General features: G+C 71.0%; 106 protein-coding genes, 1 tRNA gene, 1 pseudogene and 1 riboswitch (1 of these 109 running past the window's edge). Of the genes and pseudogenes, 57 read left to right on the top strand and 51 right to left on the bottom strand.

What is annotated here, in order from left to right; all coding sequences use genetic code 11:
* From ACIQHQ_RS12280 to ACIQHQ_RS12265, 4 genes are all read right to left on the bottom strand, one after another.
* Nucleotides 1-821, bottom strand: partial view of a carbohydrate ABC transporter permease gene (locus ACIQHQ_RS12280; RefSeq protein WP_402611862.1) — the 5' portion only. 22 nt of this gene lie to the left of the window's left edge; only the first 821 of its 843 coding nucleotides appear in the window; it begins with the start codon at nt 819-821; its stop codon lies beyond the left edge, outside the window.
* A 7-nt stretch (nt 822-828) separates the two neighbouring features.
* A complete protein-coding gene (locus tag ACIQHQ_RS12275) occupies nt 829-1821 on the bottom strand; it encodes a carbohydrate ABC transporter permease (protein ID WP_402611861.1) in 993 nt (330 codons plus the stop codon).
* 93 nt (nt 1822-1914) lie between these two features.
* Nucleotides 1915-3255 carry an ABC transporter substrate-binding protein gene (locus ACIQHQ_RS12270; protein ID WP_402611860.1) on the bottom strand — a complete coding sequence of 447 codons (1341 nt, stop codon included), beginning with the start codon at nt 3253-3255 and terminating at the stop codon, nt 1915-1917.
* A gap of 99 nt (nt 3256-3354) precedes the next feature.
* Nucleotides 3355-4374 (bottom strand): LacI family DNA-binding transcriptional regulator, encoded by a 1020-nt coding sequence (locus ACIQHQ_RS12265; RefSeq protein WP_402611859.1) that lies wholly within the window; start codon nt 4372-4374, stop codon nt 3355-3357.
* 207 nt (nt 4375-4581) lie between these two features.
* Here ACIQHQ_RS12265 and ACIQHQ_RS12260 point away from each other — a divergent pair, with 207 nt between their 5' ends.
* On the top strand, nt 4582-5931 hold the full coding sequence (locus tag ACIQHQ_RS12260) for a mucin-1 (protein WP_402611858.1): 1350 nt from the start codon (nt 4582-4584) through the stop codon (nt 5929-5931).
* Between the two features lie 72 nt (nt 5932-6003).
* Complete coding sequence (gene serC, locus ACIQHQ_RS12255; protein WP_402611857.1) at nt 6004-7122, top strand: phosphoserine transaminase; 1119 nt, start codon at nt 6004-6006, stop codon at nt 7120-7122.
* 98 nt (nt 7123-7220) lie between these two features.
* Here serC and ACIQHQ_RS12250 read toward each other — a convergent pair whose 3' ends face one another.
* The 4 genes from ACIQHQ_RS12250 to ACIQHQ_RS12235 all read right to left on the bottom strand — a co-directional run bounded on the left by ACIQHQ_RS12250 (nt 7221) and on the right by ACIQHQ_RS12235 (nt 12296).
* Complete coding sequence (locus ACIQHQ_RS12250; RefSeq protein ID WP_402612171.1) at nt 7221-7874, bottom strand: formylglycine-generating enzyme family protein; 654 nt, start codon at nt 7872-7874, stop codon at nt 7221-7223.
* 247 nt (nt 7875-8121) lie between these two features.
* Nucleotides 8122-9720, bottom strand: coding sequence for an alpha/beta hydrolase (locus ACIQHQ_RS12245; protein ID WP_402611856.1), 1599 nt, complete (start codon nt 9718-9720; stop codon nt 8122-8124).
* Nucleotides 9721-9972: 252 nt separating this feature from the next.
* Nucleotides 9973-11487, bottom strand: coding sequence for a cellulase family glycosylhydrolase (locus ACIQHQ_RS12240; protein WP_402611855.1), 1515 nt, complete (start codon nt 11485-11487; stop codon nt 9973-9975).
* A gap of 194 nt (nt 11488-11681) precedes the next feature.
* On the bottom strand, nt 11682-12296 hold the full coding sequence (locus ACIQHQ_RS12235) for a low molecular weight phosphatase family protein (protein WP_402611854.1): 615 nt from the start codon (nt 12294-12296) through the stop codon (nt 11682-11684).
* A 504-nt stretch (nt 12297-12800) separates the two neighbouring features.
* Here ACIQHQ_RS12235 and ACIQHQ_RS12230 point away from each other — a divergent pair.
* Entirely contained in the window at nt 12801-13100 is a 300-nt protein-coding gene (locus ACIQHQ_RS12230; RefSeq protein WP_402611853.1) for an LPXTG cell wall anchor domain-containing protein, read from the top strand.
* Nucleotides 13101-13439: 339 nt separating this feature from the next.
* On the opposite strand, the gene ACIQHQ_RS12225 is transcribed toward ACIQHQ_RS12230, so the two are convergent.
* Entirely contained in the window at nt 13440-14480 is a 1041-nt protein-coding gene (locus ACIQHQ_RS12225; RefSeq protein WP_402611852.1) for a GDP-L-fucose synthase family protein, read from the bottom strand.
* Between the two features lie 201 nt (nt 14481-14681).
* Here ACIQHQ_RS12225 and ACIQHQ_RS12220 point away from each other — a divergent pair, with 201 nt between their 5' ends.
* From ACIQHQ_RS12220 to ACIQHQ_RS12200, 5 genes are all read left to right on the top strand, one after another.
* A complete protein-coding gene (locus ACIQHQ_RS12220; protein ID WP_402611851.1) occupies nt 14682-15335 on the top strand; it encodes an SAM-dependent methyltransferase in 654 nt (217 codons plus the stop codon).
* A gap of 71 nt (nt 15336-15406) precedes the next feature.
* Nucleotides 15407-16438 (top strand): GDP-mannose 4,6-dehydratase, encoded by a 1032-nt coding sequence (gmd, locus tag ACIQHQ_RS12215; RefSeq protein ID WP_402611850.1) that lies wholly within the window; start codon nt 15407-15409, stop codon nt 16436-16438.
* A 110-nt stretch (nt 16439-16548) separates the two neighbouring features.
* Entirely contained in the window at nt 16549-17925 is a 1377-nt protein-coding gene (locus ACIQHQ_RS12210; protein ID WP_402611849.1) for an O-antigen ligase family protein, read from the top strand.
* Nucleotides 17926-18059: 134 nt separating this feature from the next.
* A complete protein-coding gene (locus ACIQHQ_RS12205; protein WP_402611848.1) occupies nt 18060-18869 on the top strand; it encodes an FkbM family methyltransferase in 810 nt (269 codons plus the stop codon).
* A gap of 9 nt (nt 18870-18878) precedes the next feature.
* Nucleotides 18879-19682 carry a TylF/MycF/NovP-related O-methyltransferase gene (locus ACIQHQ_RS12200; protein WP_402611847.1) on the top strand — a complete coding sequence of 268 codons (804 nt, stop codon included), beginning with the start codon at nt 18879-18881 and terminating at the stop codon, nt 19680-19682.
* An 87-nt stretch (nt 19683-19769) separates the two neighbouring features.
* Here ACIQHQ_RS12200 and ACIQHQ_RS12195 read toward each other — a convergent pair whose 3' ends face one another.
* From ACIQHQ_RS12195 to ACIQHQ_RS12160, 8 genes are all read right to left on the bottom strand, one after another.
* On the bottom strand, nt 19770-20942 hold the full coding sequence (locus ACIQHQ_RS12195; protein ID WP_402611846.1) for a glycosyltransferase family 4 protein: 1173 nt from the start codon (nt 20940-20942) through the stop codon (nt 19770-19772).
* Nucleotides 20933-22447, bottom strand: coding sequence for a lipopolysaccharide biosynthesis protein (locus tag ACIQHQ_RS12190; RefSeq protein ID WP_402611845.1), 1515 nt, complete (start codon nt 22445-22447; stop codon nt 20933-20935). The genes ACIQHQ_RS12195 and ACIQHQ_RS12190 overlap by 10 nt, the downstream gene beginning before the upstream one ends.
* Nucleotides 22448-22517: 70 nt before the next feature.
* On the bottom strand, nt 22518-23291 hold the full coding sequence (locus ACIQHQ_RS12185) for a class I SAM-dependent methyltransferase (protein ID WP_402611844.1): 774 nt from the start codon (nt 23289-23291) through the stop codon (nt 22518-22520).
* Nucleotides 23292-23346: 55 nt separating this feature from the next.
* Entirely contained in the window at nt 23347-24279 is a 933-nt protein-coding gene (locus ACIQHQ_RS12180) for a glycosyltransferase family 2 protein (RefSeq protein ID WP_402611843.1), read from the bottom strand.
* 47 nt (nt 24280-24326) lie between these two features.
* The gene (locus ACIQHQ_RS12175) at nt 24327-25082 is read right to left on the bottom strand and encodes a hypothetical protein (protein WP_402611842.1); all 756 of its coding nucleotides are present in this window, start codon (nt 25080-25082) and stop codon (nt 24327-24329) included.
* A gap of 58 nt (nt 25083-25140) precedes the next feature.
* Nucleotides 25141-26343 carry a glycosyltransferase family 4 protein gene (locus ACIQHQ_RS12170; RefSeq protein WP_402611841.1) on the bottom strand — a complete coding sequence of 401 codons (1203 nt, stop codon included), beginning with the start codon at nt 26341-26343 and terminating at the stop codon, nt 25141-25143.
* Nucleotides 26340-27278: a WecB/TagA/CpsF family glycosyltransferase gene (locus ACIQHQ_RS12165; protein WP_402611840.1), complete on the bottom strand. Its 939-nt coding sequence runs from the start codon at nt 27276-27278 to the stop codon at nt 26340-26342. The genes ACIQHQ_RS12170 and ACIQHQ_RS12165 overlap by 4 nt, the downstream gene beginning before the upstream one ends.
* Nucleotides 27275-28273, bottom strand: coding sequence for a UDP-glucuronic acid decarboxylase family protein (locus ACIQHQ_RS12160; protein ID WP_402612170.1), 999 nt, complete (start codon nt 28271-28273; stop codon nt 27275-27277). Before ACIQHQ_RS12160 ends, ACIQHQ_RS12165 begins: the two co-directional genes overlap by 4 nt.
* A 192-nt stretch (nt 28274-28465) precedes the next feature.
* Here ACIQHQ_RS12160 and ACIQHQ_RS12155 point away from each other — a divergent pair, with 192 nt between their 5' ends.
* The 4 genes from ACIQHQ_RS12155 to ACIQHQ_RS12140 all read left to right on the top strand — a co-directional run bounded on the left by ACIQHQ_RS12155 (nt 28466) and on the right by ACIQHQ_RS12140 (nt 33803).
* On the top strand, nt 28466-29125 hold the full coding sequence (locus ACIQHQ_RS12155; protein WP_402611839.1) for a sugar transferase: 660 nt from the start codon (nt 28466-28468) through the stop codon (nt 29123-29125).
* 111 nt (nt 29126-29236) lie between these two features.
* Nucleotides 29237-31144, top strand: coding sequence for a DUF4012 domain-containing protein (locus ACIQHQ_RS12150; RefSeq protein ID WP_402611838.1), 1908 nt, complete (start codon nt 29237-29239; stop codon nt 31142-31144).
* Nucleotides 31145-31324: 180 nt separating this feature from the next.
* Nucleotides 31325-32854: a polysaccharide biosynthesis tyrosine autokinase gene (locus ACIQHQ_RS12145; protein WP_402611837.1), complete on the top strand. Its 1530-nt coding sequence runs from the start codon at nt 31325-31327 to the stop codon at nt 32852-32854.
* A 130-nt stretch (nt 32855-32984) separates the two neighbouring features.
* A complete protein-coding gene (locus ACIQHQ_RS12140; protein WP_402611836.1) occupies nt 32985-33803 on the top strand; it encodes a glutaminyl-peptide cyclotransferase in 819 nt (272 codons plus the stop codon).
* A 242-nt stretch (nt 33804-34045) separates the two neighbouring features.
* Here the strand turns inward: ACIQHQ_RS12140 and ACIQHQ_RS12135 are convergent, their stop codons facing one another.
* A complete protein-coding gene (locus ACIQHQ_RS12135; RefSeq protein ID WP_402611835.1) occupies nt 34046-35020 on the bottom strand; it encodes a WD40 repeat domain-containing protein in 975 nt (324 codons plus the stop codon).
* Between the two features lie 123 nt (nt 35021-35143).
* On the opposite strand from ACIQHQ_RS12135, the gene ACIQHQ_RS12130 reads away from it, so the two are divergent.
* Nucleotides 35144-35818: a GDSL-type esterase/lipase family protein gene (locus ACIQHQ_RS12130; RefSeq protein WP_402611834.1), complete on the top strand. Its 675-nt coding sequence runs from the start codon at nt 35144-35146 to the stop codon at nt 35816-35818.
* Nucleotides 35819-35964: 146 nt separating this feature from the next.
* A complete protein-coding gene (locus tag ACIQHQ_RS12125) occupies nt 35965-36957 on the top strand; it encodes an aldo/keto reductase (RefSeq protein ID WP_402611833.1) in 993 nt (330 codons plus the stop codon).
* 213 nt (nt 36958-37170) lie between these two features.
* Here the strand turns inward: ACIQHQ_RS12125 and thpR are convergent, their stop codons facing one another.
* Complete coding sequence (gene thpR, locus ACIQHQ_RS12120; protein WP_402611832.1) at nt 37171-37743, bottom strand: RNA 2',3'-cyclic phosphodiesterase; 573 nt, start codon at nt 37741-37743, stop codon at nt 37171-37173.
* 25 nt (nt 37744-37768) lie between these two features.
* Here thpR and ACIQHQ_RS12115 point away from each other — a divergent pair, with 25 nt between their 5' ends.
* Nucleotides 37769-38290 (top strand): GNAT family N-acetyltransferase, encoded by a 522-nt coding sequence (locus ACIQHQ_RS12115; protein WP_402611831.1) that lies wholly within the window; start codon nt 37769-37771, stop codon nt 38288-38290.
* A gap of 98 nt (nt 38291-38388) precedes the next feature.
* Nucleotides 38389-38976, top strand: a complete 588-nt coding sequence (locus ACIQHQ_RS12110; protein ID WP_402611830.1) for a Uma2 family endonuclease — start codon at nt 38389-38391, stop codon at nt 38974-38976.
* Between the two features lie 7 nt (nt 38977-38983).
* Here the strand turns inward: ACIQHQ_RS12110 and ACIQHQ_RS12105 are convergent, their stop codons facing one another.
* The gene (locus ACIQHQ_RS12105; RefSeq protein ID WP_402611829.1) at nt 38984-40357 is read right to left on the bottom strand and encodes an MFS transporter; all 1374 of its coding nucleotides are present in this window, start codon (nt 40355-40357) and stop codon (nt 38984-38986) included.
* 27 nt (nt 40358-40384) lie between these two features.
* On the bottom strand, nt 40385-40822 hold the full coding sequence (locus tag ACIQHQ_RS12100; RefSeq protein ID WP_402611828.1) for a MarR family winged helix-turn-helix transcriptional regulator: 438 nt from the start codon (nt 40820-40822) through the stop codon (nt 40385-40387).
* Between the two features lie 149 nt (nt 40823-40971).
* Between ACIQHQ_RS12100 and ACIQHQ_RS12095 the strand changes: the two are divergent.
* Nucleotides 40972-41151, top strand: a pseudogene (locus tag ACIQHQ_RS12095) (ribbon-helix-helix protein, CopG family); the annotation flags it as partial.
* 35 nt (nt 41152-41186) lie between these two features.
* Here the strand turns inward: ACIQHQ_RS12095 and ACIQHQ_RS12090 are convergent.
* Nucleotides 41187-42638, bottom strand: a complete 1452-nt coding sequence (locus ACIQHQ_RS12090) for an NCS2 family permease (RefSeq protein ID WP_402611827.1) — start codon at nt 42636-42638, stop codon at nt 41187-41189.
* Between the two features lie 116 nt (nt 42639-42754).
* Between ACIQHQ_RS12090 and ACIQHQ_RS12085 the strand changes: the two genes are divergently transcribed.
* The 3 genes from ACIQHQ_RS12085 (at nt 42755) to ACIQHQ_RS12075 (ending at nt 46529) form a co-directional block, all read left to right on the top strand.
* Complete coding sequence (locus ACIQHQ_RS12085; protein ID WP_402611826.1) at nt 42755-43033, top strand: DUF2530 domain-containing protein; 279 nt, start codon at nt 42755-42757, stop codon at nt 43031-43033.
* A 123-nt stretch (nt 43034-43156) separates the two neighbouring features.
* Complete coding sequence (locus tag ACIQHQ_RS12080) at nt 43157-44002, top strand: class I SAM-dependent methyltransferase (protein WP_402611825.1); 846 nt, start codon at nt 43157-43159, stop codon at nt 44000-44002.
* 133 nt (nt 44003-44135) lie between these two features.
* Entirely contained in the window at nt 44136-46529 is a 2394-nt protein-coding gene (locus tag ACIQHQ_RS12075) for an HAD-IC family P-type ATPase (protein ID WP_402611824.1), read from the top strand.
* 97 nt (nt 46530-46626) lie between these two features.
* Here the strand turns inward: ACIQHQ_RS12075 and ACIQHQ_RS12070 are convergent, their stop codons facing one another.
* From ACIQHQ_RS12070 to ACIQHQ_RS12055, 4 genes are all read right to left on the bottom strand, one after another.
* Nucleotides 46627-47481, bottom strand: a complete 855-nt coding sequence (locus tag ACIQHQ_RS12070) for a hypothetical protein (protein ID WP_402611823.1) — start codon at nt 47479-47481, stop codon at nt 46627-46629.
* 224 nt (nt 47482-47705) lie between these two features.
* On the bottom strand, nt 47706-48572 hold the full coding sequence (locus tag ACIQHQ_RS12065) for a DUF5707 domain-containing protein (RefSeq protein WP_402611822.1): 867 nt from the start codon (nt 48570-48572) through the stop codon (nt 47706-47708).
* Between the two features lie 171 nt (nt 48573-48743).
* Complete coding sequence (locus ACIQHQ_RS12060) at nt 48744-51902, bottom strand: sacsin N-terminal ATP-binding-like domain-containing protein (RefSeq protein WP_402611821.1); 3159 nt, start codon at nt 51900-51902, stop codon at nt 48744-48746.
* A 438-nt stretch (nt 51903-52340) separates the two neighbouring features.
* Nucleotides 52341-53267 carry a DUF3027 domain-containing protein gene (locus ACIQHQ_RS12055; protein WP_402611820.1) on the bottom strand — a complete coding sequence of 309 codons (927 nt, stop codon included), beginning with the start codon at nt 53265-53267 and terminating at the stop codon, nt 52341-52343.
* Between the two features lie 272 nt (nt 53268-53539).
* On the opposite strand from ACIQHQ_RS12055, the gene ACIQHQ_RS12050 reads away from it, so the two are divergent.
* The 4 genes from ACIQHQ_RS12050 to ACIQHQ_RS12035 all read left to right on the top strand — a co-directional run bounded on the left by ACIQHQ_RS12050 (nt 53540) and on the right by ACIQHQ_RS12035 (nt 57041).
* Nucleotides 53540-54973, top strand: a complete 1434-nt coding sequence (locus ACIQHQ_RS12050; RefSeq protein WP_402611819.1) for an MFS transporter — start codon at nt 53540-53542, stop codon at nt 54971-54973.
* Between the two features lie 76 nt (nt 54974-55049).
* Nucleotides 55050-55523 carry a DUF2771 domain-containing protein gene (locus tag ACIQHQ_RS12045; RefSeq protein WP_402611818.1) on the top strand — a complete coding sequence of 158 codons (474 nt, stop codon included), beginning with the start codon at nt 55050-55052 and terminating at the stop codon, nt 55521-55523.
* Nucleotides 55493-56203 (top strand): futalosine hydrolase, encoded by a 711-nt coding sequence (locus ACIQHQ_RS12040; protein ID WP_402611817.1) that lies wholly within the window; start codon nt 55493-55495, stop codon nt 56201-56203. The genes ACIQHQ_RS12045 and ACIQHQ_RS12040 overlap by 31 nt, the downstream gene beginning before the upstream one ends.
* Nucleotides 56193-57041 carry a 1,4-dihydroxy-6-naphthoate synthase gene (locus ACIQHQ_RS12035; protein WP_402611816.1) on the top strand — a complete coding sequence of 283 codons (849 nt, stop codon included), beginning with the start codon at nt 56193-56195 and terminating at the stop codon, nt 57039-57041. Before ACIQHQ_RS12040 ends, ACIQHQ_RS12035 begins: the two co-directional genes overlap by 11 nt.
* 3 nt (nt 57042-57044) lie before the next feature.
* On the opposite strand, the gene ACIQHQ_RS12030 is transcribed toward ACIQHQ_RS12035, so the two are convergent.
* Nucleotides 57045-57428, bottom strand: a complete 384-nt coding sequence (locus ACIQHQ_RS12030) for a cold-shock protein (RefSeq protein ID WP_282574310.1) — start codon at nt 57426-57428, stop codon at nt 57045-57047.
* A gap of 164 nt (nt 57429-57592) precedes the next feature.
* Between ACIQHQ_RS12030 and ACIQHQ_RS12025 the strand changes: the two genes are divergently transcribed.
* Nucleotides 57593-57841, top strand: a complete 249-nt coding sequence (locus tag ACIQHQ_RS12025; RefSeq protein WP_402611815.1) for a hypothetical protein — start codon at nt 57593-57595, stop codon at nt 57839-57841.
* On the opposite strand, the gene ACIQHQ_RS12020 is transcribed toward ACIQHQ_RS12025, so the two are convergent.
* Together ACIQHQ_RS12020 and ACIQHQ_RS12015 are read right to left on the bottom strand one after the other, a co-directional pair.
* A complete protein-coding gene (locus ACIQHQ_RS12020; RefSeq protein ID WP_402611814.1) occupies nt 57820-58452 on the bottom strand; it encodes an HAD family hydrolase in 633 nt (210 codons plus the stop codon). The genes ACIQHQ_RS12025 and ACIQHQ_RS12020 overlap by 22 nt on opposite strands.
* Before the next feature lie 448 nt (nt 58453-58900).
* Nucleotides 58901-59881 carry a hypothetical protein gene (locus ACIQHQ_RS12015; RefSeq protein WP_402611813.1) on the bottom strand — a complete coding sequence of 327 codons (981 nt, stop codon included), beginning with the start codon at nt 59879-59881 and terminating at the stop codon, nt 58901-58903.
* 152 nt (nt 59882-60033) lie between these two features.
* Here ACIQHQ_RS12015 and ACIQHQ_RS12010 point away from each other — a divergent pair, with 152 nt between their 5' ends.
* The 3 genes from ACIQHQ_RS12010 (at nt 60034) to ACIQHQ_RS12000 (ending at nt 63160) form a co-directional block, all read left to right on the top strand.
* Nucleotides 60034-62574 carry a helicase-associated domain-containing protein gene (locus tag ACIQHQ_RS12010; protein WP_402611812.1) on the top strand — a complete coding sequence of 847 codons (2541 nt, stop codon included), beginning with the start codon at nt 60034-60036 and terminating at the stop codon, nt 62572-62574.
* A gap of 169 nt (nt 62575-62743) precedes the next feature.
* Entirely contained in the window at nt 62744-62875 is a 132-nt protein-coding gene (locus tag ACIQHQ_RS12005) for a hypothetical protein (RefSeq protein WP_267886819.1), read from the top strand.
* Between the two features lie 96 nt (nt 62876-62971).
* On the top strand, nt 62972-63160 hold the full coding sequence (locus tag ACIQHQ_RS12000; protein WP_402611811.1) for a hypothetical protein: 189 nt from the start codon (nt 62972-62974) through the stop codon (nt 63158-63160).
* Here the strand turns inward: ACIQHQ_RS12000 and istB are convergent.
* Nucleotides 63138-64463 (bottom strand): IS21-like element helper ATPase IstB, encoded by a 1326-nt coding sequence (gene istB, locus ACIQHQ_RS11995; protein WP_402611810.1) that lies wholly within the window; start codon nt 64461-64463, stop codon nt 63138-63140. The two genes, ACIQHQ_RS12000 and istB, sit on opposite strands and share 23 nt — an antisense overlap.
* Nucleotides 64464-64644: 181 nt before the next feature.
* Here istB and ACIQHQ_RS11990 point away from each other — a divergent pair, with 181 nt between their 5' ends.
* Nucleotides 64645-66288 carry a DNA repair helicase XPB gene (locus ACIQHQ_RS11990; RefSeq protein WP_402611809.1) on the top strand — a complete coding sequence of 548 codons (1644 nt, stop codon included), beginning with the start codon at nt 64645-64647 and terminating at the stop codon, nt 66286-66288.
* Between the two features lie 19 nt (nt 66289-66307).
* Here the strand turns inward: ACIQHQ_RS11990 and ACIQHQ_RS11985 are convergent, their stop codons facing one another.
* Nucleotides 66308-66496, bottom strand: a complete 189-nt coding sequence (locus ACIQHQ_RS11985; RefSeq protein WP_351641451.1) for a hypothetical protein — start codon at nt 66494-66496, stop codon at nt 66308-66310.
* Between the two features lie 282 nt (nt 66497-66778).
* On the opposite strand from ACIQHQ_RS11985, the gene ACIQHQ_RS11980 reads away from it, so the two are divergent.
* Nucleotides 66779-68818 (top strand): HelD family protein, encoded by a 2040-nt coding sequence (locus ACIQHQ_RS11980; protein ID WP_402611807.1) that lies wholly within the window; start codon nt 66779-66781, stop codon nt 68816-68818.
* A 55-nt stretch (nt 68819-68873) separates the two neighbouring features.
* Here ACIQHQ_RS11980 and ACIQHQ_RS11975 read toward each other — a convergent pair whose 3' ends face one another.
* Together ACIQHQ_RS11975 and ACIQHQ_RS11970 are read right to left on the bottom strand one after the other, a co-directional pair.
* On the bottom strand, nt 68874-69566 hold the full coding sequence (locus tag ACIQHQ_RS11975; protein ID WP_402611806.1) for a copper homeostasis protein CutC: 693 nt from the start codon (nt 69564-69566) through the stop codon (nt 68874-68876).
* Between the two features lie 103 nt (nt 69567-69669).
* Nucleotides 69670-70350 (bottom strand): maleylpyruvate isomerase family mycothiol-dependent enzyme, encoded by a 681-nt coding sequence (locus ACIQHQ_RS11970; protein ID WP_402611805.1) that lies wholly within the window; start codon nt 70348-70350, stop codon nt 69670-69672.
* A 272-nt stretch (nt 70351-70622) separates the two neighbouring features.
* Between ACIQHQ_RS11970 and ACIQHQ_RS11965 the strand changes: the two genes are divergently transcribed.
* Both ACIQHQ_RS11965 and ACIQHQ_RS11960 read left to right on the top strand, forming a co-directional pair.
* A complete protein-coding gene (locus ACIQHQ_RS11965) occupies nt 70623-71285 on the top strand; it encodes a hypothetical protein (RefSeq protein WP_402611804.1) in 663 nt (220 codons plus the stop codon).
* 34 nt (nt 71286-71319) lie between these two features.
* Complete coding sequence (locus tag ACIQHQ_RS11960) at nt 71320-72360, top strand: GNAT family N-acetyltransferase (RefSeq protein WP_402612169.1); 1041 nt, start codon at nt 71320-71322, stop codon at nt 72358-72360.
* Here the strand turns inward: ACIQHQ_RS11960 and ACIQHQ_RS11955 are convergent.
* The gene (locus ACIQHQ_RS11955; RefSeq protein ID WP_402611803.1) at nt 72345-72632 is read right to left on the bottom strand and encodes a DUF4031 domain-containing protein; all 288 of its coding nucleotides are present in this window, start codon (nt 72630-72632) and stop codon (nt 72345-72347) included. The two genes, ACIQHQ_RS11960 and ACIQHQ_RS11955, sit on opposite strands and share 16 nt — an antisense overlap.
* Before the next feature lie 7 nt (nt 72633-72639).
* Nucleotides 72640-73023 (bottom strand): hypothetical protein, encoded by a 384-nt coding sequence (locus ACIQHQ_RS11950; RefSeq protein ID WP_402611802.1) that lies wholly within the window; start codon nt 73021-73023, stop codon nt 72640-72642.
* 55 nt (nt 73024-73078) lie between these two features.
* Here ACIQHQ_RS11950 and ACIQHQ_RS11945 point away from each other — a divergent pair, with 55 nt between their 5' ends.
* Both ACIQHQ_RS11945 and murQ read left to right on the top strand, forming a co-directional pair.
* Nucleotides 73079-74014: a MurR/RpiR family transcriptional regulator gene (locus tag ACIQHQ_RS11945; protein WP_402611801.1), complete on the top strand. Its 936-nt coding sequence runs from the start codon at nt 73079-73081 to the stop codon at nt 74012-74014.
* Between the two features lie 53 nt (nt 74015-74067).
* The gene (murQ, locus tag ACIQHQ_RS11940; protein ID WP_402611800.1) at nt 74068-75000 is read left to right on the top strand and encodes an N-acetylmuramic acid 6-phosphate etherase; all 933 of its coding nucleotides are present in this window, start codon (nt 74068-74070) and stop codon (nt 74998-75000) included.
* A 119-nt stretch (nt 75001-75119) separates the two neighbouring features.
* Here murQ and ACIQHQ_RS11935 read toward each other — a convergent pair whose 3' ends face one another.
* Complete coding sequence (locus ACIQHQ_RS11935; protein ID WP_402612187.1) at nt 75120-75365, bottom strand: hypothetical protein; 246 nt, start codon at nt 75363-75365, stop codon at nt 75120-75122.
* A gap of 113 nt (nt 75366-75478) precedes the next feature.
* Between ACIQHQ_RS11935 and ACIQHQ_RS11930 the strand changes: the two genes are divergently transcribed.
* The 5 genes from ACIQHQ_RS11930 to ACIQHQ_RS11910 all read left to right on the top strand — a co-directional run bounded on the left by ACIQHQ_RS11930 (nt 75479) and on the right by ACIQHQ_RS11910 (nt 78344).
* Nucleotides 75479-76318 carry a Scr1 family TA system antitoxin-like transcriptional regulator gene (locus tag ACIQHQ_RS11930; RefSeq protein WP_402611799.1) on the top strand — a complete coding sequence of 280 codons (840 nt, stop codon included), beginning with the start codon at nt 75479-75481 and terminating at the stop codon, nt 76316-76318.
* Nucleotides 76302-76493: a DUF397 domain-containing protein gene (locus tag ACIQHQ_RS11925; RefSeq protein WP_402611798.1), complete on the top strand. Its 192-nt coding sequence runs from the start codon at nt 76302-76304 to the stop codon at nt 76491-76493. The genes ACIQHQ_RS11930 and ACIQHQ_RS11925 overlap by 17 nt, the downstream gene beginning before the upstream one ends.
* 206 nt (nt 76494-76699) lie before the next feature.
* Nucleotides 76700-77551, top strand: coding sequence for a hypothetical protein (locus ACIQHQ_RS11920; RefSeq protein ID WP_402611797.1), 852 nt, complete (start codon nt 76700-76702; stop codon nt 77549-77551).
* A 59-nt stretch (nt 77552-77610) separates the two neighbouring features.
* Nucleotides 77611-77760: a hypothetical protein gene (locus ACIQHQ_RS11915; RefSeq protein WP_402611796.1), complete on the top strand. Its 150-nt coding sequence runs from the start codon at nt 77611-77613 to the stop codon at nt 77758-77760.
* Between the two features lie 14 nt (nt 77761-77774).
* The gene (locus ACIQHQ_RS11910) at nt 77775-78344 is read left to right on the top strand and encodes a hypothetical protein (protein WP_402611795.1); all 570 of its coding nucleotides are present in this window, start codon (nt 77775-77777) and stop codon (nt 78342-78344) included.
* Between the two features lie 10 nt (nt 78345-78354).
* Here ACIQHQ_RS11910 and ACIQHQ_RS11905 read toward each other — a convergent pair whose 3' ends face one another.
* From ACIQHQ_RS11905 to thrC, 6 genes are all read right to left on the bottom strand, one after another.
* Nucleotides 78355-79911, bottom strand: coding sequence for a carboxylesterase/lipase family protein (locus ACIQHQ_RS11905; protein ID WP_402611794.1), 1557 nt, complete (start codon nt 79909-79911; stop codon nt 78355-78357).
* Between the two features lie 89 nt (nt 79912-80000).
* A complete protein-coding gene (locus tag ACIQHQ_RS11900; RefSeq protein ID WP_402612168.1) occupies nt 80001-81164 on the bottom strand; it encodes an NADH:flavin oxidoreductase in 1164 nt (387 codons plus the stop codon).
* A 177-nt stretch (nt 81165-81341) separates the two neighbouring features.
* Nucleotides 81342-82964 carry a chaperonin GroEL gene (gene groL, locus ACIQHQ_RS11895; RefSeq protein ID WP_283974767.1) on the bottom strand — a complete coding sequence of 541 codons (1623 nt, stop codon included), beginning with the start codon at nt 82962-82964 and terminating at the stop codon, nt 81342-81344.
* 389 nt (nt 82965-83353) lie between these two features.
* Nucleotides 83354-83557, bottom strand: a complete 204-nt coding sequence (locus tag ACIQHQ_RS11890) for a cold-shock protein (RefSeq protein WP_010035953.1) — start codon at nt 83555-83557, stop codon at nt 83354-83356.
* Between the two features lie 447 nt (nt 83558-84004).
* Nucleotides 84005-84280 (bottom strand): MoaD/ThiS family protein, encoded by a 276-nt coding sequence (locus ACIQHQ_RS11885; protein WP_003991133.1) that lies wholly within the window; start codon nt 84278-84280, stop codon nt 84005-84007.
* Between the two features lie 110 nt (nt 84281-84390).
* The gene (gene thrC / locus ACIQHQ_RS11880; protein WP_402611793.1) at nt 84391-85677 is read right to left on the bottom strand and encodes a threonine synthase; all 1287 of its coding nucleotides are present in this window, start codon (nt 85675-85677) and stop codon (nt 84391-84393) included.
* A 15-nt stretch (nt 85678-85692) separates the two neighbouring features.
* Nucleotides 85693-85848, bottom strand: a riboswitch (SAM riboswitch).
* A 155-nt stretch (nt 85849-86003) separates the two neighbouring features.
* On the opposite strand from thrC, the gene ACIQHQ_RS11875 reads away from it, so the two are divergent.
* The 3 genes from ACIQHQ_RS11875 to otsB all read left to right on the top strand — a co-directional run bounded on the left by ACIQHQ_RS11875 (nt 86004) and on the right by otsB (nt 89470).
* Nucleotides 86004-86975, top strand: a complete 972-nt coding sequence (locus tag ACIQHQ_RS11875) for a glucosyl-3-phosphoglycerate synthase (protein ID WP_402611792.1) — start codon at nt 86004-86006, stop codon at nt 86973-86975.
* A gap of 73 nt (nt 86976-87048) precedes the next feature.
* On the top strand, nt 87049-88437 hold the full coding sequence (locus tag ACIQHQ_RS11870; protein ID WP_402611791.1) for a trehalose-6-phosphate synthase: 1389 nt from the start codon (nt 87049-87051) through the stop codon (nt 88435-88437).
* 7 nt (nt 88438-88444) lie between these two features.
* Nucleotides 88445-89470 (top strand): trehalose-phosphatase, encoded by a 1026-nt coding sequence (gene otsB / locus ACIQHQ_RS11865; RefSeq protein WP_402611790.1) that lies wholly within the window; start codon nt 88445-88447, stop codon nt 89468-89470.
* Nucleotides 89471-89614: 144 nt separating this feature from the next.
* On the opposite strand, the gene ACIQHQ_RS11860 is transcribed toward otsB, so the two are convergent.
* Together ACIQHQ_RS11860 and ACIQHQ_RS11855 are read right to left on the bottom strand one after the other, a co-directional pair.
* Entirely contained in the window at nt 89615-89860 is a 246-nt protein-coding gene (locus tag ACIQHQ_RS11860) for a DUF3263 domain-containing protein (RefSeq protein WP_402611789.1), read from the bottom strand.
* 33 nt (nt 89861-89893) lie between these two features.
* Nucleotides 89894-91147 carry an extracellular solute-binding protein gene (locus ACIQHQ_RS11855; protein ID WP_402611788.1) on the bottom strand — a complete coding sequence of 418 codons (1254 nt, stop codon included), beginning with the start codon at nt 91145-91147 and terminating at the stop codon, nt 89894-89896.
* A 133-nt stretch (nt 91148-91280) separates the two neighbouring features.
* On the opposite strand from ACIQHQ_RS11855, the gene ACIQHQ_RS11850 reads away from it, so the two are divergent.
* From ACIQHQ_RS11850 to ACIQHQ_RS11840, 3 genes are all read left to right on the top strand, one after another.
* Nucleotides 91281-92222: an ROK family protein gene (locus tag ACIQHQ_RS11850; RefSeq protein ID WP_402611787.1), complete on the top strand. Its 942-nt coding sequence runs from the start codon at nt 91281-91283 to the stop codon at nt 92220-92222.
* On the top strand, nt 92222-93457 hold the full coding sequence (gene nagA, locus ACIQHQ_RS11845) for an N-acetylglucosamine-6-phosphate deacetylase (protein ID WP_402611786.1): 1236 nt from the start codon (nt 92222-92224) through the stop codon (nt 93455-93457). Before ACIQHQ_RS11850 ends, nagA begins: the two co-directional genes overlap by 1 nt.
* Before the next feature lie 119 nt (nt 93458-93576).
* Nucleotides 93577-94506, top strand: a complete 930-nt coding sequence (locus ACIQHQ_RS11840; protein ID WP_402611785.1) for a 1-phosphofructokinase family hexose kinase — start codon at nt 93577-93579, stop codon at nt 94504-94506.
* Between the two features lie 6 nt (nt 94507-94512).
* On the opposite strand, the gene ACIQHQ_RS11835 is transcribed toward ACIQHQ_RS11840, so the two are convergent.
* Together ACIQHQ_RS11835 and cdgB are read right to left on the bottom strand one after the other, a co-directional pair.
* The gene (locus ACIQHQ_RS11835) at nt 94513-95469 is read right to left on the bottom strand and encodes a carbohydrate-binding protein (protein WP_402611784.1); all 957 of its coding nucleotides are present in this window, start codon (nt 95467-95469) and stop codon (nt 94513-94515) included.
* 116 nt (nt 95470-95585) lie between these two features.
* Nucleotides 95586-97244 (bottom strand): diguanylate cyclase CdgB, encoded by a 1659-nt coding sequence (cdgB, locus tag ACIQHQ_RS11830; protein WP_402611783.1) that lies wholly within the window; start codon nt 97242-97244, stop codon nt 95586-95588.
* A 336-nt stretch (nt 97245-97580) separates the two neighbouring features.
* Between cdgB and ACIQHQ_RS11825 the strand changes: the two genes are divergently transcribed.
* Entirely contained in the window at nt 97581-98165 is a 585-nt protein-coding gene (locus tag ACIQHQ_RS11825; RefSeq protein WP_402611782.1) for a flavin reductase family protein, read from the top strand.
* A gap of 45 nt (nt 98166-98210) precedes the next feature.
* Nucleotides 98211-98678 carry a GNAT family N-acetyltransferase gene (locus ACIQHQ_RS11820; RefSeq protein WP_402611781.1) on the top strand — a complete coding sequence of 156 codons (468 nt, stop codon included), beginning with the start codon at nt 98211-98213 and terminating at the stop codon, nt 98676-98678.
* Here ACIQHQ_RS11820 and arfB read toward each other — a convergent pair.
* Nucleotides 98675-99112 carry an alternative ribosome rescue aminoacyl-tRNA hydrolase ArfB gene (arfB, locus tag ACIQHQ_RS11815; RefSeq protein ID WP_390987422.1) on the bottom strand — a complete coding sequence of 146 codons (438 nt, stop codon included), beginning with the start codon at nt 99110-99112 and terminating at the stop codon, nt 98675-98677. The two genes, ACIQHQ_RS11820 and arfB, sit on opposite strands and share 4 nt — an antisense overlap.
* A gap of 160 nt (nt 99113-99272) precedes the next feature.
* Here arfB and ACIQHQ_RS11810 point away from each other — a divergent pair, with 160 nt between their 5' ends.
* Nucleotides 99273-99848 (top strand): TerD family protein, encoded by a 576-nt coding sequence (locus tag ACIQHQ_RS11810; RefSeq protein ID WP_402611780.1) that lies wholly within the window; start codon nt 99273-99275, stop codon nt 99846-99848.
* A gap of 116 nt (nt 99849-99964) precedes the next feature.
* Nucleotides 99965-100477, top strand: coding sequence for a GNAT family N-acetyltransferase (locus ACIQHQ_RS11805; RefSeq protein ID WP_402611779.1), 513 nt, complete (start codon nt 99965-99967; stop codon nt 100475-100477).
* A gap of 4 nt (nt 100478-100481) precedes the next feature.
* Here the strand turns inward: ACIQHQ_RS11805 and ACIQHQ_RS11800 are convergent, their stop codons facing one another.
* On the bottom strand, nt 100482-101897 hold the full coding sequence (locus ACIQHQ_RS11800; RefSeq protein ID WP_402611778.1) for a M1 family metallopeptidase: 1416 nt from the start codon (nt 101895-101897) through the stop codon (nt 100482-100484).
* A gap of 37 nt (nt 101898-101934) precedes the next feature.
* Here ACIQHQ_RS11800 and ACIQHQ_RS11795 point away from each other — a divergent pair, with 37 nt between their 5' ends.
* Nucleotides 101935-102435, top strand: a complete 501-nt coding sequence (locus ACIQHQ_RS11795; protein WP_184561072.1) for a hypothetical protein — start codon at nt 101935-101937, stop codon at nt 102433-102435.
* 231 nt (nt 102436-102666) lie between these two features.
* Here the strand turns inward: ACIQHQ_RS11795 and ACIQHQ_RS11790 are convergent, their stop codons facing one another.
* Nucleotides 102667-103344 (bottom strand): pentapeptide repeat-containing protein, encoded by a 678-nt coding sequence (locus tag ACIQHQ_RS11790; RefSeq protein WP_402611777.1) that lies wholly within the window; start codon nt 103342-103344, stop codon nt 102667-102669.
* A gap of 130 nt (nt 103345-103474) precedes the next feature.
* Between ACIQHQ_RS11790 and ACIQHQ_RS11785 the strand changes: the two genes are divergently transcribed.
* From ACIQHQ_RS11785 to ACIQHQ_RS11775, 3 genes are all read left to right on the top strand, one after another.
* On the top strand, nt 103475-104635 hold the full coding sequence (locus tag ACIQHQ_RS11785) for an FAD-dependent oxidoreductase (RefSeq protein WP_402611776.1): 1161 nt from the start codon (nt 103475-103477) through the stop codon (nt 104633-104635).
* Nucleotides 104636-104682: 47 nt separating this feature from the next.
* Nucleotides 104683-105666 carry a zinc-binding dehydrogenase gene (locus tag ACIQHQ_RS11780; RefSeq protein WP_402611775.1) on the top strand — a complete coding sequence of 328 codons (984 nt, stop codon included), beginning with the start codon at nt 104683-104685 and terminating at the stop codon, nt 105664-105666.
* Nucleotides 105667-105879: 213 nt separating this feature from the next.
* Nucleotides 105880-106827, top strand: coding sequence for an aminoglycoside phosphotransferase family protein (locus ACIQHQ_RS11775; protein ID WP_402611774.1), 948 nt, complete (start codon nt 105880-105882; stop codon nt 106825-106827).
* Nucleotide 106828: 1 nt separating this feature from the next.
* On the opposite strand, the gene ACIQHQ_RS11770 is transcribed toward ACIQHQ_RS11775, so the two are convergent.
* Together ACIQHQ_RS11770 and ACIQHQ_RS11765 are read right to left on the bottom strand one after the other, a co-directional pair.
* Nucleotides 106829-106902: transfer RNA gene (locus tag ACIQHQ_RS11770), tRNA-Thr, on the bottom strand.
* 94 nt (nt 106903-106996) lie between these two features.
* Nucleotides 106997-107413 (bottom strand): DUF3224 domain-containing protein, encoded by a 417-nt coding sequence (locus tag ACIQHQ_RS11765; RefSeq protein WP_402611773.1) that lies wholly within the window; start codon nt 107411-107413, stop codon nt 106997-106999.
* A 99-nt stretch (nt 107414-107512) separates the two neighbouring features.
* On the opposite strand from ACIQHQ_RS11765, the gene ACIQHQ_RS11760 reads away from it, so the two are divergent.
* From ACIQHQ_RS11760 to ACIQHQ_RS11745, 4 genes are all read left to right on the top strand, one after another.
* Nucleotides 107513-108481, top strand: a complete 969-nt coding sequence (locus ACIQHQ_RS11760) for a helix-turn-helix transcriptional regulator (protein ID WP_402611772.1) — start codon at nt 107513-107515, stop codon at nt 108479-108481.
* 185 nt (nt 108482-108666) lie between these two features.
* Complete coding sequence (locus ACIQHQ_RS11755; protein WP_390987434.1) at nt 108667-109749, top strand: sn-glycerol-3-phosphate ABC transporter ATP-binding protein UgpC; 1083 nt, start codon at nt 108667-108669, stop codon at nt 109747-109749.
* A 219-nt stretch (nt 109750-109968) separates the two neighbouring features.
* Nucleotides 109969-110418, top strand: a complete 450-nt coding sequence (locus ACIQHQ_RS11750; protein WP_402611771.1) for a hypothetical protein — start codon at nt 109969-109971, stop codon at nt 110416-110418.
* A 96-nt stretch (nt 110419-110514) separates the two neighbouring features.
* The gene (locus ACIQHQ_RS11745) at nt 110515-111246 is read left to right on the top strand and encodes an NDP-sugar synthase (RefSeq protein WP_402611770.1); all 732 of its coding nucleotides are present in this window, start codon (nt 110515-110517) and stop codon (nt 111244-111246) included.
* Nucleotides 111247-111599: the final 353 nt, after the last annotated feature.

Here is a 111599-nt window from a genome sequence, read left to right as displayed (position 1 = left end):
GCCACGCCCTCGACGAACCAGCGCTGGAAGAACGCGAAGACGATCAGCACGGGCAGCACCAGCAGCACGCCGAAGGCGAGGATCTGGCCCCAGTCCGGGGGCTGCTGCCCCTGGAAGACGCTCATCTCCAGGGGGAGGGGGCGCACCGACGGGTCGGACACCATCAGCACCGGCCACAGGAAGGAGCCCCACTGGATGAGGAAGGTGAGGATCGCGACCGAGGCGAACACCGGCCGGGACATCGGCACGATGATCGCGAAGAAGGTGCGCCAGGGCCCGGCGCCGTCCAGCCGGGCCGCCTCCTCGATGCTCGGCGGGATCTTCTTGAAGAACGTGTGGAACTGGTAGATCGCGAAGGCGTTGGCGACGAACGGCAGGGCCTGGATGAACAGGGTGTTGCGCTGGCCGTTGAACATGTAGAACAGCGGCACCGCCACCGACTCGAACGGGATCAGCATCAGCAGCAGGACCAGGGTGAACACGGCGTTCTGCCCCCGCCACTTCAGCCGTGTCAGCCCGTAGGCCGCCATCGAGTTGACGATCAGTCCGCCGGTGACCACCACGAACGACAGCAGCACCGACACGCCCATGAACTGCCAGAAGTAGCCGGTGCTGTCGGAGCTGAGGCTGTCGAGGACGGCGGTGTAGTTGTCGAAGGAGAGGTGGGTGGGCAGGAAGCCGGACAGACCGTTCAGGACCTCGTCGGACGGCTTGAGGCTGCCGAGGAAGAGGTAGAGCGCGGGGAGGGCGAAGACGAACGCCAGGACGCTCAGGACGGTGTAGTCGAGGACGCGGCGTACGGGCGTACGGGGTATGGCCATGGTGGAGTCAGTCCTCGTGGTCGGGCCGGACGACGCGGCGCTGGACGATCGTCAGGGCGACGACGATCAGGAAGAACACCACCGTGACGGCCGAGGCCTGGCCGATGTTGTTCTGGTCGAAGGCCGTGGTGACGGCCTGGTACATCACCGTCCGGGTGGCGTCCTCGTCCAGGCCGCCGCCGCGGATGAGGATGTACACCTGGTCGAAGACCCGGAAGGACAGCACCGAGGTCAGCATCGCGACGAACACGAGGGTGCCGCGGATGCCGGGCAGGGTGACGTGCCGGAACTGCTGCCAGCGGGAGGCCCGGTCCAGCTGGGAGGCCTCGTAGAGCTCGCCCGGGATCTGCTGGAGGCCGGCCAGCAGGATGACCATCTGGAAGCCGACGCCCTGCCACACCGACAGCACGATGATCGAGCCCATCGCGGTGAGGCCGTCGCCGAGCCAGTCGAAGGCACCCCAGTTGCCGAAACTCACGGTGTCCAGCAGGGAGTTGAGCATGCCCTGCTCGCTGCGGGCGAGGATGAGCCGCCAGATCACGGCGACCAGCGCCATCGGGAAGACCACCGGCATGAAGAAGAAGGCCCGGAACAGGCCGATGGCCTTCAGCTTGCGGTTGAGCAGGATCGCCAGCGCCAGCGCCAGACCCGTCTGGAGCGGTACGACGACGGCGGCGAAGGTCAGGTTGTTCAGCAGCGCCCGCAGGAACGGGCCGGACAGGTCGGGGTCGGTGAACAGCCGCCGGTAGTGCTCCACGCCGAAGAAGGCGGGCTCCAGCGGCGAGCCGAGGCGGACGTTGTAGAAGGAGAGCACCACGGCGTAGCCGAACGGGATGCCGACGAAGGCGATCAGCCCGCCGACGGCCGGGGCGGCCATCAGCAGCCCGTGCAGCCGGTCGCGGTTGCCGCGCGACGGACGCGCGGGTTTCGCGGAGGGCGCGGACGATGCGGCCTGCGCCCGGCCAGGGGCCGCGGGGTGCGCGGGTTCCACGGTTTTCACGACAGGGTCCTCTTCCCGGCGGGGCGGGCTCGGCCGGTACATGGCCGCATGCCATGGCGCCGACGGCCCGCCCGGGCCGATACGTCCTGCGGGTTACGGGATCTCGTAGCCGGCGTTGTCGGTGAAGTCCCGGTCGATGGCGCGGGCGGCCTTCTGCAGGGCTTCCTTGGGGTCGGCGCCGCCGTAGATCGAGTTCAGGGCCGTGTTGAACTTGGCGGTGACCGTGGGGTATCCGGCGGTCACCGGGCGGGTCACGGCGACGCAGGAGGCGGTGATGTCGCTGTCGCCGCACGGCTTGGCCAGCTGGTCGGCGAAGAGCTGGAGCGGGCCGCCCTTCTTGTACAGCTCGCTCTTGGCGAGGGCGGACTTGGTCGCGGGCACCGCGCCGTTGGCCTTCGTCATCGCGCCGACATTGGCGTCGTTCAGCAGATAGTCCAGGAAGACGCCCGCGGCCTTGCCGTTCTTGCTGTCGGCGCCGATGCCCCAGGCCCACGAGCCCTGGCCGGTCTTCGGGCCGTTGCCGAAGTCCGGCAGCGGCAGCACGGCGAGGTCGTCACCGAGCGCCTCGCTGTAGGCGGGGTAGTTCCAGTGGCCGACCCAGCTCAGCGCCACCTTGCCCTTGGCGAAGGCGTTGCCGTCGGTGTTGGGGTCGACGTACGTCTTCCAGGACTGGAAGGTCTTCATCGCGGAGACGACCTTCGGGCTGTCGAGGGCGCCCTGCGCCTTGCCGTCCTTCAGCAGGCCGCCGCCGGCCGACCAGACGAGCGGGGAGAAGCCGAAGGTGCCCCACTCCGTGGCCAGGCCGTACTGCTCCGATATGTCGAGGACCTTGCCGTCGGAGTCCTTGCCCTTCAGCGCCCCCAGCGCCTTGCCGAACTCCTCGGCCGTCCAGGCGTCGTCCACGCTCGTCGGGTACTTCACGCCGGCCGCGTCCAGCAGCTTCTTGTTGGCGTACACACCGAGCCCGGCGTCGAACATGCCCAGGCCGTAGTGCTTGCCGTCGATCTCGCCCTGCGCCTTGATCGCGTCGGTGGCGTTGCCGAGGGTCTTGGCGGAGACGTGACCGTCGACCGGGGCGAGCTTGCTGTTGAAGACGAAGTTCGCCATCGTCGGGCCGTCGAACTCCAGCACGTCCGGCAGTTCGGAGGCGTCGGTGGCGGTGATGGTCTTGGTGTAGTCCTTCTCGGGTATCAGCTTCAGCTCGGCCTTGACGGCGCTCTGCGAGGAGTTGAAGGACTTCACCGCGTTCTGCAGCGCGGCCGCCTCGCTCGCCTGGCCCTGGTGGGCCCAGACGCTGATGGTGCCCTTGCCGCTGCCCTGTTCGGCGGAGGTGTCGCCGCCGCCACCCCCGCCACAGGCGGCCAGTGCGGCCAAGGGCAGCAGAGCGAGGGCCGTCAGGCCCGTACGACGGTGTCTTCCGTTACCGGTGATCATGGTGGTGCCTCCGTGCGGGGTGTGGGCGTCGGTGCGCGGGCGGTGGGGAGGGGGCCGGAGCGGCGCCCCGTGTCGGGCGGGGAAAGGGGACGGACGGAGCTACCGCTGCCGGCCGGTGTTCGGTGGAGCGGTGGTCTCGCGCAGGACGAGACGGATGGGCATCTCGACGGGGCGCGGCGGCCCGGCGTCCGGATCGTCCAGTCGCGCCAGCAGCAGCCGGGCCGCCTCCCGGCCCTGGGCCGCGACCGGCTGGGCCACGGTGGTCAGCCCGACCACCTCGGACAGCTCGTGATCGTCGAAGCCGACGACGGACACGTCCTCCGGGACCCTCAGCCGGTGCCGGCGCAGGGCGCGCAGCGCGCCCATCGCCATCTCGTCGGACTGGGCGAACACGGCGGTCGGCGGGTGGCGCAGCGCCAGCAGCTCGGTCATGGCCCGCTCGCCGCCCTCGACGGTGTAACCGCCGTCCGCCTCCAGGGCGGCATCGGGCTCGATCCCGGCGTCGGCCAGCACGTCCAGGTAGCCCTGCCGGCGGTCGAGGGGCGTGGTCCAGTGCAGCGGCTCGCTGGCCCCGGAGATCATGCCGATCCGCCGGTGGCCGAGGTTCACCAGATGCCGTACGGCGCTCTCCGCTCCGCCCCGGTCGTCGATGCCGACCGCCGTGAAGCCGGGCCGGGCGCCGCCGACCGTGGTCGCCAGCGGCACGTCGAGGGAGCGCAGGGCGGCGGCCTCCTCCGGGTCCGGGATCAGCAGGGACAGCACGGCGTCGACCCGCTTGCGGATCGGCAGCCTGGCGAAGAAGCGCTTGCGTGCCTCCGGTGAGCCGAGGTTGTACAGCAGGACGTCGTAACCGGCGGCGCTGAAGACCTTCTCGGCGGAGTCCAGTACGGTGCCGAAGAACCAGCGGCCGACGTACGGGACGACGACGCCGACGGTGTAGGTGCGTCCGCTGGCCAGGCTGGACGCCGAGCGCGAGGCGATGTAGCCCAGCTCGGCGGCGGTCTCGACGATCCGGGCCCGCATCTCCTCCGACACCCCGGGGCGGCCGCGCAGGGCGCGGGACACGGTGGACGCCGAGACCCCGGTGGCCTCGGCGACATCGGTGATGCTGACCGTCACGGGACGCTCCTTGATCGGGTGCACGCCGCGTGTCCGGTGGCCCGGAACCGCGTCGGTGCGAGGGGGAGTGACGAGACCGTAAACCCGCCCATCCTGTTGCGCAAGCGTTTGCGTTCAGATTTACTTCGGCTGACTCTCAGAGAAACCCCCGCCAGCCAGAACACAGCGCATACGTTTGAGTGCGCTGTCGGCAGACAGGACCTGTCCATGCGATACGCGCCGCCCGGCCTCTGCGTGAACGACTTCGACCTTCTGCGCCACGCGGACGGCACCTACACCGCGCTGCACCTCCAGGGCCCGTGGACGGCCGAGTTCGACCACCTGCGCATGGAGACCTCCTACGGCCGGGCCACGTCCACCGACCTGGTCCACTGGGAGCCGCAGGGCACGGCCTTCGGCAACGGCCTGCCGGGCCGCTTCGACCAGCAGGCGGTGTGGACCATGCACGCCTTCCCGCACGGCGCCGGCATGGCGATGTTCTACACCGCGGTCTCCGGGCTCACCCCCGGCGGCTGGCCCCTGCAGTCGGTCGGTCTGGCCCACTCCGACCGCACCGACGGCACCGGCTGGCGGCGCCACGGCACGGGGCCGGTCGTCGAGGCGGACGGGCGCTGGTACCGCACCGGCGAACGCATGGGCTGGCGCGACCCCTTCGTCGTGCGCGACGACGAGTCCGACGGCTGGGTCATGCTGGTCTGCGCCGCCGACGCGTCCCTGCCCGTCGAGGTCGGCGGCTGCGTCGCCTGGGCCACCTCCGACGACCTGGAACACTGGACCGTCCACCCGCCGCTCGTCTCCCCCGGCGACGTCGACGAACTGGAGTGTCCCGTCCTGGAACGCCTCGACGACGGCGGCTGGCTGCTGCTCGGCTCCGTCGGCGCCACCCGGGGCTTCGAGGCGTGGACCGCGCCGCGCCTGCGCGGCCCGTGGAGCCGCCGCGGCCCGCTCGGCCCGACGGGCGCGTACGCCCCGCGCGTCGTCACGGCCCCCGACGGCTCCCGCGTCGTGCTGCACACCACCCCGCGCCGGGTCGGCCTCACCGACACCGGCGACCGCTGCCGCGGCATGCTCGCCCAGCCCAAGTCCCTCGTCGTGCCGCAGGACGCGGCGCCCCGCCTGGAATGGTGGCCGGGCCTGGACCACTGGCTCGGCGAGGAGACGTACGACGCCCCCCTGCACGCGGTCGGCGACGTCGACATCCGCGGCCGCACCGAGATCACCCTGCGCACACATGCCCCCGACGAGGACCGGCCCGCGCTCACGGTCGGCTGCGACGGCAAGAACCTCCAGGTCACCGGCCCGGACGGCGACGTGCTCGGGGAAACCCTCCTGCCGGAACCCGCCGCCTCACTGCGCATCCTGACCGTCGGTGAGTACGTCGAGGTCTACGCCGACGGCGTCTTCGTCCTCACCACCCTGTGCTACTCCGGCCGCCCCGCCCCCTGGACGGCCGCCACCGAGGGCGGCGTCCACCCGGTACCCGTCCGCCCGGTCCGGCTGCCGGCCGCGCACCGCGACGACGCCTCGGCCGTCTGGCCCGGCCCGTCGTCGCACTGACCCGTCCGCATCCCGTCTCACCCGACGGACGACGTTTCGCCCGCGTTTCTGGAAGCCGCTACGCTCCCCTTCGTGGCTGAGATCCGGATTCCTGCTGACATCAAGCCCGCCGACGGTCGATTCGGCGCGGGCCCCTCCAAGGTGCGGGTGGAGGCGCTGGACGCCCTGGCCGCCACCGGCACGTCCCTGCTCGGCACCTCCCACCGCCAAGCCCCCGTCAAGAACCTGGTCGGCCAGGTGCGCGAGGGCATCAGCGAACTGTTCCAGCTCCCCGACGGCTACGAGGTGGTCCTCGGCAACGGCGGCTCCACCGCCTTCTGGGACGTCGCGACGCACGGCCTGATCGAGAACAAGTCGCAGCACCTCAGCTTCGGCGAGTTCTCCTCCAAGTTCGCCAAGGCCGCCAAGCTCGCCCCGTGGCTGGCCGACCCGGACGTCATCTCCGCCGACCCGGGCACCCACCCCGAGGCGGTCGCCGCGGCGGGGGTGGACGTCTACGCGTTCACCCACAACGAGACCTCCACCGGTGTCGCCATGCCGATCAAGCGCGTGGCCGGTGCCGACGAGGGTGCGCTGGTCCTGGTGGACGCCACCTCCGGCGCGGGCGGCCTGCCCGTCGACATCGCCGAGACGGACGTCTACTACTTCGCCCCGCAGAAGTCCTTCGCCTCCGACGGCGGTCTGTGGATCGGCGTCTTCTCCCCGGCCGCGATCGAGCGCGCCGAGCGCGTCCACGCCTCCGGCCGTCACGTCCCGGAGTTCTTCTCGCTGCCGACGGCGATCGACAACTCCCGCAAGAACCAGACGTACAACACCCCGGCGCTGGCCACCCTCTTCCTGCTGAACCAGCAGCTGGAGTGGATCAACGGCCAGGGCGGCCTGGACTGGTCGGTGCGCCGCACCGCCACCTCCGCCCGCACGCTCTACGGCTGGGCCGAGGACATCAAGTACGCCAACCCGTTCGTCACCGACCCGGCCAAGCGCTCGCAGGTCATCGGCACGATCGACTTCACGGACGAGGTCGACGCCGCCGCCGTCGCCAAGGCGCTGCGCGCCAACGGCATCGTCGACACCGAGCCCTACCGCAAGCTCGGCCGCAACCAGCTGCGCGTCGCGATGTTCCCGGCGATCGACCCGGCGGACGTCGAGGCGCTCACCAAGTGCGTCGACTACGTGATCGAGAAGCTCTGACGTTCTGCCGAACGTGAGTGAGGGCGCCCCGCGTGTGCGGGGCGCCCTCACTCGTTCCCGGGCGGCCGGCGGCGTCGTACCGGTGGTTCTTCGCGGCGCTACGGGGTGTGCTGCGAGCGCGCCACCCGGAACCCCACGTCGTCGATCCGGAACGTCGGATGGCTCCGGCGGCGCACCGAGGCGCGGCAGCTCCAGTGCTCGTCGGACCAGCCGCCGCCGCGCAGCACCCGGTACGTGCCGTAGACCTCTGCGTCGTAGAGGTCCCAGCACCAGTCCCAGGTGTTGCCGAGCATGTCGTACAGGCCCCAGGCGTTGGGCTGTCGCCCGCCCACGGGTTGGATGCTCTCCGCCGAGTTGCCCCGGTACCAGGCGATGTCGTCGAGCGGGCCGTAGCGGGGTCCGGTGCTGCCGGCACGGCAGGCGTGTTCCCACTCGGCCTCGGTGGGCAGTCGGTAGCCGTCGGCGGTGGTGTCCCAGTCGGCCGTCCCCGCGTCGGGCCGCAGGTGGTACGCGGGTGCCAGTCCCTCCGTGCGGGAGAGGGCGTTGCAGAAGCGGACCGCGTCCCACCACGACACGCCCTCGACGGGCAGTCGGTCGCCTCGGGCCGTGCTCGGGCACTCACCGGTGACCCGGGCGTACCACTCCTGCGTGACCGGGAACGCCGACATCCGGAACGACCCGACCTCCACCGCCCACCTGCGCCGCGTCCGCCGGTCGGACAGCGTGACACGCCCCGCCGGGACAGCCACCATGTCGTCCGGCACGTCGCCCCCAGGCGGGTCACGGTCTCCCCGAAGTGGTGCCGATCGCTCCAAGTGGCGGGCGGCGTAGGGGCGTTGCAAGCGTATCAAGTGGACAGCCCATGGAACGCCTGTCCTACCCGGGCACGCGCGTCGCACGAAGCGAACGCCGCCTCCCGGGCGCACGCCCACGCGAGAGACGCCCGGGAGACCCCGGGCGCCCCTCTCCTCACGTCAGGCGATGCTCAGCCACGCGAACTCACCGACCGAACCCCAGGATCCCCCGCAGGCTGTCACCGATCGCAGCGACGGCAGGCTGCCGCGTGCTCGGCGCATTCTGCGCCGCCGGCTGCGGCTTCGGGTCAGGGTTCTTCTTGCACACCGCGTCGGCCACACCGTTGCCGTGCGGGACCTTGCCGTTCGTGAGGTACGTCGCGAGGTACTTGTCGAGGCAGGCGTTACCGCTCAGCGCGATGCCGTGGTTGCCGCCGCCCTGCTCCACGACCAGGCTGGACTTCTTCAGCAGCCGGTGCATGGTGACACCGCCCTGGTAGGGCGTGGCCGCGTCGTCCGTCGCCTGGAACAGCAGCACCGGCGGGAGCTTGGTGTTGGCGACGTTCACCGGCTTCAGCGTCTTCGTCGGCCAGAACGCGCACGGCGCGTTGTACCACGCGTTGTTCCAGGCCATGAACGGAGCCTTCTCGTACACCGCCCAGTTGTCCTTGCGCCACTGCTTCCAGTCGCGCGGCCAGGACGCGTCACGGCACTGCACCGAGGTGTAGACGCTGTAGCCGTTGTCGCCGGAGGCGTCGATCGCCGCGATGCCGTCGTAGGCCTTGACCAGCGCTGCGGTGTCGTGGTCGTTGACATAGGCCGCGAACGTCTGGGCGAGCGTGGGCCAGTAGGCGTTGTTGTAGCCGCCGGGTATGAAGATGTCCTCCAGCTCGGAGGCGCCCACCTTGCCGCCCGCCGGCTTCTTGGCCAGGGCCGCCCGCATGGCGTACCACTTGGCCTCGATCTTCTTCGCGTCGGTGCCGAGGTGGTAGGTGGAGTCGTACTTGGCGATCCACGCCATGAGGGCCTTGTGACGCTTGTCGAAGGCGTAGTCCTGCTTGATGTTGGCGTCGTACCAGACTCCGGTCGGGTCGACGATCGAGTCCAGCACCAGGCGCCGCACCCGCTCGGGGAACAGCTTGGCGTAGACCGCGCCGAGGTAGGTGCCGTACGAGTAGCCGAAGTAGTTGATCTTCGGTGCGCCGAGGGCCTTGCGGATCGAGTCCATGTCCTTCACGGCGCTGACCGTGTCGATGTACGGCAGGACGTCCTTGTACTTCCGGCCGCAGGCCTGCGCGAAGGACTTGGCGCGGGCGAGGTTGGCCTGCTCCAGCGCCGGCGTGCTGGGCACGGAGTCCGGGCGCACCGGGTCGAAGTGACCCGGCTTGCAGTCCAGGGCGGGCTGGCTCTGTCCGACTCCGCGCGGGTCGAAGCCGATGACGTCGTACTGGGCGGCGACCGCCTTGGGCAGGGAGGACGCGACGAATTCGGCCAGCGACAGGCCGCTGCCGCCGGGACCGCCCGGGTTGACGAGCAGCGGGCCCTGGGACTTCGGCGCGGTGTGCGGCACGCGGGAGAGAGCGAGGGTGATCTGTTTCCCTCGCGGCTTCGCGTAGTCGAGCGGCACCTTCACCGACGCGCACTGGAGCGTCGGGGTGTCGTCCGTCCCGCACTTCTTCCAGGTGACCTTCGCGGCGGCGGTCCGGGCGGTGTTCGCGGCCTGCGACGCGCTGGCGGGGACGGCGGTGAGTGTCCCGGCCAGTACGACGGTCGCACCGCACAGTACGGCTGCGGTTCTTCTCATGGAGTTCTCTCGCAACGGTGAGGGGGGTCAGGCCCGTGAGTGACACGGGCCGTGCCGCATCGTTTCGGATGAGCGCACCACTCATGTGCGGATTCGACCAAGACTTGACCAAATCGAGTCACAGTCCGCTCTCAGAAACCCCTCAGAAAGGGGGCCTTCTGACAATTCCAGACAGGCCGGCAGACCGGGCAGAGCGGAGGAGCAGGCCAGGGGGCGCCCGAGGAGCACCGGGCGCCCCGGCTCACCCGGTGCTCACGTCGCCGTGCACGTCACGCCCGGCACGGCCCCACCTCCGGGCGCCCCGCCGAGGCCGAAGCTCGCCGAACCGCCCGGCGCCAAGGCCCCGTTGTGCGCGGCGTTGACCGCCGTGACCGTCGCGCCGGTCTGGGTGTGGGTCGCGTTCCACATGTTCGTGACCTTCTGCGACCCGCTCCACGTCCACGTCACCTTCCAGGACTTGAGCGCGAGTGTGCCCGTGTTGGTCACCTTCACCTCGGCGTTGAAGCCGCCGCCCCAGTCGCTGCCGACGGTGTAGGCGGCGGTGCAGGTGGGCGTGGAGCCGCCGGGATCACCGGGGCCGCCCGGGCCGGGGGTGCCGGGGTCGAAGCCCGGGGCCTTGACGGGCGCCAGGTACGCGTCCTTGGCCGTGTCGACCGTCTGCCAGTCGTCCTTCAGGATGCCGCCGGTGTCACCGGAGTTGGGGTTCCAGGACCAGAACGTCCAGTGGAAGCTGTCGGCACCGTGCGCCGACGTCGAGCGCAGGTACTTCACCAGCTCGGACAGCCACTTCTGGTCCACCGCCGGCTGGAGCGTCGTACCGAACTCGCCGAGCCAGACCGGGGCGATGTTCTGCTTGAAGACGTAGCCCCAGTACTTGTCCCAGATCTCCGGCATGTTGGCCGGGAAGGACGGATCGGAGAACCAGGACTGCTGCGCCACCGACGTGGCGTAGTCGTGCGCCGAGTACACCAGCCGGTTCGGGACGTCCAGCTGGACCGGGTGCTGGGCCACACCCATGAGGTTGCCGCCCCACCAGCCGTTCGTGCCGTTGTACGACTGCACGCCCTCGACCATGATCAGCAGCTCGGGGTTGACCGACAGCACCGCGTTGCCCGCGCGCTGGGCGGCCAGGCGCCAGTCGCGGGAGGTGTCTCCACAGCCCCAGCAGGCCGGGTCGTGAGGCTCGTTGTGCAGGTCGATGCCGACCACGGTGGAGTTGCCCTTGTAACGGGCGGCCAGCGTCTTGAGGTTGGCGATCCAGGTCGATTCGGGGACCGCCGAGGTGTACCAGAGGGCCGACTGGCCCGCCGCGTCCGGACGGTGCCGGTCCAGGACGATCTTGAGGCCGGACCGGCCCGCGTAGGCCACGATCTTGTCGAGGACCTGGAGGGACGTCAGGCCGCGCAGGTCGGTGTTCTTGCCGTCGTGACTGATGCTGTCCGGCATGGTGCCGGGCTTGAGGATGTCGTCGCTGTAGGGCATGCGGAGGGTGTTGTAGCCCAGCGACTTCATCTGGTCGATCATGCTCTTGTAATCGCGGGCCCACAGGCCGTGGACGACGTGGACGTCGGTCTCGAAGCCGAACCAGTTGACGCCGGCGATGCGGACGGGCTGCCCCGCCGCGTCCAGGATCTGCCGGCCGCTGGTGTGCCAGTAGCCGGCACCGGCCGCCTCGGCGGAGACATCGGCCCGCGCCGATTGCACACCCGCCAGCGGTAACAGGAGCGCCGCGGCGACACACAGTGCTCTTCGCAATACGCGGAACATGGGCAGCTTCCTCTCGGGTTCCTCATGGGAAGGGGGAACACGGCACCCGGACGGGATGGGAGCGCTCCCATGCATGCCGCGCACTCTCCAGGAAACTGACACACCATGAGCACGTCAAGGAGGGCGCGTTCACTCATCACGCCGCTCGGGCCTCCGCAGGGCGCGGCCGCACCGAACGACGAGCCTGCGGTCCGCTACGGGCACATCCCGGGCTCGGCCCGGCTCGCAGCCGACGAAGACGGATGCCATCCGGTCCGCACGAGCGCGGTGATCCGCTCCACGGCCTCCTCGATCTGAACCAGGCACTGCTGCACTTGGGGCGGAGGTGCGCCGAGAGGGTCCTCCACATCCACATCGCCCATACGAGTCGACACGGCACCACGGCGAGCGGCCGCGCCCTGCACGAGGGCGGCGAACCGTGCGGCCGGATCCAGCGTGCCTGCGGCGTCCTCGGGCCGCGCCAGCCGGGCGAACTCACGGAAGGTGAACGCACGGGACAACGCACGCACAGGGGAGAGTCGCACGGCGGCCTCACGGTGCTCCCGCGCGGCACCCAGCACCAGGTCCGCGTTCTCGACCATCTCCTCGGTCAGCCGGCGGGAGCCCACCCCGCAGGGGCGCAGGCCGCGGCCGGCGAGGAAGGAGGTGACAGCAGTCGCCGCAGGCACACCCGCCACGGCCCGGGTACCGGCACTGCTCACGTGGATCACTTGCCGATGCTCGAGCAACTGGTGCCTGAGCAGGCACTCGGCGAGCGGAGAGCGGTAGAGATTGCCGGTGCAGACCACGAGTACGCGGAACGGGGGCACGCACCCTCCAGAAGGGGGAGAAGAGGAGATCAGGGCGTGCGGCGCGGGCGGGTGTCGCCGCAGTTCATGCCGGACGGGTCGGGGCGGCCGCCGCAGGCCGGCCAACCGCATAGCGCATACCGGGCAACTTCGGCCCTCCAAGCCGGGGAACCGGCGGCCAGTCCGGTGATCCATATACGCCATAGGGCGTTATATCTCCCAAAGTTGTCTAACGAGCCTCATTTAGCGCTATCTATACACATACCGTACTCGGGGTCGGACCATGCCGTCGCCTGATTCCACTTGAGGAGCGTGAAAGCGATGACGGCGTCATCGAAGTGTCGTGCCGCCTTGGCGACCGCAGCAGCCTCTGCTGTTCTGGCCGCAGCCCCCCTCATCGGGGCCCAACCTGCCCATTCCCAGCCATACCCGCCCGATCCGCCAGCCCTGACGCTCACCGCCACCACGGTCGTCGCGGGAGACGACCTCGGCTTCACGGGGACCGGGTTCATTCCGAACGAGGGGGTGAACGCATTCCTGTTCTCGAAGCCGGTCAAGCTGGGCCGCTTCACCGCCGACGCGAACGGCACGGTGGAGGGCACCGTCACCATCCCCAAGTGGACGGATCCGGGCAAGCACATCTTCCGTCTCAAGGGAGTGAAGTCGAAGCGGTCGTTGAGCGCCAAGATCATCGTGCGCCCGTACCGGCCTCACCTCGCCGACACCGGTGAGGACCGCTCGCACGTCATGGTGGGCGGAACCGCAGCGCTGCTGGCGCTCGGGGCCGGCACGATGATGGCCGTCCGGCGGCGGAAGCACAACTGACCACCCACCGATCGGACAGTCGCGAAGCCGGTGCGATACCGGCGGCCGGCAGCGGGTCCCCCGACGCATCCGCCGGAGGACCCGCTGTCGGCCATGGCGGCCCGTGCCGCCTGAGGCCGGCTCCCCGGGGAAGGTGCCCGCCGGAGTGCAGCTGTCCCTCACACACGTCGAACGGGAAGCCCGGCGGGCTTCCCGTTCGACGTGCCGCGCCCGCCAGGGCGACCCGTGCGCCGTCGCGGGACCGGAGCCGTCCAGGAGCGGCGCCCGTGGCGTCCCGCCGCGGACGGCACCGGAGGGGCGACTCGCCTCCGGCCCCCGCTCCGGCCGCCGCGCAGACCGTCAGTGCCGCAGCGTGCCGGCCTCGAGGTTCTCCACGTACCAGGCGTACGTCCGGGTGATCCCTTCCCGCAGGCCGATACGAGGAGACCAGCCGAGCGCGGTGAGCCGGGATACGTCAAGGAGCTTGCGCGGAGTACCGTCCGGCTGCTTCGTGTCCCACTCGACGCTCCCCCGGTACCCTGCGACGTCCGCGACGAGCTCCGCCAGTTCCCGGATGGTCAGGTCCGTGCCGGTGCCGACGTTGACCGGGCTGTCCCCGTCGTAGTGCTCGATCAGGTGCAGACACGCCCGTGCCAGATCGTCCGCATGGAGGAACTCACGGCGGGGTGTGCCGCTGCCCCAGTTCACGACCCGCCGCGCACCCGACTCCTTCGCCTCGTGGAAGCGCCGCATCAGGGACGGCAGCACGTGAGAGTGCTCGGGGTGGAAGTTGTCGCCCGGCCCGTACAGGTTGGTCGGCATGGCGGAGATCCAGGGCAGACCGTACTGCCGTCGCACCGCCTGCACCTGCAGAATGCCTGCGATCTTGGCGATGGCGTAGGCGTCGTTGGTCGGCTCCAAAGGCCCCGTCAGCAGCGCCTCCTCGCGGATCGGCTGCTCGGCGAACTTCGGGTAGATGCAGCTGGACCCCAGGAACAGCAGCCGCTCCACCCCGTGCTCCAGAGCCGCGTCCAGCACGTTCACCTGGATGCGCAGGTTGTCGGAGAGGAACTCGGCGGGCCGGGTGGCGTTCGCCTTGATCCCGCCCACCCGTGCGGCGGCCAGTACCACCACGTCCGGGCGCCTGGCCGCGAACCAGTCGAACACCGCCCGCCGCTCCCTCAGGTCCAGCTCCGCCGAACCGGGCGCGACCACATCGGTGAATCCCTCATGGCGGAGTTCCCTGCGCACTGCCGAACCGGCCAGCCCGGAGCCTCCGGCCACGACCACACGGGCCGAGCGGTCGAGGGGGCGGTGCACCCTGCCGTCCGGCACCGGGACGGGGGTGTTCGCCCCCGAGGCGGCCGGAAACGTGGCACCGGTATCAGTAAAGGCGGTCATGGGCTTCGATGCCCTCCTTCGCGGACGGTGTGTCAAGAGCCGCCGACTCCGCGCCCTGTGGGGGCGGAACGTCCACGAGCCGGATGGAAATGGTACAACCACTGAAAACACGACACAACGTCATGAAGCAGACCATAGCGCCGATTTCCGTATTCTTGCCGGGTGCCAGAGGTGCCGGAGTCCGGGCCGAGAGGGAGCAGGATGCTGAAGACGAAGATCGCCGACCCCACGAGGCCCGGGACCCTTGCCCACGCGGCTCGCGCCAAGCGCTGGGCCGAACTGCTGCGATGCTTTCCCGACCTGGCCGACATGCATGTTCTCGACCTCGGCGGCACCCCGACCGCCTGGCGTGGCCTGCCCGTTCGGCCGGCCCACGTGGTGACCGTCAACCTCGACCCGCGCACGGCCCGGCATGCCGAGTCCGGAATCACGCCGGTCGTCGCGGACGCGTGCAGCCTCTCGCTGCCGACGCACATGGTCACCCGGCGGTTCGACCTGGTGTACTCGAACTCCGTCCTGGAACACGTGGGAGGGCACCACCGGCGGAAGCAGTTCGCCGACACGGTGCACAGCCACGCGGACCACCATTGGGTGCAGACCCCCTACCGCTACTTCCCCGTCGAACCCCACTGGCTGTTCCCAGGGCTTCAATGGCTCCCGTTCCCGGCCCGCGTCGCCGTCTCACGGCGCTGGGGGCATGGACACATCCCACGCGCGGGGCGTGCGCAGGCCACCCGGGACGTCCAGGAGGTCGAGCTGCTGTCCGCGGCCGAGATGCGGTCCTACTTCCCCGCTTCCACCATCTGGTTCGAACGCTTCGCAGGACTTCCCAAGTCCCTGGTCGCCAGGAAGTGAGCCGTGCCCGCCGCTTCCCGCCCCCGCTCAGGTGCGCTTTTCACCCAGCACAGCCCAGCAAAGGAACCCGCGTGACGGACAAGACCGCGCTCATCACCGGCATCACCGGCCAGGACGGCTCCTACCTCGCAGAACTGCTGCTGGAGAAGGGATACGTGGTGCACGGGATCGTCCGCCGCGCCTCGACCTTCAACACGCAGCGCATCGAGCACCTCTACCGGGATCCGCACGACCCCGGGGCGCGTCTCTTCCTGCACTACGGCGACCTGACCGACGGAACCCGGATCGCGGGGCTGCTGGAGCGGCTGCGCCCCGACGAGGTCTACCATCTGGCCGCCCAGTCCCATGTGCGGGTCTCGTTCGACGAGCCCGAGTTCACCGGGGACGCCACCGGGCTGGGTACCACGCGGTTGCTGGAGGCGATCAGGACAACGGGCCTGCCCTGCCGGTTCTATCAGGCGTCCAGCTCCGAGATGTTCGGCGCCTCCCCGCCGCCCCAGCACGAGGGCACCCCCTTCCACCCCCGCTCCCCGTACGGGGTCGCCAAGGTGTACGCGTACTGGGCGACGCGCAACTACCGCGAGGCGTACGGAATGTTCGCGGTCAACGGCATCCTGTTCAACCACGAGTCTCCTCGCCGCGGCCCGACCTTCGTCACCCGCAAGGTGGCCACGGCCGCCGCACGCATCAAGGCCGGCCTGGAGGACGTGGTCTACCTGGGCAACCTCGACGCCCGGCGGGACTGGGGGTACGCGGCGGAGTACGTCGAGGCGATGTGGCGGATGCTGCAACAGGACGAACCGGACGACTACGTGGTCGCCACCGGTGTCAGCTACAGCGTGCGCGACTTCGTCGAGCAGTGCTTCGCCCACGTCGGCCTCGACTGGCGCGACCATGTGCGGTTCGACGAGCGATACCTGCGGCCGACCGAGGTGGACGACCTCGTCGGAGACGCCTCCAAGGCCGAGCGGCTGCTGGGATGGCGCCCGACGGTGCGGGCCCCGGAACTGGCCCGGCTGATGGTCGACGCCGAGCTGAGTGCCCTTCCGCTGCCGAACTCGTCGGGCCGGAGCCATGCGTTCCGAGAACTGGCCAAACAGTAGGGCCCCCTGCGGATCACCCATCCGCCCACCCCCAGCAGCATGCGGGGTCATGCGTTTCATTGTTCCGCGCCGCACATCATTGACCGACTCCTATCATGCGGAGGCACATCGTGGACGACGTCGGCGGAATTTCCAAACGCATGCTGCTGTACCTCGTAGGAATTGGCCCGGCGGTGAATTCTCTCCTGGTGAGGCGTGACGCCTCACGGGACATCACTGCTGAGATGAATCCGTATATCGGATGGCGATTGACCGTGACACAATCGCTCACAGCAGCGCTCGTCGCACTTTCGATCATCACGATTCTCACGTCATGGCGGCAGGGTTTTCTGTTTCGAAAACGCGGCATTCTGCTGTTCGGCGGACTGCTGTTCTTTTCAGGGCCGATCATCTCGGCAGCTCTTGATGGATTCAGCAGCCCCTGGCAAGAACTCCTGACAGCCCCCCTGGTATTCACGGCATTCTGCCTGGGCCAGCCGCCACCGATAAGGCGTACAATTTCCGACGTCCGTTGTATCGCCCGGGTCTACGTATGGGGCAGCCTACTGTCGATCATCGTCGCCCCTGAATGGGCTTTTGAGCAACTCGCAAGCGCGGCAGACCTGGCGATCTACAGGGATTATCTGGGGCTCGGAGCGGGGAGGCTTATTGGATTCACAACGCACCCGAATCTTCTGGGGCCGGTGGCTGCGATTTCCCTGGCCCTGGAGGTGCACCCCCTGTTCCGGCGGCAAGGGTGGGCTTTTCACGCACTTGCCGCCGGATCCGTCCTTCTGCTGGCCCAGTCGCGTACGGCCTGGTTCTGCCTCATTGCGTTGCTGTACTTCCATCGAGTTCAGGCGCGTCAGCGACGTGGTGCACCCAAATTCACGTTGTTTATGACCTGTATCTCCTTGCTCGCTGCAGTACTTCTCGTGGACAAGTCCCAGATGCTCCTTGCCGACGCAATGAGTGACGGCGAGATCGGTACGCTGAACGGGCGCACGCTGGCGTGGGAATATGCCATGGCGGAGCTTCGACAGAATCCGCTGACCGGATACGGCCCCACTCTCTTCTCCATTGAATACCGCATGGAGGTCATGCGCGACCCGTCTCTCTTCTGGGTAGGGCAAGCGCACAATCAAGCGCTCCAGACGCTGGGAGCCTATGGAATCATTGGCTTTATCGGGCTCATTTCATTTCTTTCGGTCATGCTGGTGCACAGTAAGCGACTCTCCCGAGAAACTGGAGGGTTGCTTCTCGCTCTCCAGGTGATGATTCTGATCCGCTGCCTCACCGAGTCTCCGATGGAGCGATTGGGTGGCCTCTCATGCAACTTGATGCTCCTGGCTCTCAACTGGGCGCTCCTTCTCTCGGCTCAGGAACATCGACCGCCAGGTGATGAGGAACTCTTGACGTCCGCGCCGGTCACCTCCAAGACCCACAGCTCTCCACGGCGAATGAACGCAGCTGCGTGTCGCGCTCCCGTCATGCACTCGCCCGTCTGAGAGAGCGGGCCGCATCCGAGTGCCACACCCTTTCCACTGCCCCGCGCTGCCACGGCGACGCGCGAGCCCGCGTTCCACGGACCTACCGAGAGAAGAGCCACAATGTCGGGGTGACCCTTCTTCGACGAGCCCGTATGATCGCTCAGCACTTCGGTATCGATGTGAGCCGGTTCCCCGCGTGTTCACCCGAGAATCGTCTTGTGCAATTGCTGTCCCACTTCGAAGTCGATGTGGTCATCGATGTGGGGGCCAACCGCGGACAGTACGGAGCCATGCTCCGCAGATTCGGGTACCGGGGACGCATCGTCTCTTTCGAACCACTGAACGGACCGCTGGAGATGCTGCACCGCCGTGCGGCCACGGATGCGCTGTGGACAGTCTTTCCGTACGCGCTGGGCGACGACGATTCCACCGTGATCATCAACGTCTCCGGGAATGGCGCAGCGAGTAGTTCCATCCTGCCGATGCTCCCGAGACACCTCGACGCCTGCCCGGAGTCTGGTTATGTGGACAGCCAGGAGATCACGCAGCGTCGTCTGGAGGCTGTGTGGCCCGAAGTGACGCGCCCGGGAGACCGTGTCTTCCTCAAGCTCGACGTGCAGGGATACGAGGAGGCAGTCCTACGCGGGGCCGGAGACCATATCCACGATTGCGTCGGACTCCAGATGGAGGTCTCCTGCGTTCCTCTGTATGAGGGTGGCCTGCAGTTGGCCGAGGCACTTGACCTTGCCCAACGCCGATATGGCCTGACACTGATGGGGGTGGTGCCTGGCTTTGCTGATCAACGAACCGGTCAGATGCTTCAATGCGATGTGATGCTCTTCCGCGACGGGATTCGTGATCCTCTTCAGCCGGAATCAGGTCGTGCGCATGCACTGAAAGAGCCAAGTTCGACTCGCAACTCGCCACGCAGGAGACTGGGTGACCCGATTCATGATGGATAGAGTCGTGACATGCCCAATGTGAGGACATTGACTCGTTCCACTCTCGACCGCCTCCTCGGTCCAGCCGGGGCTCGCGTGATCACGCTGAGGGAGGAAGAGAGCAGCCGAGGGCGATACGCCCGCGCGGTGCAGAGCCTGTATGACGTCTACGTCGAGCGCGTCTTCCCTGACCTGCGGGAGCGGGAAGGTCGGCTCCCACTGCTCACGAAGCTTGTCGGGACAGAGATCAGTGAGGCGATGTTCCTTCTGCACTGGCTGCAGTCGGCGCGGGACAGTGGCGAAGGCGATGTCGTCGAGATGGGCGTCGCTCAGGGCGCCACCTCGGCGCTGCTGGCAAACGAGATTCTGAATGATCGGCAGCACTTGTGGCTGTATGACTCGTTTCAGGGCCTGTCGCGTCCCACCGCAGAGGACAGACTCATCGACGACATCGAAAACCGAGGATCGATGGACAGCTACGAGTCCGCGATGTCGTTCCCACAGCAGCTTGTCCGGCACCATCTCGCCTCCGTGGGTTTCCCCACCGAGCGCACTCACATCGTCGCCGGCTTCATCACCCCAGACGTCCGAGAACTGCCGGACCTCGTGGCGTTCGGGTATCTCGACTTCGACCTGTACAAGCCCATCCTGACGGGCCTGCGGCTGCTCGGGCCGAAGACGCGGCCTGGTTCCGTCCTGATGGTCGACGACTACCGATACTTCTCCTCCGGTCCGGAACAGGCCGTCCGGGACTTCCTCTCCGAGGACGATCGCTTCGAATTGGTTGTCGGCCCTGAGAGCGCGGGCCACTTCTGCGCCCTGGTACGACGGTAGGCCGAACGTGGTATCTGCCGAGGCCGTCCAGGGCGTCAATCGGCTTGTTCAGCGGTGAGGGCCGGTACCTGGCCGTGTATCCATGAATCAGCGGTGCCCGTCGCCGGCCGTGGCGACACGGCGGTAACGGGCTTCGTAGGAGCGCACCAGGCTCGGCCACGCGAACCGTCGGGCACGACGCAGCGCTTGGCCGCTCAGCACCATTCTGCGATCGGGGTCGCGAGCCATGCGGACAATGGCGGCAGCGACCTGATGCGGTTTCCGGACGTCAACCAGGTCTCCAGCGGTGCCGAAGCCGAGCAGCCACGGGACCGCGCCCGAGGTGCGGCCGGCCACGATCGGCAGCCCCCGCGCCATGGCTTCGAGGACCGCCATGCCGAATGACTCCTCCAGCGTGGGAGCCACGAAGATGTCAGCACGGTCCATGGCCGTGAGGACGTCCTCGGTCCGCAAGGGCCCAGCGAATACGGTTCCGTCAGCAAGACCACGCGCGCGCGCCCAGCTCTCTGCCGGGCCGCCTACTTGAAAATCCGGGCCCACCAGAATCAGTTCGACGTCACCAAGCTCTTCGCGAACCATCTGAAAGGCTCGAAGCAGGACGCTCACATTCTTCAGCGGAGAAAAGTGTGAGTTCACCGAGAGGATTTGCCGTACCGGTACGTCGCGCGTCGGCGGGCTGTTCGCGAAGAACGTGGCGGGAAGCCCGTTGGGCAAGAGAAATGCAGAACGTCGGCCGATCCCCCGGAGTCGATCTTGGATATAGGGCGAGACCGCGGCGAGTTCCCGTGTCTTACCCAGGCAACGAACCTGCATCAGCAGTCTGACCAACCGATAGGGATCGGGGTGATGACGCAGAATCGCCGGTGCCCAGTCGTGCACGCTGATGAGGCAGGGGTGCCTGCTCGCGAGCGCACCCAATCCGAACTCGTACGTCCAGTGGGCGTGAACCAGATCGGTGTCCACTGAATCGAGCAGCTCCCGCACGGTGTTCCGCTCGTGCCGGAATGCGTCCCTGGCGCGGTGCCGCGCACGATAAGGACCGACCAGAACATGCGCGGCCCCGATACGCCGATGCACCGGGACCGTTACGTCGGGACTGAGTGTGACGACCGTGATCTCGTGGTCGCTGCGGCACAGCTCCACAGCCAGTGAAGTGGCCACCGGCGCCACCATCCCCCCGGGAACGGTGCTTTCGAGAGCCGGGTCGAGCATCCGCGACAAGTGCCGGAGGTCGATGGGTGCGGCGATCGCTACTCGCATGCGGCAGCCTTCCTGGTCTTTGTCACGAGTGATGTCGGGATCAGTGCACGCTCTCGCGCGACCCGGATACCGTCGAGACGACCGCCCCAGAGGACAACCGAGACGCCCGCGAGTCCCATCGTGGCGACCTGGGCGATCAGCGTCACCGGCGTGGGCGCGAACTCCCCGATAGCACGGCCGACACCGGCAACGGCCAGCCCGACGGCCATCGCGACAGCGACGGATTGCGCATAGACCTTCAGTACCTGCCGCAGAGATCTCGGAATCACCCGGTCCATCCACAACAGGTACAGGGTGTGTTGGAGAAGGCGGCCCACCAGCACGGCGATGACCAAGCCAGGGAGTCCGCCATCGCAAACCACCACGAGGCCGGCACCCAGCAACAGGGTTGCCAGATGAAGAAATTCGATCAACGCCTTCATCGGTACTTTCCCGATCGCCTCCGCCATCGATGCAGGGAAATACACGACGACATACAGCGCTGCTGCTACCGCCAGAACGGGAACGAGCTGGGCGGCCAACTGCCAGCCTGCACCCAGCAGAACGAACACGAAATTGCTGGCGGCGGCACCGATGGCGGCCGCCATCGGCAGAAAGAGAAGAGTGGACATCGCCATACTGTCGAGGTACGCGCTCCTGAGCCTCTCATGGTCGAGTTGCATACGGCTGAAGATCGGGAAGAGCACCTTCCCGACCGCCGTGCCGATTTGTTGCAGCGGCAGTACGGCGATCAGTATGGCCCGGTTGTACTGCCCCAGCGCCTCAATGCCGGCATATCTGCCGACAAGGAGGTTGTCGATGCCGATCGTCAGGAACTCAAGAAATCCCACGAGTGACACCTTCGCGCCGAACGATGACATCTTCCTCATCGGAACGCCGGCGACCAGCAGTCGAAGGTCGTGCCTCGCGAACATGTAACTGCCGAGCGTCATCAGTGCGGACTGGCCGATGGCCGCGTACACCAGGCTCCAGATCCCTCTCCCCGTCAGCGCGCACATGAGGCCGATGCCGCAGTACCCGGCCACGTAGGAACCGAGTTCGATCAGGGCGATGGTCCGGTAGCGCATGGATCTGCGGAGGAGCCCGGTGGCGGTCGAGCCCACGGCGGAGATCACCAAGGTGAGTCCCAGCGCTCGGCACACGGAGGTCAGCCCCGCGGGAGCGCCCAGGATCGTGACGGCGTACGGCGCCAGCAGCCAGAGCACCGCATAGGCGACGAGTCCGGTCGTGATACTGAGGGTGAAAGTCGCCCGGAGGTCACGTGCTTCCAGTACGGGACGCTGCACGATGGCCGAGCTCAGACCTCCCTGCGAGAAGTGGCTCACGAAGCGGAGCACGAACAGGGCGAGCGCGAGCAACCCGAAGTCTCCCGGTGTGAGCAGCCGGCTCATCACTGCGGTGTACGCCAACTGGGCTACGAACGTTGCGAACGTCCCGAAAAGCGTCCATCGCAGCCCTTGGGTCGCTCTCGACGTGGGTCTCTCGGGCAGCGCACCTCGGATCATCGCGGTACAACTGACCGGCAGGCCGGCGCGTACATCGCCATCAGTTCAGGGCGCGGTTCGGGTGCGACGTTCACCGTCCGCTCCGCTGTGCCGGGTCGCCGTCCGACTTCACCACCACCGCGACCATCATGTTGCCGAGCCGGTTCACCGGCCGCAGCGCCTGGTAGACGGCCTTGGCCGCCGTCAGGCGCCAACGCCCCGGGAAGCGGCCCGCCACCTTGCCGACGGCGAGGTTGTGGTCCCACAGCCTGCGAAGCAGCACGACGGCCCGCGGACACAGGAGATAGCTTCGGGTGGCCTGGTTCACCAGCGAGCGATTCCACCGGAAGACATAGTTGACGAATTCTCCCTGCCGCTCCCATTCGGTGCCGATGAGCCTTCCCACCAGACCGTCGTGCGGCTCGATCACGATGACGGCCTTCCGGGCCACCCGTAGCATCTCCGTGAAACCCAGGACCGGCCGCGGCAAATGGTGCAGACCGTCCTGCACCAGTACCAGGTCATAACTGGCGTCGGGAATCTCGGCCATGTCCTCCGCGTTCAAAGGCATGGTCCGGATTTTCGGATCCAGGGTGCGGCAGACTCCAAGCGCCTCTTCGGACAGATCACTGACCGTGACGTCGGTGAAACCACAACGGCTGAGGAAGACACCCTCTCCACCCACACCACCGCACACGACGAGAACGCTCTGTCCCGCCGGGTCGAGCAGCCCCCGCGCGCGCAGCATGTCCAGGGCGACCCGCAAGCGCCGATCGCGCAGGAAACGCGTCAGCGGATCACTGGTGACATGGAAGGACCAGTCATCCCGGTTGCTGCAGATGTCCGCAGTCGCGGCACGCTGCATATCCACTCCACTTGTCACGGTTCCTCCTCCGCCGCGCGTGGCTGCCCACGCCGGATCAGTTTGACGTCGGGATTTCCGGACGTACGGCGACCGGATCTTCCCGGGCTGTATCGGAACTACTGCCAAGGACCCGCGCTCCACCGCGCATTCGGACGAGAGCCGCACCGGCGAGGAGCCGCGCGTACGGTGAGAGCCAGTACAGCGGCCATACGGGACCGGCGTGCCGCCGCGTGAACCGCAACCAGCTGCCCGGTGGAAGGCCCTTCGGGGCGCACGCCAGACGCATCCGTTGCCGGACGGTCAGAGCGGGGTCGGTCCAGCTCCCCGTCGTGGGGTTGCGCGCACAGGTGCCCAGCGTTCCGGGGGCGACCCAGACGGCACATCCGAGGCGCCTGGCGCGCAGGCCGTAGTCGAAGTCGGCCAGCCCGTGGCTGAAGCGCGCGTCGATCTGCCCGACGCGTTGGGCCACGTAACGGGGGATCAGCACCAGGTTCCCGTTCATGGTCTCGGCCCGAACCGGTCGTTCGGCCGGAGTGACCGTGGTGAACTGCACCGGGCGCAGACGGCTGCGCCGGTGAACACCCGAGTACGTCACCGCGCCGGACTGCGGATCACGCAGAGCGCCCACGACGATCAGGTCCCCCTTGTCCGAACCGGAGAGCGACCCGTGGGTGCGGAGCAAGTCCGACAGCGCTCCGGGGTCCAAGATCACGTCGTCGTTGAGCCAGAGGAGGAAGTCGTAGTCGCCCGCGGCCGACTCCGCGAATGCCATCGCCTTCGCCCAGAACAGCTTGCCGTTGCCCTGGAGCACATGGATGCCGGGCCACACCTCGCGGGCGGCGCGTGCGGTGCCGTCGGTGCTGCCGTCGTCGGTGAGCACGACACGCACGGATACCTCGGGTCCGCCCTGCCCGATCAGCGACCGCAGGCACCGGACCGTGCTCTCGCGGCGGTTGTGACAGGCGATCAGCACCACCACCCGCGTCATCGGTGCCGTCGACCACCCCGGGGCGGCCTTTTGTCCAGGCCCCTGCCTCACCGCTCGGGCGCTACGAGGGCTTCGGTACGACGCACCTCGGGAAGCTCGGACACCTGCTGTGCGACGCCCGGGGCGGCCAGTACCACGCAACCGCGGCGGCGCCCGCTCTCCATGCTGGACGGGCAGTTCGGCCAGAACGTTTCGTAGGGCGCGACGCTCTCTCCCAGGTAGTCCATCGACAGCTGCAGGTCGCCGTAGGTGTCGAATTCGTAACCGTCGTCGTCAGGAACCTTGAAGTCGTCGATGACGATGACCGAGTCCGTCCACGCCTCCGTGATGATGTCGACTTCCTCCCGGAGGGGAAGGTCTTTCTCCCAGTGGGCGTCCAGGTAGAACAGGACCCGCGAGTGGGGGAACCGGGAGTCGTCGCGCAGCGTCCGCAGCGCGTTCCGGGAGTCCTCGTTGAGCACCCGGACATCTGGGTTTCCGCGGAAACGCCTCTCGGCGCAGCGTGCGAACCCGCTGTTCTTTTCCACGGTGTACACGGGAGCACCGGAGAGGTGCCACAGGAACTGCGTCGAACCTCCGCAGTAGGTACCCGATTCGAAGATCGCCCGGGGCTGGAGTTCGCGGACCAGGGAGCGGAACAGGTTCTGACGGAATCGCTGCCCGTTGAGGGCGGCGGGCCACGGCCCGTAGAGCCATGGCCGCATGGTGCGGATGGGTTTGGTGATCGTGCGCCGGAGCCGAACGGGCAGGACGTCGTACGCGCGCCCCTTGATCCGGCTGCCCGTCGGCCTTGGAACAGTCATTTCACTGACACCCTTCATGGATGGGGCCGGCCGGTCTGGTGTACTTCCTCAAGTCGGCTCAAAGCCGCGTTCCGAGCATATGCAGCAAACCGTCACAGAAGCGTTCTGCCATGCCGTCCGCCGTGTAGTCGGCGGCGTCCTTGCGGCACGCTTCACGGAGGGATTCCAGGCGGGAGCGGTCGCTCAGCACTTGCTGCACCGCCACCGCATAGGCCTCCGGATCGTCTCGGCTGACCACTGCGTTTCGTCCGTGCTCCAGATATTCGAACTCGGGCGCGTGCCAGGGCCAGTCGGTGGTGACGATGGGTGTCCGGAGAGCGAAGGAGTCCACCGCGCACAGTCCCACCCGCCCCGGCATCAGCATGACGTCCGATACCGCTCCGAGCAGCGCGACGTCCTGTCCGGCACGGTGCCCGAGAGCCAGCACCGGGCTCTCCGGGGCGAGGGCCGCGGCTTCCACCAGGGGCCGGTCGACGCCGTCTCCGGCCACCAGCAGCTTGAAGCCCGGCAGGCCGGTCGCGAGACGTCGCGCGGTTTGGAGCAGGAAGGGGATCCGCTTCGGGGTGTCAAGTCCCCCTACGTACAGAGCCGTCCGTCCGGGCGTGAGGTGGTGCTGTTCGCGCAGCGCAGCGGCTGCGGCGTGTTCGGGCGTGCCTTTGATGTCCGCGCGCTCACGCGTGACGGTCAGCTCCGTGGTGTCCACGGAGTTGCGCAGGACGGTGATCCTGTCCCGGGGGAAGCCCCGCGAGGCGACGTAGGAGGCTCCCCCTTGGGTGTAGGCGAAGAACCAGGCGGCCTGCCGCGTGAGGACGGCCTTGGCGGCTTCTTGAAGTCGGCTCGTCTGCTTGGTGTAGGTCCGGCCGTGGCCCCAGAACGCGATCCGTGGAGGGCGCCCACCCGGCCGTCGCGTCATCTGTCGCAGCAACAGCGGGTAGGCCTCCAGGTTCCGCAGTGCCTGCTCCAGTACCACCGCATCGGCGGAGGCGGCCCGGTCCGCCACCTGACGCCAGAGAAGGGACCGTCCGCCAGGAGCGGGCAGCCGTCGTGAAGGTACCTGTACCGCGCAGGCGCAGGGGGCGGCGTCGCGTCGGGCCGCCTGCTGCGGTGGTACCAGCCCGTACAGCACTTCCAGGGCAACACCTGCGGAGCTGAGCCGTTCCTCCAGGTGATTGAAGAACGACGTGCGATAGCCGGGGACGTAGGGCTGCACCACGACAACGCGCCGCCGGGTCTCTCGAGGGCCCACCGGAGTGGTCGTCATGACCGCACCTCAGGAACCTTGGCGGGAATCTCTGGGCCGTGGCGGATGAGTCGGCGCGGATTCAGGCGATCGGGTGCCTCGTTCACCACGCCGCTGTCCGCTCGTGCCGGCTGTGACGCCTGGCGCACCACCCCGTGGACGAAGCGCGCGTTGCCGAACAGGTACCGGCGCCACAGGCGGCGTGGCTCACAGCCGAGCCGGAACAGCCATTCCAGCCCGTTGTGCCGCATCCAGTGCGGTGCCTGCGGCTTGTTGCCGGCGATGAAGTCGAAGGCCGCGCCCACGGCCACGGCCACCACGGGCAGGGCGTCGCACAGTTCGGCGGCCCAGCGGTCCTGCTTCGGCGTGCCGAGTCCGACCCAGACGATGTCCGCCTCGGCGGCACGGATCTGCTCCACTAGCTGACGCCGTTCGTGGACGTGCAGGGGCCGGAAGGGCGGGGAGCAGGTGCCCACGATTCGCGCCCCGGGATAGCGCCGCCGCAGCTCCCGGTGGAGTGCGTCGAGCACCTGGGGCGTGGAACCGAGAAGGTAGTGGTTCACTTCCGTGTGCTGCGTCAGGGCGAAGACGTCCGTGAGGAGGTCGGGACCGTACACACGTGTGCTCGGCAGTACGGCGGCGGGGTGGAGCAGTCGGCTGGCCCACACGACCGGCTGCCCGTCGGGCAGGTTCAGGGAGGCCAAGCGGAGGATGTCGCGCAGCTCGGGGTCCCGGTCGGCGAGGGCGAGCGTGTAGGCGTTGGACAGGTGTACGTCACGGCCGCTCCGGATGCCGGGTTCGTCGGTGAGCCCCTGCCGTGCCTCGCGCATCCGGCCGGCCAGGTGCACGACATGGCGGGCCGCACTGTCGCGGGTGTGCGCGGTGATGGGCACACCGAGGCATTCGACCACGGGAGCGGTCACCGACATCGCCCCACTGCTCGGGGGGGCGGTCATGAGGCGGCGGCGGGGTTCGGCGTGGATCCGGCGGGCCGCGGGCCGCTGCCGGTGTGCTCCCCGACGGACAGACGTCGGCGGAAGTACGTGACGGTGTCGCACAGGCCGCGTTCCACGGGAGTCGTGGGTTCCCAGTTCAGCAACTCGCGGGCCAGGGCGATGTCCGGACGCCGCCGCTCGGGGTCGTCCTGGGGGCGGGGGATGAGCGTGATCTCGGAGCGGGACCGGGTGAGCTTGCCGATCCACTGCGCCAGCTCCAGCATCGAGACCTCATGGGGATTGCCCAGGTTGACCGGTCCGCAGTGGTCGCAGGCAAGCATGCGCAGCAGGCCTTCGACCACATCGTCGACGTAGCACAGGGACCTGGTCTGGTTGCCGTCGCCGGTGACCGTGATCGGCTCCCCGCTCAGCGCCTGGCGGATGAAGGTGGGGATCGCCCGTCCGTCGTCCGGGCGCATCCGCGGCCCGAAGGTGTTGAAGATGCGCACGATCTTGGCGTCCACGCCGCGACTCCTGCGGTACGCCATCGTCAGTGCCTCACCGAAGCGCTTCGCCTCGTCGTACACCGAACGCGGGCCCACCGGGTTCACATGTCCCCAGTAGTCCTCCGGCTGAGGGTGGACCAGCGGGTCGCCGTACGACTCGGAGGTGGAGGCCAGCAGGAAGCGGGCGCCTTTGGCGGCAGCCAGATCCAAGGCGTGCCAGGTGCCGGCCGAGCCCACCCGGAGCGTCTCCAGGGGCAGCCTCAGATAGTCCGCGGGCGACGCCGGTGACGCCATGTGGAGGACGGCGTCCACCGGCCCCGGCTCGTCCAGGCCCTGGGTGATGTCCCGGTGACGGAACTGGAAGCGCCGGTCGCCCGTGAGGTGCTCGATGTTCTCGGGGCTGGATGTCAGGAAGTTGTCCACGCAGACGACTTCGTGGTCCGCCTGAAGCAGCCGTTCACACAAATGGGAGCCGAGGAACCCGGCCCCACCCGTCACTACCGCACGCATGCAGGTCCTCTCGGCCGCCCCGCCCAGGCCGGTGGCGAGGGCGAGCTTCGGTGTCATTGCCGAAGTGTAGGTCAATGTCGTGTTTCTATTCCTTAGTCAGGAATAGTCCGATTGCTATGTTCTGAGGGCCACAATGCGCCCGGACAAGGACACGTTTCACCCGTTCTGCCGCAGAAGACGAAGGGATGCGCGATGCCGGTAACCGCTGCGAAGACGGCTTCTCACCGGCCGGTCCCCTGGGGGCGGGCGCACGCAGGAGTCCGGGCCGCCAAGCGGTTCATCGACTGCGCGGGGGCCGCCGTCCTGCTCCTGTTCGTGGCGCCGGTGCTGATCGCCGCCGCCGTCGCGGTGAAGCTCGACAGTCCGGGCCCGCTGCTGTTCCGCCAGCGCCGCACCGGTTGGCGGGGCAAGGAGTTCCACGTCCTGAAGTTGAGGACGATGCACGTCGGTTCGGAGCGCTTGCGCGTCGCTCTGGAGGAGTCCAACGAGGCCGACGGGCACCTCTTCAAGATCCGCGAGGACCCGCGGGTGACCAGGGCCGGGCGCTGGTTGCGGCGTTACTCCCTGGACGAGTTGCCGCAGCTGGTCAATGTGCTGCGGGGGCAGATGTCCCTGGTCGGCCCCCGTCCGCTCCCGGTCGTGGATTCGGCGTTCACCGGGGAGGCCCGGCGCCGCCTGCTGGTCCGCCCCGGGATCACCGGGCTGTGGCAGGTGAGCGGACGGTCCGACCTCGCCTGGGAGGACGCCCTGCGTCTGGACCTCGAGTACGTCGACACCTGGTCGATCAGGCTGGACCTGGCGATCCTCTGCCGGACCCTCCCCGCCGTGCTGCGCGGTGACGGCGCCTACTGAGCCGGCTCCCGTGCGACGAGCGGAGGGTTCACCTCCACACCCCGCGCCCCACAGGGCGTTGCGGGAGCCCCCGGGCCCCAGCGAACGAGATCAGCCAGGGAGTGACATCAGATGTCCGAGACTCGCCGTGGTGCGTCGCGGGGGCAGAAACCCCCGCTCGGTGCGGAGCGGGCCCGATGGATCGCGCGCCGGTGCAAGGAGTGGGTCCTGCCCGCCGTCATCGTGCGCCGGCTGCGCGACCGTCGCGTCAGGATGCCGCTGTACGCCGCGGCCGGACTGGTCCTGGCCGGTGCCGCCTGGATCGCGGTCACCGGCGTACTCGCCCGAAATGAGCTGCTGGCCGCCCAGCGGAGCCTGGAGACGCTGCGGCGGCAGCAGCCCCCAGCGGCCCCGGTCACCGCTGCCGGCCCGCCTGCGGCGCCGGCAGCGACAGTGCAGGACGCGGTGCGCGACGCCACCGGCCACGCCGCCCGGGCTCATCGGCTCACGACCGGCCCCGCCTGGTTCCCGGCGGCTCATCTGCCGGTTCTCGGCGGCCCCTTCCGTTCGGTGCGCGGTATTGCGGAGGCCTCCGACCGGCTGGCCCACGACGTGCTCTCTCCCCTGGTGCGCACCGTCGCGGAACTCGATTCCACCGGGACGGCCGACGGCCGGCACCTGAACCTCTCCGCGCTGCGCCGGGTGGCTCCCCGTCTCGGACAGGCCTCGCGCAGCGCATCGAGGGTGCGTGCCGATGTCGACGGCCTCCCGCACAGCACCTGGCTGCCGGCCACCGACCGGGCGCGCACCGAATTCGCCCGGCAGCTCGACCGGATCACCCCGCTCGCCCACGATGCCGCCGCGGCGGCCCGGTTGATGCCCTCGATGCTCGGAGCCGACGGACCGCGGCGGTATCTGGCGGTGTTCGAGAACACCGCCGAGGCTCGTGGAACGGGTGGGCTGCCCGGAGCCTTCGCGGTGCTCAGGGCGGAGCGGGGCCGGCTGAGCTTCGAGCACTTCGGCAACGACACCGAACTGGCCGAGGCCTATGCCGACGTCGACCTGGGAGCGGAGTTCGACGGGCTCTACGGTCCCAGTGCCCCGACCCGGACCTGGGTCAACTCCAACATGAGCCCGCACTTCCCGTACGCGGCGCGGATCTGGGCCGCGGCGTGGCAGCGGCACAGCGGCCAGAGGGTGGACGGCGCCTTCGGCCTGGACCCCGGTGCGGTCTCCGGGCTCCTCACCGCCTCCGGCCCTGCCCGGCTGCGCGACGGGAGCGCCGTCACCGCCCACAACGTCGTGGATCTCAGCGAGCGCGCCAGCTACGCGCTCCACCCGGACTTCAGACGGCGCAAGGCGTACTTCCTCGATGTGGCGCGCGCGGTGGCCATCCGGCTGCTCGGCGCGTCGACGGACCCCACGCGCCGGACCGCACTCTTCTCGGCCCTGCACCGGCAGTTGGGAGACGGGCGGATCAAGGTGTGGAGTGGGCACGCGGCGGAGCAGCGCGAGCTCCTGGCGCGGTCGTTCGGCGGCGCCCTGCCCGCAGGATCCGCTCCCCTGGCCGGACTGGTCGTCAACAACGCGGCGGGCACGAAGCTCGACTACTACCTCGACCGCCGGCTCGTATGGGCACCGGGCCGGTGCGTCGACGGCCGGCGGGAGGTCACCGTGACCGCGCGCCTGGCCAACCGGGCTCCTGTCTCGGGACTCCCGCCGTATGTCGTCCAGCGGGTGGACGATCCGCCCTACGGCACCCGGCCGGGTGACAACCGCCTCCTGGTGTCCTATTACGCCAGTGCCGGCGCCATCCTGTCGGGTGCCACCCTGGACGGACGCGCGGCTCAGCTCAGCCACGGCACCGAGCGGGGCCACCCGGTCTTCACCCTCGACGTGGAGTTGCCCGCGGGCGCCGCGCGCACCCTCGTACTCCACTTGCTGGAGCGTCCGGCGGACCGTTCTGCGCACGTGCTGCGTCAGCCCCTGGTGCACCCCCTGCGGGCCAAAGCGCTCCCGAGCGGTCCGTGCACCGGCTGATCCGCCTGCTCAGCGGTACGGGATCCGGTTCCGGGTCGGCTGTGCCGGAACGCGCACCTCGCCGACACCGATGGGCGGCTCCGGCCGACTCGGCGAGAGAGGGAGCGTTTTGGACGTGTATCGCAGATACGATCACGTAGCTACCGAATGTCAATGTTGTTGCCGTTTTGCACACTTGGGATGGATATCTTGGATCTGTCCGACTACCTTCGGTTCCTGGTCAGGCGCTGGCGCATCATCGCGGCGCTGGGCCTGCTGGGAACAGCGGTCGGCGTGTTCGTCACCCACACCACCACACCGCAGTACCAGGCCACCTCGACCCTCTTCGTGTCGCTCCAGGACTGGGACGACACGGTCAAGCTCAATCAGGGCAACAGCTTCGCCCAGGCTCGCGTCCGCTCCTACGCGGAAGTGGTCACCAGCCCTTACGTGACCGAACCGGTCGCCGAGTTCCTGCGCCTGGACCTGACGCCCTCACAGCTGGCCCAGAAGATCACCACGGAGGTGCCTCTCGAAACGGTACTTCTCAAGATCACCGTCACCGACACCAAACCGTCCCGGGCGGCCCGGATCAGCAACGCGGTCGCCCACCGCTTCGCCGAGGTCATCGCCAAGATCGAACGACCGGAGGGCGCACGGCTCTCGCCCGTCCGGCTGAGCATCACCGAGCACGCCACCAGGCCCAAGACACCGACCTCCCCGAACCTGTTCCTCAACCTCGCACTCGGGCTCGTGGCCGGCCTGGGCCTCGGAACCGGCCTGGCGGTCGCGCGGGAGTCGCTGGACACCTCGGTGCGCAGCCGCAACGACCTCACCCGGTGTCTCGCCGAAACCGGCGGACCGGCCGTACTCGGCAGCGTCGTCCTCGACCAGAGTGCCTCCCGGCACGCGGTGGCGGTGGACGACGACTCGTTCGGCCGGCGGGCGGAAGACTTCAGGCGGCTGCGCACCAACCTCCGGTTCGTCGACGTCGACGCTCCGCCCAAGGTCATCGCGGTCACCAGCGCGGTGCCCGCCGAGGGGAAGACGAGCATCTCGATCAACCTGGCGTCCTCCCTGGCCGAGTTCGGTTCCTCGGTCTGCCTGGTCGACGCCGACCTGCGGCGCCCCAGCGTGGCCTCCGCGCTCGGCCTGGTTCAGGACGCCGGACTGACCACCGTTCTGATCGGCCAGGCGAACGCCGAGAACGTGATGCAGTCGGCGGGTTCATTCTCGGTGCTCGCCAGCGGGGTGCTGCCGCCGAACCCCGCGGAGATGCTGGGCTCGGAGCAGTTCCGCGCCGTGGTGCGCTCGCTCGCCGACAGGTTCGACCATGTGGTGATCGACACCGCACCGGTCCTCCCGGTCGCGGACACCCCCGCGATGGCCTCGGCGGTCGACGGCTACCTGCTGGCCGCCCGGTACGGAAAGAGCTCACGGGGCCAGGTCACCGACGCCGTGCGCGCCCTGCAAGACGTGGGCGCCACGGTGCTCGGCAGCGTCCTCAACATGGTGCCCGCCAAGCGCGACAGCGAGCAGTACGGCTACGGGTACCGCCCCAAGCCCTCGGGACGCCGCGAGCGGCTCCGGCTCATGGCCCGGCTCATGCTCCGGCCACGGCTCCGCCGCCGCGGCCGGCCGGCGACGATCGGCACCTTCCCCGCGCCGGCCACACCGACGGGAAAGGACACCACTCCGGTGGCTGCCCAGGAAGGCGGAGACCATCACTGACCGCGCAGAGGACGCCGCGGCCGGCCCGGGCCGCGCCCGGCAGGTGCCGCGCCGTCGGCCAGGCGGACGTCGGCGCGGGAGACCCGGCAGGACGGTTCGCGGCTCCCGGCCGATGGCCCGGTGCGGGCGGATGCGTGCACTCCCGGCCCTCGCGGCCGCGGTCCTGGGAGGCTCGGCACTGCTCACCTCCTGTACGGCTGACGACCGCTCACCGGTGCGCACGCAGGCCGCTGCCGGGTCTGCCGCCGGGCCGGTCGAGCAACTGAGAGTCAGGGTCCTCGACGTCCTGCCCCACGACCCGAAGGCCTACACGCAGGGCCTGGAGCTGGCCGGGCGAACCCTCTACGAGGGGACGGGCATGGCCGGTGAGTCGTCGATCCGCCGGGGCCCGCCCGGCCGGCCTCCCACCGTCCGTGCCGACCTGCCGGCGCCACTGTTCGGGGAGGGGATCACCGTCCTCGGACGGACGCTGTGGCAGTTGACCTTCCGGGACCGCATCGCCATCGAACGAGACGCCGAAACCCTGGCCGAGCTGCGTCGTCTCCCCTACCCGGCGGAGGGCTGGGGCGTGTGCCACCAGCCGGGGCACGGGCGCCTGGTCACCAGTGACGGCTCCGCTCGGCTTACCTTGCGGGACCCGCGCACGCTGGCCCCGACGGGTGAACTCCTCGTCACTCTTCGAGGCCGGCCGGTGCCGCAGCTCAACGAGCTGGAATGCGTGGGCGACCGTGTGTACGCCAATGTCTGGCCCTCCGACCGAATCGTGCGCGTCGACACGGGTACCGGCGCGGTCACCGCTCAGATCGATGCCTCGGGACTGCTGCCCTCGAAGGAGCGGCGGCCCGCCGAGGTGCTCAACGGCATCGCCGCCATCCCCGGCACCGACGAGTTCCTGCTCACCGGCAAGTGGTGGCCGAAGATGTTCCGGGTGGCTTTCGTCGCCGGGTGATCCGGTCCCGGTCCGGCCGGCCCGGCCGCGCGGTGGCCGCCTCGTCGGGGCCGTGCCGCACGCAGCTCCGCCAGCGGGAAGGCGGAGCTCTGGCACGCGCCGGCGCTGGAGAAGGTCCTGGCGTCGGGTCGCTCCCCGGCGATGGCGTCGCTCTCGGAGGAGACCTCCGGGCCCCGGCTTCGACCACTTCGGGTTCTCGACTCCGGCGGATCGCAGACGCGTCGGAGAACGCCCTCCGGCTACTACTTCCGTCGCCGCAGCCCGCGCAGACCGAGCAGGGCGGCGCACGCCACGGCCACGACGATGGCGCCGGTCCTGAGGTCGCCGCCGAACCCGTCGCCGGCGGCGCCGTCGTCCCGCGCGGCCGAACCGCCACTGCCGGACGAGGCGCTGGATCCCCCGGGGGCGTCCTGTCCCTCCACCGGGCTGTCCGCCCCTTCGGCGCCGTACATCAGCCTCTTGCCGTCCGCGGTGTAGGTGACGGACTCCCCCTGCCCGAGGAACGGCACGCCGAGCCGCTCCTTCCGTGTGATCTTCCCGCCGTTCCAGTCGTAGGCGATCGCTCCGAAGTAGCTGCGGACGACGAGGTGTTCGCCGTCCGGGGAGAGCGTGGCGTCGGTGGCCTCCAGGTCGGGGACGGCCGCGACGGGCCGGAACGTGTTCGCCCCAGAGGGGGAGAGCCGGGCCGGGCCCTCGTACAGGTGCCCGCCCTTCTCGTTCTTGTCGACGATGTAGACGCGGCCGGTCTTCGGGTGCACGACGAGGGACTCGGCGTCCCGCGCGCCGTCGGAGTACTTCACGACGTACTGCGTGGCCTTGATCGTCTGGTCGCGCAGGTTCTTCGGCTCGGGCAGCCGGTAGATCCAGACGTACGGCCAGGTGCCGCCGAGGTTGTCGCCTATGTCGCCGACGTAGATCTGGTTGTCCGGCCCGATGGAGACGGCCTCGACGTCGCGCGGGCTGCCCACGCCGGACAGGGTGACCGTGGCGACCGTCTCGCCGGTCGAGCTGTCGACGGCGTAGAGGTAGGCTCCGTCGTCGCTGTCGTTGTGGGTCCAGTAGATGCCGGGGTGCTGTCGCGAGGCCGCCAGGCCGCTGGACTCGGTGATGCGCGGGTCCTTGATCGTGAACTTCTCGTCGCCGTCGGCGGCGGAGGCGGGCACGGCGAGAGCACCCGTGAGAAGGGCCGCGGCGAGAAGGGCGAACGGTCTGCGCATGCCCCAAGCCTGCCATCTGGCTCCGCAGTTCACCGGCGTAACGGATCACAGGCCCGACGGCCGGCCGTGGGGCGTGTCCCGGCTCACACCCCGTCGGCCGTCGAGATCGTTCATCATGAGCGGATGCTCAGGTTCATGCCCGTCGGTGACTCCATGACGATCGGAAGCACGGGCGAACACACATGGCGCTACCGGCTCTGGCAGCACCTGTGCCGTTCCCACGGCGGCTCCTTCACCCTCGTCGGGCCGCGCGAGACGCTCTACGACAAGCTGACCGAGGCGCCGGTGTCGTACGCCTACGCCGAACCGGACTTCCCGCGCGCCCACCTGGCCGGCTGGGGCGAGGGCTGGCAGCACATGGCGCCGCTGATCGGCGACGCGGTGCGCTCGTGCCGCGCGGACGTGCTCCTGGTCTCGCTCGGCCTGATCGACCTCGGCTTCTACACGAACGCCGAGCAGACCGCCGAGAACGTCCGGGCCTTCGCGGCCGAGGCGCGGGCGGCGAACCGGCGGGTGGGCATGGTGTGGCTGCCGGTCACCCCCAACGTGCGCGCCCGGTCGGACACGGCCTTCGCCGGCGAGGTCGCCCGCTTCAACGAACTCCTCGCCAAGACGGCAGCCGACCTCGACGAGCCCGGCTCCCCCGTCCTGGTGGCCTCGCCCCCGCTGTCATACGACGTCGCCACCGACACCTACGACGGCACCCACCCCAACGCGAGCGGCGAACACAAGATCGCGGCGGCCTTCGCGGAGGCGATGCACCAGAGCTGGAGCCTGGGCGGCCCCTACGAGGGGTAGCCCGTTCGTCCCTTGACCACGCCCGGTCGACGACCTGGAGGTCAACGAGCGGGTGCTGTGCTGCCGTACGGAGAACGTGGAGGAGAGCACCCTCGCGTGAGGACACGCTTGCCTGGAGCGCACTTCAAGACGTTGGCTTGGGCACCATGAAGTACACGCAGCTCGGACGCACGGGACTCAAGGTCAGCCGGCTCGTCCTCGGCACCATGAACTTCGGCCCGCAGACCGACGAGGCCGACAGCCACGCCATCATGGACGCGGCGCTGGACGCGGGCATCAACTTCGTCGACACCGCCAATGTGTACGGCTGGGGCGAGAACAAGGGCCGTACCGAAAGCATCATCGGCAACTGGTTCGCGAAGGGCGAGGGACGGCGCGACAAGGTCGTCCTCGCCACGAAGGTGTACGGCAACATGGGCGCCGACGGCCCGGCCTGGCCCAACCACGACAAGTTGTCCGCGGTCAACATCCGGCGGGCCGTGGACGCCAGCCTCAAGCGGCTCCAGACGGACCACATCGACGTCTACCAGTTCCACCACATCGACCGGGACACCCCCTTCGACGAGATCTGGCAGGCGATCGACGTCCTGATCCAGCAGGGCAAGATCCTCTACGCCGGGTCGTCGAACTTCCCCGGCTACAAGATCGCGCAGGCCAACGAGATCGCCGCCCGGCGCGGCGGGACCATCGGCCTGGTCAGCGAGCAGTGCCTCTACAACCTCGCCGAGCGACGCGCCGAGATGGAGGTCATCCCGGCGGCGCAGGAGTACGGCCTCGGCGTCATCCCGTGGTCCCCGCTGCACGGCGGGCTGCTGGGCGGCGTGATCAAGAAGGAGGTCGAGGGCGGCCGTCGCGCCTCCGGCCGCGCGGCCGACGCGCTCGCCGACGCCGGCACCCGCGCGCAGATCCAGTCCTACGAGGACCTCCTCGACAAGCACGGCATCGAGCCCGGCGAGGCCGCCCTGGCCTGGCTGCTCACCCGCCCCGGCGTGACCGGCCCGATCGTCGGTCCGCGCACGGCCGAGCAGCTGGCCTCAGCGGTCCGCGCGTCCGAGCTGGAACTGTCCGAGGAGCTCCTGACGGGCTTGGACGAGATCTTCCCGGGCCCGGGCCCGAGCCCGGAGGCCTTCGCCTGGTGAACCCCCCGTGAGGGGCCCGGGGCTGGTCCGACGTGCGGCTCCGCCGCGTGGGCGCGGCCAGCCCCCCAGCGGGCCCGCAGGCGGGAAACGGCCGTCCGCGGTTCCCCGCCGCCCTACCTTCCGAGCACGGAAGCCAGGGCGACGACGAGAAACATCAGCACGAGCACACCGGCCATGATCCGGTTGCGGGTTTTCGGGTCCACGGCACCGAGCCTAACCGGCGCCCCCGAGCGGCCAGCGACCGACCGCCTCGTACCGGGGCTGCTCCCCCGCCACCCCGGACGTCGGAAGGTTGCTCCGCACCAGGCACAGCTCGCGCACGGTCCAGGTCCGTCCCGTGAAGCCCGCGAGAACGTCCAGGAAGGCCCGCACGTCCCCCGCCGCCCGGTTCCGCGCCACGGTCAGATGGGCCTTGTACCGCCGGTGCTCCCCCATCGGCACCCCCGCTTTGCGCGCCGCGGCCTCGGCCCGCTCGGCCAGCAGCCGGAGGGTCGCCAGGTCCCCCTCGGCCCCGGCCCACAGCGCCTTCCCGTGCCCGAACTGTCCCCCGCCCCGCACCGCCAGCGGGAAAGGCTCGGTGCGGCGCGCGGCACGCTCCAGCCGCTCCGACAGCTCCGGGACGAGGCCGTCGTCGACCTCACCGTAGAAGGCGAGCGTGAAGTGCCAACCGGGACGGCCGGTCCAGCGCATGCCGTCGGCGCCGGGCAGGGCGCGCAACTCGTCGACCACCGCGCCGAGTTCACGGCACACCTCGTCGGGGGGCAGCACGGCCGCGAAGAGTCTCATGGGTCCAGCCTGGCACCATGAGGCCATGCGGATCACCATCCGGGACGGCGGGCCCGACGACATTCCCTCGATACTCGGCATGCTCGACAGCTGCGTGGAGTGGCTGGTCTCCCAGGGGCGCACGGGGCAGTGGGGGACGCGGCCGCTGTCCCAGAGCCGGAAGACGGTGGAGTCCGTCAGCCGGTACATGGCGGAGGGCAGGGTGTACATGGCCGATGTGGACGGCGTCCCCGCCGGCACCCTCACTCTCACCGGCTCGGCGGGCGCCTACCTGTCCCACCTCCCACAGCCCGGCGAACCCGAGCGCTACATCCACTGGCTGGCCTCCGACCGCCGCTTCAAGGGCCACGGCGTGGGCAGCGCCCTGCTGGCCCACGCCGCCGAGGAGACCCGCCGCGCCGGGATCTCCCTGCTCCGCGTCGACTGCTACGCCGGGGACGACGGCAAGCTCGTCCGCTACTACGAGGCCAACGGCTTCACCCGCACCGAGGCCTTCACGGTCGGCGAGGACGACTGGCCGGGGCAGTTGCTGGCCCGCCGGGTGTAGGCCCGCCTCACTGACCCGAGCGTGTCCAGGTCACCGTGCGTATCGTTGTACCGCGCGGCCGGCTCCATCGGCGGGTGCGGCCGGGGAGGAGCGCCACGATGACCGTCCTTGACGACAGGATCGAGATGGCCGACAGCAGCGGTGAACTCACCCTCGACACGATGTTCGAGTGGGTGGAGACGATGCCGGTCCCCGAGGGCTACAAGGTCGAGATCGTCGGGGGGAACATCTTCATGGCGCCTCAGCGGGACACCCACTGGGACATCATCGCGGACATCTACGACCAGCTGCGCAGCAAGTACCCGCGCAAGCGCGTGAAGTCCGACGTCCGTGTCGACTACCCGGGCCACCTCAACGGCTTCGCCTCCGACATCACCGTGATGACCCAGGGCGCGGCGAAGAACGACAAGGGCCTGTGGCGCTACCAGGACGTCGAGTTCGTCGCCGAGGTGATCTCCAAGAAGACCGGCGCCAACGACTACGGCCCGAAGAAGGACGCCTACGCCGCCGCCGGCGTGCCGGTGTACCTGATCGTGGATCCGTACACCGGCCGCTGGCATCTGCACACCAAGCCGAAGGACGGCGAGTACCGGGGCGAGCTGAGCCTGGACTTCGGGGACGAGATCGACCTGACGGGCACCGTGGTCGGCCTCGTCCTCACCACCGGCGAATTCCCCCGGGACTGATCGATCCCTACGCCGCCGGGGCCAGCTGGTCCTGCTCGCGGGGCACGAACCGCACCCGGGGATGGCCGCCGTACCAGCCGACCGAGAGGCGCAGATTGCCGACGCGGGCCAGGACCAGGCCGATGACGGCCGCTGCGATCGCCGCCACCGCGCCGCCCGCCGCGAGGCCGACCCGGGCGCCGTAGGTGTCGGTGATCCAGCCGACGATCGGGGCGCCGACCGGGGATCCGCCGAGGAAGATCATCATGTAGAGGGCCATGACGCGGCCGCGCATGGCCGGGTCCGTGGACATCTGGAGGCTGGTGTTCGTCGTGACGTTGACCGTCATGCCGAACAGGCCCAGCGGGATCATGAGCAGCGCGAACATCCACAGCTCGGGGGTCGTCGCCGCCACGATCTCCAGTGCGCCGAAGGCCATGGCCGCCATGATCAGCAGCCGCAGCCGGGCCGTGCCCCGCCGCGCGGCGAGCAGGGCGCCCGCGACCGAGCCGACCGCCATCAGCGTGTTGAACATGCTGTACGCACCGGCCCCCGCGTGGAACACGTCGTCCGCGAAGGCGGACAGGTAGACGGGGAAGTTGAAGGCGAACGTGCCGACGAAGCCGACCAGGACGATGGGCCAGATCAGCTCCGGACGGCCGGTGACGTAGCGCACGCCCTCCCGAAGCTGTCCCTTGCCCCGGGGGGCGCGCTCCACGGCGTGCAGTTCGCGGGCGCGCATCAGCAGCAGGCCGGTGAGCGGCGCGATGAAGGACAGGCCGTTGAAGAGGAACGCGTAGCCGGTGCCGACGCCGGTGATGAGCAGGCCCGCGACGGCGGGGCCGACCAGGCGGGCCGACTGGAAGTTCGCCGAGTTCAGGCTGACCGCGTTCTGCAGCTGCCCCGGGCCGACCAGCTCGGAGACGAAGGACTGCCGGGCCGGGTTGTCGACGACGGTCGCGAGACCGACCGCGAACGCGGCGAGGTACACGTGCCACACCTGGACGTGTCCGGTGAGCGTGAGGACGGCCAGGGCGATCGCGGTGAGTGCCATCGCCGACTGCGTCACGAGCAGCGCGGGCCGCTTGCGCAGCCGGTCGACGAGGACACCGCCGTAGAGGCCGAAGAGCAGCATCGGCAGGAACTGCAGCGCGGTCGTGATGCCGACGGCGGCGGAGGAGCCGGTGAGGCTGAGCACCAGCCAGTCCTGGGCGATGCGCTGCATCCAGGTGCCGATGTTGGAGACGACCTGCCCCATGAAGAACAGGCGGTAGTTCCGCACCTTCAGGGAGGAGAACATCGAGGACTTGCGGGCGGGCCGGGCGGCGGGTGTGCCGGAGGTGGGCGGGGAGTCGTGGGGATCAGGTGCGGGGGCGGAAGCTGCTCCGGGTCCCGAACTCAAAGGGTTCGCCTCCTTGCTGCATACGGCTTACAGGTGCGCGAGCTTCTCCAGCACGGGGGCGGCGGCGCGGAGTTTCGCCCACTCGTCCTCGTCGAGGTTCTCCACCAGCGTGGCCAGGAACGCGTTCCGCTTGGCGCGGCTCTCCTCGAGCATGGCCTCGGCCTGCTCGGTGCGTGTGACGACCTTCTGGCGGCGGTCCTCGGGGTGCGGCTCCAGCCGGACCAGCTCCTTGGCCTCCAGCAGCGCCACGATGCGGGTCATCGACGGCGGCTGGACGTGTTCCTTGCGGGCGAGCTCGCCCGGTGTGGCCTTGCCGCACAGGGACAGGGTGCCCAGCACCGACATCTCGGTGGGGCTGAGCGACTCGTCGACCCGCTGGTGCTTGAGCCGACGGGACAGCCGCATCACGGCGGATCGGAGGGAGTTCACGGCGGCTACGTCGTCGCCATGGTTGAGGTCCGGCATGTTCTTTAGCGTAACTCATTACTCTCGCTAAAGACCAGCGGTCAAGCAGAGGGCCGCCCGTGACACCCGCCACTAGAGCGTGACATCACTCATATGGGTGACAAAGCTGCGGAACGCGCCCCACCGTACCGAACGGTGCCGCGACCCTCATGGTCATGGGGACCAGTGTGCTCAGCCTGCGAATAGACCGCGACCTGCTCGAACGGCTCCGGCACCAGGCCGCGAAGAGGGGAATGAGCGTCCAGGACCATGTCGTCCGGACGCTCATTCGAGATGACTTCGACCAGCGGTTCCAGGCCGCCGTCGAGGAGACGGAGCGGTTCTACGGCTCCCCCGGCCCCGGCCCCGGCCCCGGTGACGAGGATCAGGTCAGACCCAGCGCCGGCATCAGGTAGTAGAACGCGAACACCGCCGACACGACGTACATCGCCACCGGCACCTCCCGGCCCCGCCCGGCCGCCAGCCGCAGCACCACGAAGGTGATGAAGCCCATACCGATGCCGTTGGTGATCGAGTAGGTGAACGGCATCATCAGCATCGTCACGAAGGCCGGGACGGCGATCGTGTAGTCCGCCCAGTCGATCTCCTTGACCGAGCCGGCCATGATCAGGAAGCCGACCGCGAGCAGCGCCGGCGTGGCCGCCTGGGACGGCACCATCGTGGCGACCGGTGTCAGGAAGAGGGCGACGGCGAAGAGGCCGCCGGTGACGACGTTCGCCAGACCCGTCCGGGCGCCCTCGCCCACACCCGCCGTCGACTCGACGAAGGCGGTCGTCGCGGAGGAGGAGCTGGCGCCGCCGGCGGCGACCGCGAGGCCGTCGACGAACAACACCTTGTTGATGCCGGGCATCTGCCCCTCGCCGTCGGTCAGCTTCGCCTCGTCGGAGACGCCCATGATGGTGCCCATCGCGTCGAAGAAGCACGACAGCAGCACGGTGAAGACGAAGAGCACCCCGGTCAGCACGCCGACCTTCCCGAAGCCGCCGAACAGGCTGACCTGCCCGATCAGCCCGAAGTCGGGGGTGGCGACCGGGTTGCCGGGCCACTTCGGCGTGGTCAGGCCCCAGCTCGGCACCTTCGCCACCGCGTTGATGACGACCGCGAGGACCGTCATGGCGACGATCGAGATCAGGATCGCGCCGGAGACCTTGCGCACGATGAGCGCGAGGGTCAGCAGAACGCCCAGGACGAAGACGAGCACCGGCCAGCCGTTGAGGTGTCCGTCGCCGCCGAGCTGGAGCGGGACGGTGGTCTGGGCGACGTCCGGGATGCGGGAGACGAAGCCCGCGTCGACGAGCCCGATCAGCATGATGAACAGGCCGATGCCGATGGCGATGGCCTTGCGCAGCCCGTAGGGCACGGCGTTCATGACGCGCTCGCGCAGGCCCGTGGCGACCAGCAGCATGACCACGAACCCGGCGAGGACCACCATGCCCATCGCGTCCGGCCAGGACATGCGAGGAGCGAGCTGGAGGGCTACGACGGAGTTCACGCCGAGGCCGGCGGCCAGCGCGATCGGGACGTTGCCGATGACGCCCATGAGGAGGGTGGTGAGCGCGGCGGTGAGGGCCGTCGCGGTGACCAGCTGACCGTTGTCGAGCTGGTGACCGTACATGTCCTTCGCGCTGCCGAGGATGATCGGGTTCAGCACGATGATGTAGGCCATCGCGAAGAAGGTGGCGAGACCGCCCCGGACCTCGCGGGACAGGGTGCTGCCCCGCTCGGAGATCCGGAAGAAGCGGTCGAGCGCGCCGTACGTGGGCCCGGCTCCCGGCTGTTCAGGGGCGGGGACCTTGGCGGGAGCCGAGGAGGACATGTGTTGGTGTTTCCTACGAAGAGAAGTGGACAGACGCAAACCGTTTCAGTATGAACGTATAAGGCGACGATCAGCCATCTCCGCGCGTAGACCTGATCGCCTCGTAAGCTGTCCCCATGGCGAAATGGACCCCCCGACACGAGGCGCCGGAGCCCCTGGAGGGCCCCGTGGTCGCCACCATCACCGGCGGCACGATCCTGTGGTTCGTCCTCTTCCTGGTCCAGCTTCCCTTCTACGGCTGGTTCGACGACCACGGCCACAGCTGGTGGGTGTGGACCTGTCTGGCCGGCGCCGGGCTGGGACTGATCGGTATCTGGTACGTCCGCAGGCGTGAGGCCGCGATCAAGCGGGTGGCGTCCGCCGAGAACCTGACGGCGACGCCCGAGGCCCCCTAGGCGCCTTCCTGCCTTCTCTCCGGCGAGACACGCCTTCGCCCCCTCCCTACGCTCGTATAAGGCGGCGAAACGCTCGAGAACCGTCGGCGCGAAACCGCCGCCCGACCGGTGAGGAGCGCAGCGATGACGATGCATGACAGCGCGGCCGAGGCCGACCGTGCCCTGAAGTCCAGGCACCGGGCGATGTGGGCTCAGGGCGACTACCCGTCACTGGCCGCCGAGGTCATCCCGGATCTGGGGGCGGTCCTTGTCGAGGCGTGCGGGGTGCGCTCCGGCCGGCGGGTGCTGGACGTGGGAGCCGGTTCCGGCAACGCCGCGATCCCGGCGGCCCTGGCCGGCGCGGACGTGGTGGCCTGCGACCTGACCCCGGAGCTCTTCGAAGCCGGCCGCCGGGCGGCCGGGAAGCAGGGTGCGCACCTCACCTGGCAGGAGGCCGACGCCGAGGCCCTGCCCTTCGGTGACGCGGAGTTCGACACCGTCATGTCCTGCGTGGGCGTCATGTTCGCCCCGCACCACCAGCGGGCCGCCGACGAACTCGTCCGGGTCTGCCGTCCGGGCGGCACCATCGGGCTGCTCAGCTGGACGCCGCAGGGCTTCATCGGCCGGATGTTCGCCGCGATGAAGCCATACGCGCCACCGCCCCCGCCCGGAGCCCAGCCGCCCCCGCTGTGGGGGGACGAGGACCATGTGCGCGCCCTCCTCGGCGACCGGGTCACGGACGTCGCCGCCGAGCGCCGCACGGTGCGGGTCGACCGCTTCGGGACGCCCGAGATGTTCCGCGACTACTTCAAGGAGCGTTACGGCCCGACCATCAGCGTCTACAAGAACATCGCCGGTGAGCCCGAACGCGTCGCCGCCCTGGACGGCGCCCTCGTGGACCTGGCCCGCGACGGCGACCTCGGCACGGGCGCGGACGGGACGGTCATGGAGTGGGAGTACCTGCTGTGCACCGCACGCCGGGCGGGCTGACACCGGGGTGCGGCACCGGGGTCCGGGGGCCCACAACTGCCGTACGACCACGGCACGAAGTCCGTCGTTCCCAGGTCGGATCTTCGCCGCATTCAGCGGGTGAAGCGGTGAGACCGCACGTACCGTCGAATGCATGACGCATCTCGACACGGGTGCCCGGACCGACTCCGCACGGCCGGCCACGGTCACCTCCCGCGAGACCGGCCTGACCGGGGCTCAGGTCCTCGAGCGGGTGGAGCGCGGCCAGGTCAACGACGTGCCGGTGCGCAGCAGCCGGTCCACCGTCGACATCGTCCGTGCGAACGTCTTCACCCGCTTCAACGCGATCATCGGCGTGTTGTGGCTGATCATGCTGGTGGTCGCGCCGATCCAGGACAGCCTGTTCGGGTTCGTGATCCTCGCGAACACCGGCATCGGGATCGTCCAGGAGTGGCGGGCGAAGAAGACGCTGGACTCGCTCGCGCTGATCGGCGAGGTGCGGCCGACCGTCCGCCGGGACGGGGCCGCCGCGCAGGTCAGCACGTCCGAGATCGTGCTGGACGACCTGATCGAGATCGGGCCGGGCGACAAGATCGTCGTCGACGGCATCTGTGTCGAGGCCGACGGGCTGGAGATCGACGAGTCGCTGCTCACCGGCGAGGCCGACCCGGTCGTCAAGCATCCGGGCGACCACGTCATGTCAGGCAGCTTCGTGGTCGCGGGCGGCGGCGCCTTCCAGGCGACGAAGGTCGGCCGGGAGGCCTACGCCGCCCAGCTCGCCGAAGAGGCCTCGCGCTTCACCCTCGTCCAGTCCGAGCTGCGGTCGGGCATCTCCACGATCCTCAAGTACGTCACGTGGATGATGGTCCCGACCGCGATCGGCCTGGTCATCAGCCAGCTGGTCGTGAAGGAGAACGCCTTCGACGACTCGGTCGCCCGCACCGTCGGCGGCATCGTCCCGATGGTCCCCGAGGGGCTGGTCCTGCTCACCTCGGTCGCCTTCGCCATCGGCGTGATCCGCCTCGGCCGCAAGCAGTGCCTGGTGCAGGAGCTGCCCGCCATCGAAGGGCTGGCCCGGGTCGACACCGTCTGCCTCGACAAGACCGGCACCCTCACCGAGGGCGGCATGGACGTCACCGAGCTGCGGCCGCTCCAGGGTGCCGACGAGACGTACGTGCGCAAGGTGCTCGGCGCGCTCGGCGAGTCGGACCCGCGACCGAACGCCTCTCTGAAGGCGATCATCGACACCTACCCGGCGGTCGAGGACTGGCGCTGCACCGAGGCCCTGCCGTTCTCCTCGGCACGCAAGTACAGCGGCGCCGCGTTCAGCGAGGGCGACGGGCAGTCGAGCCGATGGCTGCTGGGCGCGCCCGACGTGCTGCTGGCGGAGGACGATCCGGCCCTCGCCGAGACCGGTCGGCTGAACGAACAGGGCCTCAGGGTGCTGCTGCTCGCCCGGGTCCCACGGGACCTGGACGATCCCGACGTGACGACGGGGGCGAAGCCCACCGCCCTGGTCGTGCTGGAGCAGCGGCTGCGGCCGGACGCCGCCGACACCCTGCGCTACTTCGCCGACCAGGACGTCCGGGCCAAGATCATCTCCGGCGACAACGCGGTGTCGGTCGGCGCGGTCGCCGCCAAGCTCGGGCTGTCCGGCACCACCGTCGATGCGCGCCGGCTGCCCGCCGAGCAGGAAGGGATGGCCGACGCCCTCGACGACGGCACGGTGTTCGGGCGGGTCACCCCGCAGCAGAAGCGGAACATGGTGGGGGCGCTCCAGTCCCGCGGGCACACGGTCGCGATGACCGGTGACGGGGTGAACGACGTGCTCGCCCTGAAGGACGCCGACATCGGTGTGGCGATGGGCTCCGGCTCGGAGGCGACCCGGGCGGTCGCCCAGATCGTGCTGCTGAACAACAGCTTCGCGACGCTGCCGTCGGTGGTGGCCGAGGGGCGCCGGGTCATCGGCAACATCACCCGCGTGGCGACCCTGTTCCTCGTCAAGACGGTCTACTCGGTGCTGCTCGCCGTGCTGGTGGTGTGCTCGCAGGTGGAGTACCCCTTCCTGCCGCGCCACCTGACCCTGCTGTCGACGCTGACCATCGGCATCCCGGCGTTCTTCCTGGCGCTCGCGCCCAACAAGGAACGCGCGAGGCCGAACTTCGTACGGCGGGTCATGCGGTACGCGATCCCGGGCGGGGCCGTGGCCGCGGCGGCGACCTTCGCGACGTATCTGATCGCCCGGGAGCACTACACGGGCGCGGGGGCGCTGGACGCGGAGACGAGTGCGGCGACGCTCACGCTGTTCGTCGTCTCGATGTGGGTGCTGGCGATCATCGCCCGGCCCTACACCTGGTGGCGTGTCGCCCTCGTCGCGTCCATGGCCGGGGCGTTCCTGCTGGTGCTGGTGGTGCCGTGGTTGCAGCACTTCTTCGCGCTGAAGCTGGTCGGGATGACGATCCCGTGGATCGCGGTCGGCATCGCGGCGGTGGCGGCGGCCGCCCTTGAGCTCCTGTGGAGGTGGGTGGACCGCCGCTTTCCCGCTTAGCGCCCGGCTCGGGCCGTGAGGAGGTCCGCCGAGTTCCGTCCGCGAGCCGTACGCGGCCGGTCGGCGCAGTTCCCCGCGCCCCGCCGCGAGGCGCGCCTTACTTCACGTCGACGTAGTCGCCCGTGGCGTTGACGGCCGGGGTGGTCGTCGTGCCGGCGAAGCTGAAGCGCCAGTAGCCGTCGTACTGTGCGGTGGCCGTGGCCTTCAGGTTGCCGTAACCGTCGGAGTACACCGTCTTGACCGTGGTGTACGTGCTGGTGCCCGCCTTGCGGAACTGGAGCTTGACCGGCTGGTTGGTGTAGCCGCGGTAGACGTTGTCCTCCCAGTTGGCGCGGGAGAGCTTGCCGGTGGACGTGATGGTCTTGCCCTTGTAGACGGGCTCGGGGCCCGCGTTGACCGTCAGCTTGGAGTAGCGCTGGACCTTGGTGGTGCCCAGGCCGCCCTGCGTCTTCTCGGCGCCGTCGCTGGTGACGGCGAGGGCGCCGGCGCCCCAGGTGCCGGCGTCGGAGTTGAACAGGTCGCCGTCGGCCGGGCGGATGTTGATGACGCCCTTGCAGTTGAGGACCGTCGACGAGGCGGCGGTGCAGGTGGCCGGATCGTCGCTGATCAGGACGTTGTCGGCGGTGTCGAGCGAGGAGCCGTGGTAGATCAGCGGGCCCGTGGCGAAGTGGTCGGAGCTGGTGTCGAGGTCCGCGGCGTGGGTCACGGTGAAGGTGACGGGCACGCTCACCATGTTGGTGGTGCCGACGACGATGTTCTTTCCGCTGTTCACCTTCATGTTGGAGAAGGTGACGTCGAGGGTCGAGGCGGTGGTGCCCGTGCCCGCGTCGGCCGCGGCGGAGCTGAACGCCTGCTTGCCGGACGGGGCGTCGGCGGCCTGCGCGGCCGGAACGACGAGGGCGGAAAGGGCCAGGGCGCCGGCGACGGCGGCCACGGTGGCTCGGATGTGCATGTGTTTCCCCAGGGGGAGAAGTGATCTCGGAGTCTGTTGACTCACGCGATCAGATTCACGAACCCCTTCCAGGGTTGTACGGCGCGCGGCCCGGGTTTGCCGTCTCATCCGCAACGTTTGACGCGCCCGTGGCATCCGCACGGCGGGGAGACGGCGCCGCCGGCCCCGGCATGGCTCCGGGACCGGCGGTGTCCGTCGTCGCGCGGACGGTCGTGCGGACGGTGTTACTGCACGTCGACGAAGTCACCCGTGGCGTTGACCGCCGGAGTGGTCGTGGTGCCCGCGAAGGAGTAGCGGAAGTAGCCGTCCGCCGAGGCGGTGACGGTGGTCTTCAGCTCGCCCGTGGAGTTGGACGTGATGGTCTTCACCGTGGTGTAGGTGTCGCTGCCCTTCTTGCGGAACTGCAGCTTCACCGACTGGTTGGTGTAGCCGTGGTACTTGTTGTCGTCCCAGTTGGCGCGGGACAGCTTGCCGGTGACCGTGATGGTCTTGCCCTTCTTCACCGGCTCCGGCGAGGCGTTGACCGTCAGCTTGGAGGCCCGCTGGACCTTGGCCGTCTTGAAGGCCTCGCGGATCTCGTAGTCGCCGTCGTTACCGGCGGCACCGGCCCACACCTTCCAGGTACCGGCCAGGATGTTGCTGTAGATGTTGTCGTTCGGGTCGGCGATCAGCGTGACCTTGCAGGTGGCGGTGGTCGCGCTGGTGTTGGTGCAGGTGCCGACCTGCTCGTCGTCCAGGTTCTCCGGCGCGATCGCGCCGTCGGCGTTCTCGGTGTCCGGGCCGTGCCACAGCATCGCGAAGGCGTCCTGGACGCCTTCCGGGTCGGTGGCCGTCACGGAGACGGTGAAGGACTTCTTGGCGGTCGTGCCGACCACGATGTTCTTGCCGGCGTTGACGGTCACGCCCGTGATCTTGGTGTCGCCCAGGGACTCGTCCGCCGGAGCGGCGGCATTGAACGGCGTGGCCTTCGAGGTGGACGGGACCAGCGACGCCAGGTTCGGCGTCTGGTTGTCCGCCTGCGCGGCCGGCACGGCGAGGGCGGAGAGGGCCAGGGCGCCGGTGACGGCGGCCACGGTGGCTCGGATACGCATGCGTTCTCCAGGTGGAGAGGGGCCCCGGTGCTCGTCGTCGGCTCTCGGGGCCCAAGTGATCGTGGAGTCTGTTGACTCACGTGATCAGATAACTCAGCAGTGCACATGGTTGTACGACAGGTGAAAAATATGTGCGGGACTTTTCACCAACGGCCCTACGTCACCGCCGACTCAGTCGAACCACCGGTCCCGTGCCAGCTCCTCGGTCCGTGACGGGTCCTCCAGCAGCGCCCCCACCTCGAACCGCCGCGGCCACTGTCCCGCCGCCCAGGCGAGCCCCGCGGCGACGCCCTCCAGCGTGGCCGCGTGCAGGACGCCGTCGTCGGTGAGCCGCCAGTCGATCTCCACGCCGTCGACGACGAGTTCCTCGTGCTCGACGTAGGAGGACGGTGTCCGCCGGCCCAGCAGCACCCGCACGGGCTCCGGTACGTCGTGTTCGGTGCCCTCGGAGGTGATCTCCCCGGTGACGGACTCGCTCAGCCGCCGCACCTGGAACAGTTCGGCCAGTTCGGCGGCGCGTGACGGCGGTACGGGAAGCAGCGGGACGCCCTCGGTGAACGGCAGCAGGTCGGGTGAGTCGCACACCACGGCGTCGGCCGCGTCCACGACCTCCACCCGGCCGTCGGTGACGGCCCGCAGGTCGTCCGGCAGGGTCACCTGCTCGGGGTCCAGATCGGCCAGCGCCCCGTACAGGGCGTGCAGCTGAGCGCCCGTCACCTCCCGCTCGGGGTCGGCGAGCCGGTCGAGCAGCTCGGCGGCACCGCCGGGCTCGCCCAGCAGGGCGGCGACGGAGGTGCGCACCCCCAGGGCCCGCAGCACCTGTTCGTCCTCGAACCCGGTCGCGTCGGCCTCGTCGTAGAGCCCGCGCAGCAGCGGGTCTCCGCCGGCGGCCCGCAGACCGGCCGGGCGACGGCCGTCGAGCACCGGGTTCCCGCGCAGCCACCAGGCGGTGTACGGCCGGACGACCTCGTGCGTGCCCTCCGGCAGCAGGATCCGCACGGGCTGCACGATCGCGTCCCGCAGGGGCGGCCGGGACAGCAGCGCGAGCGCCTGCGCCCACTTGTCCTCGTCGACCAGGTCCAGGTCCCGTACGGCGAGGATCTCGGTGGCGACCGGCGGCACCGGGCTGTCCGGGAAGCGGTCGAGGATGTCCTCGCACCACACGTCGACGGCGTCCAGCAGGCCCGCGTCGTCCGGCTCGGCGAAGTCGCCCTCGCGGGGCTCCAGTTCGTCGGGGTCGAGGACGACGTCGGTGGCGCGGACGACCGCGAAGTCCACCAGGACCCCGCAGGCGGCCAGCGGCTGCTCGCCCCACTTGGCGGCCAGTTCGCCGTCCACAAAGGCGAGTTCGCCCTCGCGCATGACCTGGGCGAAGGGACCGCCGGGGTAGACCAGTTCGCAGGCCGGGGCCGGTTCGCCGTCCTCGTCGGGCAGGGCGAGCGCGCCGAGCCAGGGCTCGTCACCGGGCTCGAGGCCGGCGTCCCGCACCAGCGCGAGCACGGTGTCGGCCAGTTCTTCGGCGTCGAGGACGTCCTCTTCCCAGTTCACGCCTCCCTCGTCGTCCAGGGACGCGGCGACGGCGGTCCGGACCTGCGGGGTGGTGAGGACGGCCCGGGGGGTGGCGGGCAGGGCGCCGAGCTTCTCCAGGATCGGATGGGCCGCGTCCGGGTGGGCGACCTTCAGGCCGAGCCGGGCCAGCACCTCGGGGTCGATCCGGGCGGCCTCCGCGCCGGGCAGGAGCACCTGCCGGGGCCCGATGGCCGTCCGGCCTCCCCCGGTGCCGAAAGCCTGGGAGGTGCTCCCGGCCAGCGGAACCGGAAGCCCCGACAGCCGCTCCGGATCGATCCCGGCCAGGCTGTCGTAGAGCCGCCGCCACCAGCCCGGTTCCTTCTCCAGCCCGGCCAGCCGGTCGATCGCGTCGGTCAGCGGGACCCGGGCGACGCCCAGGGTCCGCAGCTCGGCGCGGCGCTCCAGCCCGGCGGGCAGCAGGGTGGGCAGCACCTCGGCGAGCACCCGCACGGTGTCCGCGCCCGCGCCCTCGACGACCTCGGCGTCCCGGGGCCGCAGCGATTCCGGCAGGTCGTTGCCCTCGCGGGGTGGCAGGGCGGGCGGGAGGAACGCGGTCCGCGGCAGCCGCTCCAGGATCGCCCGGCGCAGGGCGCCCTCCAGTTCGCCCTTGCCGAGCGGCCCGGGCACGAGGTCGATGATCCCGGAGGTCACCGGGCGCCAGTCGCCGAGGAGTTCGGCGTAGGCGTCGGCCGCGCGCTGGACCAGGAAGTCGGTCAGCGGGCCGGGGGCGGCGTGCCGGCGTGTGGAGTCCAGCGGGAACGAGGCGATGAGCAGGGCCGGGACCCCGAGCGGCTCGTCGCTCGGAGTGGGGGCGTGCACGACCGGGCTGGTGCGGGGGCGGGCCGGGCTGCCGTCGCGGTCCACGGGCACGGCCCAGGTGACGGACCAGTGGGGCCGCAGCCGCTCCTCGACGGGCCGGTCGGCGAGCAGGTCGGGGGTGAGGGGGCCGTGGGCGGCGGCGCTGCGCCAGTGGGTGACGCCGTGGGCGGAGTCGTCGACGACGGTGAAGGGCCCGTCGGTCCGGCGGGTGAGGGTCCGCGGGTTCTCCCCGTTGATCTCGACGACCAGCTCTTCGAGTCCGGGAAGGGTGAGCAGCAGCGCGTCGTCGACGGCCCGCAGGAGCCGCTCGGCGAGGTCGGCGGCGGCCGCGTCCCGCAGCGGCAGGATGACGGCGGTGTCGTACGGGTCGGGGGCGGTGCCCTCGGCGGCGTGGGGCAGCCGCAGCAGGGGCACGTGCCCGTCCCGCCGCCGGACCTCGTCCCCGAGGCCGGGGCTGTGCCGGGCGGTCTCGGCGGCCAGGGCCCTGGCCTCGGCCAGCGACCACCGCACGCCGCCGTGCCGGCCGACGACGGCGGGCTCGTCGGTGACGGAGAGGACGGCGGCGAACCCGACGCCGAACCGCCCCACGGAGGACGTGTCCCCGGAGTCCCTCTTGGCCGACGCCCGCAGGGTGGACAGCGACTCGACCCCGGCCGCGTCCAGCGGGGCTCCGGTGTTGGCGGCGACGAGCACCCCGTCCCGCAGGGTGAGCCGCAGCCGGCCGGGCACCGCGGCCCGGGCCGCCGCGTCGGCCGCGTTCTGGGCGAGTTCCACGACGAGCCGGTCCCGGTAGCCGCCGAGTACCAGGTCCTCCTCGGCGTTGGCGTCCTCGCGGAACCGGGCGGGGCTGGTGGCCCAGGCGTCGAGGACACCGCGCCGCAGACGGGCGGTACCGAACGGATCGGCCCCCTCGGCGGCGGGCCGCACGAACTTGCTGCTCACGTTCCGTTCCTTCTCCTCGTGGACGTGAGGACGAAGGTACCGCCTGGGGAGCACCCACCGTGCGCCTGCCCGGCGCGGGCGACCGGGACCGGAGCGACCCCAGGGTCAGGCGGGCCGCAGGCGGCTACGCGGCCGGGCGGGCCGCAGGGACCGGAGCGACCCCGGAGCAGGACGGGCCGCAGGCGGTATGAGTGACCCCGCAGCCAGGCGGACCGCAGGAACCGAAGCAACCCCGCAGCCGGGCGAACCGCAGGCGGCTACGAATGACCCCGGAGCAGGGCGGGCCCCAGGCGGTATGAGTGACCCCGCAGCCGGACGGGCCGCAGGAACCGAAGCAACCCCGCAGCCGGGCGGACCGCAGGAACCGCCGGAGCAACCCCGCAGCCGGGCGGACCGCAGGAACCGGTGCAACCCCGCCGCCGGACGGGCCGCAGGCGGCTACGAGTGACCCAGCTCCTCCGTGTCGGCGTCCGTGGTCGGTGTCACCGAGCCCGAGTCCGCGGACGGGCGCAGCGGGAAGGGGTCGACCCGGGTCTCGTCGATGACCGGGGCGGCGGGCTGGGGCGGCCGGGGCATGACCGCGGCCTCGGAGTGGCCGCCGCAGCCGTAGGCGAGGGAGACCAGGCGGCCGTCGGCCGGGGAGAACTCGTTGGCGCAGGCACCGAAGGCCTGGCCGAGGGAGCCGCCGATGGGGACGAGGAAGCCGCAGCTGACGCACGCCGCGGGGGCCGCCTGGGCCATGGGTGTCTTGGGCCCGAACGCCTCCTCCCAGCGGTCGGCCGCGGTGTGCAGACCGTAGCGGGACAGGACGCGGGCCCGGCGCATGCCCAGTTCCTCGGCGACCGCCGGGATCGAACCGCGCAGGGGCGGGACCGTGTAGCCGGCCGGGGAATCCGCGGTGAGGTCCGCGTCCTCCGCCTCCACCAGGTCGGCCATCTCGTGCGAGACGGGGGACTTCGGCGCCGGCTCGTCCTCGCCCGTGTAGCCCGGCTCCAGACGCAGGTCCTCGGCATCGGTGGGCAGCAGATCGCCCGGCCCCATGTCGCCGGGGCGCAGCCGCTCGCTCCACGGCACCCACTCGGGCGCGAGCACCGCGTCGGGGCCGGGCAGCAGCGCCGCCTCGTCCACCGTGACGATCTTCGCCCGGGAGGCCCGGGCCACCGTCACGGCCCAGCGCCAGCCCCGGTACCCGAGCTCGCGGCATTCGAAGAAGTGGGTGACAACGCGGTCCCCCTCGGAGATCAGCCCCACGTGTTCCCCGACGATTCCTGGCGCCGCCGCCTCCTCGGCTGCGGCGCGTGCGAGGTCGACGGCCTCGGCGCACAGACGGTCGGGGGTGCGGCTTCGCGTTGTCGCTGCGCTCACAGGTATCGCTTCTCTCCATACGCCGTCTCACGAGTGCGCCACTCCCGGCGCGGGGGGCGGACGGAGCGGACCGGGGGACCGCGTCGACGTCCTTCATCCATTTTGCGGGATGGCTGAGATACGCACGCTACCCTTCCGCCCCACTTCGCGTACACCGACGGTCCTGTTGCGTCCCCACCTGATCACGAACCGACGCCCCGGACAGTCACCCCACAGGCCCTATACAAGCGGTAATGGCACTACCCATGGCCTTATCGGGGCACTATGACGTCGTGGCAGCCGCGAAGACACCCCCGGGCGCCACCGGGACCGGTGGATCGAAAGGGGTCAAGGGAAGCAGCCGACCGAGCGGGCCGGGCCGTCTGGGCGGCTCCCTCCGCGCGGTCGGCCGCGCTCTGCACTTCCCGGTGACGGGCCCCGCCCGCGGTATCCGCAAGGCCACCCACGCGCACGGCGCGGGCGAGTCCGGCCTCGGCAAGCTGATCGAACTGCACGGGGTGAACGGCGCCGGCGACGTCATGATCACCGTAGCCCTGGCCTCCACGGTCTTCTTCTCCGTGCCCACCGACGAGGCCCGCGGCCGCGTCGCCCTGTACCTCGCCATCACCATGGCGCCCTTCACCCTCCTCGCGCCCGTCATCGGTCCCCTCCTCGACCGCATCCCGCACGGCCGCCGCGCCGCGATGGCCGGCGCGATGCTGGCCCGGGCGCTGCTCGCGCTCGTCCTGTCCGGCGCGGTCGTCAGCGGCGGCCTGGAGCTGTACCCGGCCGCGCTCGGCGTCCTCGTCTCGTCGAAGGCGTACGGCGTGGTCAGAAGCGCCGTGGTGCCCCGGCTGCTGCCGCCCGGCTTCTCCCTGGTGAAGGCCAACTCGCGCGTCACCCTCGGCGGTCTCCTCGCCACCGGCATCGCCGCGCCCATCGGCGCCGGACTCCAGCAGATCGGGCCGCGCTGGCCCCTCTACGGCGCCTTCGTGATCTTCGTGGCGGGAACGGTCCTGTCGTTCACGCTGCCGCCGAAGGTCGACTCGGCCAAGGGTGAGGACCGGGCCCTGCTGGCGGCGGACGAGCAGCACCTGCACGGGCCGCACCGGCAGCCGGTCAAGCGCCCCGGGCTGCGCACGGTGGGCCCGGCCGTCACGCACGCCCTGGCCGTCAACGCCGCCATCCGCTGCCTGACCGGGTTCCTGATCTTCTTCCTGGCGTTCCTGCTGCGCGAGCACCCGATCTCCGGCCAGAGTGCCGCGGTGTCGCTGGGGATAGTGGGCGTGTCGGCGGGCGCGGGCAACGCGCTCGGCACGGCCGTCGGGGCGTGGCTGCGCTCGCGGGCGCCGGAGATCATCATCGTGACGGTGGTGGCGTGCGTGGCGGGCGCGGCGATCACGGCCGCGGTGTTCTTCAGCGCGGTCCTGGTGGCCGGTCTGGCCGCGATCGCCGGGTTCGCGCAGGCCCTGGCCAAGCTCTCCCTCGACGCGCTGATCCAGCGGGACGTGCCCGAACTGGTCCGTACGTCGGCCTTCGCACGCTCCGAGACGCTGCTGCAGATGTCCTGGGTGCTGGGCGGGGCGGTCGGCATCGTGATGCCGCTCAACGGCACGGCCGGGCTGGCGGTGGGCGCCGCGATCGTCGGTGCCGGGTGGCTGGCGACCGTACGGGGGCTGGTCGACTCGGCCCGGCGCGGGGGCACGGGGCGGGCGCGCGTCGCGTAGGGCCCTTCTGATGGTTCTCCCAGGGAGCCGTACCCCGCGTGGGCGGTGCGACCCGTGGGCCCGATAGCCTTCGCCCATGAACACGTTGCAATCCGTTGTGCGACGCCGCCGCGCCGTCGCCGTCGCCGGCGTCGTATCCGCCGGACTGCTCGTCCTGTCGGCCTGTGACAAGCCGACCTCGATGGCCACGGTCACCGTGGGCAGCGACTCGGTGAACACCGAGGCCACCTGTGGCGGCGAGGGCGACACCCTGAAGCCGTCCGATCTCACCCAGTGCCTGAAGGGCAAGGGCATCAAGAGCATCTCCGTCGACCCCGACGAGACCGTGCGCTTCGGTGTCGACCCCGAGATCGCCGACAAGGGCTGGACGATCCTGATGAACGGTCAGCCGCTGACCGATTCCAGCAAGAAGACCTACCGCACGATTCCGGGCAGCGTGTTCTTCAACGCCCAGTACGGCGCGCAGGGCAACTCGACGCTGGTGTCCATCAAGGAGGGCGACAAGGACCCGTCGGGCCTGTGGAACTTCAAGCTGAAGAAGGACGCCTGATCGCTGCCTCCGGGCTGCACCGGGTCCTGGTGGCCACCGCCGTGCCCCTCGAGAGGGACGCGGTGGCCCGGGCCTTTCCGGGTGACAGCGGCATCGAGGTGATCGCCGTCGGCGTCGGGCCCGCCCGTGCGGCCGCGTCCACCGCTTCCGCCCTCACCACGGCCGCCCTGAGGGGCGAGCCCCGCGCCCTCGTCGTGTCCGCCGGGATCGGGGGCGGGTTCCAGCCCGAGGCGGCCGTGGGGTCGCTCGTGGTCGCCGACGAGATCGTCGCCGCCGATCTGGGGGCCGAGACCGAGGACGGGTTCGTGCCGGTCACCGAGCTCGGGTTCGGCACCGTCGGGCACCGGCCGCCCACGGATCTCGTACGGCGGGTCTCCGACGCCGCCGGCGCCCGGACCGGGGCCGTGCTCACCGTGTCGACCGTGACCGGCACGGCCGCCCGGGCCACCGCGCTGCGGGAACGGCACCCCACCGCCCTCGCCGAGGCCATGGAGGGCTTCGGCGTGGCCGAGGCGGCCGCCGCGCACGGGGTGCCCGTGCTGGAAATCCGGGCGATCTCCAATCCCGTGGGGCCGCGGGACCGCGCCGCCTGGCGCATCCCGGACGCCCTGGCGGCCCTGACCGAGGGATTCGGGAAGCTCACGCCCGTCCTGGAGAGTTGGAACCGGCATGACCGTTGAGCAGCTTCAGATCGCGTACTCGCCCTGCCCGAACGACACGTTCGTCTTCGACGCCCTCGCCCACGACCGCGTCCCCGGCGCCCCCGCCCTCGACGTGACCTTCGCCGACATCGACATCACCAACGGCATGGCCGAGCGCGGCGAGTTCGACGTGCTGAAGGTGTCGTACGCCGTGCTGCCCTACGTCCTCGACGACTACGCCCTGCTGCCCTGCGGGGGCGCGCTGGGGCGGGGCTGCGGGCCGCTGGTGCTGACCCGGGAGGCGGATGTGGACCTCACCGGGCGTACGGTCGCCGTCCCCGGTGAGAGGTCGACCGCGTACCTGCTGTTCCGGCTGTGGGCCGCGGACACGCTGGCCGACGGGGTCGGCGAGATCGTCGTCATGCCGTTCCACGAGATCATGCCGGCCGTGCGGGACGGGAAGGTCGACGCGGGGCTCGTGATCCACGAGGCGCGCTTCACCTACCGCGACTACGGGCTGCACAAGCTCGCCGACATGGGCGAGCACTGGGAGAACGCAACCGGGCTGCCGATCCCGCTGGGCGCGATCATCGCCAAGCGGTCGCTGGGCGAGCAGAAGCTGCGGCTGCTGGCCGACTCCATCCGCACGTCGGTGCGCGCCGCCTGGGACGATCCCGAGGTGTCCCGGCCCTACGTCATGGAGCACGCCCAGGAGATGGACCCGGCCGTCGCGGACCAGCACATCGGGCTGTACGTCAACGAGTTCACGGCCGATCTCGGCGAGGACGGCTACGCGGCCGTACGCGGACTGCTGACCCGCGCGGCTGCCGAGGGACTCGTACCGCCCCTCGGCCCCGACGCGCTGCGGTTTCCCTGAGGCTCAGACGTCCAGCTGGTCGGCGACCGCGCGCAGCAGGCCGGCGATCTTCTTGCCGGCCGTCTTCTCGGGGTAGCGGCCCCGCTCCAGCATCGGCGTGATGTTCTCCAGCAGGGTCGTCAGGTCCTGGACGATGGAGGCCAGCTCGTCCGGCTTCTTGCGGGTCGCGGCGGCGACGGACGGGGTCGGGTCCAGGATCGTCAGGGACAGCGCCTGGTCGCCGCGCTGCCCGGCGACGACACCGAACTCCACGCGCTGACCCGGCTTGAGCGTCTCGACTCCGGCGGGGAGGACCGAGGAATGGACGAAGACGTCACCGCCGTCGTCGCGGGAGAGAAAGCCGAAGCCCTTCTCGCCGTTGAACCACTTGACCTTGCCGGTGGGCATGTCTGTCCTCGTCCTCGTACTCGTCGGAAAACTGCTTCTGGAAACGGCTCTTGATAGCACTCGGGCGGGTCGTACGGACCCGCCGGTACCAAGGCTAATGCTCTTGCAGCCGGTGACAAGACGTCACCCGGTTGTTCCTTCGCGCTGGGAACTACCCTGGTCGGGTGCGTGACAAAACCCAAACGAATTCCGCCGCTCCCGGTGACCGCATGGTCCGTGCCGGAGCCGTCGTCTTCTTCCTCGGCGCCCTGGCCACACTGGTCACCGTCGCCCCGCTGTTCCTCGGGACGGCGCCCTTTCCGACGTACATGTTCGGATTGAGCATGCTCATGGCGGTCGGATTCCTGATGGCCGGTGCGGGAGTGCTGCGTTCCGTGGCGGCGGGCCGGCGTCAGGCGCGCGCGGGACGGTAGTCCGAAAGCCACCGCGGGAATTCGGTCAGATCGGTGAGAACGACGTCCGCGCCCGCCGCGCGCAGTTCCGCCGGAGGGCAGGGACCGGTGGCCACCGCGACCGAGAGCGCCCCGGCGGCCCGGGCGCCGCGCACGTCCCCGACGTGGTCGCCGACGTAGACCCCCGCGTCGTGCTCGCGCAGGGCCTGCGCCTTCTGCTCGGCCCACAGGTCGCCGATGACGGCGTCGGGCTCGATGCCGAGGTGGGCGAGGTGCAGTTTGGCGTTGGGCTCGTACTTGGCGGTGACGACGATCGCGCGTCCCCCGGCCTCCCGTACGGCCGCGATGGCCTCCCGGGCGCCGGTCAGCGCCGGGGTCGCGGCGATGGCGATCGTCGGGTACATCTCCCGGTACAGCTCCGCCACGGCCTCCACCTCCCCGGCCGGGAACCAGTGGATCAGCTCCTGCGCCAGCGGCGGCCCGAGCCGCGTGACCGCGAGGTCGGCGTCGACGTACGTCCCCGTCCGCTCGGACAGCGCCCGGTAGCAGGCGCGGATGCCGGGGCGGGAGTCGATGAGGGTCATGTCGAGGTCGAAGCCGACGGTGAGCGCGGGCGAGGTCGTGAAGGCCATATGGGCCATTGTGCCCAGGCGGCGTGAACGGCAGACGCCCCCCGTGACCGGCTGGTGCCCTGTCGGGCGAGGTCTGCCAGGGGCGGCGTCCGGCGCGTGCTCAGGGGGTGCCCCCTGCTCGAAGAGCTTGGGGGGAGCACCGGCCGCAAGTCCTCGTACCGGACGTACTTGGGCTTTCGGCCGCGCGGCGCGTGGGGGTAACCCCTGCTCGAAGAGCTTGGGGGGAGCACCGGCCGCAAGTCCTCGTACCGGACGTACTTGGGCTTTCGGCCGCGCGGCGCGTGGGGGTACCCCCTGCTCGAAGAGCTTGGGGGGAGCACCGGCCGCAAGTCCTCGTACCGGACGTACTTGGGCTTTCGGCCGTGCGGCGCGTGGGGGTACCACCTGCTCGAAGAGCTTGGCGGAGCCTGCCGGGCGTCGCAACGGGGCGAACGTCGCCGGCGCGGCACTAGCGCGAGCGCTGGGAACGCCACACCAGGAACAGCGCCGACGCCACCGCCGCTCCCCGCACCACCCACGGCCACGTCTCGGCCACCGCGGCGTTCATCTGGCCCTCGGCGATCGGGGTGCCCCAGCGGCCGCTCGTCCTGCCCCACAGCCACACCAGGCCCCCCGCCACGGAGAGGCCCGGCAGGATCACGACCGCCCACTTCGTCTCGGCCTGGCTCAGGCGGCGGGAGGCGTAGGCGATGAGCCAGCCGAGCAGGAGGACGAACCAGTTGCCGAGCACGGCACCGGCGACGAGGAGGCCGGCGGCGATCAGCAGGAGCGGGTTGCTCCAGTTTCCGGCGGGAAGGCGCGGGAGACGGCGGCGCCCCCCCTCCTCGGTCACCTCGGCCGCCTCGACGACCGGGGCCGGTTCCTCGGCGGCCCCGTCCGCCTTGCGCGGCGCCGGCGGCTTCAGCAGGTCCGGCAGCTCCACACCGCCCACGAACCCCGGCACCTCGTCCCCGACGCCGAACGGGCCGCTGTCCACCCGCCACCAGTCCGGCTGGACCGCGCTGTCCCCGAGCTCGTGACCGGCGGCCAGGTGCGGCGGGGCCGGGCCGTCGAAGGGCGCGGGGTGCGACTCCTCGGCCTGCCGCGCCGGACGGGGGCGTGGTACGACGCGCCGCATGACGCCCTTCGCCCGCTCCTCCGGCTCGGCCTCGCGCTGCACGGGGACGGAGGCGGGGGCGGCGCCGCGCGGCTCACCCGCCGTGCCGCCCGCCGCCGCGGTCACGACGTCGTCGGGGCTGCCCAGCCGGGACAGGATGCGGCGGACGGCGGCGGGCGAGTCGACGGTGGCCTTCGCACGACGCTTGTCGATCTCGTTGCGCAGGTCCGCGACCAGGCGCATACGGGTGGCCGACGACAACTGCCGCTGCTGGGCCACGTCACCGACGCGGCTCAGATACTCGTAAACGACCTGGTCGCTCTCAATCCCCACGAAGTCCCCTCCGGGGCGGGTGCGTTGCGTGACGCCGTCGCCCGACGGTACCGCGAGTGCCCGCGGGGCCGCCAAAAGCCCGTACCGCGTTCGGGGACGGGGCCGCGCACGGTCGGCCCGGCCCGGGGAGGCGACCCGCTACCGTGGACCGGATGAGCACCGAGGACAGGCCCCCGGCCCCCCGCTCCCTCGCGGAAGCGCTCCGCGCGCGGGGCGACGCTTCGCTGGGCGCGCTCCTGCGCAGCCGCCCGGATCTCATCACGCCCGTCCCCACCGACCTCACCCAGCTCGCGACCCGCGCCGGCACCCGTGCCTCGGTGGTGCGGGCCCTGGAGCGGCTCGACCGGTTCGCGCTGCAGACGGCGGAGGCGCTGGCCGTGGCGGCGGACCCGGCGACCTACGGCGAACTGCTCGGACTCATGGCCGGGGACGACGCCGACCCGGCCGTCGTCGCGGCCCTGCCGCACGCCCTGGACGGGTTGCGCGAACAGGCCCTGGTGTGGGGCGGCGACGACCGGCTGCGGCTGGTCCGCACGGCGCGTGAGCTGCTGGCCCCCTCGCCGCAGCGCCCCTCGCCGACCGGGCTCGGCCCGACGGTCCAGGAGGCCACCGCCGGGATGTCCCCGGGACGGATCCAGGAGATCGTCACGGCCGCCGGTCTGCCCTCGACGCACGACTCGGTCTCCGCGGTGACCGCCCTGGCCGGGCTGTTCACGAACCGGGCACGGATGGCCGCGCTGCTCGCCGGGGCCCCGGCAGACTCCCTGGAGGTACTGCAGCGTCTGGTGTGGGGGCCACCGTACGGGCAGGTCACCGCCGATCCGGCGCCCCGGCTGCGCTGGCTGCTGGACCGGGGGCTGCTCTTGCCGACGGCTCCCGGGACGGTCGTCCTGCCGCGCGAGGTCGCCCTGCACCTGCGGCGGGGCCTGGCGCACAGGGCGCCCGAGCCGGTGCCGCCGGTGGTCGAGGTGGCGGCCGTGCATCGTCCACAGGTTGTGGACAGCGCCGCGGCCGGGCAGGCGTACACCGCGCTCGCGACCGTCGAGGAGCTGTTGAAGGACTGGGACGAGGGCGGGCCGGCGGTGCTGCGGGCCGGTGGGCTCAGCGTGCGGGACCTGAAGCGGGCGGCCGTCGCCCTCGACGTACCGGAGCCCGTTGCCGCGTTCTGGGTGGAACTGGCGTACGCGGCCGGTCTGATCGCCTCGGACGGCGAGGCCGACGAGCGGTGCGCGGCGACCCCGGCGTACGACGAGTGGCGGGAGCTGCCCGCCGCCGAGCGCTGGTCGCGGCTGGTGACGGCGTGGCTCGCGGCGACCCGCACGGCCGGTCTGGTGGGCGGGCGGGACGCGAAGGACCGTACGTTGTCGGCGCTAGGGCCGGGCCTGGACCGTTCGGCGGCGCCCGAGGTGCGGCACCGGGTGCTGACGCTGCTGGCCGGGCTGCCGGAGGGCGCCGCTCCGGCAGCCGGGTCGGTGCTGGCCCGGCTGCGCTGGGAGCGGCCCCTGCGCGGCGACCGGCGCGAGGACGACCTGCGCGGCCGGCTCGCCGAGTGGGCCCTGTCCGAGGCGGAGCTGCTGGGCGTCACGGGCCGGGGCGCGCTGTCGGCCCAGGGCCGGGCGCTGCTGGGCGCGCCCGCGGCTCCCGCGAAGGGCCCGGAGGCGGAGCCCGCCGGGCCGGGCGACAAGCTGCCCGTCCACCACCATCACCGCCCCGCCCCGCTCGCTGCCCTCTCCTCCGCCGAACAGGCCGTCGCCTCCGCCGCAGCGGCGCGGCTGCTCGCGCCGCTGCTGCCCGAGCCGCTGGACCACGTGCTGCTCCAGGCCGACCTGACGGCCGTGGCGCCCGGGCCCCTACGGCGGCCGCTCGCGGACATGCTGGGTGTGCTGGCGGACGTCGAGTCCAAGGGCGGCGCCACCGTCTACCGGTTCACGCCCGGCTCGGTGCGGCGGGCGCTGGACTCCGGGCAGGCCGCCTCCGACCTGCACGCCTTTCTCGCCGCGCACTCCCGCACACCGGTGCCGCAGCCGCTCGCGTACCTGATCGACGACGTGGCCCGGCGGCACGGCCATCTGCGCGTCGGCGCGGCCTCGGCGTACGTGCGCTGCGACGACGACGCGGTGCTCAACGAGATCCTCGCCGACAAGCGGGCCGCCGGACTCGGGCTGCGCCGGCTCGCGCCGACCGTGCTGGCCGCCCAGACCGACCCGTCCGGGCTGCTGGAAGGCCTGCGGGCGATGGGCTTCGCGCCGGCCGCCGAGTCCGCCGAGGGCGATGTGCTGATCACCCGCGCCCTGGCCCACCGCACCCCGCCCCGCACCGCGCCCGAGCCGGTGCCGGACGGCCCGCCGGTCCCCGACGACACCCTCCTCGCGGCCGCGCTGCGCGCCATCCGGGCCGGTGACCTCGCCTCCACCACCCCGCGCAAGGCCGGCACCGCCCCGGAGCTCGACGGGGAGCCGCCCCGCACCGGTGCCGCCGAGACCCTCGCCACCATGCAGGCCGCCGTGCTCACCGGAGAGGCCCTGTGGATCGGCTACGTCAACGCCGAGGGGTCCGCCAGCCAGCGGGTCATCGCCCCGATCCGCGTCGAGGGCGGCTTCGTCACGGCGTACGACCACACCGCGGACGAGGTCCGTACGTATCCGCTGCACCGGATCACCGGAGTCGCGGAACTCGCCGACGACGGGGACTGACGGCCCCTCACCGGGCGTGTCACCCGTTCGGGTGCAGGCGGACGTTCATGCACGCCACGCCGGGGATGTCCCACGCTCGGGCGACCTTCCCGGGCGTGCCGCATCACGCCGTGCGGGCGCGGGCAGCCACCGGGTGTCCTGTGAGCTTCACCGAAAGGAAGTCCCTCGCATGCGCGCAGTCCGTCGAGTCGCCGCCGTCCTCGCCACCGCCGCCCTCATGACGTTCGGTGGGCTCGCCACCCCGGCCTCCGCGGTGAGCATCGACGTCGCCGGCCTCGTCCTGGAGACACCGCAGATCTGATCCGTTCCCGCCCCCGCGTCGGGCCGGCTCCGGCGTCCCCGGGCCGGCCCGGGGGGGCTCCTCGTCCCCCGACCCGTGAAAGGCCTTGTCGTCCCCATGCGTGGAAAGCTGCCCGCCGTCGCCCTCTGTGCCGTCGCGCTGATGGGGGTGTCCGGGCCCTGTGCCGCAGCGGCCCCCGCGCTGCCGCTGCCCCTGCCGGCCGCCGGTGTGGAGCCGCTGGTCACCGAGGGGGCCACCATCGAGGGCCCGCTGGTCCAGAACGTCAGTCTGCCCATGCTGAAGTAGCACGGCGCGTCCGGTAGCTGTCGCCCTCCAGCCGCACCAGGTCGGCGTGATGGGCGAGGCGGTCCGTCAGCGCCGGGGCCGACGGGCCGAAGACCTCGTCCCACCGGCCGAGCGGGCGGTCGCTGGTCACGATCAGCGAGGCCCGCTCGTAGCGGTGGGCGACGAGCCGGAAGAACAGGCCGGCGGTCGCCGCGTCGAAGGGCGTGTAGCCGACCTCGTCGACGATCAGGAGGGGGTGATCGTCGAGAGCGGTCAGCTCCTCGTCGAGCCGGCCGGCGGCCCGGGCGTCCGCGAGCCGGCGGGCCCACTCGGAGGCGGTCGCGAACAGCACCCGGTGCCCGGCCTGGCAGGCGCGGACGCCCAGGGCGATGGCCAGGTGGGTCTTGCCGGTGCCGGGCGGTCCGACGAAGACCACGTTGCGCCGCGCGGTGACGAAGTCCGCCTTGCCGAGGCGGGCCACGGCGTCCCGGTCGAAGTCCCGGGGGTGCTGCTGGTCGAAGTCCTCCAGCAGCTTGCGGGCCGGAAAGCCGGCGGCGCGGATCCGGGCCTCGGCCTCGGTGTCCGGGCCGGACTGCCGCGGGAGGGCCGCAGCGGTCAGGTCTTCGGCACCGGTCACCGGGTCGAGCCGCGGCGGGACCGCCGGTGCGGCCAACGGGGGATCGGCGCCCGGGCGCGGCTGCGGGACCGCCGGTGCGGCCGTCTCCGGGTCCGGCGTCGTCCGCGGACCGCCTCCGTGGTGGGCCTGCGTGGGCACGGCCCCCGAGCGGTCGGCGTGGTCGCGGTCCGTGTGGGCGACCATCGGGCCCGACATGTAGGCGAGGATCGCCGCCGAGGCGATGAACGCCATGTGGATCACCGTCCCCCACAGCAGGGCGTGGCGGGAGGTGTGATGGACGTCCACGAACATCTGGAGCAGGTGCACGGAGGAGATGCCCACGATCGCCGTGGCGAGCTTGACCTTCAGCACGTTGGAGTTGACGTGTGAGAGCCATTCCGGCTGGTCACGGTGGCCCTGCAGGCCGATGCGCGAGACGAACGTCTCGTAGCCGCCGACGATCACCATGATCAGCAGGTTGGCGATCATGACCACGTCGACCAGCTTGAGCACGGCGAGCATCACGTAGGTCTCGGTGGCGTGCCCGCTGACGCACATCACGATTAACGTCCACAGTTCCTTGAAGAACTTGTAGACGTAGACGCCCTGGGCGGCCACCAGCCCGAAGTACAGCGGGGCCTGGAGCCAGCGGGTGGCGAACAGGGCGTATCCGAGCGTGGTGGTCGTCGGGTTCTGCACCCTCGTCATTCTTCGGGACCGAACCGGAAAAACTGAATTCACACCACACGTCGGGATGAATAGGCATTCAGTATGACTGGACGCGCAGATCACACCACCCGAGGCGGTCGATCAGGCACACTGGACGTTTGGCCGAGGCATCGCGCTGTCGAGCCGTCCGAGCCCTCCGGCCACAGAAAGGGTGCCGCGCGTGAATGGTCCGCTGATCGTCCAGTCCGACAAGACCCTGCTCCTGGAAGTCGACCACGAGCAGGCCGACGACTGCCGCCGGGCCGTCGCCCCGTTCGCGGAACTGGAGCGGGCGCCGGAGCACATCCACACCTACCGCGTGACCCCGCTGGGCCTGTGGAACGCCCGCGCGGCGGGCCATGACGCCGAGCAGGTCGTGGACGCGCTTGTGCAGTACAGCCGCTACCCGGTGCCGCACGCGCTGCTCGTCGACATCGCCGAGACGATGGACCGCTACGGCCGTCTCACCCTCTCCAAGCACCCGGCGCACGGCCTGGTCCTGACCACCACCGACCGCCCGGTGCTGGAGGAGATCCTGCGGTCGAAGCGGATCACGCCCCTGGTCGGTGCCCGGATCGACCCGGACACGGTCGTCGTGCACCCCTCCGAGCGCGGCCAGATCAAGCAGACGCTGCTCAAGCTGGGCTGGCCGGCCGAGGACCTCGCCGGGTACGTCGACGGCGAGGCGCACGAGATCGAGCTGGCCGAGGACGGCTGGGCGCTCCGGCCTTACCAGAAGCAGGCCGTGGAGAACTTCTGGCACGGCGGCTCGGGCGTCGTCGTGCTGCCCTGCGGCGCCGGGAAGACCCTCGTCGGGGCCGGTTCGATGGCCCAGGCGAAGTCGACCACCCTCATCCTCGTCACGAACACCGTCTCCGCCCGGCAGTGGAAGCACGAGCTGGTGAAGCGGACGTCGCTCACCGAGGACGAGATCGGGGAGTACAGCGGGACGCGGAAGGAGATCCGGCCCGTCACGATCGCGACCTACCAGGTGCTGACGACCCGGCGTAAGGGCGTCTACCCGCACCTGGAGCTGTTCGACTCGCGGGACTGGGGGCTGATCGTCTACGACGAGGTGCACCTGCTGCCCGCGCCGGTCTTCAAGTTCACCGCCGACCTCCAGGCGCGGCGGCGGCTCGGTCTGACCGCCACCCTGGTCCGGGAGGACGGCCGGGAGTCGGACGTGTTCTCGCTGATCGGGCCCAAGCGGTTCGACGCGCCGTGGAAGGAGATCGAGGCGCAGGGCTACATCGCGCCCGCCGACTGCGTGGAGGTCCGGGTCAATCTGACCGACTCCGAGCGGCTCGCCTACGCCACGGCCGAAGCGGAGGAGAAGTACCGCTTCTGTGCGACGACCGCGACCAAGCGGAAGGTCACCGAGGCCATCGTCCGCCGCTTCGCCGGGCAGCAGATCCTCGTCATCGGCCAGTACATCGACCAGCTCGACGAACTGGGCGAGCACCTCGGGGCGCCCGTGATCAAGGGCGAGACGTCGAACGCGCAGCGGGAGAAGCTCTTCGACGCCTTCCGCCAGGGCGAGATCAGCGTGCTCGTCGTGTCCAAGGTCGCGAACTTCTCGATCGACCTGCCGGAGGCGACGGTCGCCATCCAGGTCTCGGGCACCTTCGGCTCCCGGCAGGAGGAGGCCCAGCGCCTCGGACGGGTCCTGCGCCCCAAGTCGGACGGGCACCAGGCGCACTTCTACTCGGTGGTCGCCCGGGACACCATCGACCAGGACTTCGCGGCCCACCGCCAGCGCTTCCTGGCGGAGCAGGGGTACGCGTACCGGATCATGGACGCGGACGAGCTGCTCGCGGAGAGCTGACGGCGCCCGGCGGGCGGGCTCACTTGCGGCGGACCACGCCGACTTCCTCTCCGTACTGACCGAGGACGATCACGTCGAAGGCGGCGCCCGCGAAGACCTTGACGGCGCGCAGGGCATCGCCGAGGCGGTGGCGGTGGCTGCCTGCCACGGCGGTGGCGCCGGGCGGGCGGCCCGGTGCCGGGGCGGGGTGGATGGTTGCTGCGCTCATGTCTCCATGGTGCGATTCGGCCCGTAAAGTCCGCGTCGGTCTCGGGACCGAACCTTCCGGCGGCCCGCGTACGCCCCAGGGCGGATCCCCGCCCCTCAGGGAGGAGGGGTCCTCCCCTAGGGCCTGCCGGGGTGAGTCGCGGGAAAACCGTTGGCGGCCGCCGTCCCCGCTCCTCTAAGATCTCCGCTCTTGCCCGCCTCCCTCACGGAGTGCCGCCGACCGGACGGAAACCGGCCGGCTCGTCACCGACCACTCTCAGCAGGTCCCTCCGGAGGCATCCCCTTGTCCACGCCCGTCCCCGACCCGCTCTCGCGTGAGCGCTCCCACCTCCGCGCGTCCCGTTCCGCCCTGCGTGCCATGCGCGAGGACGTCGAGGCCCTCGACATCAGCGACGTCACCGCGAACTGGGTCAACGCCGAGGTGCTGGCCCGCCAGATCGAGGAGCGCATCAAGGCCCTGGCCGACCTCAGTGACACCCCGCTGTTCTTCGGCCGGCTCGACTACCTGCACGCCCCCGGCGCCGAGGAGGCCGAGGGGGCGGAAGGGGAGCGCTTCTACATCGGGCGGCGGCATGTGCACGACCACGACGGCGACCCCATGGTGATCGACTGGCGCGCCCCGGTCTCGCAGCCGTTCTACCGGGCCTCCAAGAAGAACCCGATGGACATCGCGCTGCGCCGCCGCTTCGGGTACACGGGCGGCGACCTCACGGCGTACGAGGACGAGCACCTGTCCGACCCGGCCGAGGCGGCCCGAACCAGCAAGCTGCTCCAGCAGGAGATCGAGCGGCCGCGCGTCGGCCCGATGCGGGACATCGTCGCGACGATCCAGCCCGAGCAGGACGAGATCGTCCGCTCCGGCCTCTCCGGCACGGTGTGCGTCCAAGGGGGCCCGGGCACCGGGAAGACCGCCGTCGGTCTGCACCGGGTCGCCTACCTCCTCTACGCCCACCGGGAGCGCCTCGCCCGCACCGGCACCCTGGTCATCGGGCCGAACCGGTCCTTCCTGCACTACATCGAACAGGTCCTGCCCGCGCTGGGCGAATTGACGGTCCAGCAGGCCACCGTCGACGACCTCGTGGCCCACGTCGAGATCAAGGGCACGGACGACGCGACGGCCGCGGTCGTCAAGGGCGACGCCCGGCTGGCGCGGGTGCTGCGCCGGGCCCTCTACGCGCACGTCACGATGCCCACCGAACCGGTCATGGTCGTGCGCGGCTCCCGCCGCTGGCGGGTCCCGGCGTACGAACTGCAGGACATCGTCCGCGAGTTGCTCGGCCGCGACATCCGCTACGGCGCCGCCCGTGAGGCCCTGCCGCAGCGCATCGCGCACGCCGTGCTGGTGCAGATGGAGCGCTCGGGTGAGGCGCCGGACGACCGGGTGCAGGACGCGGTGGCCCGCAACAGCGCGGTCAAGGCGGCGGTCAAGGCGGTCTGGCCGGCGGTCGACCCGGCGAAGCTGGTGCTGCGGCTGCTGTCGGACGCGGAGTTCCTCGCCGAGCACGCCGAGGGGATCCTCGAGAAGGACGAGCAGAAGGCGATCCTCTGGGCGAAGCCGGCGCGCAGCGTGAAGTCGGCCCCGTGGTCGGCGGCGGACGCCGTCCTGATCGACGAGGCCACCGACCTGATCCAGCGCACGCACTCCCTCGGTCATGTCGTCCTCGACGAGGCGCAGGACCTGTCACCCATGCAGTACCGGGCGGTGGGCCGCCGCTGCACGACCGGCAGCGCGACCGTCCTCGGCGACCTGGCGCAGGGCACCACACCGTGGGCGACCCGCGGCTGGCAGGAGGCGCTGACCCACCTGGGCAAGCCGGACGCGCTGGTGGAGGAGCTGACGGCCGGTTTCCGCGTCCCCACGGATGTCATCGCCTACGCCTCCCGCCTGCTCCCGCACATCGCCCCGGGCCTCACCCCGGTGGAGTCGATCCGCGAGAACCCGGGCCACTTCGAGATCCGGCCGGTCTCCGGCCCGAAGGACGTGGTCGAGGCCTGCCGCGAACTGCTGCGCCACGAGGGCTCGACGGGCCTGATCGCGGCGGACGCCCGCGTCCCGGAACTCGCCGAGGCGCTGGAGGAGGCCGGAATCCCGTACCTCGGCCCCGGCGAGGAGACCACCCGGGACACCCGACTGACCCTGGTCCCGGCGTCCTTGGCCAAGGGCCTGGAGTACGACTACGTCGTCCTGGACGAGCCCCGGGCGGTGGTCGACGGCGAACCGGACGAACGGACGGGCCTGCGCCGCCTGTACGTGGCGCTGACGAGGGCGGTGTCAGGCCTGACGGTCACCCATACGGCCCCGCTGCCGGCACAACTGGCCTGAGGTTCGGGGGGCGGGCCCCACTGGCCTGCGGCCCGCGGGCGGGCGCGGCGCCCCCTCAGGAACCGTCCACCGCGGCCCGCCACTGCGCGACCCTCTCGGAGGACACCGGCTCGTCCCAGCCCCGTGGCCGAGCCGCCCCGCCGATGTGGAACCCGTCGACCCCGGCCTTCAGCAACATCGGCACGTGATCGAGCCGCAGCCCGCCCCCGACCAGCAGCCGCTGCTCGTATCCCGGCTCCCCGGACCGTCCGGCCTCGGCGAGCAGCACGGGCAACCCGTCGTCGACTCCCTTGGCCGACCCGGCCGTCAGGTACGTGTCGAGTCCCGGCATCCCGTCCAGCTGCTTGCGCAGGGCGGTCCGGTCGGCGGCCCGGTCGATCGCGCGGTGGAAGGTCCAGGGGCAGCCGTCCAGCACTCCCACGACCCGCTCCACGGCCGCCAGATCCACCGCACCCCCGGCGTCGAGGAACCCCAGCACGAACTCCTCGGCCCCGGCCTCCCGCAGCTCGCCCGCCATCCGCACCAGCCGGTCCGCGTCCCCGGCCGCGAATCCGTCGGCCGGCCGGATCATCACCCGCAGCGAGATGTCGACCGCCCGGCGGATCCCGGCGACGGTGGCGGCCGACGGTGTGAGCCCGTCGGCCGCCATGTCGGTGACCAGCTCGAGGCGGTCCGCGCCTCCCGCCTGGGCGGCGATCGCGTCCTCGACGCCGAGGGCGATCACCTCCAGGACTGCACGCTTACTCATGGGGCCCCTTCGTCGGATGGGCGTCGGCGTTCGACAACAGGTCTAGTCCAATCAAAGACTACGCTGCCCACTCCCGCGGAATCCCAAGCCCCCAAGGCGTGCCTCAGCCGAAGATGTTCAGCTCCTTCGCCTCCACCCCGGCCAGCTCGAACGCCGGCACCCCGTCGACCGGCCGGCCCGTGTACAGCCGTACGAGGGTCGGCCCGTCCCCGATGAAGCGGCCCGGGGGCCGCTCCCCGCCACCCTCCCCGAGCCGCAGCGGCTCGTCCAGGTCGTCGAGGTCGGCGTGCAGCGGCACGTGCCCCCGCTCGCGGGTGATCCGGGCAAGCAGCGCGAGCGCGTCCGGCAGCCCGGCCCCGCCATACGCGCCCGGCTCACCGAAGGCCTCGCGCACGTCACCGGCGTGCACCCACGCGCCCAGGGCGAGGACATCCAGCTTCCCGCCCGCCTCGGCGATCACGGGCCCCGCCTCGGTCATCCCCCGCTCCAGTTCGTCCACGATCCGCGCGTCGCTCCAGGCGGACCGTTCGGCGATGTCCCGGTCGTTGGACTCGGGCGAGAACACGCCCGGCTCGAAGCTGCCCTCCACCGTCCGGGACAGCGCGGCCGAAGAGTGGGCCAGCACGTCCCGTACCGTCCAGCCCGGACACGCGGCGACGGGCAGCGCGAAGTCCTCCCCGCTCCGGCCCCGCAGCAACGGGATCAGCGCGTCACGTTCGATCGTCAGCAGCCGGCCGGGCTGCTCGGGGTCCCGTACGTCATGCACATCAGCAGGAGTCGTCATGCCCCCACGCTAGTGCCGCGGCAGGCGGCGTCTGCCCGTTGAGGAGCGGCGTCCGGTGCGTGCTCTGGGGTGCCCCCTGTTCGAAGAGCTCGGGGGAGTGCCGGCCGGAAGTCCTCGTACGGGAGGTACTTGGGCTTTCGGCCGGTGCGGGCGAGTGGGGGTACCCCTGCTCGCAGAGCTCGGGGGAGCGTGCCGGGCGTCGCGACGGGGCGAACGTCGCCTGCCGCGGCACTCGCCAGGTGCCCGGCCCCGCTCGGCGGGAGAATGCCCCCATGGCCGATCTCGACTCCCTGCGCATCCGTTTCACCCGCACCCTGGAGGCGGCCCGGGGCCCGGGCGGCGGCCCGGACCCGGCGCCGTACGCCGACAACCTGCTCACCCGCTGGCAGGAGCCCCAGCGGCGCTACCACACGGTCGAGCACCTCACGGCGGTCCTCGATCGCGTCGACGTGCTGGAGCGGTACGCGCGCGACCCGGACGTGGTGCGGCTGGCCGCCTGGTTCCACGACGCCGTCTACCTGCCCGACCGCTCCGAGAACGAGGAGCGCTCGGCCCGTCTCGCCGAACGCGCCCTCGCGGAAGCCGGGCTTCCCGACGCGAAGACCGCCGAGGTGGCCCGCCTGGTCCGGCTCACCGTGACCCACGACCCGGCCGACGACGACCCCGACGGCCAGGTCCTGTGCGATGCCGATCTCGCGGTCCTCGCCTCGCCCCCGTCGGCGTACGCCGCGTACACGACGGCCGTCCGCGAGGAGTACCACTTCGTCCCCAGTGCCGCCTTCCGCACCGGCCGCGCCGCCGTCCTGCGTCAACTGCTGGACCTCCCGCGCCTGTTCAGGACGTCGCACGGGGCGAGTGAGTGGGAGGCGACGGCCCGCTACAACCTGACCGCCGAGCTGGAAATGCTGTCGCTTCCGGCTCCCGGCCCCTCGTAGCCTGCCCACCATGTGGACAACGGGAGCGGAACAGGTGGAGCAGGCCGTCGCCGAGTGCGTGGGCCTGCTGGGGGCGGTCACCGACCGGGAGTGGGAGGGCGTACGGGCCGGACGGCTGGAGTGGGACTGCCGGGAGACGGCGGTGCACATCGCCGAGGACCTCATCGCGTACGCGGGACGGCTGGCCGGGCGGGAGCAGGAGGCGCACACGCCGTTCGAGCTGTCGCTGGAGGAGGGGGCCGGCAACGCGGGAGCCGTGCGGGTGATCAGCGCGATGGGCGCCCTGCTCGCCGCCGCGATCCGCACCGCCCCGCGCGAGGTGCGGGCCTTCCATCCGTACCCGTTCCGCAGCGCGAACCGTGAGGGGTTCGCCGCGATGGGCGTGGCCGAGGTGCTGCTGCACACGCACGACATCTCCGAAGGGCTGGGCCTGTCGTACGAACCGGCGCCCGAGCTGTGCGACTTCGTGCTCACCCGGATCTTCCCGCACGTCCAGCCCGGCCCCACCCCGTGGTCGACCCTGCGGTGGGCGACCGGCCGCGGGGAGCTGCCCGGCCGGGCACCGGTCACCCGGTGGCACTGGAACAACAACCTGGTGATCGGCACCGAGCGGCTCACCCTCCAGGGCGTCACCCCTGCGGCGGCCACCGATCTGTCCACGGTCGGCGACGGCGGCTTCGCGTGGATCGAGGGCGGCCCGATCGAGGGCACGCGGGTCGGCGCCGGGCTGGTGTACAAGCAGTACGAGGACGGGGTCCACCGGCCGGAGTGGGGCATGTACGTGCTGGTCCGGCGCGAGGACGGGCGCGCGGTCGGCGCCATGGGGTTCCACAGCGTCCCCGACGGGGCGGGACGGGTCGAAATCGGCTACGACCTGGTCGAGGGGGCCCGCGGCCACGGCTACGCCACCGAGGCGCTGCGCGCGCTGTCGGCCTGGGCGCTGGGCCGGCAGGAGGTGCGGACGGTGGTGGCGAACGTCGAGCGGGACAACCTGCCGTCGCAGAACGTGCTCGCGCGGGCCGGCTTCATTCAGGTCGCCGAGGACCCCGAGCACGTGACCTACGAGCTGCGCTGATCCCGCGCGGGACAGCGCCCCTTGCGCCGCCGCAGCCCCGCCCCGTGCAGCAGCCGCACCACCTCGCGGCTGCCGGCCTCCACGGCCCCGGCCTCCACCGCGTCGGCGTACCGCTGGGCGGGGATGTCGTAGTGGTCGCGCTCGAAGGCCCGGCGGGGGACGCCGAGGCGGGCGGCGAAGGTGTGCAGTTCGTCGTAGGAGACGTCGCTGATCAGGTGGGACCACATGCGGCCGTGGCCGGGCCAGGTCGGCGGGTCGATGTAGATCGTCACGCGGGCCTCACGAGGACGCCGCCCCGCCGATGGCCTCGCCCAGCGCTCCCACGGCGGCGACCTTCACGCTCGCCTCGCTGCACACCCAGTGCGGGTCGGGCCCCAACTCCGGTTCCACGTTCAGCGCGTGCGGCTCGCCGGTGCCGCACACCGGGCACAGCGGCCAGCGGCCGTACCGCTCCAGCAGGGCGTCCTGGACGTCCTGCGCGACCAGGCCGGCCACGTACCGCGCGCCCTCGGGCCACTGCTCGACCCACCATCGCCGCTGTGTGACGGAGTCCTCGACCAGGGAGACGACGTCCGCCTCGGCGACCCGCCCGGCGACGAGGTCGGCCAGCACGAGGGCGCGCGCGGCGTGCAGCGCCTGCTCCAGTGGGCTGATGGGTTCCATGCACCCATTGTGCGCACTCTTGACCCCGACGCCGAGCCGAAAATATCTTTCACGGGTGACCCGAGACGTGAAGGAAAGTTTCGCGAACGAGCGCGGCGGGCCCCCGGGAGCGAGCGGCACCCCGCCCGCCCCCGCCGCCCTCGCGGCCAAGGTCCGCACCCTGGGACCGTCGATGACGCGTTCCATGCAGCGTGTCGCCGAAGCCGTCGCGGGCGACCCGGCCGGCTGCGCGGCCCTCACGGTCACCGGTCTCGCCGAACTCACCGGCACCAGCGAGGCGACCGTCGTACGCACCGCCCGCCTGCTGGGCTATCCGGGTTACCGGGATCTGCGCCTGGCCCTCGCCGGCCTCGCCGCGCAGCAGCAGTCGGGCCGCGCCCCGGCCATCACGACGGACATCGCGGTGGACGACCCGATCGCCGACGTCGTCGCCAAGCTCGCCTACGACGAGCAGCAGACCCTCGCCGACACGGCCGCCGGCCTCGACACCGTCCAGCTGGCCGCGGCCGTCACCGCGCTGACCACGGCCCGCCGCACCGATGTGTACGGAGTCGGCGCGTCCGGTCTGGTCGCCCAGGACCTCACCCAGAAGCTGCTGCGCATCGGGCTGATGGCGCACGCCCACAGCGACCCGCACCTCGCCGTCACCAACGCCGTCCAACTGCGCGCGGGCGATGTCGCGATCGCCGTCACGCACTCCGGGTCGACCGGGGACGTCATCGAACCGCTGCGGGTCGCCTTCGAGCACGGGGCGACGACCGTGGCGATCACCGGCCGCCCGACCGGCCCCGTCACGCAGTACGCCGACCACGTCCTGACCACCTCCACCGCCCGCGAGAGCGAGCTGCGTCCCGCGGCCATGTCGTCCCGGACCGGACAGCTCCTCGTGGTGGACTGCCTGTTCGTGGGGGTGGCGCAGCGGACGTACGAGACGGCGGCGCCGGCGCTGTCGGCATCGTACGAGGCGCTGGCCCACCGGCACCGTTCCTGAGGCGGCCGCCCCGCCCAGCACCAGCACCGGAAAGACACGGAAAAGAGCCGCTCATGACCTCCACCTCCGACCCCCGTGATCTCAGGACCGCGCTGGAGTGCCTGACCACCGAGGCCTTCCGGCCCGAACTCGCGGAGATCGACCGGCTGCCCACCCTCGACATCGCGCGGCTGATGAACGGCGAGGACGCCACCGTGGCCGGGGCGGTCGCGGCCCGGCTGCCCCGGATCGCCGCCGCGATCGACGCCGTCGCCGAGCGGATGGCCCGCGGCGGCCGCCTGGTCTACGCGGGCGCGGGCACGGCGGGCCGGATGGGCGTCCTGGACGCCTCCGAGTGCCCGCCCACCTTCAACACCGACCCCTCCCGGGTCGTCGGCCTCATCGCGGGTGGCCCGGGCGCCGTGGTCACCTCGGTCGAGGGCGCCGAGGACTCCCGGGAACTGGCCCGGGCGGACCTGGAGTCCCTCGCCCTGACCCCCGACGACACGGTGGTCGGCATCTCCGCCTCCGGCCGCACCCCGTACGCCATCGGCGCGGTCGAGCACGCCCGCGCCCGCCGCTCCCTCACCATCGGCCTCGCCTGCAACGCCGGCAGCCCGCTCGCGGCTGCCGCCGACCACGGTATCGAGATCGTCGTGGGCCCCGAACTGCTCACCGGATCCACCCGCCTGAAGGCCGGCACGGCCCAGAAGCTCGTCCTCAACATGCTGTCGACGATCACGATGATCCGGCTGGGCAAGACCTACGGGAACCTGATGGTCGACGTCCGCGCCTCGAACGACAAGCTCCGCGCCCGCTCCCACCGCATCGTCGCCCTCGCCACGGGCGCCGAGGACAAGGAGATCGAGGAGGCCCTCACCGCCACGGACGGCGAGGTGAAGAACGCGATCCTGACCATCCTGGCCGACGTCGACGGCCCGACGGCGGCCCGCCTCCTGGAGGAGTCGGACGGCCACCTGCGGGCGGCCCTGGCGGCGAGCGGCTGAGCCGTCACGCCCCCACGACCACCCGCTGCTCCTCCCTGAGCCGCAGGCGCCCCGGCCATGGTGCGGGCAGCCCGATCCCCGTCCGGTGAAAGGCCGCACACCTCCCGATCACCAGCACGTCACCGCGACTTGGTCTCCCGATTGACCTGCCTGACGCGAGCCCGCAGCGCCTCTCCGGCGGGCAACGAGCGCAGTACGCCGGTGAGATGCTCGGCCGTCCGCACGTTGCACCGGCCCAGATCGACCAGGGCGAACGGCTCGTCGCTCGCACCGGTCACCGGGTCGACAGCCAGCGACGGCAACACGACCCCGACTCCGGCGAGGGCCTCCCGCAGCGATTGCACGATCTCTTCGGTCGAGCGCACCGTTTCCCACCTCCACGCTGAGTTTGCGATTCAGCACACAGCGTGGCCGACCCTGCCTAACCTGGCCATACACGGCCGCCCAACAACCCCATCTGTACGACAGGGAGTTGCCCATGCCCAGCTCCAGGGATCTCGACCCGTCCTCCTCCCCTCGGGCGCTCCTGGGCGCCGAACTCCGCCACGCCCGCGAGAAGGCCGGCCTGAGCCAGGAGGAACTCGGACAGCGGCTGTTCGTGAGTGGGTCGTTCATCGGCCAACTGGAGGCGGGGACACGGAGGTTGCAGCGGGAGTACGCGCGGCTGCTCGACGATGTGCTGGGGACGGAGGACTTCTTCCAGCGGAACTGTGGGGCGGCGGCGAAGTCGAAGTACCGCGAGCACTTCGCAGAAGCCGCGGAGGCGGAGACGCAGGCCACTGCCATCAGGGAATACGCATCGATGCTGATCCCCGGATTGCTCCAGACGCCTCTGTACGCACGAGCCGTCAGCCGCGCCTACTTGCCCTCAGCGACAGAAGAGGCCATTGAGGAGTTGGTGACAGGTCGCGTGGAGCGGGCGCGAATCCTCGATGATCCAACAAGGCCTCTGTTGTGGACGGTGATTGACGAGGCCGCACTGCACCGCGTGACGGGCGGGCCAGAGGTGATGGCGGGTGCCTTACGCCACCTCATCGGCCTGATCGGCCAGAACCGTGTCATCGTTCAGGTGCTGCCGTTCGACGCGGGAGCTCACCCGGGGATGCAGGGCTGCGTCAGGTTGATGGACTTCGACGACGCCCCTCCGTTGGCCTACCTCGAAGGAGTCGACACAGGACGACTGGAAGACGACCCCGCGACCGTCGCGCGGTACAGGCTCTACTTTGAACTCCTCACGGCTTCTGCCCTCTCGCCTGAGAAGTCTCTGGCTCTCCTTGAGGCGATGGCGCAGGATTACGACCATGAGGAACATGCCTGAGTGGTACAAGTCCAGTTACAGCGGCGGCACCGGCGACAACTGCCTGGAAGTCACCCAGGCGCTTCCTGATGTCATCCCCGTCCGCGACTCCAAGACCCCCCACGGCCCGAGGCTCGTGTTCCGGCCCACAGCCTGGTCGGCATTCGTCGAGCACCTCAAGGACGAGACAGCCTGAGCTTCGGGACCCGGGCTTCGAGCTCTCTTTCAAGGAACGGGTGGGAGGGCCTCAACCCGCCCTCCCACCCCGCGTGTTGACTTGACGCGTCCGGCTTGCCACGGACAGTCACGTACCTCTACCGTTCCTGGACAAGCAACAGCCCCCGCCCGGTGCTACCAACACCTGCGGGGGCTTAACCAACGAGATCGAGAGACGTCGATCCCATGGCTGAAGCCAACTTTAGTGCTGCCCGCCCGTTCGCGCACCCCATGGCCAACCCGGGCTATGGCAAACGCTCCGCCCCTGACCAACTCGCGCGCACCGGACACGACTTCGCCCATCTCCCACCCCGCGAAGCCGCCATCGCCGCCTACCTCGACCGGCTCCCCGACGGCGCCGACATCTCCGTGAAGACGCTGGCCAAGCAGCTCCCCTACGGGCAGTGCGCCCTCGGCACGGCCCTCAACCGCCTCCAGCGGGCAGGGCATCTGCGCCGCGGCCGGGAGTGCGTGACGGCCGACGACGGCAGCTCCCGCTGGATCACCCGAACGTGGTTCACCCGCACCGCCCGGGATGACGACTGGTGGACCGCCTTCACCCGCGGCGACGTACCGAAGCAGACAGCGCGCCCCACCCGCTCCCGCGCCCACATCCTCCTGGCCGCCCTCGGCCGCGCGGCCCCCGTCCTGTCCCTCTCCGAGGCGGACTGTGCGACCCTCGCCCCCCTCGTGGCGGACTGGTTCGTGCGCGGCGCCTCGGAGGACGACGTACTGCGCGCACTCACGGCCGGTCTGCCGACCCCCGTCCACCACCCCGCCGCCCTGGTCCGCAACCGCCTGACCAGCAAACGTCCACCGCCACCCGCCCCACGCCCACCCCTGCGGGTCCTGGAGTGCGCGAACTGCGGCGCGCCGGGGCGTCCGGAAACCCTGCCAGGGGGTCGTTGCAGCGCTTGCCGGGGTGAACGCGCCGCCGCACAACCTCCCGCACCCCTGTGCGCCCCCACGATCCACGACCGTGCGGCCGAGATCCGCGCCGCGATGTCCCGGCGACGGCAAGAGGAGGCACACACATGACGGCTCCAACGGCGCGGCGTCACTCCCCCAGGGCACGATGGAAGGGAGGAGGCACCACGATGCCCCCTGGTACCGCTGACCGCCCGCTGATGCCCATCGAAGACTTCGAGGCTCTCGCCAACGCGGCCCCGGATCACGTGCGGCTCGCATACGTGGACGGCCGTGTCCGCACGAAGGACCCGCTCAGCGTCAAGGACTACGCCGACTGAGGACAATGGGCGTCATGAACCACGCCCAGCTCACCGCCCTAGGCCGTGCCCTCCGTCTTCTCGGTGAGCACGGGGAAGCCCTCGGCTCCGACACCCCGGACGCCAAACTGCACGAGGTCAAGGCCGACCTGAAGCGCGCCCTGGACCTGCTGGAGGACAGCGTCACGACCGCGGCGCCCACCACGCGCTGCCCGGAACACCCCACCGGCCCGGTCGACGAGAGCGCCCCTGACCGGTGCCTGCTGTGCGAGACCCGGCGCAGGACGGCCCGCCGGAACGAGTTCAACGGCCCCGCCCCCCAGTACCGGCCCGCCGAACCCGCCCAGTCCCGCTACGGCGTGCGCGGCGACCGCCCCCAGCCCCAGCAGCGCTGGCTGGCGGAGCTGTGGAACGGTCAGACCTGGCAGTTGTGCGGCACCCCGCGCCGGGACCGGCGTGAGGCCGAGCTGTTCATCGCCGCCCAGCGCAAGGCTCCCCGGGCCGCCATGGCCTACCGGCTGGTGCACGAGTTCACCGACTACGAGGTGCTGCGGGTGTGGGGGACGCCGGTGAAAGTGGACATCGAGCCCATGGGCAACCTCTGACCACCCGGGATCACAGCAGCGGCAGCGGGCGGAACTCGTGCCCCTCCCACAGGCGCCGCGACCGTTCCTCCGGATAGGCCGTGACCACCGGCTTCGCGTCCAGCACCTGCACCAGCCGCCGCTCGTCGTCGTACGCCGGCCAGCCCGGGTCCCCCGTCCTCGCGAAGGACGTCCAGGACGAGCGGAAGCGGGACGACAGCGCCTCGGCCTCGGCGGACGGCTCCACGCCCGCGAACAGCAGCAGCCCCAGGTCCGCCCCGTACGTGCCGAACAGCAACGGGATGTCCAGGCCGTGGCAGGCGCCGAGCGCACCGCCGCTGCCCGGGGCCGGCCAGGTGAGTTCGTAGACGTGCGCGCTGCCGCCACCGGCGCGCTGGGCCTCGGCCAGGTGCAGCGAGGGCATGTTGAACAGCCAGTCCGTCTGGACGCGTTCGTACAGCTCGCCCGGCAAGGCGTCGGGGAAGGCCGTGCGGTAGGCCTGTTCGCCGTCGGGTCCGGGAGCGAAGAGGCGGAGGGCCGAGGCCGCCCTCTCGTCGGTGATCCGGCCGAGTTGGCCCGCCAAGGCGATGAAGAGGCGGTACTCGTCGCGGTTGTGGCCGACGAGGAGGTCGACGTCCTTCGCCGAACCGGACGCCAGCGCCTGCCACGGGGTCGTCGGCAGGATCTCGCCGTCGACCACCGGGGAGAAGGGGGTGACCGTGGGCGCCGCCTGGCCCCAGCGGTCGACGCGCTGGAGCATCTTGGCGCTCAGCGTCTCCCCGGCCGACGTCAGCCGGCGCGGATCGATCGTCGAGAGGTCGGCGACCGTGGGGCGCAGGCCCAGCTCGGCGGCGAGGGCGGCACCGATGTCCCGGGCCAGCGCGTCGGAGAAGAACGTCCCCGGCACGCTCTGGGCGATCGCCCGCCGGAACAGGCCGGTCGCACGCGGCATGGAGAGCAGCGAGGCGACCGAACCGGCTCCCGCGGACTCCCCGAAGACCGTGACCTGGCCGGGGTCGCCGCCGAAGGATTCGATGTTGTCCCGCACCCACTCCAGCGCGGCCACCTGGTCGAGCAGCCCCCGGTTGGCGGGCGCGCCCTCGATCGATGCGAAACCCTCCATGCCCAGGCGGTAGTTGAGGGACACGACCACCACGTCGCCGTCGGCGGCGATGTGCCGGGCGTCGTAGCCGGGGCTGCCGGAGTGCCCGAGCTTGTAAGCGCCGCCGTAGATCCACACCATCACCGGCCGGTGGGCGCTCGGGTCGGGCTCGGGTGTCCAGACGTTGACCGTGAGCCACTCGTCGCCGTGGGGCACTTCGATCAGGCCCGGGCCGCCCAGATTGCCGAGATCCTGCGGGGGCGGCGGGCCGAAGGCGTACGCGCCCCGTATGCCGTCCCAGGCGTCGGCGGGCCGCGGGGGCATGAAGCGGGCCTCGCCCACCGGGGGCGCGGCGAAGGGGATGCCACGGAAGACCGCGAGCCCCGCCTCCCTGCGCCCCCGGACGGCACCGGCGGTGGTGCGCACCACCGGTCCGGGCTGCTCGGAGGGGCCGTCCGCCGGGGGGCGGGACTCGGTCGTCGTCATCTGGATCTCCTCAGCGACTGCGAGTGAACAGGAGCCAGGTCAGTGTCCTTGACTGACGCAAGCAGATCCAGAGCCCTTCGGAGGCAGGGTCAGCTGAGGGTCTTGAGCGACGCCGGGTCGTACGGCGCGAGGTCCTCGAAGCGGCCGTCGAGCACCTTGCGGGCCCACTCGGGGTCCTGGAGCAGGGCGCGGCCGACGGCGACCAGGTCGAACTCGTCGCGCTCGAAGCGGTCGAGGAGGTTGTCCAGGTCGCCCAGTTCGGCGCCCTGGCCCTGGAAGGCCTTGATGAAGTCGCCGTTCAGACCGACCGAGCCGACGGTGATGGCGGGCTTGCCGGTGAGCTTCTTGGTCCAGCCGGCCAGGTTGAGGTCGGAGTCGTCGAACTCGGGCAACCAGTAGCGGCGGGTGGAGGCGTGGAAGGCATCGACACCGGCGGCGGCCAGCGGCGTCAGGATGGCCTCCAGCTCCTCGGGCGTCTCGGCGAGGCGGGCGTCGTAGGCCCCCTGCTTCCACTGGGAGTAGCGGAAGATGATGGGGAAGTCGGCGGAGACGGTCTCGCGGACGGCCGCGACGATCTCCTCCGAGAGCTTGGCACGGGCGACCCGGTCGCCGCCGTAGGCGTCGGTGCGGCGGTTGGTGCCCTCCCAGAGGAACTGGTCGAGCAGGTAGCCGTGGGCGCCGTGGATCTCGACGCCGTCGAACCCGATGCGCTCCGCGGCGGCCGCGGCCTCGGCGAACGCGCCGATGACGGCGTCGATGTCGGCCTGCGTCATGGCCTCCCCGGTGGGCTCCGTCGCGCCGATGCGCAGGCCGGAGGGGCCGACGGCCGGGGCGTCGGCGACCGGCGGCTCACCCTGGTTGCGGACCATGCCGATGTGCCACAGCTGCGGCACGATCGTGCCGCCCGCCGCGTGCACCGCCTCGGCAACCCTGGCCCAGCCGGCGAGTTGCTCGTCACCGTGGAAGCGGGGCACACGGTCGCTCTGCCCGGCCGACTCGTGACCGACGTAGGTGCCCTCGGTGACGATCAGGCCGACTCCGGCGGCGGCGCGGCGCGCGTAGTACGAGACGACGTCCTCGCCCGGCACACCGGCCGGGGAGAACATACGGGTCATCGGCGCCATCACGATCCGGTTCGGAACGGTCAGGCCGCCCAGCGATACGGGCCGGGACAGGATTTCGGCGGCGCGGGAAGCGGAGGCGGCGACAGTCACGTGGGGGGCTCGCTTTCGGATACCGGAGGGTATGTGCATGCGCATAGGGCGTACGTTCCAACCCCTCGGCCCCGCCCCCGCCATCCCGCCCCGGCCGTGATCCCGATCACGCCCCGGACGCATACCGCAGGCGCACCGGATACGCCCGAGGGCGGCACCCCCTGCCGAACAGGAGGTGCCGCCCTCGGTAAGGACGTCGATCAACCGTCAGGTCGATCAGAAGTCCATGTCACCGCCCGGCATGCCGCCGCCGGCGGGCGCGGCGGCCTTCTCCGGCTTGTCGGCGATGACGGCCTCGGTGGTGAGGAACAGCGCGGCGATGGAAGCGGCGTTCTGCAGAGCGGAGCGCGTCACCTTCGCCGGGTCGATGATGCCTTCGGCGATCATGTCGACGTAGTCACCGGTCGCGGCGTTCAGGCCGTGACCGACGGGCAGGTTGCGCACCTTCTCGACGATGACGCCACCCTCGAGACCACCGTTGACGGCGATCTGCTTGAGCGGGGCCTCCAGGGCCAGCTTCACGGCGTTGGCGCCGGTCAGCTCGTCGCCCTCCAGGTCCAGCTTCTCGAAGACCGAGGAGGCCTGCAGCAGGGCCACGCCACCACCGGCGACGATGCCCTCCTCGACGGCCGCCTTGGCGTTGCGCACGGCGTCCTCGATGCGGTGCTTGCGCTCCTTGAGCTCCACCTCGGTGGCGGCACCGGCCTTGATGACCGCGACACCGCCGGCGAGCTTCGCCAGGCGCTCCTGCAGCTTCTCGCGGTCGTAGTCCGAGTCGCTGTTCTCGATCTCGGCGCGGATCTGGTTGACCCGGCCCTGGACCTGCTCGGCGGAGCCGGCACCGTCGACGATGGTGGTCTCGTCCTTGGTGATGACGACCTTGCGGGCCTTGCCCAGGAGGTCGATCGTGGCGTTCTCCAGCTTGAGGCCGACCTCCTCGGAGATCACCTCGCCGCCGGTGAGGATGCCGATGTCCTGCAGCATCGCCTTGCGGCGGTCGCCGAAGCCCGGGGCCTTGACGGCGACGGACTTGAAGGTGCCGCGGATCTTGTTGACGACCAGGGTCGACAGGGCCTCGCCCTCGACGTCCTCGGCGATGATCAGCAGCGGCTTGCCCGACTGCATGACCTTCTCCAGGAGCGGGAGCAGGTCCTTGACGTTGGAGATCTTGGAGTTCGCGATCAGGATGTACGGGTCGTCGAGGACGGCCTCCATACGCTCCATGTCGGTGGCGAAGTACGCCGAGATGTAGCCCTTGTCGAAGCGCATACCCTCGGTGAGCTCCAGCTCCAGACCGAAGGTCTGGGACTCCTCGACGGTGATGACGCCTTCCTTGCCGACCTTGTCCATGGCCTCGGCGATGAGCTCGCCGATCTGGGTGTCGGCGGCGGAGATGGAGGCCGTGGAGGCGATCTGCTCCTTGGTCTCGACGTCCTTCGCCTGCTCCAGCAGGGCGGCGGAGACGGCCTCGACGGCCTTCTCGATACCGCGCTTGAGGGCCATCGGGTTGGCGCCGGCGGCTACGTTGCGCAGACCCTCCTTGACCAGGGCCTGGGCGAGCACGGTCGCGGTGGTCGTACCGTCACCGGCGACGTCGTCCGTCTTCTTGGCGACTTCCTTGACCAGCTCGGCGCCGATCTTCTCGTACGGGTCCTCGAGCTCGATCTCCTTGGCGATGGACACACCATCGTTGGTGATCGTGGGCGCGCCCCACTTCTTCTCGAGGACGACGTTGCGGCCCTTGGGGCCGAGCGTCACCTTCACGGCGTCCGCGAGCTGGTTCATGCCGCGCTCGAGGCCGCGCCGCGCCTCCTCGTCGAACGCGATGATCTTGGCCATGTGAAGTGGTCCCTCCAGGACTGGGGGTGATTACTTCGGACCGCGCCCGCGCCCGCGACGGACGGCCCCGACCGGCTGGTTCCTTGCCCCATCCGGTCCGTGGGCCTCACCGACCCGGTCCTTACGTTGTCACTCTCACCTTCAGAGTGCTAACGCAATGATTAGCACTCGACCCCTCCGAGTGCAAGGTGCGCCCGCGAAGCCGGCTCGACGAGGGGTGGTGGTCGGGTGACGGGCGGGGCAAGCGCCCGGCGGGACCGGGACGGGCCGTCAGCCGCCCCGCGAACGCCGCCCGGCAGGGGTTCCGAACAGGCCGAAGGGCCCGCACCCCGGGGGGTACGGGCCCTTCTGAGAAGACCGGTCGCTTGAGCGTTGGTCGTGGTGCGCGTTCAGGCAGAGACGCGAACCATGTCGGCCTGCGGTCCCTTCTGGCCCTGCGAGATCTCGAACTCGACCCGCTGGCCCTCTTCAAGGGTGCGGTAGCCGTCCATCTGAATCGCGCTGTAGTGGACGAAAACATCCGCACCACCGTCGACCGCGATGAAGCCGTACCCCTTCTCCGCGTTGAACCACTTGACGGTGCCCTGAGCCATGCCTAACTCCCCTATTACTGGCCCTTGCACAGATCCACACTTCGCGGACCCGGGTCAGACCTCACCCCCCACGGTTGGGGGCGTGCGCCGGAACGCGTCGACCGCGGCCGAATGTATCTGTCCAACTGCCGTCTGCAACAGGTCAATCGGACGAGAATTCCGGACGCGCAGGGTCCGGAATGTAGGCAGAATTCGCCCGAATTCAGGGCAAATCGGGCTCCACAAAGAGAACAAAAGCCGCAAAAGATGCGCACACTTTGGCTACATCTTGTCGGGCCCGCGGAGGGAATTCAGGGTTCCGATCAGAGGATCGGGATCGTGTTCCCCAACTGTATCGCGCTCAATCACACAGAATTGCCCCCTCCGCTTCTCTCACGGAGGGGGCAATTCGGTGAACTCTCAGTGACAGCCGTTACCGAAGGTAATAATCGGGCCGGTCGACCGGGTTCAGCCGCCGGCGACGGCGGGAATGATCGACACCCCGGCACCGTCGGGCGTCGCCGTCTCCAGCCCCTGTTCGAACCGCACGTCGTCGTCGTTGACGTACACGTTGACGAACCGGCGCAGCTTGCCCTGGTCGTCCAGCACCCGGGCGGCGATCCCGGTGTGGTTCTTCTCCAGATCGGCGATGACCTCGCCGAGATTCGCCCCCTCGGCGGCGACCTCGGCCTGACCGCCGGTGTAGGTGCGCAGGATGGTGGGGATGCGAACGGTGACGCTCATGTCTTCAAAACCTCCGGTTGGGTGACAAACCTAGGGGCGCGGGGCTGTGCCGATCCACGGCTCCGCCGCGTGGGCGCGAACGACCCCCACCGGCCCGCAGGGATCAACGATCAGACGAGCCCAGCCGCCCGGAACGCATCCAGGCTGGGACGAATGGTCGCCGAAAGACCCGTGCCCGCCACCGCATCCAGCGTCTTGAGACCATCCCCGGTGTTCAGTACCACGGTCGTCTTCGACGGGTCGAGCACACCGCTCTCGATCAGCTTCTTCGTCACACCCACCGTCACACCGCCGGCGGTCTCCGCGAAGATGCCCTCGGTCCGGGCGAGGATCTTGATCGCGTCCACGACCTGCTCGTCGTTCACGTCCTCCACGGCACCGCCCGTGCGGCGCGCGATGTCCAGCACGTACGGCCCGTCCGCCGGGTTGCCGATGGCGAGGGACTTGGCGATGGTGTCCGGCTTCTGCGGGCGGACCACGTCGTGCCCGGCCTTGTACGCCGTCGACACCGGCGAGCAGCCCTCGGCCTGCGCGCCGAAGATCTTGTAGGGCTTGTCCTCGACCAGACCGAGCTTGATCAGCTCCTGCAGGCCCTTGTCGATCTTCGTGAGCTGCGAGCCGGAGGCGATCGGCACGACGAGCTGGTCGGGCAGCCGCCAGCCGAGCTGCTCGCAGATCTCGTACGCGAGGGTCTTGGAGCCCTCGGCGTAGTACGGCCGCAGGTTGACGTTGACGAAGCCCCAGCCCTCTCCGGCCGGGTCGCCGATCAGCTCGGAGCAGAAGCGGTTCACGTCGTCGTAGTTGCCCTCGATGCCGACGAGCTCACCGCCGTAGACCGCGGCCATGACGACCTTGCCCTCCTCCAGGTCGTGCGGGATGAACACACACGAGCGGAAGCCGGCGCGGGCCGCGGCGGCGCCCACCGCACCGGCGAGGTTGCCGGTGGAGGAGCAGGAGAGCGTGGTGAAGCCGAAGGCGCGGGCGGCCTCCAGGGCCTGGGCGACGACACGGTCCTTGAAGGAGTGCGTCGGGTTGCCGGAGTCGTCCTTGACGAAGAGCTTGCCGGCGTCGACACCCAGCTCGCGGGCGAGGTTGTCGGCCTTGACGAGCTTGGTCCAGCCCGGGTTGATGTTCGGCTTGTCCGCCACGTCGGCCGGAACCGGCAGCAGCGGGGCGTAACGCCAGATGTTCGCCGGTCCCGCCTCGATCTTCTTACGCAGTTCCTCGGTGTCGTAGGCCGAGAAGTCGTAGGCGATCTCCAGCGGGCCGAAACACTCCTCGCACGCGAAGACCGGGCCGAGGGGGACGCGGTGACCGCACTCGCGGCAGCTCAGCGCCGCGGCGGGACCAAGGTCTACGGTGGAGTCAGTGGTGCTTGCAACAGTCTGCGCAGCCATGTGAGGCGAGGCCCTTCCTCATCTTCCTCACGACGCGTTTCGCCGTGAGACGGATTTGGCACCTTCCCTAGCCGGGAGCCTCGCGAAGTGGTCGCCAGTGACCTACGAGAACCGACTGGAGGGTTGCCGGGGCTTCATCGGGCCGTTTCCCTCTGCCCCTCTGGATGAGCTGTATGTGGTTGTAGGCGGCGGGTGACCCCGGACATGCGATGGTCATCCGCGTTGTTCAAGACTGTAACCGACGACCAGGACAGTTGAGATAGCCGTCCGAACCGCGAGATGGATCACCGTCCGTCCCGCCCGGAGTACGCAGAGGAGCCGCCACGGTGCTGGAAGAAGTCGAGCGGTGGCTGAGCACCCGTTCCTGGTCCGTGAACGATCGCCCGCTCCACCAGATCCTGGCCGCCAAGCAGCGCACGGGCCAGACGGTCAGCGTCGTGCTGCCCGCGCTCAGCGAGGAGGCGACGGTCGGTGACATCGTCGCCGTCATCCGCCACGACCTGATGCGACAGGTCCCGCTCGTCGACGAGCTGGTCGTCGTCGACTCGGGGTCCACCGACCGCACGTCCGAGGTGGCCGCCGCCGCGGGCGCGCGGGTGGTGCACCGGGACGGGATACTCCCGCGGCTGCCCGCCGTGCCCGGCAAGGGCGAGGTGCTGTGGCGCTCCCTGCTCGTCACCCGCGGGGACATCGTCTGCTTCGTCGACGCGGACCTCAGGGAATTCTCGTCCGACTTCGTCTCCGGAATCGTGGGCCCGCTGCTCACCGAGCCGGACGTGGACCTGGTGAAGGCCATGTACGACCGTCCGCTCGGCACTGAGCTCGATTCGCTCGCCTCCGCCAGGACCGCCGGGCAGGGCGGCCGGGTCACCGAACTGATGGCGCGCCCGCTGCTCAACATGCACTGGCCGCGGCTGGCGGGCTTCGTGCAGCCGCTCGGCGGCGAGTACGCGGCCCGCCGTTCCCTGCTGGAGCGGCTGCCGTTCCCCGTCGGCTACGGCGTGGAGCTCGGCATGCTCGTCGACGCCCTGCACCTGGCGGGCCTGGACGCCCTGGCCCAGGTGGACGTCGGGGTGCGCAAGCACCGGCACCAGGACGGGCAGGCGCTGGGCCGGATGGCCGCCGCGATCTACCGCACGGCCCAGCTGCGGCTGGCCCGCGGGCACCTGGTCCGGCCGTCCCTGACGCAGTTCGAGCGGGGCGAGGACGGCTTCGAGCCCCGGACGTACTCCGTGGACACCGAGGAGCGTCCCCCGATGGTGGAGATCGCCGAGTACCAGGCGCGGAGAGCGGCCTGACCGGGGCCGTTTTCGGCCGCGCACGGCAGATCCGTACGTTTGAGCGTTTCCGGGCCGGGCTAGGTTGAGGTCTATGGCTTCAACGTACGGTGCTGCGCAGGTGCTGGTGGCCTCCAACCGCGGTCCGGTCTCGTACACGGTGGGCGAGGACGGTTCGCTGGACGCCAAACGGGGTGGCGGCGGCCTGGTCTCCGGGCTCTCCGCGATCGGTTCGGACGCGGACGCGCTGTGGGTGTGCTCGGCGCTGTCCGACGGCGACCGGGAGGCGGTGAGGCGCGGGGTCGGAGAGCACGGCGTGCGGATGCTGGACATCCCGGCCGACGTGCACGCCGACGCGTACAACGGCATCGCCAACTCGGTCCTGTGGTTCGTCCACCACATGCTGTACCAGACGCCCCTGGAGCCGGTCTTCGACGCTGAGTTCCGGCGGCAGTGGGCGTCCTACGAGACGTACAACCGGGCGTTCGCCGAGGCGTTGGCCGAGGAGGCGGCGCAGGGTGCGGCGGTGGTGGTGCAGGACTACCACCTGACGCTGGTGCCGGGCATGCTCCGCGAGCTGCGCCCGGACCTGAGGATCGGCCACTTCTCGCACACGCCGTGGGCGCCGCCGGAGTACTTCCGGATGCTGCCGGACGACGTGGCCGGGCAGGTGCTGCGCGGCATGCTCGGCGCGGACCGGCTGGGCTTTCTCACCGAGCGCTGGGCGGAGGCGTTCACCGCGTGCGCCGAGCGGTTCGCCGGCGGGCTCGGCGGCACGCGGGTCGGAGTGCACGGACTGGGGGCCGACGCGGACTTCCTGCGCAAGCGGGCCCACGAGCCGGACGTCGAGGAGCGGATGGCCGGGCTGCGGCAGGAGATCGGCGAGGGCCGCCGCACCATCGTCCGCGTCGACCGCACCGAGCTGTCCAAGAACATCGTGCGCGGCCTGCTGGCGTACCGCCGGCTGCTGGAGGCCCACGCGCAGTGGCGCGAGCAGGTGGTGCACGTCGCCTTCGCGTACCCCTCGCGACAGGACCTCGCCGTGTACCGGGACTACACGGCCGAGGTGCAGCGGGTCGCGGACGAGATCAACGCCGAGTACGGCACACCGGGCTGGAAGCCGGTCGTGCTGCACGTCAAAGACGACTTCGCCCGCTCGCTGGCCGCCTACCGGCTGGCCGACGTGGCGCTCGTCAACCCCATCCGCGACGGCATGAACCTCGTCGCCAAGGAGGTACCGGTCCTCTCCGACGCGGGCTGCGCGCTGGTGCTGTCGCGGGAGGCCGGGGCGCACGAGGAGCTGGGCGAGGACGCGATCACGGTGAACCCCTACGACGTCACGGGCACGGCTCAGGCCCTGCACGAGGCCCTGTCGATGCGCCCCGAGGAACGCGCCGAGCGCTGCAAGCGTCTGGCCGCCGCGGCGACGGCGCTGCCGCCGGCGCAGTGGTTCGTGGACCAGCTCGAAGCGCTGAGGGGCTGAGGGCCGGATGAGCAGCCAGACGGGCGGGAGTGCCCCGCACGACTCGCCGGCCGCTCGGCAGCGGCAGGACGAGCCGGCCGGGCGCGGCGCCACGACCCGGCCGGGTGGGCCGGACGCTCCCGGCGCCGAGCCCCTGCCCACACCCGTCACGCGGGCCGGGCAGGAGGGTCGCGGCGCCACGACCCGGCCGGGCGGGCCGGACGCTCCCGGCGCCGAGCCCCTGCCCACACCCGTCACGCGGGCCGGGCAGGAGGGGCTCGCCGCCCTCCTCGCCCGACCGGACAAGGCGCTGATCGGGCTCGACTTCGACGGGACGCTCGCGCCGATCGTGGCCGACCCGGAGCGGGCCCGGGCCCACCCATGGGCGCTGCCCGCGCTGGCCGCGCTCGCGCCGAAGGTGGCCGCCGTGGCGGTGATCACCGGCCGGCCGGCCGAGGTCGCGGTGCGCAACGGCGGCTTCGCGGGCGCACCGGGACTCGAGCACCTCGTCGTCCTCGGCCACTACGGCGCCGAGCGGTGGGACGCCCGCAGCGGCAAGGTCACCGCCCCCGATCCGCACCCCGGCGTCCACGCCGTCCGCGCCGAGCTGCCCGTACTCCTCGAAGGGACCGGGACCTGGGTGGAGGACAAGGGCCGGGCCGTGGCCGTGCACACCCGCCGGGCCCCCGACCCGCAGGCCGCCTTCGAGGCCCTGTGCGAGCCGCTCACCGCCCTGGCGACCCGGCACGGCCTGATCGTGGAGCCCGGCCGCATGGTCCTCGAACTGCGCCCGCCCGGCATCGACAAGGGCGTCGCCCTCACCGGGTTCGCCCGGGAGATCGGCGCCGGGTCCGTCCTCTACGGCGGCGACGACCTGGGCGACCTGCCCGCGTACGCCGCCGTCGACACCCTGCGCGCGGACGGCACCCCAGGCCTGCTGGTGTGCAGCGGCAGCGACGAGGTGACGGAACTGCGAGAACGGGCGGACCTGGTGGTGGACGGCCCGGAGGGTGTCGTGCGGCTGCTGAGGGCGCTGGCGGACTTCATCGGCTGACGGGCAGGTACTTCGGGGGCGCGGGCGGCATCGATATGCGGCTCCGCCGCGGGGTGCGAACAACCACGACGTCCCCGCACACCACGACGCCCCCGCACACCACGACGTCCCCGCACACCGCGGTGGCCGGACACCCCGCGGCCCTCAGCGTTCCGCCCGGCGCGTCTCCCGTATGCGGCGCAGCCGGTTCACCGTCACCGGGTCGTGGGACAAGGCCCTTGGGTCGTCCAGCAGGGCGTTGAGGAGCTGGTAGTAGCGCACGGGGGCCAGGCCCAGCTCCTCGCGTATGGCCCGCTCCTTCGCGCCCGGCCCGCAGAAGCCGCGGCGTTCGAGCGCGAGGATGTCCTGCTCCCTGCGCCCGAGCCGCGTCCCGTCGTACTCCTCGTCCATGCCCGGCACGGTAGCGCCCGCCACCGACAGCGCCTACTCCGCGCTCTCCGCCCGGGTCGCCGACGCCTGGAGGTGGCCCAGGACGCCCGAGGGACTGGCGCCGGGCGCGACGGCCTTGCCGATCTGCTGCTTCACCTGGGCACTGACGTCGGCCCAGGACGTCTTGCCGACCGGGTAGAGCTCGGAGGCCAGCAGCTCCTCCAGGAACGGCCTGAGGTGCCGGTCCTCGTCGGAGGAGGCCATGGTGCCGGACGCGGAGGTGGTGACCGGCAGCAGGTCGTACTCGCGGGAGAAGGCCAGCACGTTCTTCTCGCTGTAGACGAAGTCGAGGAAGTCGCCCACCTGGTCGCGGTGGCCGTTCTTGCGGAACGCCGTCATCCAGTCGGTGACACCGAGGGTGGACCTGCTGGGGCCCTCCTTGCCCGGCGTGGGCACCATCCCGTACTTGACGCCGTTCTTGGCGGCGATCTTCATCAGCGAGGGGTGGCCGTTGAGCATGCCGACCTCGCCCTTGGCGAAGGCGGCGAACGCCGCGGCGCGGTTCAGCTCACCGGGCGCGACCGGCCCGGTCAGGTCCTTGCCGACCAGGTCCTCCTTCAGCCAGGAGAAGGTGTCGATGTTCTCCGGGGAGTCGATGCCGTAGCTGTCGGCGCCGTCGGTGTAGCCGCCCCCGCCGCTGAGCATCCACTGCATGGTCTCGGCCTGCGCCTCCTCCGGTCCGAGGGGCAGCGCGTACGGGTACTTCACACCCTTCGCCTTCAGCGCCTCGGCGTCCTCGGCCAGGTCGTCCCAGGACTCGGGCGGGGTGATACCGGCCTTGGCGAAGAGGGTCCTGTTGTAGAAGAGCACGCGCGTGGAGGCGGCGAACGGCAGACCGTACTGCACGCCCTTCACCTGGCCCGCGGAGGCCAGCTGCCCGACGAAGTCGGCCTGCGTACGTATGGAGAGCAGGTCGTCGGCCTTGTAGAGCTGGTCCTGGGCGGCGTAGTCGGCGTACGCGCCGATCTGCGCCATGTCCGGCGGGTCACCGGCGGCGACCATCTCCCTGACCTTGCGGTCGACGTCGTTCCAGGAGTAGACGGTGACGTCGACGGTGACGTCGGGGTGGTCGGCCTCGTACTCCTCGGCGAGCTTGTCCCAGTACTTCTTCGAGCTGTTGGCCGCGCTGTCGCCGTAGTCGGCGGCGACCAGCTTCAGGGTCACGTCGCCCGAGCCACCCGTGACTCCACAGCCGCCGAGGACCGCCGTCATGCCCAGTGCGGACACCACCGCGATCGTTCCTGTCATCCGCCGCCGCTGCACTGCTGTTCTTCCCCAACCCCGGCGTCACCGCCGCCGAAACATTTCGATATGCGGAACAAGGTCTACACCACGTGAGTGGACTAGACCTCTTGCGGGTCCCCGGGTCACACTGTTCCCCGTGAGACATGTCATCGCCCTGGACGTGGGCGGCACCGGAATGAAGGCCGCGCTGACCGGGCCCGGCGGCGAGGTACTGCACCGGGCCCGCCGGGCCACCCGACGCGCCCAAGGGCCGGACGCCGTCGTCGCGGGCATCCTCGACTTCGCCGCCGAGCTGCGCGCCTGGGGCGCCGAGCGGTTCGGCACGCCCGCGTGCGCCGCCGGGGTGGCCGTCCCCGGCATCGTCGACGAGGCGCGCGGCGTCGCGGTCTACGCGGCCAACCTCGGCTGGCGCGACGTCCCCCTGCGCGACCTGCTGGCGGAGCGGCTGGGCGCCCCGGTCGCCCTCGGCCACGACGTGCGCACCGGTGGCCTCGCCGAGGGCCGCCTCGGCGCGGGCCGGGGCACGGACCGGTTCCTGTTCGTGGCCCTGGGCACCGGCATCGCGGGCGCCATCGGCGTCGACGGCCGCGTCGAGGCGGGCGCGCACGGCTTCGCGGGCGAGATCGGCCACATCGTCGTACGCCCCGGCGGGGCGCCCTGCCCATGCGGACAGCACGGCTGCCTGGAGCGCTTCGCCTCGGCGGCTGCCGTCAGCCAGGCCTGGGCCGCCGCCTCGGGCGACCCGGGCGCGGACGCGGCGGACTGCGCGAAGGCGGTGGACTCCCGCGACCCGAAGGCGGCGGCGGTCTGGCAGCAGGCGGTCGACGCCCTGGCCGACGGCCTGGTCACGGCCCTGACCTTGCTGGATCCCCGCACTGTGATCATCGGCGGTGGCCTGGCGGAAGCAGCCGAAACGCTGTTCACACCCCTGCGGGAGGCGATCCGCAGTCGCATCACCTTCCAGAAGCAGCCGTCGATCGTCCCCGCGGCGCTGGGGGACACAGCCGGATGTCTCGGCGCCGGGCTCCTGGCGTGGGATCTCCTCGACCACACCGACCGTACGGAGGTAACGCCCTGATGGCAGCGGACTCAGGGGCGCGGGACAGCGTCGATGTGCGGCTCCGCCGCGGAGCGCGACCGGCCCCGACGCACCCGCGTCCCGCGACGGCCGGACACCCCACGGTCCTGACCGGCGCGACAGTGGTACTCCCCACAGGAACCGTCGAAAACGGCCGGCTGGTGATCGACGGCACCCGCATCGCCGCCACCGCCCCGGAAAACGCCCACGTCATCGACGTGACCGGCCACTACGTCATCCCCGGTTTCGTCGACATCCACAACCACGGCGGCGGCGGGGCCTCCTTCACCTCCGGCTCGGCCGAGGACATCCTCAAGGGCATCCACACCCACCGCCTGCACGGCACGACCACCCTCGTCGCCTCCACCGTCACCGGCGACACGGACTTCCTCACCCGACGCGCGGGCCTGCTGAGCGAACTGGCCGAGCAGGGCGAGATCGCCGGCGTCCACTTCGAGGGCCCGTTCATCTCCCCCTGCCGCAAGGGCGCCCACTCCGAGGCCCTCCTGCGCGACCCGGACCCCGCGGAGGTCCGCAAGCTGATCGACGCGGCCCGGGGCCACGCGAAGATGCTCACGCTGGCCACCGAACTCCCCGGCGGCCTCGACTCCGTACGCCTCCTCGCCGACCACGGAGTGATCGCGGCGATCGGTCACACGGACGCGACGTACGAGCAGACGGTGGAGGCCATCGAGGCGGGCGCCACGGTCGCCACCCACCTCTTCAACGCGATGCCCCCGCTCGGCCACCGCTCCCCCGGCCCGGTCACCGCCCTCCTGGAGGACGACCGCGTCACGGTCGAGCTGATCAACGACGGCACCCACCTGCACCCCGCCGCGCTCCGGCTGGCGTTCCACCACGCGGGCGCCCACCGGGTGGCGTTCATCACCGACGCGATGGACGCGGCCGGTTTCGGCGACGGACGCTACTGGCTGGGCCCGCTGGAGGTGGAGGTCGCGGACGGCGTGGCCCGCCTCGTGGAGGACGGCACGATCGCCGGCTCGACGCTCACCCTCGACCGGGCGTTCCGGCGGGCGGTCACCGTCGACGGCCTCTCCGTCGAGGACGCGGTGACGGCCCTGTCCGCCACCCCGGCCCGTCTGCTCGGCTTGGACGACACGATCGGCTCACTGGAGCCGGGGAAGTACGCCGACCTGCTGCTCCTGGACGCCGATCACGAGCTGAAGGGCGTCATGCGCCGGGGTGAATGGGTGGCCGGTCCGCAACTGGGCTGATCATCCCGCATTCGTAAGACGGTGGCCGACTCCAGGACTGGGCCGGCCGCCGCCTCTTTGGCATGATCGGATTAGCTGCACATTCACGTCGACAAGCACATCGGGGGAGGTCGGCCCAGGTGATCCTCACGGTCACGCTGAACACCGCTCTCGACATCACCTACCGCGTACCGTCACTCAGGCCGCACGCCTCCCACCGCGTCTCCGAGGTGACGGAACGCCCCGGCGGCAAGGGCGTGAACGTGGCCCGGGTGCTCGCGGCCCTCGGGCACGAGGTGACGGTGACGGGGTTCACCGGCGGAGCGACGGGCCGGGTCGTGCGGGAGAAGCTCACGGCGGTGCCGGGCGTCGTGGACGCGCTCGTCCCGATCTCCGGCGCGACCCGCCGCACCATCGCCGTGGTCGACGAGCGGACCGGCGACACGACGCAGCTCAACGAGCCGGGCCCGTTGGTCGCACCCACCGAGTGGTCGGCCTTCCAGGAGGCCTACGGGGACCTGCTCCCCTCGGCGTCTGCGGTGGCCCTGTGCGGCAGCCTGCCGCCGGGCGTGCCGGTGGGCGCGTACGCGGGCCTGGTCCGGACGGCCAGGACGGCCGGGGTCCCGGTCCTCCTGGACACGAGCGGCGAAGCCCTGCGCCGGGGGGTCGCGGCCCGCCCCGACATCATCAAGCCGAACACCGACGAACTGGCAGAACTCACGGGCTCCCACGAACCCCTGCGCGCCACCCAGGACGCCCGCCGCCGGGGCGCCCACGCGGTGGTCGCCTCCCTCGGCGCCGAGGGCCTCCTCGCCGTCACCCCCGAGGGCCGCTGGCGAGCCACCCCGCCCACCTCGGTACGCGGCAACCCGACGGGCGCCGGCGACTCGACGGTAGCGGGCCTGCTGTCCGGCCTGGTCGACCACCTCCCCTGGCCGACCCGCCTCACCCGGGCGACGGCCCTCGCGGCGGCGACGGTGGCGGCACCGGTTGCCGGGGAGTTCGACCGAGGGGTGTACGAGGAGCTGCTGGGGAGGGTGACGGTTTCGGGAGAGGTCAGCGCGGCTTGAACCGACTCAGTCCTTGACCTGGCCCGCCTTCAGCCACAGCTGGTCCAGCAGGACGTTGCACTTGTCGCCGTCCTCGCAGGAGAGCGTGATCGTGTTGGTTCCCTTGTTCAGGGTCGGCCAGGCGTAGGTCTTCGTCCAGCCCTTGGCGAAGTCGCCGTCCGAGGTGTGCGTGAAGTTGCCCAGGTTGAGCTTGTCGCCGAACGGCTTGCCGTTGACGGTGAGGGTCATCTCCTGATCCTCGTCCACCGTGCTGTAGCGGGTGAAGACGGTGTAGGCACCGTCCTTCGGGACACCGTTGACGGTCCAGGTGACGGAGGAACCCACCTGGTTGAGGTTGCCCACGTAGATGCCGCCGTCGGACTGGGCGCCCTTGACGTCCTGGCTGAGGGTCGCGCCGCCGCCGAGACGCAGCGCCTTGGCGTCGATCGCGGGCAGGTCGACCTTGCTCTCGCCGGCCTTGCTGGCCGACGGGCTCGGCTTGGATTCCTCGGACTGGGTCGGGGCCGTGCCCACCTCGTCGGACGCCTTGTCCTTGTCCTTGTCGCCGCCCATCATGGCCACGCCGATGCCGATGACGACCGCGGCGACCACCGCGATCGCGCCGATCAGCAGGCCCTTGGTGTTGGGGCCGCGGCCGCCCCGGCCGCCACCGCCGCCGGCCGGCATCCGCTGCTGCGCGGTCTGCGCACCGCCCGGCAGCGTCTCCGGCGCCGCGTAGTGCGCGTTCGGCCGGTCGTAGCCACCCTGCTGCTGCGGGACCTGACCGTAGGGCGCGGTCTGACCGGCCTGCGGCTGCTGCTGGCCGTAGGGACGTGTGCCGACCGCTCGCACTCGGTTGACGGAGTTCGGGTAGCCGTAGCCCCCGGACGGCGGCTGGGCTCCGTTGGCCTGCCCGTCGGCGTAGAGATAGCCGAACGGGTCGTCGTCCTCGGGCGTGCTCGCGCCGTTGTTGCCGGGCGTCATCCCTTGGTCTCCTCAGTCAGGTGCGGTGCATGCGGTACACGGGTGAGTAAGCGAGCCTACCCGCTCCCGGAGACCCAAACGGGTGACTCAAACCGCATCAACTCACTGACCTGGGCTCACCCGGCGCGTCTGTGTTGTTTGGGGCGAGATCGTTTCTCGACGTACATCCGCTCGTCAGCGGATTTCAACACTTCGTCCGCCGTCATTCCACAGTGTGCCCATCCGATGCCGAAGCTGGCGCCCACCCGGACGGCCCGCCCCTCGGCACGGATGGGCTGGATGATCTCGTTGCGCAGCCGGACCGCGAGGTCCTGGGCGTCGGCGCGGCCGAGTCCGTCGGCGAGGATGACGAATTCGTCACCACCGAGCCGGGCGACCGTGTCGCCGTCGCGGACGCCGTTGCTCAGCCGCCGCGCGACCTCGATGAGCACCGCGTCACCCGCGTTGTGCCCGAACCGGTCGTTGATCGACTTGAAGCCGTCGAGGTCGCAGAAGAGCACGGCGAGGCCCTTGGTGCCGTCGTCGTGGTCGCCGTCCGGGGCGACGGTGTGCACATGGTGGTCGTAGGCGTCGAACGTCTCGGCGCCCTGCCGGAAGTCGAAGCCGGGCCCGACCACGTCGAACGCGGGATGGCCGTAGGCCGCGTCGACGGACTCCACGACCGAGTGCGGGGCCGCCGTGCGCTGACAGAGCCGGGCGGACAGGCGGGAGCGAAGCTCCGCGGAGTTCGGCAGGCCGGTGAGCGAGTCGTGCGAGGCACGGTGGGCGAGCTGGAGCTCGCGGCGCTTGCGCTCCTCGATGTCCTCGACGTGGGTGAGGAGGAAACGCGGGCCGTCGGCAGCGTCCGCGACCACGCTGTTGCGCAGGCTGACCCAGACGTACGTGCCGTCCCGGCGGCCGAGGCGGAGCTCCGCGCGTCCGCCCTCCGCCGAGGTGCGCAGCAGGGTGCCTATGTCCTCGGGGTGGACCAGGTCGGAGAACGAGTAGCGGCGCATCGCGGAGGCCGGACGGCCCAGCAGCCGGCACAGGGCGTCGTTGGTGCGCAGGATCCGGCCGTGCTGGTCACCGCCCATCTCGGCGATGGCCATGCCGGACGGTGCGTACTCGAAGGCCTGCCTGAAACTTTCCTCGCTCGCCCGCAGCGCCTGCTGCTCGCGCTCCAGGCGGACCAGCGCGCGCTGCATGTTGGCGCGCAGCCGGGCGTTGCTGATCGCGATGGCGGCCTGGAAGGCGTACATCTGGAGCGCCTCGCGGCCCCATGCTCCGGGTCGGCGGCCGTTGCGCGGCCGGTCCACGGAGAGCACGCCGACCAGCTCGCCGCATGTCCCGCTGCCCTGCGGACCGGGCGCGTACATAGGGGCGAAGAGCCGGTCGGCCGGGTGCCACTCGTCCTCGAAGCGGGGGGCGGGGCCGTCGGTGTACCACTGCGGGACGTCGTCGTCGTCGAGTATCCAGCCCTCGGTGTGCGGTATGAACACCAGGTCGCCCCAGTGCTCGCCCATGCCGAGGCGGCGTTCCCAGGAGTCACGCGAGCCGACCCGGCCGGTGATGAGGGCCTCGGCGGCGGGGTTCCCGGCGAAGGCGGCGACGACGAGGTCGCCGTCCGGCCGAACGAGGTTCACGCACGCCAGCTCGTACCCGAGGGCCGCCACGACGCCCTCCGCGACGGTCTGCAGTGTGTCCGCCAGGCTGCGGGCCGTGTTCATGTCGGCCATGACCTGGTGCAGTTGTCGCAGGGACGCAAGACGGACGTAAGGCTCCGACTCGGTCTCCATGCTCGCCCTCCCCCCGAGTACTCGCAGCGATTCAAGGGTCTCGTCGGCGTATCGTCCTGGCAGCTTCCCCGCCACTGAATCACAGCGCGCTGCTCACTCGGTACACAGGGTCAACAATTCCTGCCCCTTGTGACTCAAGTCACAGGCAAAGCTGAACAATTGAGTGGAGTTTCTGCGTTCTTCACAAGCGGTCACCGAACGCCGACTTTGTCGGGGTGCGCACCTGTATTCCCGTCGTGCCCCTCGCCGGACCGCGGATATCCATCGCGAGTCCTAGGACCGTGATGGGGCGGGAGTCCGATGCGGGGCGTGCGTGGCGGAGATTAGCGTTTCCCCGTGCCGAACACTCCCGCTGCCACGTCCCCGATCATTCCGTCGCCCGCCTCCGGGCATGCTGAGGGGGTGAGCAACGACGAGTTCCGCGCCGCCATGTCCCGACTGGCCTCGGGCGTGGTCCTGGTGACCGCGCAGGAGCCCTCGCTCGACCCGGACGACTCCTCGGCGCCGGATGCCGAGGACGTGGGCATGACGGCGACGGCCTTCATGTCGGTGTCGCTGGACCCGCCCCTGGTACTGGTGAGCCTGCGCGAGGGCTCCCGTATGGACGAGCTGCTGGAGGAGCAGGAGCTGTGGGCGGTCTCGGTCCTCTCCGGGAGCCAGCGGCACATCGCGGGCCGTTTCGCGATGAAGGGCCGCCTCAGCGACCGCCTGCTGTTCGCGGACATCCCGTACACGCGCGGCGAGTACACCCACGCCCCGCTGGTCGGCGGCGCCCTGGCCGTCCTGGAGTGCCGCACCGAGCAGCGCGTCCGGGCCGGCGACCACACACTGGTCATCGGCCGTGTCCTGACCGCCCGGGTCCCGAGCGCGGAAGGCGGGCCCTTGGCGTACTTCCGGGGCCGGTACCGGCAGTTGGGCTGAGGAAATCGCTGGTCCGGTGGCGATCCGCGCGCCTAGGGTGCGCCCATGACGACGACCGGCCCCCGGCTCGAGGAGATCACCCCCGCGAACCTCGACGCCGCCCTCGGCATCCACGTCCGCCCCGACCAGGAACACGCGGTCGCCCCGGTCGTGAAGTCGCTCGCCGAGGCGTACGTCCACCCCGCAGCGGCCTGGCCCCGCCTGATCGTCGACGACGACCGCCCGGTCGGCTTCCTCATGGCCTTCCTCGACATCGACTGGTACGAGGACGGCCGCGTCCGACGCTCGGGCCTGTGGCGGCTGAACATCGCGGCCGGGGAGCAGGGCAGGGGGTACGGCCGGTTCGCCGTCGAGTCGGTGGCGGCCGAACTGCGCCGGCGCGGCCACGACCGGCTCTACGTCACCTGGCACCCGGGCCCCGACGGCCCGGAAGGCTTCTACCTGGGACTCGGTTTCCGCCCGAACGGGGAGACCAGCGGAGGGCAGACCGTGGGCGTCAAGGAACTGGCCTAGCCCCAGTTCTGCCCGCCGCGTCCGCGCTTCGTCTCCGAGCGCTGCTTCTTCTCGCGCAGCCGGCGTTCGTTGATGCCCCGGGGAATCCGGGTCGGCTTGCGGGGCTTGGGCGGGGGTGCGGTCGCCTCGGCCAGGAGCGCGGTGAGGCGTACGGCGGCGGCCTCGCGGTTGCGCCACTGGGAGCGGTGCTCGGAGGACCGCACGGTGACGACCCCGTCGACCAGACGCCCGGCCAGCCGCTCCAGGGCCCGCTGCTTCCACACCGCGGGCAGCGCCTCGGTCTTCGCCAGGTCGAAGCTCAGCTCGACCTTGGAGTCGCTGGTGTTGACGTGCTGCCCGCCCGGCCCCGAGGACCGCGAGAAACGCCACATGAGCTCGGCCTCGGGCAGGGAGACGGAGCCACGGATGACGTGAGGACCGGACATGCCCTCCATGTTCCCGCTCCTGACCCGTCCACGTCACCCGAATAACCGCGCGTAAAGAAAGTAAAGGAGCTGGAACCTCGCGTACCCCTCTCCACGTTCAAGGGGGTAGCTGTAGCTTCGGTTCCGCAGCTTCTTTGCCGCACGTATACGAGGGAAGGGACTCCCAACAATGGCTGTAAGCCTGTCCAAGGGTGGCAACGTCTCGCTCACCAAGGAGGCTCCGGGCCTGACCGCCGTCACCGTGGGCCTCGGCTGGGACGTCCGCACCACCACCGGCACGGACTTCGACCTCGACGCCTCCGCGATCGCGGTCAACACGCAGGGCAAGGTCTACTCGGACGCCCACTTCGTGTTCTTCAACAACAAGCAGACGCCGGACAGCACCATCGTCCACACCGGCGACAACCGCACGGGGGAGGGCGCCGGCGACGACGAGGCGATCAACGTCAACCTCGCCGCCCTCCCGGCCGACATCGACAAGATCGTCTTCCCGGTCTCGATCTACGACGCCGAGAACCGCAGCCAGAACTTCGGCCAGGTCCGCAACGCCTACATCCGCATCGTGAACCAGGCCGGCGGTGCGGAGATCACCCGCTACGACCTGTCGGAGGACGCGGCGACCGAGACGGCCATGGTCTTCGGCGAGCTGTACCGCAACGGCGCGGAGTGGAAGTTCCGCGCGGTCGGCCAGGGCTACGCCTCGGGCCTGGTCGGCATCGCCCAGGACTTCGGTGTGAACGTCTGACGGACGCCCTCCGTCCACGTGTGACGTGGGGAGCCCCCGGCCGCGGGTATCGGGCCGGGGGCTCCGGCGCCCTCAGGCACGGCGAACGCCCCCGTACGAAAGCCCGGCACCGCCCAGTGATCCTCGAACCCCTGCTCCCGCCCGCCCCCGCCCCCGCCGTCCTCGCGGAACTCACGGCCCTCTACGCCTCCCACCCCGAGTTCCACACCCTCAGCGGCGACTTCCCCGACCCGCACGCCATCCGCCCCGGCCAGGTCGCCGCCGCGCTGTCGCAGGAGTGGGAGCACCCCGGCACCGAGATCCTGCTCGCCCGCAGCTTCGGCCGGCTGATCGGCATCGCCGTCACCCTCGCCCACCACCCCGACCCGGCCGACCCGGACCCCTGGATCGGCCTGCTGATGGTGGACGCGAGCCTGCAGGGCCAGGGCCACGGCCGCCGCCTGGCCGCCCTCGTGGAGGACCGCTTCCGCGCGACCGGCCGCACCGCCGTCCGCCTGGCCGTCCTGGCGGACAACGCGAAGGCCCTGGCCTTCTGGACGGCCCTCGGCTACCAGGTCGTCGACCACCGTGAGGATCTGCGACACCGGCGCCCCTGCGCGGTCCTGCGCAAGGAACTGACCCCCGCGTGAGGCCTCACGGCCGCTCCGGCTTCCCCTCCCCGTACAGCCACGCGTCCCAGACCCCCGCCAAGTCCGCCCCGGGCGCCCTTTTCTCGACATAGGCGGTGAAGTCGGCGGTGTCGGCGTTCCCGTGCCGGTAGGTGGCCGCCCAGCCCCGGAGAATCCCGAAGAACCTCGCGTCCCCGACGGCCTGCCGCACCTTCTGCAGCACCATCGCCCCCCGCCAGTACACCGGCGGGCCGGAGATCCGCGCGGCGCTCGGCGGGTCCGCCGGGGGGAACTCCCAGATCTCCTCCCCGGCCTCCTCCGTGTCGAAGTACGCACCCGAGTACAGCGCGTCGAACGTCTCCTGGGTGCTGTCCCCGCCGTGGTCCTCCTCCCACAGCCACTGCGCGTACGTCGCGAACCCCTCGTTGAGCCACATGTCCCGCCAGCTCTCGGGCGTGACGGAGTCGCCGTACCACTGGTGGGCGAGCTCATGGACGAGGAGCGCGATGTCGGGAGCGCCGGGGAACACCGGACGGCTCTGTGTCTCCAGGGCGTAGCCGATGCCGGCCGCGTGGTCGACGATCGCGCCGGTGGAGGAGAAGGGGTACGGCCCGAATCGCCGCTCCGCCCACCGCAGCACCTCCGGAATCCGCCGGAGCACGGGCCGGCTCGCCGCCGCCTCGGCCGGGTCGACGGCCGTGTACACGGGCAGCTCCCCGGCCCTGGAGCGGCTGATGTCGAAGCGGCCGATCGCGAGGGTGGCGAGATAGCTCGCCATCGGCTCACCGGAGTGCCACACGAACGTCGAACGCCCCCGCGTGGTCGTCTCGCCTCGCAACTGCCCGTTGGACACCGCCCGCAGGCCCTCCGGCACGGTCACCGTGAGGTCGTACGCCGCCTTGTCGGAGGGGTGGTGGTTGCCGGGGAACCACGCCATCGACCCCGTCGGCTCGCCGAGTGCGAGCACCCCGTCGGCGGTGCGCAGCCAGCCCTCGCGGGAGCCGTCCGGGTCGGTGACCGTCTCGGGCGCTCCGGAGTAGCGGACGGTCACGCGGAACGTCTCGCCCCGGTCGATGTCGCCGTGCGGCCGGACGGTGAGCTCCTGCCCGGCGCGGTTCCAGCGGGCGATCCCGTGGCCGACGGTGACCTTCTCGACCTCCATGCCGAGCAGGTCCAGGTTGAAGGCGGAGAGGTTTCGGGTGGCGCGGGCGGTGAGGGTGGCCGTGCCGGTGAGGTGGTGGGCGCCGGGGTCGTAGGCGAGGCGCAGGCCGTAGTGGGTGACGTCGTAGCCGCCGTTGCCGGCCTTCGGGAAGTACGGGTCGCGGACGCCGGAGCCGCCCGGGGTGCCGTGCACCCCGCCGCCGCACGCGGTGAGCACGAAAACGCAGACGAGCAGGGCGGGCGCGGGCAGCGTGGGGACAAGACGTACAGATCGGGCCACGACCGCGATCCTACGATCACGTGACACCATCACCTCCGTGCTCGACATCGGCTACGCCCTCTCCAACCGCTTCCCGGACCCGCCGCAGACCGACTACCGCCGCGCGGACGTCCGGGCGCTGCGGCACGACCTGTTCTGCGGGGACGTCTATCTGGCGGACACCAAGACGGATCACGAGGTGTCCACGGCCTGGGGATGGGTGCCGGTGCTCGACTTCGCGTGGGCGCTGTGCGACATCGTGGAGCGGATCGACCGGGACCCGGCGGGGTCGAGGGCGTCCCGGCCGCAGCGGGCGGAGCTGGACTTCACCGAGTCGACGGACCGGATGCTGTTCGAGCGGCGTTTCGGGTGGGTGGACATCGAGGCCGACTGGATGCGCGCGGAGGAGCCCGCGCTCACCGTCTCCCACTCCGAACTGCGCCGCGAGGCCCGGGACTTCCTGCACGACCTGATCGCCGATCTCACCGATCTGCACGACGACCTCGCGGAGAACCCGGCGATCTGGACCCTCCAGGCCCGCTTTCCCCGCCTCCCCTAGGGCCTGTGGTCTGAATCCTGCCGGCGTCGCGGGGCCGGGCACGCCCCTCTGCGGTGTTGTCGTCGGTTGCCGACTCCCCCGAGCTCTCGACTGCGCTCGAGCAGGGGGCCCCATCGCGTTGGCGCCCTCCTCCGCCTTGCAGCCGGACGCGCCGGGCCCCGCTCGGGTCGGCTGACGGGAGCCGAGCCTCAGAGCCGGCCTGATCCAAACGACAGGCCTGGCCGCCGGGGGTCAGCCCTCCACGCGGATCCCCCACTGCGCGGCCAGCACCGGCGCCAGATCCAGCAGCTGCGCCGTGCTGATCACCGCCCCCGACAGCCGGTCCAGCCCGCGGCTGATCTCCAGGGACGCGGCCCCCCGCAGGTCGACGTCCTTCAGGGTCGCCGCGTGGAAGTCGGCGCCCTTCAGCGCGCAGTCCACGAACTCCACGCGCTCCAGACGGGCTCCGCCGAAGTCCGGCTCGACCAGGACGCAGCCCTCGAAGACGACGTCTCTGAGCCGGGCCGTGCGCAGGTTGAGATAGTCGATCTTGCCGCCGCGGACCAGCACCCGCTCCAGCACCGCCCCGTGCAGCTGCGGTCCGCCGAGCCGGGCGTCGGTCAGCTCCACATCGCGCAGGGTCGCCTCGGCGAGGTCGGTACCCACCCCCCGGACGCCGGTCAGGGCCGAGTCCAGAAATCGGGCGTGCCGCAGCCGGGTCTCGTCCAGCGCGCAGCCCGTCAGGGCGCAGTCCATGAAGCGGGCGCCCCCTCCGTCCTGCCCGCAGAGGTCGGCCTCGCGGAAGTCCAGCCCGTCGTAGTCCCCGTCGGGCTCCAGCTCGCCGCCCTCGTACGGCTCCAGCACCGGCAGCCGCACCTCCGGTCGCCGCGCGCCCTTCACACCCGTACCGCCCGCCGCTTGCCTCGCCATGCCCCCCATGCTGCACCCGACCACTGACAACCGGCCCTGACCTGCGAGAACGACGACCATGTCACATTCCGGCGCCCTCGATCGGTCGTACTCCCAGAAGGCGACCCCGACCCGAGGGAGATCCCCAGCCATGCACCGCATCACCGTCATCGGCGGCGGCTTCGCCGGACTGACCGCGGCCATCACCGCAGCCGAGGCGGGCGCCAAGGTCACCGTCCACGAGGCCCACCACACCCTCGGCGGCCGGGCGCGCACCGCCGAGGGCCCCTACCGCACCAACGAGGGCCCGCACGCCCTCTACAACGGCGGCCCGCACTGGGCCTGGCTCAAGCAGCGCGACCTGATCGGCCCGCTCGCCCCGCTCCCACCCCTGGAGGCCGCCCGGCTACGGCTGCGGCACCACGGCGTGCTGCGCCGCACCCCGCCCTTCCCGATGCTGAAGCTGCTGCGCCGGACCGCCGAACAGGCTCCCGTGGACGCCGACTTCCTGTCCTGGGCGACCGGCATCGCGGGCGAGGAGGGGGCCCGGGCCGCCGCCCACTACGCGGCGGTCGCCCTGTTCCACCACGATCCCGGGTCGCTGTCGGCCGCGTTCGTGCAGGAGCGGCTGCGCCGGGCCACCAAGCTGCCGCCCGAGGCCCACTACCCGCGCGGCGGCTGGGCGAGCCTGATCGACCGAATGGCCTCCCGCGCCTGGAACCTGGGAGTCCGGATGGAGACGCTGTCCCGGGTCGACACGCTCCCCACCGACACGCCGGTCGTCGTCGCCACCTCCCTCGACGCCGCCCGCCGCCTGCTCGGCGACGACTCCCTGAGCTGGCCGAGCGGCCGCACCGCCCTCGTCGACCTGGCCCTGCGCACCCGGCGCGGGGACGCCTTCGCGATCTCCGACCTGGACGCCCCCGGCTGGCTGGAGCGCTTCACCGCCCAGGACCGCACTCTCGCCCCGGCCGGTGAGCAGTTGATCCAGGGCCAGATCCCCCTCGCCCCGCACGAGTCCAAGGCGGAGGGCACCGCCCGCGCCGAGCAACTGCTCGACCTGGGCTTCCCGGGCTGGCGCGAGCGCGTCACCTGGCGGCGCGCATCCGTGGCCAACGGCCGTACGGGCGCGGTCGATCCGCCCGGCACCAGCTGGCGGGACCGGCCGGCCGTGGACCGGGGTGACGGTGTCTACCTCGCCGGTGACCAGGTCGCGGCCCCCGGTGTGCTGTCGGAGGTCTCCTTCAACAGCGCCCTGACGGCCGTCTCCCTGGCCCTGGGCCGACGCGATCTTGACCTCAAGCAAGCTTGAGCTTGAAGGCTGGTACCGCACCGGAACGCCCCACCAGAGGAGCTGCCATGCACGCCATCCGCCTGCACGCCTTCGGCCCGCCCGAGAACCTCACCTACGAGCAGGTCGAGGACCCCCGCCCGGGCCCGGGCCAGGTCCGGATCGCCGTACGCGCGGCGGGCGTCCACCTCCTGGACACCGCCCTGCGCGAGGGCATGCGGGGCGGACCGGCGGCCGAGCGAACCCCGCTGCCCACCGTCCCGGGCCGTGAGGTCGCCGGTGTCGTCGAGTCCCTGGGCGAGGGCGTGGACGGACTGTGGCTGGGCAAGAAGGTCGTCGCCCACCTCGGCTTCGTCCCCGGCGGCTACGCCGAACTCGCCGTCACCGAGGTCGAGCGCCTGCACGACATCCCCGGCAACCTGGACTTCGCCGAGGCCGTCGCCATGATCGGCACCGGCCGCACGGCGATGGGGATCCTCCAGTTCGCCGACCTGGGCCCCGACTCCGTGGTGGTCGTCCCGGCCGCCGCCGGAGGCATCGGCACCCTCCTCGTGCAGTACGCCAAGAACGCCGGCGCGACCGTCGTGGGCCTCGCGGGCGGGCCGGAGAAGACCGCCCGCGTGCGGGCCGGCGGCGCCGACCTCGCCGTCGACTACAAGGACCCCGCCTGGCCCGCGAAGGTCCGCGCCCATCTCGGCGGCCGGACCGCGACCGTCGTCTTCGACGGCGTCGGCGGCGACGTCGCCCGCGAAGCCGTCGAACTCCTCGGACCCGGCGGCAGGCACATCGTGTTCGGCTGGTCCGGCGAGGGCATCCAGGACGGCGGCCCCTACCTGGTCGACGGTGTCTCCGAGGAGGTCCTCGGTCCGGTGATGCTGGGAAAGGCCGGCGGGCCCGACCCCGTCCGCACCCTCGAACTGCGCGCCCTCGCCGAAGCCGCGGCCGGCCGGCTCACCCCGGCCGTACAGCGCTTCCCCCTCGCACAGGCCGCGGCCGCTCACCGGGCGCTGGAGACCCGCGGCACGACCGGAAAGGTGGTTCTCGAGCCATGACCTGACGCCCCACCAGCGGCAACGAACCCACGGAAGCGGGCCGCCCCGGCCCTCGCGCGGACACCGGCCCACGCCGCTGGTGGGGCCGGGCCGTCCTCGCCCGGTCGGGCTGACGCCCGACGCGCCCATCGCCCTCCCCTGCCGCCCGGCGCGACCTCGACCTGTCCGAGGACGACCGGCAGAAGGCCCCCACGCCTTGAGCGCGATATCCGCATGACGCACCCGGCACGCCCCACTACCGTGCCGGGAGTGATCGACATTCCCCGGGAACTGGCGGCATCACAGGAGAAGTTCAACGGCGAGGCGGGCCGCGCCTTCATCGCCGGACTGCCCGAACAGACGGACCGCTTCCTCGACCGCTGGGGCCTGAGACCCGACGGCAAGCCCATGCACGGCGTCTCCGCCCTGGTCGTGCCGGTCATCCGGACCGCCGACGGCACCCCGGCGGTCCTCAAGCTGCAGATCCTCGACACGGAGAGCGAGGGCGAACCGGTCGCACTGCGCGCCTGGGACGGCGACGGAGCCGTCCGCCTCCTCGACCACGACGAGCCCACCGGCACCATGCTCCTGGAGCGCCTCGACGAGACCCGCATGCTGTCCCACGTGCCGGACCCCCACCAGGCCGTGGTCACCATCGCCGAGCTCCTGGCGCACCTCACGTCGTTCCCGGCGCCACCCGGCATGCGCCGCCTCGGCGACATCGCCTTGGACATGCTCGACCGGACCCCCCGGGCCCTCACCCGCATCCCCGACCCGGAGGCCCGCCGGTTCGTCGCCGACTGCGCGGCCGCCGTACGCGAGGTCGCCGACGAGCCGGGAGACCGGCTCCTGCACTGGGATCTCCACGACGAGAACGTCCTCGCCTCGGGCCGCGCCCCCTGGCTCGCGATCGACCCCAAGCCCCTCGCGGGCGACCCGGGCTTCGAGCTGTGGCCCGCCCTGGACAACCGCTTCGACCCCGACGACATCGTCTGGCGCTTCGACGCCATGACCGACATCCTCGCCCTGGACCGCCCCCGGGCCCACGCCTGGACCCTCGGCCGCCTCCTCCAGAACACCCTGTGGGACATCGAGGACGACCGCCCCCTCGACGACACCCGGCTGGAAATCGCCCGACGCCTGAAAAAGCCCAGGCCGGGAGTGATCCGGCCTGGGCGGTGAGAGCCCCCTGTCGGATTCGAACCGACGACCTACGCATTACAAGTGCGTTGCTCTGGCCAGCTGAGCTAAGGAGGCGGGCGCCGTGCACCGCGTTGCCGCGCGTGAGGGCGGCTCCACTGTACACAGAGCCCGTTACGCCGAGCCACGGCGTTCCGTTCCGGCCGGCCGGCTACTCCACCTCGTAGGCGAACCGATACTCCACAGCCGTCTCACCGTGCCGTGCGGTGAAGGCGCCCTTTCCCTTCAGACCGGTCAGCTGCCCGCTCCCCGAGCCCGGCACCACCTCGAAGACGCAGTGCACGGTTCCGTCCTCGCCGAAGGAGCCGCGTTCCTCGACCGCGAAGCTCCCCTCGCGTCCGTCGACGCGGCCGGTGAGGAGTTCCATGCCGGCGAAGGAGCCGGTCTTCGCGGTGACGTAGACGATCGAGTATTCGCAGTCGGTCGCCTCCGCCTCGATGCCGCCGGTGAAGGTGTTCCGGACGGAGGCGTGAGCGAGGCGGGGGGTCGCCTCCTCGCCGGGGCCGATCACGCGTTCCCGCCAGTCGGCGAAGGTGAAGTGGCCGGTGGTGGTGCGGGGGCCGGGCATGGGTGGTCCTCTCGGTCGGCCGGACGTGTGCGCCCAGCCTGGATGCCGTACCTGACATCTCCTGTCAGGTACGGCACGGTGTGCCGTGACAATGGCCGCATGCGCGCCGACCGGCTCCTCTCCCTGCTCCTGCTGCTCCAGAACCGCGGGCGGATGACCGCGCCCGAGCTCGCCGCGGAGCTGGAGGTGTCGGTGCGGACGGTCTACCGGGACGTCGAGGCGCTGGGGGCCGCCGGTGTGCCGGTGTGCGCGGACCGGGGGCCTGAGGGCGGCTACCGGCTGATGGACGGGTACCGGACGCGGCTGACCGGGCTGACCGACGCCGAGGCCGGTTCGCTGTTCCTCGCCGGGATGCCCGGGCCCGCACGGGACCTGGGACTGGGAGCGGTACTGGCCAGTGCCCAGCTGAAGGTGCAGGCGGCCCTGCCGGCCGAGCTGTCCGGGCAGGCGCGGCGGGTCCAGGAGCGGTTCCATCTGGACGCGCCCGCCTGGTTCCGGGAGGCCGACCCGGTGCCCTGTCTGGAGGCCGTGGCGGGGGCCGTGTGGGAGCGGCGGGTGCTGCGGCTGCACTACCTGCGCTGGCGCGGCGAGGTGCACCGGGAGGTGCGTCCGCTGGGGCTCGTCCTGAAGGGCGGCATCTGGTACCTCGTCGCCCTGGCGGAGGAGGCCGTACGGACCTACCGGGTGTCGCGCGTGCTGGCCGTGGAGGAGACGGGGGAGATCTTCGAGCGGCCCGCGGGGTTCGACCTGGCCGCCTACTGGGCCGAGTCCTCCCGGCGTCTGGAGGCCGCGCTTCGGCAGGACACCGCGCGGCTGCGGATCTCGCCCCGCGCGCGGCGGCTGCTGCCGATGCAGTTCGGCGCGGCGGGCGTACGGGCCCTGGAGAGCGCGGGCGCGCCCGACGGGGACGGCTGGGTCGAGGTGGAGCTGACCGTGGAGTCGGAGGCGGTGGCCGTGGGCGACCTGCTCCGGCTCGGCCCCGAGGCGGAGGTGCTCGGCCCTCCCGCCCTCCGGCAGGCCGTCGCCCGGGCGGTCGCGGTGCTCGCGGACCGGTACGGGCAGCCCTGAGACGCGCTTCGAAAGTTTCCGCGAAGTTCACAGGCCCGGAACTACTGACATACGTGTGAACGCCAGGTACCGTCCTGAGCCAGTTCACACGCGTGGACTACACCACAACGGAATGACCGTCGTGGCACCGCCTTCCTACTCGGATCGTCCGGCACGTTCCTGCCGGTAGAAGGGGTTCATTCACCATGGCCACTGTCTCGTTCGACAAGGCGACCCGGATCTACCCGGGTTCCACCAAGCCCGCCGTCGACGCGCTGGAGATCGACATCGAGGACGGCGAGTTCCTCGTCCTCGTCGGCCCCTCCGGCTGCGGCAAGTCCACCTCGCTCCGTATGCTCGCGGGGCTCGAGGACGTCAACGGCGGCGCCATCCGCATCGGCGACCGCGACGTCACGCACCTGCCGCCCAAGGACCGGGACATCGCCATGGTGTTCCAGAACTACGCGCTCTACCCGCACATGACCGTCGCCGACAACATGGGCTTCGCGCTCAAGATCGCCGGCGTCAACAAGGCGGAGATCCGGCAGAAGGTCGAGGAGGCCGCGAAGATCCTCGACCTCACCGAGTACCTGGACCGCAAGCCGAAGGCCCTCTCCGGCGGTCAGCGCCAGCGTGTCGCCATGGGCCGCGCCATCGTGCGTGAGCCCCAGGTGTTCCTCATGGACGAGCCGCTGTCCAACCTGGACGCCAAGCTCCGCGTGTCCACGCGTACGCAGATCGCCTCGCTCCAGCGCCGCCTGGGCATCACCACCGTCTACGTCACCCACGACCAGGTCGAGGCCATGACGATGGGTGACCGCGTGGCGGTCCTCAAGGACGGTCTGCTCCAGCAGATCGACACCCCGCGCAACATGTACGACAGGCCCGCCAACCTCTTCGTGGCCGGCTTCATCGGCTCCCCGGCGATGAACCTCGTCGAGGTGCCGATCACCGACGGCGGCGTGAAGTTCGGCAAGTCGGTGGTCCCGGTGCAGCGCGACGCGATCGCCGCCGCCACCGACAAGACCGTCACCGTGGGCGTGCGCCCCGAGCACTTCGAGGTGTCGGACGTCGAGCAGGGCCTCGCCGTCACCGTCAACGTCGTCGAGGAGCTCGGCGCCGACGCGTACGTCTACGGCACCGCGAAGGTCGGCGACGACTCCAAGGACCTCGTCGTCCGCGTCAACGGCCGTGACGTCCCGGAGAAGGGCAGCCAGCTGCACGTCGTGCCCCGCTCCGGCGAGACCCACGTGTTCTCGACGTCGACCGGTGCGCGCCTGTCCGACTGATTCACCCGGCAAACGCACAACACCGGGTGATTCACCCCGGTTGACGAAGAGGGCCCCGCAGCGCACTGCGGGGCCCTTTCCGTTGTCGACAAATACCCCGGCAGACCGGACGTTTCGAGCAGTGTGCGTCAACGCCTTACCCGGAAAGTGGCACTCTCTCATCCCCCGAACCGGTGACTAAATGTCTACAAACCATCACTGGGCGCTACCCTCACACGCGTGAAGCACTCCATGAACCAACAGACGCGACGCGGCCGGGGCCCCGCCCGCCGGATCGGCCGCACCCTCGCTTTCGTCCTGCCCGTCGTCCTGGTGCTCTCCGGGACCCTCGCGGTCACCCGAGTCAACTGGTCGGGGAACTCCACCGACCCGGTGCTCACCGCCGCGGACGCCTCCGTGGGCACCCCACGGGCCGCCAAGCGCGCTCCCCAGGACGTCCTGCGCGACAAGCTGCTGACCGAACTGCAGGAGGAGGACCCGGGCGTCGCCCTCACCCACCTCCAGCAGGCCGTCAACGGCCGCCCGTCGCTGGCGAAGCACTGCGCCTCCATCGCCCACGCCCTCGGCCAGGCCGCGGTCCGGGTCTACGGACCGACCCGCGCCCAGTCCTACGCCCGCCCGGTCTGCGACACCGCCTTCGCCACCGGCGTCGCCGCCGCGCACAACTGAGCCCACCGCCCTGCCACCGGGTGGGAAGTCCGTCGGCCGACGGGAACCGTCGTCGGCCGCAGTCCCGGGGCGGGACGCCACGTACAGTTCGTGTCCATGAGCGATCCGAGCGCCGCGTCCCGCCCCGTTCAAGCCGTCGTTCTGGCCGGTGGCCAGGGCTCCCGGCTGCGTCCGTACACCGACGACCGGCCCAAGCCGATGGTCGAGATCCCCGGGACGGGGACGCCGATCATCGGCCATCAGCTGTCCTGGCTCGCCGACGAGGGGGTGACGGACGTCGTGGTCTCCTGCGGCCACCTCGCCGAGGTGCTGCAGAAGTGGCTGGAGACGGCCGAGCTGCCCGTCTCCGTCACGACGGTCGTCGAGACCGAGCCGCTCGGACGCGGCGGCGGCCTCAAGTACGCCGCGGCGCATCTCCCCCACCCGGACCAGCCCTGGTACGCGACGAACGGGGACATCTGGACGCGGTTCTCGCTGCGGGACATGGCCGACTTCCACGCCGAGCGGGACGCCGTCGCGACGCTGGCGCTGGCCCGGCCCCGGCTGCCGTGGGGCGCGGTGCGGACCGACGGCTTCGGCCGTATCACCGACTTCATCGAGGCACCGCCGTCGACCTTCGAGATCAACGCCGGCGTGTACGTCTTCTCCCCCGAGTTCGCCGGGCTGTTGCCGCACCGGGGTGACCACGAGCGGACGACGTTTCCCCATCTGGCCCGTGATCGGCGGCTGGCCGGGTTCACGATCCCGCAGGGGTCCTACTGGCGGGCCATCGACACGGCGAAGGACCTGACCGAGGCGGCCAAGGAACTGGCCACGCTGGGACGCTGAGTAACCGGCAGGCCGCTTCCCCGCCCGCGGCCGCGGGCCCTCGTTCCTGTGCGGGCACCCGGGTTGAGGCATGTGCCGCGCACGCCACCCCGCTTCGTCACGGTCCACCTCCTACCCATGCGGCACAGCCGCACCGGGTCACAGCCCCACGCCACGCCCACGAGGCATGTGCCGCGCACGCCACCCCGCTTCGCCACGGTCCACCCGCTACCCATGCGGCACAGCCGCACCATGTCGCAGCCCCACGCCACGCCCACGAGGCATGTGCCGCGCACGCCACCCCGCTTCGTCACGGTCCACCTCCTACCCATGCGGCACAGCCGCACCGGGTCACAGCCCCACGCCACGCCCAC

Source organism: Streptomyces sp. NPDC092370 (assembly GCF_044755265.1).
Taxonomy (GTDB): domain Bacteria; phylum Actinomycetota; class Actinomycetes; order Streptomycetales; family Streptomycetaceae; genus Streptomyces.
This window is presented reverse-complemented; position numbering and strand designations above follow the sequence as displayed.

Coding starts and splice junctions, on each gene's coding strand:
- ACIQHQ_RS12270 (WP_402611860.1), bottom strand. CDS start 3,255: ATGATCACCGGTAACGGAAGACACCGTCGTACGGGCCTGACGGCCCTC.
- ACIQHQ_RS12260 (WP_402611858.1), top strand. CDS start 4,582: ATGCGATACGCGCCGCCCGGCCTCTGCGTGAACGACTTCGACCTTCTG.
- ACIQHQ_RS12250 (WP_402612171.1), bottom strand. CDS start 7,874: ATGGTGGCTGTCCCGGCGGGGCGTGTCACGCTGTCCGACCGGCGGACG.
- ACIQHQ_RS12245 (WP_402611856.1), bottom strand. CDS start 9,720: ATGAGAAGAACCGCAGCCGTACTGTGCGGTGCGACCGTCGTACTGGCC.
- ACIQHQ_RS12240 (WP_402611855.1), bottom strand. CDS start 11,487: ATGTTCCGCGTATTGCGAAGAGCACTGTGTGTCGCCGCGGCGCTCCTG.
- ACIQHQ_RS12225 (WP_402611852.1), bottom strand. CDS start 14,480: ATGACCGCCTTTACTGATACCGGTGCCACGTTTCCGGCCGCCTCGGGG.
- ACIQHQ_RS12220 (WP_402611851.1), top strand. CDS start 14,682: ATGCTGAAGACGAAGATCGCCGACCCCACGAGGCCCGGGACCCTTGCC.
- ACIQHQ_RS12205 (WP_402611848.1), top strand. CDS start 18,060: ATGATCGCTCAGCACTTCGGTATCGATGTGAGCCGGTTCCCCGCGTGT.
- ACIQHQ_RS12200 (WP_402611847.1), top strand. CDS start 18,879: ATGCCCAATGTGAGGACATTGACTCGTTCCACTCTCGACCGCCTCCTC.
- ACIQHQ_RS12195 (WP_402611846.1), bottom strand. CDS start 20,942: ATGCGAGTAGCGATCGCCGCACCCATCGACCTCCGGCACTTGTCGCGG.
- ACIQHQ_RS12190 (WP_402611845.1), bottom strand. CDS start 22,447: ATGATCCGAGGTGCGCTGCCCGAGAGACCCACGTCGAGAGCGACCCAA.
- ACIQHQ_RS12185 (WP_402611844.1), bottom strand. CDS start 23,291: ATGCAGCGTGCCGCGACTGCGGACATCTGCAGCAACCGGGATGACTGG.
- ACIQHQ_RS12180 (WP_402611843.1), bottom strand. CDS start 24,279: ATGACGCGGGTGGTGGTGCTGATCGCCTGTCACAACCGCCGCGAGAGC.
- ACIQHQ_RS12175 (WP_402611842.1), bottom strand. CDS start 25,082: ATGACTGTTCCAAGGCCGACGGGCAGCCGGATCAAGGGGCGCGCGTAC.
- ACIQHQ_RS12170 (WP_402611841.1), bottom strand. CDS start 26,343: ATGACGACCACTCCGGTGGGCCCTCGAGAGACCCGGCGGCGCGTTGTC.
- ACIQHQ_RS12165 (WP_402611840.1), bottom strand. CDS start 27,278: ATGACCGCCCCCCCGAGCAGTGGGGCGATGTCGGTGACCGCTCCCGTG.
- ACIQHQ_RS12160 (WP_402612170.1), bottom strand. CDS start 28,273: ATGCGTGCGGTAGTGACGGGTGGGGCCGGGTTCCTCGGCTCCCATTTG.
- ACIQHQ_RS12155 (WP_402611839.1), top strand. CDS start 28,466: ATGCCGGTAACCGCTGCGAAGACGGCTTCTCACCGGCCGGTCCCCTGG.
- ACIQHQ_RS12150 (WP_402611838.1), top strand. CDS start 29,237: ATGTCCGAGACTCGCCGTGGTGCGTCGCGGGGGCAGAAACCCCCGCTC.
- ACIQHQ_RS12145 (WP_402611837.1), top strand. CDS start 31,325: ATGGATATCTTGGATCTGTCCGACTACCTTCGGTTCCTGGTCAGGCGC.
- ACIQHQ_RS12140 (WP_402611836.1), top strand. CDS start 32,985: ATGCGTGCACTCCCGGCCCTCGCGGCCGCGGTCCTGGGAGGCTCGGCA.
- ACIQHQ_RS12135 (WP_402611835.1), bottom strand. CDS start 35,020: ATGCGCAGACCGTTCGCCCTTCTCGCCGCGGCCCTTCTCACGGGTGCT.
- ACIQHQ_RS12130 (WP_402611834.1), top strand. CDS start 35,144: ATGCTCAGGTTCATGCCCGTCGGTGACTCCATGACGATCGGAAGCACG.
- ACIQHQ_RS12125 (WP_402611833.1), top strand. CDS start 35,965: ATGAAGTACACGCAGCTCGGACGCACGGGACTCAAGGTCAGCCGGCTC.
- thpR (WP_402611832.1), bottom strand. CDS start 37,743: ATGAGACTCTTCGCGGCCGTGCTGCCCCCCGACGAGGTGTGCCGTGAA.
- ACIQHQ_RS12115 (WP_402611831.1), top strand. CDS start 37,769: ATGCGGATCACCATCCGGGACGGCGGGCCCGACGACATTCCCTCGATA.
- ACIQHQ_RS12110 (WP_402611830.1), top strand. CDS start 38,389: ATGACCGTCCTTGACGACAGGATCGAGATGGCCGACAGCAGCGGTGAA.
- ACIQHQ_RS12100 (WP_402611828.1), bottom strand. CDS start 40,822: ATGCCGGACCTCAACCATGGCGACGACGTAGCCGCCGTGAACTCCCTC.
- ACIQHQ_RS12090 (WP_402611827.1), bottom strand. CDS start 42,638: ATGTCCTCCTCGGCTCCCGCCAAGGTCCCCGCCCCTGAACAGCCGGGA.
- ACIQHQ_RS12085 (WP_402611826.1), top strand. CDS start 42,755: ATGGCGAAATGGACCCCCCGACACGAGGCGCCGGAGCCCCTGGAGGGC.
- ACIQHQ_RS12080 (WP_402611825.1), top strand. CDS start 43,157: ATGACGATGCATGACAGCGCGGCCGAGGCCGACCGTGCCCTGAAGTCC.
- ACIQHQ_RS12075 (WP_402611824.1), top strand. CDS start 44,136: ATGACGCATCTCGACACGGGTGCCCGGACCGACTCCGCACGGCCGGCC.
- ACIQHQ_RS12070 (WP_402611823.1), bottom strand. CDS start 47,481: ATGCACATCCGAGCCACCGTGGCCGCCGTCGCCGGCGCCCTGGCCCTT.
- ACIQHQ_RS12065 (WP_402611822.1), bottom strand. CDS start 48,572: ATGCGTATCCGAGCCACCGTGGCCGCCGTCACCGGCGCCCTGGCCCTC.
- ACIQHQ_RS12045 (WP_402611818.1), top strand. CDS start 55,050: ATGAACACGTTGCAATCCGTTGTGCGACGCCGCCGCGCCGTCGCCGTC.
- ACIQHQ_RS12035 (WP_402611816.1), top strand. CDS start 56,193: ATGACCGTTGAGCAGCTTCAGATCGCGTACTCGCCCTGCCCGAACGAC.
- ACIQHQ_RS12030 (WP_282574310.1), bottom strand. CDS start 57,428: ATGCCCACCGGCAAGGTCAAGTGGTTCAACGGCGAGAAGGGCTTCGGC.
- ACIQHQ_RS12020 (WP_402611814.1), bottom strand. CDS start 58,452: ATGGCCTTCACGACCTCGCCCGCGCTCACCGTCGGCTTCGACCTCGAC.
- ACIQHQ_RS12010 (WP_402611812.1), top strand. CDS start 60,034: ATGAGCACCGAGGACAGGCCCCCGGCCCCCCGCTCCCTCGCGGAAGCG.
- ACIQHQ_RS12005 (WP_267886819.1), top strand. CDS start 62,744: ATGCGCGCAGTCCGTCGAGTCGCCGCCGTCCTCGCCACCGCCGCCCTC.
- ACIQHQ_RS12000 (WP_402611811.1), top strand. CDS start 62,972: ATGCGTGGAAAGCTGCCCGCCGTCGCCCTCTGTGCCGTCGCGCTGATG.
- istB (WP_402611810.1), bottom strand. CDS start 64,463: ATGACGAGGGTGCAGAACCCGACGACCACCACGCTCGGATACGCCCTG.
- ACIQHQ_RS11985 (WP_351641451.1), bottom strand. CDS start 66,496: ATGAGCGCAGCAACCATCCACCCCGCCCCGGCACCGGGCCGCCCGCCC.
- ACIQHQ_RS11975 (WP_402611806.1), bottom strand. CDS start 69,566: ATGAGTAAGCGTGCAGTCCTGGAGGTGATCGCCCTCGGCGTCGAGGAC.
- ACIQHQ_RS11970 (WP_402611805.1), bottom strand. CDS start 70,350: ATGACGACTCCTGCTGATGTGCATGACGTACGGGACCCCGAGCAGCCC.
- ACIQHQ_RS11965 (WP_402611804.1), top strand. CDS start 70,623: ATGGCCGATCTCGACTCCCTGCGCATCCGTTTCACCCGCACCCTGGAG.
- ACIQHQ_RS11950 (WP_402611802.1), bottom strand. CDS start 73,023: ATGGAACCCATCAGCCCACTGGAGCAGGCGCTGCACGCCGCGCGCGCC.
- murQ (WP_402611800.1), top strand. CDS start 74,068: ATGACCTCCACCTCCGACCCCCGTGATCTCAGGACCGCGCTGGAGTGC.
- ACIQHQ_RS11930 (WP_402611799.1), top strand. CDS start 75,479: ATGCCCAGCTCCAGGGATCTCGACCCGTCCTCCTCCCCTCGGGCGCTC.
- ACIQHQ_RS11925 (WP_402611798.1), top strand. CDS start 76,302: ATGAGGAACATGCCTGAGTGGTACAAGTCCAGTTACAGCGGCGGCACC.
- ACIQHQ_RS11920 (WP_402611797.1), top strand. CDS start 76,700: ATGGCTGAAGCCAACTTTAGTGCTGCCCGCCCGTTCGCGCACCCCATG.
- ACIQHQ_RS11915 (WP_402611796.1), top strand. CDS start 77,611: ATGCCCCCTGGTACCGCTGACCGCCCGCTGATGCCCATCGAAGACTTC.
- ACIQHQ_RS11910 (WP_402611795.1), top strand. CDS start 77,775: ATGAACCACGCCCAGCTCACCGCCCTAGGCCGTGCCCTCCGTCTTCTC.
- ACIQHQ_RS11905 (WP_402611794.1), bottom strand. CDS start 79,911: ATGACGACGACCGAGTCCCGCCCCCCGGCGGACGGCCCCTCCGAGCAG.
- ACIQHQ_RS11900 (WP_402612168.1), bottom strand. CDS start 81,164: ATGCACATACCCTCCGGTATCCGAAAGCGAGCCCCCCACGTGACTGTC.
- groL (WP_283974767.1), bottom strand. CDS start 82,964: ATGGCCAAGATCATCGCGTTCGACGAGGAGGCGCGGCGCGGCCTCGAG.
- ACIQHQ_RS11890 (WP_010035953.1), bottom strand. CDS start 83,557: ATGGCTCAGGGCACCGTCAAGTGGTTCAACGCGGAGAAGGGGTACGGC.
- ACIQHQ_RS11885 (WP_003991133.1), bottom strand. CDS start 84,280: ATGAGCGTCACCGTTCGCATCCCCACCATCCTGCGCACCTACACCGGC.
- thrC (WP_402611793.1), bottom strand. CDS start 85,677: ATGGCTGCGCAGACTGTTGCAAGCACCACTGACTCCACCGTAGACCTT.
- ACIQHQ_RS11870 (WP_402611791.1), top strand. CDS start 87,049: ATGGCTTCAACGTACGGTGCTGCGCAGGTGCTGGTGGCCTCCAACCGC.
- otsB (WP_402611790.1), top strand. CDS start 88,445: ATGAGCAGCCAGACGGGCGGGAGTGCCCCGCACGACTCGCCGGCCGCT.
- ACIQHQ_RS11860 (WP_402611789.1), bottom strand. CDS start 89,860: ATGGACGAGGAGTACGACGGGACGCGGCTCGGGCGCAGGGAGCAGGAC.
- ACIQHQ_RS11855 (WP_402611788.1), bottom strand. CDS start 91,147: ATGACAGGAACGATCGCGGTGGTGTCCGCACTGGGCATGACGGCGGTC.
- nagA (WP_402611786.1), top strand. CDS start 92,222: ATGGCAGCGGACTCAGGGGCGCGGGACAGCGTCGATGTGCGGCTCCGC.
- ACIQHQ_RS11835 (WP_402611784.1), bottom strand. CDS start 95,469: ATGACGCCCGGCAACAACGGCGCGAGCACGCCCGAGGACGACGACCCG.
- cdgB (WP_402611783.1), bottom strand. CDS start 97,244: ATGGAGACCGAGTCGGAGCCTTACGTCCGTCTTGCGTCCCTGCGACAA.
- ACIQHQ_RS11820 (WP_402611781.1), top strand. CDS start 98,211: ATGACGACGACCGGCCCCCGGCTCGAGGAGATCACCCCCGCGAACCTC.
- arfB (WP_390987422.1), bottom strand. CDS start 99,112: ATGGAGGGCATGTCCGGTCCTCACGTCATCCGTGGCTCCGTCTCCCTG.
- ACIQHQ_RS11810 (WP_402611780.1), top strand. CDS start 99,273: ATGGCTGTAAGCCTGTCCAAGGGTGGCAACGTCTCGCTCACCAAGGAG.
- ACIQHQ_RS11790 (WP_402611777.1), bottom strand. CDS start 103,344: ATGGCGAGGCAAGCGGCGGGCGGTACGGGTGTGAAGGGCGCGCGGCGA.
- ACIQHQ_RS11785 (WP_402611776.1), top strand. CDS start 103,475: ATGCACCGCATCACCGTCATCGGCGGCGGCTTCGCCGGACTGACCGCG.
- ACIQHQ_RS11780 (WP_402611775.1), top strand. CDS start 104,683: ATGCACGCCATCCGCCTGCACGCCTTCGGCCCGCCCGAGAACCTCACC.
- ACIQHQ_RS11775 (WP_402611774.1), top strand. CDS start 105,880: ATGACGCACCCGGCACGCCCCACTACCGTGCCGGGAGTGATCGACATT.
- ACIQHQ_RS11765 (WP_402611773.1), bottom strand. CDS start 107,413: ATGCCCGGCCCCCGCACCACCACCGGCCACTTCACCTTCGCCGACTGG.
- ACIQHQ_RS11760 (WP_402611772.1), top strand. CDS start 107,513: ATGCGCGCCGACCGGCTCCTCTCCCTGCTCCTGCTGCTCCAGAACCGC.
- ACIQHQ_RS11755 (WP_390987434.1), top strand. CDS start 108,667: ATGGCCACTGTCTCGTTCGACAAGGCGACCCGGATCTACCCGGGTTCC.
- ACIQHQ_RS11745 (WP_402611770.1), top strand. CDS start 110,515: ATGAGCGATCCGAGCGCCGCGTCCCGCCCCGTTCAAGCCGTCGTTCTG.